Source organism: Paenibacillus barengoltzii NBRC 101215 (assembly GCF_004000745.1).
Taxonomy (GTDB): domain Bacteria; phylum Bacillota; class Bacilli; order Paenibacillales; family Paenibacillaceae; genus Fontibacillus; species Fontibacillus barengoltzii.
Map to the genome: position 1 here is coordinate 1 of NZ_BILV01000009.1, position 84696 is coordinate 84696.

67 protein-coding genes and 2 riboswitches are annotated in these 84696 nt (G+C 53.8%); of the genes, 17 read left to right on the forward strand and 50 right to left on the reverse strand.

Annotation, left to right across the window (positions count from 1 at the left end):
- Positions 1 to 156: 156 nt before the first annotated feature.
- Positions 157 to 2001, forward strand: a complete 1845-nt coding sequence (gene asnB / locus PBA01S_RS03520; protein WP_028539359.1) for an asparagine synthase (glutamine-hydrolyzing) — start codon at positions 157 to 159, stop codon at positions 1999 to 2001.
- A gap of 362 nt (positions 2002 to 2363) precedes the next feature.
- Here asnB and PBA01S_RS03525 read toward each other — a convergent pair whose 3' ends face one another.
- The 3 genes from PBA01S_RS03525 to PBA01S_RS03535 all read right to left on the reverse strand — a co-directional run bounded on the left by PBA01S_RS03525 (position 2364) and on the right by PBA01S_RS03535 (position 4973).
- Positions 2364 to 2999 (reverse strand): XTP/dITP diphosphatase, encoded by a 636-nt coding sequence (locus tag PBA01S_RS03525; protein ID WP_127575355.1) that lies wholly within the window; start codon positions 2997 to 2999, stop codon positions 2364 to 2366.
- Positions 3000 to 3001: 2 nt separating this feature from the next.
- Positions 3002 to 3760 carry a ribonuclease PH gene (rph, locus tag PBA01S_RS03530; RefSeq protein ID WP_127575356.1) on the reverse strand — a complete coding sequence of 253 codons (759 nt, stop codon included), beginning with the start codon at positions 3758 to 3760 and terminating at the stop codon, positions 3002 to 3004.
- A gap of 154 nt (positions 3761 to 3914) precedes the next feature.
- Positions 3915 to 4973, reverse strand: coding sequence for a GerMN domain-containing protein (locus PBA01S_RS03535; RefSeq protein WP_085170830.1), 1059 nt, complete (start codon positions 4971 to 4973; stop codon positions 3915 to 3917).
- Between the two features lie 154 nt (positions 4974 to 5127).
- On the opposite strand from PBA01S_RS03535, the gene PBA01S_RS03540 reads away from it, so the two are divergent.
- A complete protein-coding gene (locus PBA01S_RS03540) occupies positions 5128 to 5694 on the forward strand; it encodes a phosphatidylglycerophosphatase A family protein (protein WP_174844455.1) in 567 nt (188 codons plus the stop codon).
- Between the two features lie 64 nt (positions 5695 to 5758).
- Here PBA01S_RS03540 and PBA01S_RS03545 read toward each other — a convergent pair whose 3' ends face one another.
- The 3 genes from PBA01S_RS03545 to PBA01S_RS03555 all read right to left on the reverse strand — a co-directional run bounded on the left by PBA01S_RS03545 (position 5759) and on the right by PBA01S_RS03555 (position 8691).
- On the reverse strand, positions 5759 to 6760 hold the full coding sequence (locus tag PBA01S_RS03545; RefSeq protein WP_127575357.1) for an MBL fold metallo-hydrolase: 1002 nt from the start codon (positions 6758 to 6760) through the stop codon (positions 5759 to 5761).
- A complete protein-coding gene (locus PBA01S_RS03550; protein ID WP_085170829.1) occupies positions 6757 to 7491 on the reverse strand; it encodes a class I SAM-dependent methyltransferase in 735 nt (244 codons plus the stop codon). Before PBA01S_RS03550 ends, PBA01S_RS03545 begins: the two co-directional genes overlap by 4 nt.
- Before the next feature lie 186 nt (positions 7492 to 7677).
- Complete coding sequence (locus PBA01S_RS03555; protein WP_254899816.1) at positions 7678 to 8691, reverse strand: peptidylprolyl isomerase; 1014 nt, start codon at positions 8689 to 8691, stop codon at positions 7678 to 7680.
- A gap of 247 nt (positions 8692 to 8938) precedes the next feature.
- On the opposite strand from PBA01S_RS03555, the gene PBA01S_RS03560 reads away from it, so the two are divergent.
- Positions 8939 to 10294 (forward strand): dipeptidase, encoded by a 1356-nt coding sequence (locus tag PBA01S_RS03560; RefSeq protein ID WP_127575358.1) that lies wholly within the window; start codon positions 8939 to 8941, stop codon positions 10292 to 10294.
- A gap of 157 nt (positions 10295 to 10451) precedes the next feature.
- Here PBA01S_RS03560 and PBA01S_RS03565 read toward each other — a convergent pair whose 3' ends face one another.
- The 3 genes from PBA01S_RS03565 to PBA01S_RS03575 all read right to left on the reverse strand — a co-directional run bounded on the left by PBA01S_RS03565 (position 10452) and on the right by PBA01S_RS03575 (position 12883).
- Positions 10452 to 10676, reverse strand: coding sequence for a helix-turn-helix domain-containing protein (locus PBA01S_RS03565; protein WP_016311073.1), 225 nt, complete (start codon positions 10674 to 10676; stop codon positions 10452 to 10454).
- A gap of 118 nt (positions 10677 to 10794) precedes the next feature.
- The gene (glpK, locus tag PBA01S_RS03570) at positions 10795 to 12285 is read right to left on the reverse strand and encodes a glycerol kinase GlpK (protein ID WP_127575359.1); all 1491 of its coding nucleotides are present in this window, start codon (positions 12283 to 12285) and stop codon (positions 10795 to 10797) included.
- A 142-nt stretch (positions 12286 to 12427) separates the two neighbouring features.
- Positions 12428 to 12883: a MarR family winged helix-turn-helix transcriptional regulator gene (locus PBA01S_RS03575; protein WP_016311071.1), complete on the reverse strand. Its 456-nt coding sequence runs from the start codon at positions 12881 to 12883 to the stop codon at positions 12428 to 12430.
- A 234-nt stretch (positions 12884 to 13117) separates the two neighbouring features.
- On the opposite strand from PBA01S_RS03575, the gene PBA01S_RS03580 reads away from it, so the two are divergent.
- From PBA01S_RS03580 to nagA, 3 genes are read left to right on the forward strand one after another with little or no spacing between them, the layout of a single operon-like run.
- Positions 13118 to 13987 (forward strand): MurR/RpiR family transcriptional regulator, encoded by an 870-nt coding sequence (locus tag PBA01S_RS03580; protein WP_028539352.1) that lies wholly within the window; start codon positions 13118 to 13120, stop codon positions 13985 to 13987.
- On the forward strand, positions 13981 to 14709 hold the full coding sequence (nagB, locus tag PBA01S_RS03585; protein WP_016311069.1) for a glucosamine-6-phosphate deaminase: 729 nt from the start codon (positions 13981 to 13983) through the stop codon (positions 14707 to 14709). Before PBA01S_RS03580 ends, nagB begins: the two co-directional genes overlap by 7 nt.
- Positions 14709 to 15899, forward strand: coding sequence for an N-acetylglucosamine-6-phosphate deacetylase (gene nagA / locus PBA01S_RS03590; RefSeq protein WP_085170827.1), 1191 nt, complete (start codon positions 14709 to 14711; stop codon positions 15897 to 15899). Before nagB ends, nagA begins: the two co-directional genes overlap by 1 nt.
- A gap of 90 nt (positions 15900 to 15989) precedes the next feature.
- Here the strand turns inward: nagA and PBA01S_RS03595 are convergent, their stop codons facing one another.
- Positions 15990 to 17048: a YhcN/YlaJ family sporulation lipoprotein gene (locus tag PBA01S_RS03595; protein ID WP_028539349.1), complete on the reverse strand. Its 1059-nt coding sequence runs from the start codon at positions 17046 to 17048 to the stop codon at positions 15990 to 15992.
- 212 nt (positions 17049 to 17260) lie between these two features.
- On the opposite strand from PBA01S_RS03595, the gene PBA01S_RS03600 reads away from it, so the two are divergent.
- On the forward strand, positions 17261 to 18331 hold the full coding sequence (locus PBA01S_RS03600) for a glycosyltransferase family 4 protein (protein WP_127575360.1): 1071 nt from the start codon (positions 17261 to 17263) through the stop codon (positions 18329 to 18331).
- A gap of 86 nt (positions 18332 to 18417) precedes the next feature.
- On the opposite strand, the gene PBA01S_RS03605 is transcribed toward PBA01S_RS03600, so the two are convergent.
- The 13 genes from PBA01S_RS03605 to PBA01S_RS03665 all read right to left on the reverse strand — a co-directional run bounded on the left by PBA01S_RS03605 (position 18418) and on the right by PBA01S_RS03665 (position 31906).
- The gene (locus PBA01S_RS03605) at positions 18418 to 19488 is read right to left on the reverse strand and encodes a glycosyltransferase family 2 protein (protein ID WP_254899817.1); all 1071 of its coding nucleotides are present in this window, start codon (positions 19486 to 19488) and stop codon (positions 18418 to 18420) included.
- 17 nt (positions 19489 to 19505) lie between these two features.
- Positions 19506 to 20492 carry a polysaccharide biosynthesis protein gene (locus tag PBA01S_RS03610; RefSeq protein WP_085170824.1) on the reverse strand — a complete coding sequence of 329 codons (987 nt, stop codon included), beginning with the start codon at positions 20490 to 20492 and terminating at the stop codon, positions 19506 to 19508.
- Positions 20493 to 20519: 27 nt separating this feature from the next.
- Positions 20520 to 21830 (reverse strand): nucleotide sugar dehydrogenase, encoded by a 1311-nt coding sequence (locus PBA01S_RS03615; RefSeq protein WP_085170823.1) that lies wholly within the window; start codon positions 21828 to 21830, stop codon positions 20520 to 20522.
- 66 nt (positions 21831 to 21896) lie between these two features.
- Entirely contained in the window at positions 21897 to 22826 is a 930-nt protein-coding gene (locus PBA01S_RS03620) for a glycosyltransferase (RefSeq protein WP_127575361.1), read from the reverse strand.
- 90 nt (positions 22827 to 22916) lie between these two features.
- A complete protein-coding gene (locus PBA01S_RS03625) occupies positions 22917 to 23324 on the reverse strand; it encodes a hypothetical protein (RefSeq protein ID WP_028539343.1) in 408 nt (135 codons plus the stop codon).
- Positions 23325 to 23463: 139 nt separating this feature from the next.
- The gene (locus PBA01S_RS03630) at positions 23464 to 24174 is read right to left on the reverse strand and encodes a glycosyltransferase (protein WP_127575362.1); all 711 of its coding nucleotides are present in this window, start codon (positions 24172 to 24174) and stop codon (positions 23464 to 23466) included.
- Positions 24171 to 25103 carry an NAD-dependent epimerase/dehydratase family protein gene (locus PBA01S_RS03635; protein ID WP_127575363.1) on the reverse strand — a complete coding sequence of 311 codons (933 nt, stop codon included), beginning with the start codon at positions 25101 to 25103 and terminating at the stop codon, positions 24171 to 24173. Before PBA01S_RS03635 ends, PBA01S_RS03630 begins: the two co-directional genes overlap by 4 nt.
- Positions 25096 to 25926, reverse strand: a complete 831-nt coding sequence (locus tag PBA01S_RS03640; RefSeq protein WP_085279636.1) for an SDR family oxidoreductase — start codon at positions 25924 to 25926, stop codon at positions 25096 to 25098. Before PBA01S_RS03640 ends, PBA01S_RS03635 begins: the two co-directional genes overlap by 8 nt.
- Positions 25923 to 26909 (reverse strand): polysaccharide biosynthesis protein, encoded by a 987-nt coding sequence (locus tag PBA01S_RS03645; protein WP_028539339.1) that lies wholly within the window; start codon positions 26907 to 26909, stop codon positions 25923 to 25925. The genes PBA01S_RS03640 and PBA01S_RS03645 overlap by 4 nt, the downstream gene beginning before the upstream one ends.
- Positions 26902 to 27993: a non-hydrolyzing UDP-N-acetylglucosamine 2-epimerase gene (gene wecB / locus PBA01S_RS03650; protein ID WP_085279637.1), complete on the reverse strand. Its 1092-nt coding sequence runs from the start codon at positions 27991 to 27993 to the stop codon at positions 26902 to 26904. The genes PBA01S_RS03645 and wecB overlap by 8 nt, the downstream gene beginning before the upstream one ends.
- A 20-nt stretch (positions 27994 to 28013) precedes the next feature.
- Positions 28014 to 29528, reverse strand: coding sequence for a glycosyltransferase family 4 protein (locus PBA01S_RS03655; protein WP_255315285.1), 1515 nt, complete (start codon positions 29526 to 29528; stop codon positions 28014 to 28016).
- Between the two features lie 64 nt (positions 29529 to 29592).
- The gene (locus PBA01S_RS03660; protein ID WP_028539337.1) at positions 29593 to 30717 is read right to left on the reverse strand and encodes a CgeB family protein; all 1125 of its coding nucleotides are present in this window, start codon (positions 30715 to 30717) and stop codon (positions 29593 to 29595) included.
- A 103-nt stretch (positions 30718 to 30820) separates the two neighbouring features.
- The gene (locus PBA01S_RS03665) at positions 30821 to 31906 is read right to left on the reverse strand and encodes a CgeB family protein (RefSeq protein WP_028539336.1); all 1086 of its coding nucleotides are present in this window, start codon (positions 31904 to 31906) and stop codon (positions 30821 to 30823) included.
- Between the two features lie 609 nt (positions 31907 to 32515).
- Here PBA01S_RS03665 and PBA01S_RS03670 point away from each other — a divergent pair.
- The gene (locus tag PBA01S_RS03670; protein WP_127575365.1) at positions 32516 to 33442 is read left to right on the forward strand and encodes a transposase; all 927 of its coding nucleotides are present in this window, start codon (positions 32516 to 32518) and stop codon (positions 33440 to 33442) included.
- Between the two features lie 610 nt (positions 33443 to 34052).
- On the opposite strand, the gene PBA01S_RS03675 is transcribed toward PBA01S_RS03670, so the two are convergent.
- On the reverse strand, positions 34053 to 35762 hold the full coding sequence (locus PBA01S_RS03675; protein ID WP_127575366.1) for an alpha/beta fold hydrolase: 1710 nt from the start codon (positions 35760 to 35762) through the stop codon (positions 34053 to 34055).
- 42 nt (positions 35763 to 35804) lie between these two features.
- Entirely contained in the window at positions 35805 to 36839 is a 1035-nt protein-coding gene (locus PBA01S_RS03680; RefSeq protein ID WP_127575367.1) for an AraC family transcriptional regulator, read from the reverse strand.
- A gap of 156 nt (positions 36840 to 36995) precedes the next feature.
- Between PBA01S_RS03680 and PBA01S_RS03685 the strand changes: the two genes are divergently transcribed.
- Positions 36996 to 39131, forward strand: a complete 2136-nt coding sequence (locus PBA01S_RS03685) for a glycoside hydrolase family 52 protein (protein ID WP_127575368.1) — start codon at positions 36996 to 36998, stop codon at positions 39129 to 39131.
- A gap of 57 nt (positions 39132 to 39188) precedes the next feature.
- On the opposite strand, the gene PBA01S_RS03690 is transcribed toward PBA01S_RS03685, so the two are convergent.
- From PBA01S_RS03690 to PBA01S_RS03730, 9 genes are all read right to left on the reverse strand, one after another.
- Positions 39189 to 40364, reverse strand: coding sequence for a GGDEF domain-containing protein (locus PBA01S_RS03690; RefSeq protein WP_164744080.1), 1176 nt, complete (start codon positions 40362 to 40364; stop codon positions 39189 to 39191).
- 167 nt (positions 40365 to 40531) lie between these two features.
- Positions 40532 to 41548, reverse strand: a complete 1017-nt coding sequence (locus PBA01S_RS03695) for a DMT family transporter (RefSeq protein WP_254899716.1) — start codon at positions 41546 to 41548, stop codon at positions 40532 to 40534.
- A 135-nt stretch (positions 41549 to 41683) separates the two neighbouring features.
- Positions 41684 to 41840, reverse strand: a riboswitch (FMN riboswitch).
- A gap of 106 nt (positions 41841 to 41946) precedes the next feature.
- Positions 41947 to 43233: a glycoside hydrolase family 18 protein gene (locus PBA01S_RS03700; protein ID WP_016313245.1), complete on the reverse strand. Its 1287-nt coding sequence runs from the start codon at positions 43231 to 43233 to the stop codon at positions 41947 to 41949.
- A 108-nt stretch (positions 43234 to 43341) separates the two neighbouring features.
- Positions 43342 to 44211: a MetQ/NlpA family ABC transporter substrate-binding protein gene (locus tag PBA01S_RS03705; RefSeq protein WP_016313246.1), complete on the reverse strand. Its 870-nt coding sequence runs from the start codon at positions 44209 to 44211 to the stop codon at positions 43342 to 43344.
- Between the two features lie 17 nt (positions 44212 to 44228).
- Positions 44229 to 44897, reverse strand: a complete 669-nt coding sequence (locus tag PBA01S_RS03710; protein WP_036625446.1) for a methionine ABC transporter permease — start codon at positions 44895 to 44897, stop codon at positions 44229 to 44231.
- A gap of 17 nt (positions 44898 to 44914) precedes the next feature.
- Positions 44915 to 45679 (reverse strand): methionine ABC transporter ATP-binding protein, encoded by a 765-nt coding sequence (locus PBA01S_RS03715; RefSeq protein ID WP_085278450.1) that lies wholly within the window; start codon positions 45677 to 45679, stop codon positions 44915 to 44917.
- Positions 45680 to 45858: 179 nt separating this feature from the next.
- Positions 45859 to 46740: a nucleotidyltransferase domain-containing protein gene (locus tag PBA01S_RS03720; protein WP_127575370.1), complete on the reverse strand. Its 882-nt coding sequence runs from the start codon at positions 46738 to 46740 to the stop codon at positions 45859 to 45861.
- A 41-nt stretch (positions 46741 to 46781) separates the two neighbouring features.
- Positions 46782 to 47546, reverse strand: a complete 765-nt coding sequence (locus PBA01S_RS03725) for an SDR family NAD(P)-dependent oxidoreductase (protein ID WP_127575371.1) — start codon at positions 47544 to 47546, stop codon at positions 46782 to 46784.
- 75 nt (positions 47547 to 47621) lie between these two features.
- Entirely contained in the window at positions 47622 to 47960 is a 339-nt protein-coding gene (locus tag PBA01S_RS03730; protein WP_016313251.1) for an ArsR/SmtB family transcription factor, read from the reverse strand.
- Positions 47961 to 48099: 139 nt separating this feature from the next.
- Between PBA01S_RS03730 and PBA01S_RS03735 the strand changes: the two genes are divergently transcribed.
- Complete coding sequence (locus PBA01S_RS03735; protein WP_127575372.1) at positions 48100 to 49506, forward strand: MFS transporter; 1407 nt, start codon at positions 48100 to 48102, stop codon at positions 49504 to 49506.
- A 143-nt stretch (positions 49507 to 49649) separates the two neighbouring features.
- Here the strand turns inward: PBA01S_RS03735 and sdaAA are convergent, their stop codons facing one another.
- Together sdaAA and sdaAB are read right to left on the reverse strand one after the other, a co-directional pair.
- Complete coding sequence (sdaAA, locus tag PBA01S_RS03740) at positions 49650 to 50531, reverse strand: L-serine ammonia-lyase, iron-sulfur-dependent, subunit alpha (protein WP_016313253.1); 882 nt, start codon at positions 50529 to 50531, stop codon at positions 49650 to 49652.
- 17 nt (positions 50532 to 50548) lie between these two features.
- The gene (gene sdaAB / locus PBA01S_RS03745; protein ID WP_127575373.1) at positions 50549 to 51220 is read right to left on the reverse strand and encodes an L-serine ammonia-lyase, iron-sulfur-dependent subunit beta; all 672 of its coding nucleotides are present in this window, start codon (positions 51218 to 51220) and stop codon (positions 50549 to 50551) included.
- 163 nt (positions 51221 to 51383) lie between these two features.
- Positions 51384 to 51510, reverse strand: a riboswitch (glycine riboswitch).
- Between the two features lie 484 nt (positions 51511 to 51994).
- On the opposite strand from sdaAB, the gene PBA01S_RS03750 reads away from it, so the two are divergent.
- Complete coding sequence (locus tag PBA01S_RS03750; protein ID WP_127575374.1) at positions 51995 to 57481, forward strand: S8 family serine peptidase; 5487 nt, start codon at positions 51995 to 51997, stop codon at positions 57479 to 57481.
- Positions 57482 to 57613: 132 nt separating this feature from the next.
- On the opposite strand, the gene PBA01S_RS03755 is transcribed toward PBA01S_RS03750, so the two are convergent.
- The 5 genes from PBA01S_RS03755 to PBA01S_RS03775 all read right to left on the reverse strand — a co-directional run bounded on the left by PBA01S_RS03755 (position 57614) and on the right by PBA01S_RS03775 (position 67193).
- Positions 57614 to 59722: an alpha-galactosidase gene (locus PBA01S_RS03755; protein ID WP_127575375.1), complete on the reverse strand. Its 2109-nt coding sequence runs from the start codon at positions 59720 to 59722 to the stop codon at positions 57614 to 57616.
- A 2-nt stretch (positions 59723 to 59724) separates the two neighbouring features.
- On the reverse strand, positions 59725 to 61824 hold the full coding sequence (locus tag PBA01S_RS03760) for an alpha-galactosidase (protein WP_127575376.1): 2100 nt from the start codon (positions 61822 to 61824) through the stop codon (positions 59725 to 59727).
- Positions 61825 to 61995: 171 nt separating this feature from the next.
- Positions 61996 to 63633: an ABC transporter substrate-binding protein gene (locus tag PBA01S_RS03765; RefSeq protein WP_028539236.1), complete on the reverse strand. Its 1638-nt coding sequence runs from the start codon at positions 63631 to 63633 to the stop codon at positions 61996 to 61998.
- Positions 63634 to 63781: 148 nt separating this feature from the next.
- Complete coding sequence (locus PBA01S_RS03770; protein ID WP_028539237.1) at positions 63782 to 65608, reverse strand: cache domain-containing sensor histidine kinase; 1827 nt, start codon at positions 65606 to 65608, stop codon at positions 63782 to 63784.
- Entirely contained in the window at positions 65586 to 67193 is a 1608-nt protein-coding gene (locus PBA01S_RS03775) for a response regulator transcription factor (protein WP_127575377.1), read from the reverse strand. Before PBA01S_RS03775 ends, PBA01S_RS03770 begins: the two co-directional genes overlap by 23 nt.
- Before the next feature lie 270 nt (positions 67194 to 67463).
- Here PBA01S_RS03775 and PBA01S_RS03780 point away from each other — a divergent pair, with 270 nt between their 5' ends.
- Together PBA01S_RS03780 and PBA01S_RS03785 are read left to right on the forward strand one after the other, a co-directional pair.
- Positions 67464 to 68435 (forward strand): ABC transporter permease, encoded by a 972-nt coding sequence (locus PBA01S_RS03780; RefSeq protein WP_085169308.1) that lies wholly within the window; start codon positions 67464 to 67466, stop codon positions 68433 to 68435.
- Between the two features lie 21 nt (positions 68436 to 68456).
- A complete protein-coding gene (locus tag PBA01S_RS03785) occupies positions 68457 to 69350 on the forward strand; it encodes a carbohydrate ABC transporter permease (RefSeq protein WP_085278458.1) in 894 nt (297 codons plus the stop codon).
- A gap of 105 nt (positions 69351 to 69455) precedes the next feature.
- Here the strand turns inward: PBA01S_RS03785 and PBA01S_RS03790 are convergent, their stop codons facing one another.
- The 3 genes from PBA01S_RS03790 to PBA01S_RS03800 all read right to left on the reverse strand — a co-directional run bounded on the left by PBA01S_RS03790 (position 69456) and on the right by PBA01S_RS03800 (position 71861).
- The gene (locus PBA01S_RS03790) at positions 69456 to 69944 is read right to left on the reverse strand and encodes a low molecular weight protein-tyrosine-phosphatase (RefSeq protein WP_028539241.1); all 489 of its coding nucleotides are present in this window, start codon (positions 69942 to 69944) and stop codon (positions 69456 to 69458) included.
- A 101-nt stretch (positions 69945 to 70045) separates the two neighbouring features.
- Positions 70046 to 70921, reverse strand: a complete 876-nt coding sequence (locus PBA01S_RS03795; RefSeq protein ID WP_028539242.1) for an AraC family transcriptional regulator — start codon at positions 70919 to 70921, stop codon at positions 70046 to 70048.
- 112 nt (positions 70922 to 71033) lie between these two features.
- Positions 71034 to 71861 carry an AraC family transcriptional regulator gene (locus tag PBA01S_RS03800; RefSeq protein ID WP_127575378.1) on the reverse strand — a complete coding sequence of 276 codons (828 nt, stop codon included), beginning with the start codon at positions 71859 to 71861 and terminating at the stop codon, positions 71034 to 71036.
- 223 nt (positions 71862 to 72084) lie between these two features.
- On the opposite strand from PBA01S_RS03800, the gene PBA01S_RS03805 reads away from it, so the two are divergent.
- The 4 genes from PBA01S_RS03805 (at position 72085) to PBA01S_RS03820 (ending at position 76403) form a co-directional block, all read left to right on the forward strand.
- Complete coding sequence (locus tag PBA01S_RS03805) at positions 72085 to 73251, forward strand: Gfo/Idh/MocA family protein (RefSeq protein ID WP_127575379.1); 1167 nt, start codon at positions 72085 to 72087, stop codon at positions 73249 to 73251.
- A 135-nt stretch (positions 73252 to 73386) separates the two neighbouring features.
- Positions 73387 to 74235, forward strand: coding sequence for a sugar phosphate isomerase/epimerase family protein (locus tag PBA01S_RS03810; protein WP_028539244.1), 849 nt, complete (start codon positions 73387 to 73389; stop codon positions 74233 to 74235).
- A gap of 8 nt (positions 74236 to 74243) precedes the next feature.
- On the forward strand, positions 74244 to 75353 hold the full coding sequence (locus PBA01S_RS03815) for a Gfo/Idh/MocA family protein (RefSeq protein WP_127575380.1): 1110 nt from the start codon (positions 74244 to 74246) through the stop codon (positions 75351 to 75353).
- Positions 75354 to 75371: 18 nt separating this feature from the next.
- Positions 75372 to 76403 (forward strand): Gfo/Idh/MocA family protein, encoded by a 1032-nt coding sequence (locus tag PBA01S_RS03820; protein WP_127575381.1) that lies wholly within the window; start codon positions 75372 to 75374, stop codon positions 76401 to 76403.
- A 139-nt stretch (positions 76404 to 76542) separates the two neighbouring features.
- Here PBA01S_RS03820 and PBA01S_RS03825 read toward each other — a convergent pair whose 3' ends face one another.
- The 6 genes from PBA01S_RS03825 to PBA01S_RS03850 all read right to left on the reverse strand — a co-directional run bounded on the left by PBA01S_RS03825 (position 76543) and on the right by PBA01S_RS03850 (position 84529).
- Positions 76543 to 76734, reverse strand: a complete 192-nt coding sequence (locus tag PBA01S_RS03825; RefSeq protein WP_016313270.1) for a hypothetical protein — start codon at positions 76732 to 76734, stop codon at positions 76543 to 76545.
- Between the two features lie 268 nt (positions 76735 to 77002).
- Entirely contained in the window at positions 77003 to 79399 is a 2397-nt protein-coding gene (locus tag PBA01S_RS03830; RefSeq protein WP_127575382.1) for a glycoside hydrolase family 65 protein, read from the reverse strand.
- The gene (locus PBA01S_RS03835) at positions 79396 to 80493 is read right to left on the reverse strand and encodes a carbohydrate ABC transporter permease (protein ID WP_028539247.1); all 1098 of its coding nucleotides are present in this window, start codon (positions 80491 to 80493) and stop codon (positions 79396 to 79398) included. Before PBA01S_RS03835 ends, PBA01S_RS03830 begins: the two co-directional genes overlap by 4 nt.
- Positions 80493 to 81578, reverse strand: a complete 1086-nt coding sequence (locus PBA01S_RS03840; protein ID WP_371859495.1) for a carbohydrate ABC transporter permease — start codon at positions 81576 to 81578, stop codon at positions 80493 to 80495. Before PBA01S_RS03840 ends, PBA01S_RS03835 begins: the two co-directional genes overlap by 1 nt.
- 149 nt (positions 81579 to 81727) lie before the next feature.
- Positions 81728 to 83149 (reverse strand): ABC transporter substrate-binding protein, encoded by a 1422-nt coding sequence (locus tag PBA01S_RS03845; RefSeq protein ID WP_028539249.1) that lies wholly within the window; start codon positions 83147 to 83149, stop codon positions 81728 to 81730.
- A gap of 351 nt (positions 83150 to 83500) precedes the next feature.
- Positions 83501 to 84529: a LacI family DNA-binding transcriptional regulator gene (locus tag PBA01S_RS03850; protein ID WP_127575383.1), complete on the reverse strand. Its 1029-nt coding sequence runs from the start codon at positions 84527 to 84529 to the stop codon at positions 83501 to 83503.
- Between the last annotated feature and the right edge of the window lie 167 nt (positions 84530 to 84696).

Here is an 84696-nt window from a genome sequence, read left to right on the forward strand (position 1 = left end):
CTTATGCCTTGCTCCAGCTCGCGATATACTGCCTCCACGCCATAGTTTTCCATAATGGACAGACATTTTATGCCCTCGTTCGGCATAATTTGTTAATACTTTTCACCCGGTCGGCAAGCGGGGACTGTAAAGCAATGCGGAGAGGAGATAGCAAAAATGTGCGGAATAACCGGCTTTATCGAATGGAACCGGGACCTGACGAAAGAATCGGACTTGGTGTTATCCATGACGTCCTGTCTGGAAAAACGGGGACCGGATGCCCAGGGAACTTGGATTTCCGGCCCGTGTGCCTTCGGACATCGTCGCCTCAGCGTCATGGACCCCGAGAACGGGGCACAGCCGATGATTATTCATGAGGAAGATGCGGTATTCACGATTGTATATAATGGGGAAATTTATAACGCACTGGAGCTGAAAGCTGAACTGCAGCGGAGAGGCCGAACGTTCCGTACCAACTGTGATACGGAGGTGTTGCTGCAATCGTATATCGAATGGGGACCGGATTGCGTCTACCGGCTGAATGGGATTTTTGCGTTCGCCATTTGGGACAGCGTTCGGGAGCATGTCTTTTTTGCCCGGGATCGCCTTGGTGTCAAACCGTTGTTCTACAGTGAAATTGACGGTACGTTGATCTTTGGTTCCGAGCCTAAAGCGATCTTACGCCATCCGAAGGTCGAGCCCGTCGTCGGGCCCGAAGGTCTTGCCGAAATTTTTGTCATCGGTCCAGCGCGGACGCCGGGCCATGGCGTGTACAAGGATCTAAAAGAACTGCGTCCAGGCCACGTCATGATCTTCAACCGCAATGGGCTGCGCAAATACGCTTACTGGAAGCTGGAAGCCGAGCCGCATACGGACAATGTGGAGGAAACGGCCGCAACGATTCGCCAGCTGCTGCAGGACACGATGGATCGTCAGCTCATTTCCGACGTGCCGGTATGCACCTTGCTGTCCGGCGGTCTGGACTCCAGCGCATTAACCGCACTGGCCGTCGATTATTACAAGCGGACCGGCCAAGGTCAAGTTAACACGTATTCGATTGATTATGTCGACAACGACAAGCATTTCCAAGCCCACAGCTATCAGCCTGGTGCGGACGGTCCGTGGATTCAGCGGATGGTCGAGGAACTGCAGACCGCCCATCACGCCATCAAGTTCGATACGCCTGAACTGGTTGCGGCGCTGCCCGACTCGACGATTGCCCGCGATTTGCCAGGCATGGCAGATGTGGACGCCTCATTGTTGCTTTTTTGCCGGGAGATCAAAAAAGGAGCCACCGTCGCCATCTCCGGCGAAGCCGCAGACGAAGTCTTTGGCGGTTATCCATGGTTCCACCGCGAGGAGCTCCTCAATTCAGGAACGTTTCCGTGGTCGGTGGCAACCGGGCTGCGCGCAGATCTGTTGTCACCGGAAATCCGCGAGTGGATCAAACCGGAACAGTATATCGCCGACCGTTACAGCGAAGCGGTCGCAGAGACACCGAAGCTGGAAGGGGAAAAAGGGGAGCGGGCTCGGATGCGCGTCATGTCGTACCTGAACATCACCCGGTTCATGCCAACGCTGCTGGACCGCAAAGATCGCATGAGTATGGCGGCAGGATTGGAGGTCCGCGTGCCTTATTGCGATCACCGTCTGGTGCAGTACGTCTGGAACATCCCATGGGAGATCAAAACGACCGGGAACCGGGAGAAAGGGATTTTGCGCAAAGCGCTGGAAGGCATTCTGCCTGAAGACGTTCTTTACCGCAAAAAAAGCCCGTATCCCAAAACGCATAATCCGAACTACCTGACGGCTGTCCGCGATCAAATGCTGAAGATTCTCGACGACCCGACCTCGCCGATTTTGCCGCTCATTAATGCGGACAAAATTCGTGCCATCGCCGCGTCCAAGGAATCGTCCTCTAACCTGCCTTGGTTCGGCCAGCTGATGAGCGGGCCGCAGCTGTTTGCGTATCTGTCGCAGGTGAACTTCTGGCTGAAAACATATAACGTGAAAATCCGGTAATTGAAATGCGAAAAAGCAAGCCGGGAACCTCCCCAAGGTTCCTGACTTGCTTTTTGTGATGTCGCTTATAGTGGGTTGCGAAAAAATAACTGGAAAACCTGCCGTTAATTTTACTGGTTCGGGTGCTTTAACAGGCATTAACGGTATTTCCTGACGTTAATTTCGGGCATTTGGGCCGTTTCCGGCCTTTAGGGCAAAATTAACTGTAGGTTTTACCGTTAATTGGTGCAACGAGCCAAAAAGTCGAAAATTAACAGGAGGATTTACCGTTAATTTCCCGCAAGCAAGCGGCTATGAGCCAAGCCGCACGGGCTGCACGGTCTCCTCGGGCCTCACGTGCTGCACGGTCACACGGCCCTCGCCTACTTCCCTGCAGCCGCCCCGCTCAGCTTGTCCGCCAACGCCCGCAGTGCCGCACCGCGGTGGCTGATGGCCTGCTTCTCCTCCAGCGTCAGCTCGGCCATGGTCTTCTCGTACGCCGGCAGGTAAAACAGCGGGTCATATCCGAACCCGCCGCCGCCCGCCGGCTCGGAGGTGATCCAGCCCTCCACTTCGCCGGAGGCTTCGATAAACTGCCCTTTGGCCGGGTCGTACAAGGCCAGATGGCAGACAAAACGCGCCGTGCTCAGCAGCGGCTGCTCCGTATCCTCGCCCAGCCGCCGCTTCTCCAGCTCGGCGAGCAGCTTCTCGTTGTTATCCTCGTCGCTGGCGCCTTCCCCGGCATACCGGGCCGAATACACGCCCGGCGCACCGTCCAACTGGTCGACGCAGAGGCCCGAATCGTCGGCCAGGACAGGACGGCCCAGGGCGTCGCCAACCGTTTTGGCCTTCTTGCGGGCATTTTCGGCGAAGGTTGCCCCGTCTTCCACAACTTCCGGCGCATCCGGGTAGTCAGCCAAGCTCCGAACCTCTTTGCCCAGCGGCTCCAAGGCATGAGCAAATTCCCGCACCTTCCCGGCATTCCGGGTCGCCACGATAATCTCCGTTCCTTCGATCATGCCTACACCACCGTTCCGGACTGCCCGCTTACGATCAGCAGCGCAATCGGCCCCAACGCCTCACGCTGCTGCTCGATCATCTCCCGAATTCCCTTCTCGGCGAGCGCCAGCATTTGATCCAATTCCGCTCGGGAGAAGGGGTTCTCTTCCCCGGTGCCTTGCACCTCAACGAATTGGCCGTTGCCAGTCATCACCACGTTCATGTCGACCTTCGCTTTGGAATCCTCCTCATAGTTGAGATCCAGCAGCGTGTTCTCCCCAACGATCCCTACGCTGACGGATGCGAGAAAGTCGGTGATCGGAAACTTCGGCAGCGCGTGCTTCTGAGCAATCTTGTGCATCGCTAACGCCAGCGCCACGAACGCCCCGGTAATTGACGTCGTCCGCGTTCCGCCATCGGCCTGCAAGACGTCGCAATCGATCGTGATAGATCGTTCACCAAGCGCCTGCAGATCGACGACCGAACGCAGTGCACGGGCGATGAGCCGCTGGATTTCCATCGTGCGGCCGCTCAGCTTCCCTCGGGCTGATTCCCGCTGGTTCCGCGTTTGAGTTGCGCGAGGGAGCATCGAATACTCCGCCGTTACCCAGCCTTTGCCCTGCCCTTTCATAAACATCGGGACCTTCTCTTCGACCGTAGCGGTACACATCACCTTTGTATCGCCCACCTCGATGTAGACAGACCCCTCTGCGTATTTATTAACATTGACGGTTAAATTCATCGGCCGGCGCTCGTCCGCCTGGCGTCCGTTGCTTCTCATCTTTTACTGCCTCCTACGTGTTCTTGCTGTCAATATGCTTTCCCTATTCTACCAAAGTGTGGGCATAAAAGCACCTTTCCATTCGGCCAAAAAAAAGAACCCTGCACCTCGCAGGGTCCGGTTTGCATCGTAGGGCGTGCCGCGGACAACATAGTTACAGCGGGATTTCGTTAATCGTTTCCGGCCGTATCACCGGTTCGCTGTAGGTCTGGTTATCCAGGCCGACAACTTCCTTCTGACCGTTGAGCCAAATGCGCACCTTGCTGTCGTCCCGGTTCTCCGTCACCGTCAGCACCAGGGATTGCAGCATTTGTGCTGGCAGCTTCTCCCCAGCTTCAAACATATCGTCCTTCAGCGCAACGGTCACAATGCCGTCCTTCGAGACCTCGACGCTTTCCAGCTTCGTGTTATCGGTCACGACCCGCTCCAGGCCGTCTCCTTGTTGCGGCCCTTTGAGCAGCTCGCCGAGCGCGGATTTCACGCGATCGCCGTCGGCCGGGACAAATCGCGTCACCGGGACGAAGTATTGAACCCCCTCTGGCGTTGCTGCGGAGAAGTAGACAATGACCGGGCTTAGTTGGGATAAGCCGGATTCTGCTTTAATTTCGAGATTAATCCCAAAATTACGGCTAAGCGGCCGATCCAGCGGCGTACCGTTCACCGGCATTTCGTTTAACTTCTGCCCGTCCACCCATAGCTGAACCTTCTCCACATCCGGCGTTCCGGTCAATGTCCAGGTCAACGCTTCAAGAATTTTGCGCTCATCGGCGGCTTCATAGCCCGTAAATGCTTGGTTAAACTCGACGACAGCCAGCTTCTCATCTTTTTTAACAGTTACAGCCTTCACTTCACTGCCCGCCGGAAGAATGCCGTTAAAACCAACCGGGAGGAGGCTCGCATACTTGCCGTCCTTCACCAGCATCTCCAGCATCCGGTTCAGCTTCAGCGAAGCCTCGCCATCAGGCAAGTGCAAGGCGACCGGGGCCAGCAAGCCATGCTCGTTCACCAAGTAAACTGTAGAGAGTGCTTCCTCCTGGGCAAAGCTTGTCTGCTCCGCGGCATCCAGACCTTCCAACATTTGCGTTTCAATATCGGTAGGCGGAGGATCGATTTGAGCGGAGCTTCCCCCAAACATACCGCAGCCCGACAGCAGCAGCGGAAGCGTAATTGCCCCGGCGGCAGCCGTATTTCGTAATCGGCGGTTCCATTTCATTTTTGCTCGTGCCTCCCTAAGTTTTTCATTTGGCTAAGGTTTGTATTACTATATATACGAGCCTTGTCCCGAAACATAACTATATTTTTCCGGGATCTGGACAAACTTCTTCATATCTTGCCAATCCAACTATTAATGACGAGGAGTAGAGTGTATGGGGATGGAACAACCAAAGGCCAAAGCGCCTTACAGCCTGAACAGCAAAAAGGTCGCTGATGCCACTAAAGAGTGGCTGCACAAGCGCGGCGTAACGACGGAGCAAATCGCGGAACTCGTAATGTTTTTGCAACAAAAATACTACCCGAACCTGACGATGGAAGAGTGCATACATAACGTGGAGCAGGTGCTGACCAAACGCGAAGTGCAAAATGCGGTACTGACCGGCATTCAGCTCGATATTTTGGCGGAGCAGGGGATGCTGATCCCTGAACTGCAGGAGATGATTGCCAATGACGAGGGGTTGTACGGGGTGGACGAGATTCTGGCCTTCTCGATCGTCAACGTGTATGGAAGCATCGGCTTCACCAACTACGGTTATGTCGATAAGCTGAAACCGGGCATTTTGGAGCGGCTGAACGACAAGACATTGGGGCCGTGCAATACGTTCTTGGATGACATTGTCGGCGCCATTGCTGCCTCGGCCAGCAGCCGGATCGCCCATCGCAAACAAGCCGAACGGGAAAAAGAACGCGGTGAAGAATCCCTTGACTCCGAGCGGTGAGCCGCATCATGCAACCCAAAGAAGGACGGCAAATCCAAGCCGTCCTTCTTTGGGTTTTATTAGATTATCTCACCGGAGCGTACCGGATGATCTCGGTTTCACCGGCTCCAGTCTTTTGCTCTTCCACCCGTCCTTGCCGGGCCAACTCCACGAGATGCGCCAGCGTCTCCGACATCGCAAAGCGCATTTGGTGAATGCTCAGCTCTGTGCCAAATAAGGCGGTACAAACGTCAAAGGCCGTTTGCGGCCGCTCCTGCAGCAACCGTTCGATGCGCAGGAGGCGCTCACCGTGATGCTCAAGCAACAGCCGCACACGCTCTGTAAAATAATCAAACGGATGGCGGTGCCCCGGATAGGCGGTTGCCACCTCGTAAGCGCTCAGCTTCTCCAGCGAATCCAGGAATGATTGCAGCGGCTGCGGATCACTGCCGGGCAGAAAGCTGACGTTGGGCGAGATTTGCGGCAGCACCGCATCCCCGCAGAACATCAGCTGCTGCTCGGCATGATAAAACGACAGGTGCCCCGGAGCATGTCCAGCCGTTTCAATCGGCAACCAGGCTCGTCCCCCCATCTGGATCAACTCCCCCTCCCGGAGGAAGGTCACTTCAGGAGCCGGAGTCACCTGGGTAAAGAAGCCGTTCAGGTGTCCCGGCAGCTGGCTGTACCACGATTCGGGCATTCCGTGCCGCCGATACAAATCAGGCAGCGCTTCGTGCATCCGGCTCTCCGGCCCCCACATCAACCGCGTTTCTTCATACGCCCGCGGAGACATGAAGACGGTCGCTCCGGTGATTTCCTGCATATATCCCGCCAAGCCATAATGATCGGGGTGATGGTGGGTTAAGACAATTTGCGTCACGTCGCGCGGCGAAATCCTGAGATCCTGCCAGGCTGCACGCCACTCCTCAATCGTCTCCTCCGTTCGCGGTCCCGGATCGATGATGGTAATCCCCTCATCCCCCTGCAGCACATAGCTGTTCACCCGGCGAAGGGGAGGGGCCATCGAGATCGGAACCCGAGCCACGAGCTCCCGGTCCCAGAGCTGGATTTCCGGTAGTAATGTCATGCCCGCACCCCCACCAAAATCATGCGCCGAGACGTGTTTGGATCGTAAAGTTCTTCGTCATAATCCCCATGAACGTTCTGCAAGGTTAAACCGGCCTCCTTCAGCATCTGCCGAAAATCATCCAACTCGTACAGTTTAATTCGTTCCATATAATGCCTTGGCTCTCCGCCAGGTGCGGTAATTTCAATATCCTTGATGACATACCCATCTTCAATCCGACGTCGTTCCACAATCTGCTGCCCCGCGTCCTCCCGTTCCGAATACGGAACAAGATGAGCGGCAACATACGCAGGATTCAGAAAATCGAGAAGGAAGCGGCCGCCTGACTTCAGAACGCGAGACGCTTCGCGCAGCACTTTGATCTGCTCCTCGTCCTCTTTAAAATATCCAAATGAAGTGAATAAGTTCACCACCGCCGCAAACTCCCCGCTTTGAAACGGCAACTCGCGCATATCCGCTCGGTGCCAGATGATCCGACCTTCGGGGTCGAGGCGTCTCGCCTCGCGCAGCAATACCTCTGACAAATCCACGCCGGTCACCTGGTACCCTGCTTCGGCCAGCGCCAGTGAATGGCGGCCCATGCCGCAGCATAAATCCAACACCTTTGCGCCGAGAGGAAGATGAAGCCAGCGAATCATCCGCTGAACCTCGTGTTTCGCACCTTGCGCGTCGCGGTGCTTATACACCAGCAAATAATCTTCCCCGAAACTTAGCTCATACCATTCCGCCATGTGCCCCTGCCTCCATGCATTCCGTCCCATTTAGAGATGTACTTTAATGCATCCGTGTATCCTCATTGTACTGTCAGATTTCCAGAAACACAAAGCGATCTTGCTGTGCAGGATTCGGAAACCGACATGCCAAAAACCGTCGAAGCTCTGCTCCGACGGTTTGAAGGGCTGCGTTCTGCAACCGAATTACTCGGCTGCGGCTGCATCCGTTAACGTATTGGTGATTTGGGCTTTGCTGCGAACATCCTCCAGCCAAGCTCCCGACATGCTGGATACCTGTTGGGAGATCAGGGTCTTGCGGATCTCGTCCTTCTTCTCATCCAGCGTTGCTGTATGGGCTTCCTTCTTATCGGTGACTTTGATGACCTGATATCCTTCGCTTGTCTTAACGGGGTCGCTAATTTCGCCTTTGGCCAGCTTGAAAGCGGCCTCTTCCACCGCTTCTTCTCTCTCGCCGCGGGCGAAGAAATCGGTGTCCCCGCCTTGATCCTTCGTCGCCGTATCCAACGATTTGCTCTTCGCCAGCTCTGCAAAATCGGCGCCTTCCTTCAACTGCTTCACGATGTCCTTCGCTTCCTCTTCGGTTGCGACCAAAATCACGGAAGCCCGCACCTGTTCCGGTGTATTAAAGGAATCCTTATAGGTTTCGAACGTTTCCTTCACCTGATCATCGGTGACATTGATCTGCGGTTCCAGCAGCTTCGTCAGCTTCAGCTCCATCACGACCTGCTTGCGCAAATCGTCCATGGTCATCCCGTATTGTTCCAAAGCTTGATTCAGCGCTTCTTCCGAACCGAACTGGGTTTTGTAGGTCTCGATTTCGGTGTCGACATCGGCATCCGTGATCGTGATATTTTTCTTAGCCGCCTCTTGGTTCACAAGCTCTTGATTGATGAGGTTCGTCAGCGCCTGCTCTCCGCCATTGGCAGCCAGTTCTTCATAAAGCCGGTCCTTCGTAATTTCCACACCGTTCACCGTCGCAACGGCCTCAGCCTTATTCGTTGCAAACGGCGGTTTGATCAACACCACAACCAGCAAAACGGCCAGGACCAACGAAACGATCTGCCATACTTTATTGCTGGATTTCGGGGCTTGTGGGGCTTGTCCCGGTGCAGTCTCGGTCTCCCCGTTCATGGGAACCATGACCGGCGTATCATACCCATCATTTGCTCCCTGCTCATTTCTTTCTTTTTCGTCCATACGTCTTTGCGACTCCCTTCTTCTGAAGCGTTCAAGATTCAATTCAGTCGTGCTTTCTTGACTTTACCAGATATCCATCGAATTTACCTTAAATATTCCTGAAAAAAAGCACATCTCTTTTAAGTTGCATTTAAGGAAACGAAAAGCCCGCGCGGTGACTGACATTACCCAATCATTCGTTTTCTTGGCAAAAAAGGTGTAGAATATACGGGTAAACCTAGTTCTAGTTCGGGAGGAACATTTGACGATGGATTATCAAGCTTACTTTAATACGAACCGTGAACAACACTTGAAGGAACTCGGCGATTTGCTTCGGATTCCCAGCATCTCAGCTTTGTCCGAACACAAAGGCGATGTGCAGAAAGCTGCCGAATGGATCGCCGAAGCGTTGCGCCGCGCCGGGATGGAATCGGTAGAGATTCATCCTACCGCAGGGCATCCGATCGTTTATGCCGAGCATCTGCATGCGCCTGGGAAGCCAACCGTTCTCGTATACGGGCATTATGACGTTCAACCGGTAGACCCGCTGAATCTGTGGGAGACGCCGCCGTTTGAGCCATCCATTCGGAACGGCAAGCTGTATGCCCGCGGAGCGACAGATGATAAAGGCCAAGTATTTATGCATATCAAGGCCGTAGAGGCGATTTTGAAGCAGGAGAAAGAACTTCCCGTTAACATTAAGTTCTGCATCGAAGGGGAAGAGGAAGTGACCAGCCCGAACCTGCCCGCCTTCTTGGAAGCGAACCAGGACAAGCTGGCCGCTGACGTGATCCTGATCTCTGACACCGCGCTGATGGCACCGGGCAAACCGGCGATCTGCATCGGCCTGCGCGGCTTGTGTGCGATGGAAGTCTCGGTGTATACCGCCAACACGGATTTGCACTCCGGTACCTATGGCGGCGGCGTCCCTAACGCGTTGCATGCGATGGTATCGCTGCTCGCTTCCCTGCATGACGAGCAAGGCCGAGTCACGGTCGAAGGCTTCTATGAAGGCGTACACGAGCTGTCTGCACTGGAACGCGAAGAGTTCGCCAAGCAACAATTTGACGAAGAGAAGCTCAAGCAGGACCTTGGACTGAAGGAGCTGTTTGGCGAAGCGGGGTACTCCTTCGTTGAGCGGACCGGAGCCCGGCCAACGCTGGAACTCAACGGGGTGTACGGCGGATTCCAAGGGGAAGGAACCAAAACGGTACTGCCGAAGGAAGCCCACGCCAAAATCACCTGCCGCCTCGTTGGCGACCAGGATCCGCAAGCCACGATCGATCGCATCGAACGGCATCTGCACAAACATCTGCAACCGGGAGCAACCTTGAAGGTCAAAGCGACCGAGAAAGCGCGTGCCTTCACCTGCAATCCGGAAGATCCGATGCTGCAAAAAGCGGCCGATGCCTACGAAGCCATTTACGGCACTCGGGCGCTGTTTACGAAGGACGGCGGTTCGATCCCGATCGTCGAGACCTTGTCCCGCGTCCTGTCGGCTCCAGCTGTGATGATGGGCTTCGGGCTGCCGGATGAAAACCTGCATGCGCCGAACGAACATTTTAACCTGGAGAACTTCGACAAAGGGTTGCTCACGATCGTTCATTATTTGAAGTCGCTGTAAGCAACGTTCGTTTAGCCAATAACCTCCGGCATCTGATGTGAATAGGATGCTTGGAGGTTTTTTTATTGGTGAAAAATGCGCACAAAAAAACCTTCCCTTTCCCCCTTGCGGGGTGAAAAAGAAGGCTTGCGGCTTTCTACGAACACGTAGTTCACCGTCAGATTTTCAGCTCCCCAAGCTTGATCAGCTCGACAACCGCCTGCGCGCGACCTTTGACATTCAACTTTTGCATGACGTTAGAAATGTGATTACGGACGGTTTTCTCACTAATAAACAGTTGCCCGGCAATGTCGCGCGTCGTTTTATCCTGCACGAGAAGCTCGAAGACCTCTCGTTCACGATTAGTTAACAGAAATTTGCTGTTACGATCGCTGCTCTTCAAAATGCGTCACCCCTCCTTGCTCGGGTTTTGTGGTTTAACAAGGTTCAGGGATACAGTCAACACATCTTATGAAGAAACAGGGTTAATGGTGCGGTGCCGTATAGAAATGGGCGGCCCGTTATTTGAAGGCCATCGCGGCCTGAACCGCTTTCAGCCAGCCTTGGTAGAGCGCTTCCCGTCTAGTCTGCGGCATCGTTGGGATAAACCGGCGTTCCAGGCGTTTGCACTGCGCGACTTCATCCATATCGCTCCAGTAATCAACCGCGAGACCCGCCAAAAAGGCCGCGCCCAACGCCGTCGTTTCGCCAATCGCCGGACGTTCTACAGGAACTCCAAGAAGGTCGCTTTGGAACTGCATCAGAAAGTTGTTTGCCACCGCGCCACCATCCACTTGCATGGACCGAACAGCATATCCGGCATCCTGCTCCATCGCACCAAGAACGTCTTTGGTCTGGTAAGCCAACGCCTCAAGCGTCGCCCGGATAAAATGCTCCTTCGTCGTTCCCCGCGTCAAGCCAAATACCGCGCCGCGAACCTCGCTGTCCCAATACGGGCTGCCGAGACCGACGAAGGCCGGAACAACGTAGACACCTTCCGTGGAGTTTACGCGCGATGCATACATCTCGCTGTCTTTGGCGTTCCGGAACATGCGCAACCCGTCGCGCAGCCACTGAATCGCCGAGCCGGACACGAAGATACTGCCCTCAAGAGCGTACTCCACCTTTCCGTTTAGGCCCCAGGCCAAGGAGGTAATCAGCCCGTGCTCTGATACGACAGGGGTGCTGCCGGTGTTCATCAGCATGAAGCAGCCGGTTCCGTACGTTGTTTTGACCATTCCTGGTTGGAAGCAAGCTTGCCCGAACAGAGCTGCCTGCTGGTCTCCGGCCGCCCCTGCGATCGGCACCTCCTCCCCGAAGAAGTGATACGGAACCGTGGTGCCATACACTTCGGAGGAGGATTTCACCTCAGGCAACATCGCCTTTGGGATATCCAGCAGAGCAAGCAGTTCATCGTCCCAGGTCAGCTCGTGGATGTTGTACATCAGCGTCCGCGAAGCGTTCGAATAGTCGGTGACATGCAAGCGTCCGCCGGACAGCTTCCAGATGAGCCACGTATCGATGGTGCCGAACAGCAACTCGCCCTTCGCCGCCCGCTCCCGTGAGCCTTCGACATGGTCGAGGATCCACTTGACCTTGGTTCCAGAAAAATAAGGATCGAGCAGCAACCCCGTTTTGGCTCGGAACAAAGCGTCATGCCCAGCATTCCGCAGCTCCTCGCAAATGGCGGCCGTTTGCCGGGACTGCCAGACAATCGCCGGGTATATCGGAGTGCCGCTGTCTTTTTCCCAGACGACCGTCGATTCCCGCTGGTTCGTAATTCCGATTCCGGCAATTTGCCGCGGCTTGATCCCGGATTCGGATAAGCAGGAAGCGATCACTGACAGGATCGAGCCCCAAATCTCGTTAGGATTCTGCTCAACCCAACCGGGTTCGGGGAAGTACTGTGGAAATTCTCGCTGTGCCGAATGAACAATCTCCCCTTGCCGGTTAAAAAGAATCGCCCGCGAGCTCGTTGTGCCTTGATCCAAGGCCAAGATATATTTTTCCATGAAACTCCTCCGTTTCGGTTTGATGAAATAACGCTTACATTCTTATGTCTATCATAACCCGGCAACTTACGTGTACGCTATCAGAACAGGAGATAAAAAAAGAACCACGGCTCATCTCCATGGTTCCTTTCCGTTAACATGTTCACCGTTCCTCATCCGCCTTGGAATTGTTGGATAGCTTCTCCAAAATTGTGATCATCATCTCCAGCTCCTGTTGGCTGAGAACGGATAAATGCGTTTTCAATACTTCCCTTGATTTCTTTCGAGCTTCCGCCAACACCTCGGCCCCCCGCTCGGTTACCGACAGCAGCACCGCCCGCCGGTCCTGTTCGTCATGCCGTCGCTCCACGAATCCGCTTTGGACCAGACGATCGACCATCACTGTAATCGCGCTGGGCTTCACCTCCAGCTTGTCAGCCAAATAGCTGACATTGCAGTTGGACTTCTTCGCAATCAACATCAGCGTATGAAATTGCGGGCCCGTCAGACCAAGTTCCTGATGGTGCATTAATTCGCTCTTCACTTTCCGAAACGAACGGGTCCATACCGACTCGATCCGATCTATGTAATTGTCGAGATCAAAGGACAACAATACCATTCCTCTCTCCGATAATAACCCTGCTTTTAAAGTGTATTATGCGAACACCGAAAATTCAAGGAATCTGTCGCCATTTGACGGGCAACCCTACTTGAAAAGGGCGGGAAAATCGCTTATGATGAAACCGAGTTATCAAAATAATTTTCACAATCTGCAGAAAATTAATAAAAATTATTTTCGCAGAAAGCGAACAAGCTTATCAACGGCTGAACTTCCTGAGGGAGGGACTTATCTATGACACCCATATTGCATGCGGTATCCAGTCACTTAGAGACGCTGTCGCCGCAGGAACGCAAGCTGGGCGAATACATTTTGGAGTCGCCGGCCACCGTGATTCATCAGGGAATCACAGAGCTAGCCAATGCGTGCGGGATTAGTCCCTCCACGGTGACAAGGTTCTGCAAGACGTTTCACTTTAAAGGCTTCCCTGATTTCAAAATGAAGCTGGCTTCCGAGCTGGCTCACAAGCCTGCCGAGAACCACTACCAGGACATCATCGCCGGCAACGACCTGCAAAAAATCGTCGAAGCGATGGAAACCAACCATCTCGCCTCGATTACCGACACCACCCGGCTGCTGGACATGAACCAGCTGTCTCGGGCCGTTGAGGCACTATGCTGCGCCAAGCGCATTGATCTGTACGGTGTGGCGACTTCCTCAATTGTCGCCCAGGACTTTTACCAGAAGCTGGTGCGTATCGGTAAGAACTGCACCGCCTTTGCGGATTCCCATATGCAGATCACTTCCGCCTCTTCGCTCAACGAAGGCGACGTAGCGTTGGCGATCTCCTACTCAGGTGAAACGCCAGAAACGATCGATGCCCTGCGCTGCGCCAAGGACAGCGGTGCTATCACGATGTCGCTCACGCAGTACAGCAGCAACTCTCTGGCTTCACTTGCAGATATTGCTTTATTCTCCTCCTCGTTAGAGGAAGGCATGCGCCGAGGCGATATGGCTTCGCGGATTGCGCAGCTGCACGTCATCGATATTTTATTTACGGGCATGGTCAGCTTGGAATTCGAGGACTTCATTCCGAAGCTGGAGAGCTCGTATCAGAATGTTCAAATTTATCGTAAAACCCAAGGAGGGCAACACGAATGCTGAATATTATTAAAACCAACAGTGAGCAGCAATTTAATGAAACCGGGGCTGGTATCATCGCAAGCCTCCTGCAATCTAAACCTCGGGCGATTTTGGGGCTGGCTACCGGCAGCACGCCGGTCGGAGTGTATGAGAAGCTGATCGAATTGTATAAGCAAGGCAGCGTCAGCTTTAAGCAAGCCAGCAGCTATAATCTGGATGAGTACATCGGTTTGCCGGCAGACCATCCAGAGAGCTATCGCCGTTTCATGGACGAGAAGCTGTTTAATCATATTGATATTTTGCCTGAAAATACGCATGTCCCTGAGGGAAATGCTCCGGATCCTGAGCAAGCTGCCAAGGACTATGCCAAACTACTGGATCAAGCTGGCCAAATCGATTTGCAGCTGCTGGGCCTTGGACATAACGGCCATATCGGGTTTAACGAGCCAGCAGATGAATTGACGGGGCCACCGCATGTCGTGAAGCTGCAAGAGCGCACACGGCTGGCGAATGCACGCTTCTTCAACTCCATTGACGAGGTGCCAACTCACGCGCTCACCATGGGGATCGGCTCGATCCTGCAGGCTAAACAAATCCTGCTTATGGCCAAAGGCGAAGACAAAGCCGAGATTATCGCCAAAGCGTTGAAGGGGCCGATCACGACCCAATGTCCAGCTTCACTGCTGCAAACCCATCCGAATGTAGTTGTCGTCGTTGACCAAGCTGCGGGGAGATTCCTGTGATGAGCAGCGCCGGACGTACCTTCAACCTGATTCATGCCGAAGTTGTCACCCCGCGCGGGACGTTCCGCGACGGCGCAGTGGCGGTGAAAGACGGCGTCATCACTTACGTCGGCACCACCGCAGGATTGCCTGAAGCTCATGCCGCAGGTGTTGAGACGATGGATGCCAAAGGCAGCTATGTGCTGCCCGGCTTTATCGACGTGCACGTCCATGGCGGCATGCTGGAGGATTTCTCTAAACCAAGCAAGCAAGGTCTGGACGCGATTACGAAGCTTCACTGCAGTCAGGGAACGACATCGATGTTGGCGACAACGATGACCCTTCCGAAGGCGATGATCGACAACGTGCTGGAAGAAGTCCATCAATATATGGCTGGCGAGATGCCTTATGCCCAGTTGGTTGGCGTACATTTAGAGGGGCCATTTATCAGCCCGAAATGGCCGGGCGCCCAAAATCCCGAACACATCGTCCCGCCGAATCGCGAATGGATCGAAGGCTGGGAACAGCAGTATCCGGGGCTAATTAAACAGGTTACGTTTGCGCCTGAACGGGATGGAGCACATGAGTTGATTCGCTATTTGCGGAAGCAGGGAATCGTCGCGGCTGCCGGACATACCGATGCCACGTACGAAGAAATCATAGCCGCTTACGAGGTGGGCTTGAATCACTCCGTGCATATGTTTAACGCCATGACGCCGTTGCATCACCGCAAACCGGGTACCGCCGGGGCCATCCTGAGTACGCCGGGCATCAGCGCAGAAATTATTGCCGATGGCATTCACGTTCATCCAGCAGCCATCCGGCTGCTTAGCAGCGTGAAGACCGGCAGCAACCTGCTCCTGATCACCGATGCGATGTCGGCTGCAGGCTTAGGTGACGGGGACTACATGCTTGGCGATTTGCCGGTTGTCGTGAAGAATAATGTCTGCACGCTGCGCGACAGCGAAGGCACGTTAGCCGGAAGCACGTTAACGATGATTCGCGGTTTCCGCTATCTCGTCCAAGAGGTGGGATTGTCGATCGAACGCGCATCGGAAGCCGCCAGCGTCAATCCGGCGAAGCTGATTCGCATCGATCATTACACCGGCTCGATCGAAACCGGCAAACAGGCGGATTTGCTGTTGGTTGACCGTGATTTGGAACTGCAACGTGTATGGGTCAAAGGCCGTGCATTCCAAGATCACGAATAATCCAAATCCTCCAAACACAAGATAAAGCGCGAGACGCAGGAAGATTTCTTCCCGCATCTCGCGCTTTTTGGCATTACTGTTAAACCGCCGTTAGCGGGTCGTCCCTCCGGTGAAGCCGGCGTTCATGTCACGTGCACCTGTTCCTGTCCCATTGCCCATGCCGGCATTAGGTCTAGTTGGCGCATAGCCGTTTGGTCCAGTCATCGTCCCTGCACGGCCGGGGAATACACGGTTAAGCATCGTTTCAAAATCTCTGATGTAGTTGTTCAGCGTTCCTCCGCCACGGGACTCTGTAGCATATTGGCCGATGGTGGATACAAAATCGGAATCGCTTGTTACATAAACGTTGCGGATATGCGGTGCCGTTTGCTTAATGGCAGCCTCGATCCGGTTCTTCAAATCCTGGGAAACGTTGCTCGTTCCAGCTCCCAAGGCCCCGTTCCCTGTCGTGAAGCCCGAAGGGGTGTTCGTCATTCCACGCGTACCCATTCGATCTGTTGTCGTTCCGGTACCTCGGTTCACGCTGGACATGCCCATATTGCCCCCAGGATACATCGACCCGGAGCGGTTGCCAGTTGTACCGGTGCCCTGTATAGAGCCGTTGTTGTTACGGCTTACGTTGTTCCCGGTTCCAAACCATCCGCGTCCAAGGTCAAAGAGCCCGCCCAAACCGGCTCGATCGTTGCCGCGAGCTAGTCCGTTGTCCCCAGCCCCGCGGGTACCATAGTCCGCACCGTAAGGCCCGCCAACATTCGTCGTACCCAGGCCCACTCCGTTTGGACGTTGCATACCATAGGCGCTAGTTCGGCCATTCATATTCATGCCGTGGAGTGTGACACCTACATATGCATCACGGTCGGTAACAACGACATGTGCGGTTTGAACGTCGCGAAGCTGTGCCACCTTGTTGCTAAGCGCAGGGCTGTAACGCAGGGAACGGATACGCGTATCCTGTCCGCTGCCGGCGCTGCGGGAGAACAGACGGTTGCCGGGGTTCAAAGAATTGACATCATAATTGCGGTTATTGCCCCGTAAGCTTTGCGTACGCACATTATTGTCGCCCTTTCCGTCACCGCAGCCTGCCACTAAAGCCATCCCTGCAATTAACGCTGCGGATAACGATAAGTTTACGACTTTCGCTCCTCGCATGTAGTCAACCTCCATCCGAAAAAGTAATGTATGAAACAGGACTTATGATGCGCCAAATCCCGTAGTCGTCATACAGGTAAACATAACCGAGCCACCCACCTGCCACCTGAGCTTTTGCAGGCTTTTATCGCGGGAAATCTACCCACACGTCCAAATCAGATGACGCGTACACTAAATCTGAGACGCTGATTAACCTCAAGGGGTGCTGGCCCATGAAAGTGCTGTTTACGTTTTACGTTCCGAGCGGCGGGGTCGAAACATTAAACCGCTTGCGCTGCGAAGCGCTCAGAAGCCGGAACATTGAAGGCCATATTTTGTATTTGCGTCCCGGTACCGGGCTCATCAACACGCAGCAGGCTAATATTCCCGTAATGGTGGACCCAAGCGATGCCGAACTCGCTCAACGTTTGCCGCAATATGATGCCGTTATAGCTACCTCGGATTATTGGATGCCCGGACGGCTGCGCCGGCTTGGGTTTCACAAACCGATAATTTTTGAAATTCAAGGCTTGGGCACGCGGGAGCAAGCGGATCAGACGCTTCGGGAAGGCAAGGACGAAATCTTACGAAATTGCCAGGCTTCGCTGATGCCTCCAACCCCCCATTTGATGGAGTTGGCCTCCACCCACTATCCCACATTGCCCAAGTTCGTATTGATGAATCCGCTGGATACTCGGCACTTCCGTCATATCGCACAACCGAAGTATCCGGTACCCATTATCGCTTGGGTCGGACGTCTGGACCCGAATAAGAACTGGGAATTATTTCTGAAAATTACGGCCGCCCTGCTTCGTCAACGTCCACAGATGGAAATTTGGATGTTCCTCGATTATCAACTTCCGTCTGAGGAGACGAAAAACAAGTTTTGGCAGTATGTTCAACGCTTGGGATTAGAATCCAACCTGAAATTGTATCCGAATACCCCCAATCGGGAGATGCCTTATTATTTATCCCGCGTCGGCGATTCCGGAGGGCTCATGATTTCCACATCTACCCTGGAGGGCTTCGGATATGCCGTTGCCGAGGCATTAGCTTGTCGTTGCCCCGTGCTGACCACCGATTCGGATGGTGTACGTCTCTTTATCAAACATAATGAGACGGGAAAATTTTTCGCGTACCCGCAAGTGGGCCAAGCGGTTGCCGGCGCATTGGAGCTGATGGATCATCACGAACAGCGGGAGAAGATCCGCAGCATGGGGGAACAGCATGTCCACCAGTGGCTGTCGCCGCAACAATATGCTGATTCCTTCCGCCAAATGTTGCAAAGCTTAGGAGTAAAATAAAGAAACAAATGAAAGAACCTCCAGGAATCTGGAGGTTCTTTTGTCGGCAATTGTTCTGCAAAATGCATATACTATTGGGGAGCCGCCTATGAGGTAGACGTATTTTCCAAAGCCAACTTCAACTTCTTCTCATTTTCACGGAGGCCTGGATCCTCTGGCAAATAACGAAGCGCCTCCCGGTTATGTTCATACGCTTGACGTAAATGGCCAAGCCGCGCATAACACAAACATAACCGACTATGCGGCAACCAGGTTCGGGGCGCCGACTGAACGATCGCTGTCCAACTGCCAACATGGGCATTCTGTAACGCCTGACCGTACCAATAGACTGCCATCGCCCATTCCTGTCGATCCTCCATACATCTTCCGATCGCACAGCAAATTTCCGAACTCGGAATTTGATATTGGAGAGATCGCAGCAACGTCTCCAGTTTCTGTCCTTCGCGTCCCAAAAAACCATAGCAATCCGCTAAACGAGCGCAGGCCAGAATCAGATCATCCCGGTTCGCCATCGGATCGAGAAGGAATTCCGTAAACTGCGGTACGGCTTCCTCATATCGTCCAGCATCTGCGAGCTCGCATGCGAAATGAAAACGCAGTCTTCCTTGCAGTTCACCGCCGGAAGCCAAATGATGCTCGATGATCTTTAAATTTCGGCCGGAATGGCCCCCGGTTCCGCGATGAGTTACAGCGATATCCGTTAGCAGCTGCTTTCCATCCGGAATATCCAAGTATTCATGTACGATGCCAATCCAGCGATACTTCCGGCTCCGTTTGACTAATCGGTTCCGCCGGGTGTAGGCCAGCGGCGCTCCGGTCTGTTCCTCCTCATGCAGCACATAATTCATCAGAACCGCGTCGATGTCGGAGCTCAAATTTTGCTTGAGCTGAAGGAGCTTGGCGCGGTTGGGTTCGGTGAACACATCATCGGCATCCATCCACAGAATATATTCACAGGTTGCCAAGGAGAAAGCGAAATTCCTTGCAGCCGCAAAATCGTCCTGCCAAGCGAAATCATACACCTTGGCCCCGAATTCCTCCGCAACCGCCTTCGTGCGGTCGGTTGAACCCGTATCTACGATCACCATTTCGTCCACCAGATCGGAGACGGACTTTAAGCATACGGGTAAACGGGCTTCTTCGTTCTTGACAATCATACATAAACTTATCGTGATCAGTTCAGGAACCCTCCCTCCCGCAGCAGTTCTGCCACTTCGGCCTTATCAAGCAAAGAAGCGTTGGAATTGTATTCAGAGAACAGTTCGCGAGGCAAGCTGGAATAATGGGCAATGAGTTCCTTGGAGCTGGGAGGAAGAATGACATAATATTGATCGCTATACTTGAGTGTATAAGGAGCTTCGTACCGGGAGACCAGCACCTCATGCAGCTTCTCTCCTGGCCGAATGCCAATTTCCTGCACCGGAACGTGATGTCCGACATAATGCTCCGTAAGCACCTCGGCAATATCGATGATGCGGCAAGCCTTCATTTTCATCACGAACGTTTCGCCTCCGATGGCTGTCGTGGCCGCTTTGAGCAGAAGATCGATCGCTTGGGACAAGGTCAGGAAGAAGCGCGTCATCTCTCGAGCGGTAATCGTTAAGTCTTTCCCGTCCCGCAGTTGGTTAATGAACAGCGGAACTACGCTGCCGTTCGTCCCCAGCACGTTCCCCCCGCGGATACAAGTGAATCGGGTATGTTCACTTAAATCGTTGGCGCGAATCATCAGCTTCTCCCCGATCGCTTTGGTCATCCCGTACGTATTGGTCGGATCCACCGCCTTGTCGGTAGATACGTCAATCACCTTGATAACCTTATTCGCGATGCTCGCCCGAATGATGTTTTCTGTGCCGAGCACATTGGTCTTAAGCGCTTCTTCCGGCTGGAATTCGCAAACCGGCACATGCTTTAGCGCTGCGAGATGAAAGACATAATCGACTCCTTTACAAGCCGCCTCCACCGCCGTGTAATCCCGGACATCGCCGATCAGATAGCGCATGGAGACGTGCCCGCTAAATTCCCGCTGCATCAAGACCTGAGCGTATTCGTTTCTCGAGAAAATGCGAATTTCCCGCGGTCCCTCTTGCAGGAGCCTCCTCGTCAACATTTTCCCCCAGGATCCGGTCCCGCCGGTAATTAACACGATTTTGTCTCTAAACATCTATATACCTTCCTTTCGTAACTAGATTCATCGAGAAATTCCGTTTTGAGCGGATCCTGTTTTTCCGCCCCCCAACCTAACGATCCGCGCCTTGCCTTGCATACCGGCCACTGCATTCCGAGTATCGAACACGAAACGTGCGTGCTTTACGACCTCCTCAAGCGGTAATCCGCGGTGACGTACCGCAATCAACACACCGTCCGAGGAGGCTAAGCGCTCAGCTGTCAACTCCACCGAGAGCAGCTTAGTTCCGCCGATCTCCACCTTGGGAATCAACGGATCATGATAATCGACTACAGCACCAGCGGCCATGAGCAGCCGGATCACCTCAAGCACGCTTGATTCGCGGATATCGGCGACATCCTCTTTGAACGTAACTCCGAGCACCAAAATCCGCTTGCCAGCAAGAGTGGAACCGTCCATTTCCTCTTGCAGTCTGGACACAATGTAACTTGGCATTTCGCGGTTAATCCGCGTGCTGAGCTCGATGAACGAACTCTCCATTCCCAACTGCTGTGCTTTCCATTGCAGATAGATCGGATCCACCGGGATGCAATGTCCGCCTACGCCTGGGCCAGGATAAAACGCCTTAAAACCAAACGGCTTCGAGGAGGCGGCCTCCACCACTTCCCAAACGTTGATTCCCATTTGATCGCAGAGCAAAGCAAACTCGTTGATGAATGAAATGTTTACGAAACGAAAGGTGTTCTCCAGCAGTTTCGCCATTTCCGCCGTTTCTGTCGAGGATACCCGTACCACAGTGCGAAATCCTGCACGATATAGCTCTTCCATCCGATCTGCGCAAGCCGTGGTAACTCCGCTAACAATCTTAGGAATATCCCGCAGCGAGTAACGGCGGCTTCCGGGATTCACCCGCTCTGGCGAAAATCCAACAAAGAACTCCGTCCCGAGGTTCAGACCGCTTTTTTGTAACAGCGGCAAAATGACTTCCCGAGTGGTTCCGGGGTAAGTAGAGCTTTCCAATGCGACCAACTGCCCGGGCTTAAGATGCTTTCCGATGTTTTCGGCAGCATCGATCAGATAGGTCATGTCCGGCACATGCTTCTTTGTCAACGGAGTTGGTACACAAATAATGACCGCTTCTGCGCTTGCGATTTTGGCGAAGTCCGACGATACCGTCAATTGCTGCGCATCGGTATATCGTTGGATTTTTTCATCAGGAACGTCAGCGATGTAACTGCGTCCCTGTTGCAACAGCTGTAACTTCTGTTCGTCCTTGTCGATGCCGATAACGCGAAAGCCTTGGTCTAGGTACGTTTCGGCCAATGGCAGACCAACATATCCCATACCAACTATGGCTATGATTCGTGACAACATCCATCTCCCCTTTCGCTTGAAGTTTGAACATAAGGACGAGTCTCTGGCTTTCTCTAATGCAGAAATTTAACCAACGATGGAACGGATCATTTGAAGCAGCTGCTGAGTGCGAACGGAGGTTGTATGTTTCTCCCGAACGAACTCATAGCCCTGCCCGCTGATTTTGGCTCGAAGCGATTCGTTGTTGGGATGCAGATAGAAATGAATTTTGGCGAGAAAATCTTGCTCCGATACCGCCACATAATGCACGCCAGATTTAAATCCAAGCGCACGGAGATCAGCGTTCTCGGATGCAAGCAGTAGCGTGTTGCAGGCGAGCACTTCAAAATATTTGCGAAGCGGATAATGGAATTTGGAATCGCAAGTCAGGAAGATCTTGGATCGGTTCACTTCAAGTGCAAAGCCTCGCGCCACCAGCGCCTGGGCATCGGAATCGAAGTTCGTATACCCGGGATGACTGTGATACACAAAGCCGGGAAATCCGGACAAAGCCGTCTTCATCTTATGGCGCAACGGATAAACCTTCGGGTTCGTTGCTCCCATAAGCAGAACGTTGATGTTTTTCCGGCGCCGATAATCCCTGAACACCGTAGGTTCTACAAAATGCGGCAGCCAATAAAGACGGCCCTTAAACTCGGGATACCGTTGCCGGAACGCTTGCTGATACATCACAAAGATGGCGGCTGAAGGATGTCGACGCAGGAACTCTCGTCGCTGCTCGACTTTGGCATGCAGATCATGCATGATCATGCCCCAGGGTAACTTCAGATGTTCCAGCCCTTCAACCGGAGGACAATACGTGGCATGAAACCGATCATTAAACAGAACAAAATCGGGCTGAAAGGGAGCTCGCCGGAGAATGGCCCGCACCTCTCCGCCCCAATGATCCAAGGCTAAATCGGCATATTTTCGCAGTTCCAATTGCATGTAGTGAAAATTCCGTTCCAAATACCGACTGAAATCCTTCGTTACGAACAAAATTTTTAGCCGCTTCATTCCTTCAAATCCTTTTCTATCGGAGCTGATATCCTTTGTTTAGCAGAAAACCTGCCCGGGTCACCCCGAGGCAGGCTTTCTGGGTTCAACCTAACCCTGTTGGGCAATGCCTACTAATGATTCTGGACCGTTACGGACTGCCGTTGTTGCTCCAGAGATAAAGGACGTATAGACGGTTTCCGGAGCAGCCGGAGCCAGAAGGTCGGCGGCTACGAAAGACGTAACTTCTGTGGATACGGCGCTGCTAACTACGCCGTCGAGGGTATAGATGACGTTGGCAGGGTTGTACGTAGCACCGCGAACGATTTCAATCGTAAACGTATCGCCGACGTCTCCCAGAATTCCGATAGTACCCGACAGCACAACGATCGGATTCGGAACGTTCTGCGTTTGCAGCCCGATAATCCCGAACAATGCAGGAGTATCTGTGAGTGGAGTTCCGGGGAAACCAGGCTGGTTGGAGTTCACGGAGCTTCTGGCATCAAGAAAGACACCCATCTTTTAAATCACCACCTTCTTGTAATCTAGTACAGGTTATGAACCGAAGAAGGTTTTGGTATAGACATCTTTATCAAGATAACCGCTTATTTTGTCTTCTTAGGCTTCGTCGATAGCTTGGACAGGCCCGCTAGTATCGTTATGAAGTCGCTATGAGATGGGTCAGTGCATCCCGGTAACGGTTCTGAATGAACCGGATCTCCGCCGAAATCGCCGCCTGATGGCGCAGCGTCCCCATCCCCGAATGCCGTCGGTAAGAGATAAGCGGAACGTTCAAATAAGGAAAAGCCGTCCGAGAGAGCATGACTCGATGCCAAAGATCGTAATCGTGGGTGTACGGCAGTCCTTCATCAAATAGGCCTACACGCTGAATCAAGCTGCGTTTGATCATGACCGTACAACCGTTAATCGGGTTGCCGCTGTACAACGTGTTCGCCAGCTCTCGCATGCCGAGGGGCTGCATGCCAGCATTGTATTGTGTGATTCGGCCGTGTTCATCGATGTAGTGGAAATTGGTGTGGGAAATTTCAGCGCCTTGCCCTAGCATGAAATTTAATTGCATTTCGATTTTCTGAGGCGCGAACAGATCGTCCGAGCTAAGCCACGCAATATACTCCCCGGATGCGTGTCGGATTCCGTGGTTCAGCGCGGAGGCCGTTCCTCCATTCGCCTTGCCCAAATAATAGATATGACCGCGGTAAGGCGCAAGCCGTTCGGCGTGGACAGACGAACCGTCATCCACAACGATAATTTCTGTGTGCGGATACGTTTGACTCAGTGCACTTTGCACTGCCTGTTCAATGTAGGGACAGTTATAAAACGGAATAATGATGCTCACGCGTGGATTCATAATGTTGCGGCCCCCTCTTTGCGAAAATAGTCCAGGATGTCCAGCAGCGATTGTTCCCAAGCCACATTGGCCCGCCACCCCAGGCCCCAAAGTGCCTGGGGAAGGGGCGGCTCGGCAGGGGACGCCGAGCCGCTTCCGGATGAAGGACCCGCTTGGATCCTCATATCCGTTACGGTTGTTAGCTGTGCGAAGTCCTCCACCAGTTCGGCCAAGCTTCGCTCTCGCCCGGAGCAGACGGGATACACCTCTCCGATCTCCCCTTTGCGCAGTAGCATTTCATAGGCGTCCACCGCGTCACGTACGTCGAGAAAGTCACGCCTAGCATCCGCCGCAGACAACTGGAAAGGGGGAGGGGACTCCCCCCGCTCCAGCCGGACGATATGCCGGGCGAGCAGAGAGCATATCCCTGTGGATGGACCGGCGCCAATCAAGTTGCCGGGTTCGGCGATCAACACGCCAAGTTGGAACAGCTTCCCCCAGGCTAAAGCGGCCGCCTCTTGCAAAGTTTTGCTTAACCCATAAGGATGCGTGGGATGAAGCGGCCGATCCAGTCCAAATTTAAGCCGAGAACCGGCTACGAGGATACGGGTATCCCCCAGACCGCAGGAATGTAACGCATCCAGCAGATATAGGGTCGTCATGACATTACTCTCCATGTAGAGGAGGGGCTGAGCCCAGGAATCCGGGACGGAGTTTTTCCCGCCTAGGTGCAGCACGTACTGCGGCCGGGTTTGCTCAATGGCCTGCTTGACCCCTGCCCGGTCAGTCAAATCGCACGGAATGTACTCTAACTTCTCGTTGACAGGCCATCCGACTGCCTTCCTGACCATAGCGAAAACCCGGTATCCCTTGGCAGCAAAACGTTGGCAAGCATGACGCCCGGTAAAACCGCCGGCTCCTGTTATCAGAACCGTCGCCCGGTCATTCATGCTGTTTCATCCATTCCGCCATTTCCTCTATCATCTTTCGGAACGAAGGTAGAGGGACTACCGCATCCGGACGGGTGTTCACCAGCGTTCGGTCGAGGTTCGGGCCATCATCCGGTTCGATCTCAACGTCGTCTTTCCCCCAAATTTCTTGAAACATTTGCAGCATTTCGTATTTGCTGACGACCTCTGGATGCGCTAAATGGATCAACCCGGACACGGGCCGGTCCAACAGCAATTCGATCGTCTTCGCAAGCTGGATCGTCGTCACGCCGTTCCATTTGACTTGGCGGTACCCGGACACCTTCCCTTTCTGATTCATAAACCAATGAAAGAGACCAATTCCATGACGGCGAATCTCCGGTCCGATAATGGAGGTACGGATGGTCAGATGTCCTGCGTCACGGATCTCCCCAAGCGCCTTCGTTAAGGCATACGTTGTGACACCGTCGGGCTGATCATCCTCCTTATAGCTGCCACGGTCACCGCGGAAGACGCAGTCCGTACTGATATGAATCAGGCGCGCATGGATTTTGTCAGCTAAATGGCGCAGCCGGTGGGGCAGAAATCCATTGATGTGATAAGCCATAATTTTATCCTGGTCGGCAAATTGATTTAGCACCCCAACCGCGTTAATGATGACATCGGGACGAACTAACTGCACCGCCTGATCGACAGCGACGATATCTCCGGCATCCAAGATCAACGAGTTGCGGTCACCAGGGTCGCGTGAGGTATAGAACACCTGGTAGCCTTCCTTCTCGCGAAAATGTCGTACCAATACATGACCGGCCATTCCATGGCCCCCAAGGATCAGCAATTTCATGAGAGAAATCCTCCTTTATCCAGCATGTTGCGGATCTCCTCCTTGCTCATCAGCTCATGTTCCGAACTCAACTCGCCGTAAGGAACGAGCGGCAAATGGCCGTAACGATCTCGCAGACCCGCGATCTCGAGCGCAGGCATGATGACCAGATACTCCTTGTCGTATACCACGGTCGACCGGCTTTCATATTCACTGAGCAGCAACTCGTGAATCCGTTCGCCAGGGCGGATCCCCGTCACCTCAATCGACACATCGGGGATGCCTGAAGCCTCAATCAGCACCTCCGCCAGATCGATAATCCGGCAGGTTGGCATCAGCATGACGAAAATCTCCCCGCCGATGCTCTCCCGAGAAGCCTTAAATAGAAGCTGGATCGCTTCCGGCATCGTAAGGAAAAATCGAGTCATTTCCAAATCGGTGATCTTTACCCGCTTCTGCTCCCGAATCTGCTGCTTGAACAAATGAATCACGCTGCCGTTGGTCCCCAGAACGTTGCCGCCCCGAATGCATACAAATCGGGTTTCATCCTGGATCAGGTTGGCGTAAACAACCAGCTTTTCACCGATAGCTTTGGTCATGCCATAGAAGTTCGAGGGGTTCGACGCTTTGTCCGTAGAGATATAAAGGACTTTTTTCACTTTGTTTTTAATGGCGGCTTCAATAACGTTTTGGGTGCCGACCACATTGGTTTTCAGCGCTTCAGCAGGTTGCTCTTCGCAAATGGGCACGTGTTTCAAAGCAGCCAGATGATAGACGATGTCCACGTTCTGGCAGGCCGTGATCAAAGCCTCCTTATCGCGGATATCGCCGATTCGAAACGTCAGGCGCTCATCATGAAAGGTGCGGCTCATCGCAACCTGCGCCGCTTCACCACGGGAGTAAATGATGATCTCCTTCGGGTCTTGGGGGAGGAGCTGGCGGATCAGCTCGTAACCCCAGGAACCGGTCCCCCCGGTGACGAGAATCACTTGATCTTTAAACATTCAACTTCCCCCCAAGCACGAATTTGACCACTTTTTGTGAGACCTTCTCCTCCAAATATCCTTCAGGACAAGGCCATGAACGTTCCATACCGGACATCATCTTCGCTGCTTCGGCGATTCTGCCGGCGTCGATGCCGGATACGACGTTGCTACCGCAATCCACGGTCTCCGGCCGCTCTGTCGTACGGCGAATTGTTACCGTTGGTACCTGCATGATGCAGCATTCCTCCTGCACGGTGCCGCTGTCCGTCAACGCACATAGCGCATGCTTCTCCAGCTTCACGAAATCAAAGAAACCAAACGGCTCATAAAATTCCACTAAAGGATGCATCTCCAACTTCAGGTCCTGTTCAATCCGCGATCTCGTCCGAGGATGAATGCTGCAAATTAACCGTTTGGACGACATTTCTGCGACTCGATTCAGCCCATCCATAATAGCGTGCAGGGAGGGTGGTCGATCGACGTTCTCCGCCCGGTGGGTCGTCACGAGATAATAATCTCCTTCTCTCAGTCCCAGCCGCTGCAGAATATCGCTTGCTTCAATCTGAGGCTCGTAATGCTTCATCACCTCGTAAATCGGATTGCCGATCAGCACGATCCGGTTGCTCGGCACCCCCTCCGCCAGCAAATGAGCTTTGCTCTGCGGGGTGTATGGCATATTGATCGTCGACACCGCATCGATAAGCTTCCGATTTTTCTCCTCAGGCACCTCGAGGTCGAAGCAGCGGTTACCCGCCTCCATGTGGATCACAGGATAACCGAGACGTTCAGCGAGTATGGCACACAACGCACTGTTTGTGTCCCCTAGCAGCAATACGCGGTCCGGTCTCTCCGCCTCCAAGATCTGCTCCATCTGGCCAAACATCGCCGCTAATTGGCTGCCCAGCGTCGTTTGCTGATCTTGAAAGACATAGTCTGGCTGTCTCAAACCCAGCTCTTGGAAAAAAACATCGCTGAGACTAGCCGTAAAATTCTGGCCCGTATGCACCAGTACATGCTTATCGGCCCATTGATCCAGCAACGGGATGATCCGGCTGAGCCGAATGATTTCCGGTCGGGTCCCCAAAATGGTCATGATCTTCACGGTCTCATCTCCTTGCTGACTCATCTCCTTGTAAATTTCTGGCGTTTCCGCACGCGTTGCCTGCGGGGATTTCTGGTTCTCCGGCTAGGTTTGCGGCGGATTCGGTTCATCTTCCGGGTGCCCCCCGCCTTGCGCCGGGTGATCTTACTTGCGCGTCGCTTCCCGCCGCGTCGGGCGGTGAAGCTCCTTCCCGCACCGGATTTTCGCTTACGCAGTTTGGCTCGCTTCAATTTGACTCGTCTGCGGCGGCTTGACGGACTCGCTGCACCCGCCGCCGATCCAGAGCCTCGATACTCCGCCGCATCTGGGGAAGTCGTGGTCGGGACCGGCTCAGGCAGAGGTACGGCAACCCCCGACAATCCCTGCATCCGCTGAACGAGTTCTTGAAGCCGCAGCTCGTAGGCAGCAGGGCCAAACATAACCTCTGCTTGAACTCGATTCCTTTCCCCTACGCTGCGGGACAGTTCCGAAGAAGACAGGAGTTCTGCACACTTCTCCACAAGTCCAAGGCTGTCTCCTGTCGGTACCAGATAAGCTCCGTTACCTGTCGACTCCAAAATTTCGCGCAATCCGCCAGAAGCATAGGCTACTACCGGTTTCCCGAAGATCATCGCTTCCAGCGCCGTTAATCCAAACCCTTCGGGCAGAATGCCCGGAACAACGACGATGTCCATCGCACTAAAGGCGGATTCCACATGGTATTCCATACTCACAAAAATAAATCGCTGCCCATGCGGTGACCCCTGTACCGCTCGCTTTAAACTCCGATAATACTCAGGTTGAACTTCCGCACCGATCATGACGAATTTGGCCTCCGGGAACCGGTGCGCCAGGTTCAGCGCTGCTTCGATAAAATGGTTGGCACCTTTCTCTGGAATCAGGTAAGAGGAAATATAGCCGACCAGAAATTCGGACGGTTTGATCTTCCATTGTGCTCTTCGTTGCCAGCGTTGTGCCGGCCAAAGCTCGGGATGGATATCCTCCGGGTTCCACGAAGGATAGAGCAATACGGTTTTGTGCATAGCCTGCGTTCCAGCGAAAGGAAGCAGGGCAGATTCGGAAATGCCAACAATCAAATCGCTGTATCTGTCGATCAGATTCACTGCTTCCGCCGTAAACTCATTGGATGCAATGACCTCCGTAATCTGCCAAATCACAGGGATTCCCAACTGTTTAGCCGCAATCGCCGGTGCTACATTCACGCTGGTATTTACCAGTACCGCATCCGGCCGCTCCTCTTGGAGCAATCCGATTGTACGCTGCACCGAGTCGCTCCAGGCAATCGTATGGATTTCGCCAGACAGACTGGAGTTCGGGGAACACATCGCGTATATCAACGGGTTATCACACAGCAGTGTGCGAATCCCATAACGATGGGCCAGCACCGACAAACTGCCCTGTCTTGGAACCACGATGGTACAGTCGTAATAAGCCGACAGCTTTCTCGCGCTGAATAACAACAGCTTTTCGGCGCCGGTTACGTTTCTGGAATTGCACACGTGCGAGAACAGCAGAAGCTTCTTTCTATCCGACACAATTGCCCCTCCTTTGCCTGTGCGTTTGTCCGAGGCTCAGGAACCAGCTTCCACTTCACTGGATTCACCCGAAAATCACGGTTAGCAGCTGATCTAACCGATTGGAATAGGTATGGTCCCGCAAGGTCCGATTCAGCGCACGCAACGCAATTTCCCGTCTTGCTTCCTCGTGATTCAGATAAAAACGCACCTTCTCAACCAACTCCTCCGGCGAGGAGAAGGTTTCAATTTCTTCGCCGGGGACGTAGAACGAAGCTAGGTCATCCCGCGAATCAACCAATTGAAGCGTTGCGCAGGCCGAAATTTCGAACGTCCGCGGGTTTGGCGACGCCGCTGTGATACCCGCTTTGTTGTTATTAACATCCTCCTCAAACGGGGAGCGGTGTAAGTTCAGGACAATTTTCGACCCGCTGTACACTTCGGCGGTTTCCACCGGACCCATCCATTTTCCCAGCTCGATCCGGTCCACATAGTCCGGGTACTCCGGCAGCCGATCCCACCAGATACCGTTAATCATTAAGCCTTGTTCAATCAACGCTGGAAAAATAGGCCGGAGAAAGTTCACCCGATTCCAATACGCTGAACCGATAAAGCTTAAATTGCGGCGGTGCGGGGATGGCATCAAGGTCGGACGATAGTGCTCCGGAAAGGCGGCAAACGGCAAATAATGAACTTGGCTGCAGCCGGCTGAGCGATACAGATCAACGCAATTTCGTTCAAGAGTAAACACGTAATCATATTGCGTACTCAGCGGAACCGTCAGATCCGTGTAGTAGGGATCATCCGTAAACCATATCGCCGTAGGGATACCCATCGCCCGCACGGCGTTGACATGCTCCAGAGGAAGCTCCAAGCCGTCGAGGGCGAGCAGCAAGTTCGGTTTATGCAGCGATGCCAAATCCGGTATCGAATCGCCCGGCACAGCGGTAATCACTTCAGCAGTTAACGTGCGGAGCGTGGAAGTTACGGCCTCATCAATCGGAGAATAAGGAAATCCTTTCCCCGAGCCAACATATAATATTTTTAAGTTGCGTACCGGGAATTTCGGCCGCGGTTGACTGACAATATAGCTGGCCCTTCCTCTCAGGTACCCCTCGGCATAGCCGTCACGGAACCCGTTGGTTCTACCGCTCTCCTCCGGGCTCATCACGGGTTGAGTTGGATGGCCAGCCGCTTCTTCCATGAACATAAGGTCACTCCTTTACTAGGTTGAATCTAGTTGGATAGTTCTAGCTGATGAGTTCTTGATAGTTGGTTCTCGTTGGGGTGGTTCCAGTGGGTTGACTCCTCTACTAGCTTTTGGTGACTGCAGCCAACAGGCGGCTAACCCGGTCCATATACGTATGGAACGCCGTCGTCGTCCACAGCGAGCGCCAAGCGATTAAGCGTCGTTCCTCATCATGCTCAAGATAATAGCGGATTTTCGCCTCTAACTCCGCCTCATCTCGAAACGTCTCGATGTCGTAGCCCGGCCGATAGAACGAGGTTAAATCGCCGCGGATATCCGTAATTTGAAAAGCGCCGCAGCTGGCAATTTCATAGGTTCGCGGATTGATCGAACTCCCAGGCGTATCGCTCCCGTTCCGGTTGTCCTGGCCGGTTTGCGTTGGTCGATGGATGTTGAGTACAATTTTGGCGGCATTGTAATAACGGACCGTCTCCTCAACGGGAACCCACCCTGGGCGGATGAACCTCGCCAGCTTCTCGTATCTGGGCAAGCGATCCCAATGGTATCCTGCGATCAGCACGCGTTTGTCTTGCAGGAACGAGCTTAAGCGATCAAACAAGGCTACTCGATTCCAAAAAGCATTACCGATAAAACAAACATCATAGCGATATTCAGGCTTAGCCGGAATGGGCCGAAATTGACGCGGATTCGCAGCGAGCGGAAGATGGTGTACGCTTTGCACCCCTAAGGAGCGATAGAGCGGCACACATTCGATTTCGTGCGTAAACACCACATCGTAGCTTAAAGCCAGCGCGGTCGTATCATCGGTAAAATAAGGATCATCCACGAACCAAACAGCGGTCCGAATCCCCATTCTCCGGATCTGCTCCAACTGCGTAGTATGATCAGGCGGAAAAATGTGCAGCGAATTCATGACCAGCACCAGATCGGGACGATGGTGCTCGGTTTCCTGCAGCATCATTTCCGGTGAGGCAACGATGCATTCCCGCGTCAACTCCGCAAGCGCCGTCTGAACCCCTTCGTCAATCGCATCGAACCCTTGAGGCACATACAGCACCCGCAGGTCCACTTTCGGCCGAGAAACCGGCGGAATGCGTTCCAGCACAGCCTGGCATCCGCCATACCGAATCCCATCCTGGTATCCGGCCTGATAAGCCTCGCCGTATCGATTCTCGTTGACGTTCTCCAAGGTTCTTCATCCTATCTTCGTGGATTTCAATCTTTCGTTTCCTGGGTCTTAATAAATATATGCTGAGGGGACACGTGCATCATGGACGACTACCCGCCCGCCGTATAAATTGGCGAATGCCGCCTTTTGACACCGCCTGCCTCCGAACTTTGGGCTTTCGGCACGCCTCTTTTACACGATTATCCCTTTCGATCAGAATACGGAGATCGCGATAGAAGACCTCTCGTAAGCGCCTATTTACGCCTTGCTGTTTCCTCGTTATGCCTTTGTGTACCTTTGTGTGCCTCGTTGTGATTCGTTGTGCCCTTTTGCACCATTATCCCTTTCGATCAGAATTGAGAGATTAGGGAAGAGAGTAGAGGGGATTTTAGCCCCTCTAGCCCCTCTAGCCCCCCAACCCCCTTTTTGCACGATTATCCCTTTGATTCAGATTTGGCGATCGATGAGGGGGATTAAACTAAGGCTGCACAGTGATCTGAACATCCACATTTTTCGTGAAGATTTGGGATTTTTTAGTTGATACAAGAACGTATGTTTGCTATAATGAGAAAAAAGGGAACGCACGTGCGTATTCAGTGACTAGAGGAACTTCAATTGGAGGGATCGGACATGGAATTAGGTACGAGCATGGGGCTTAAATCTATCAGTAGCCGTTTTCAAAGCGAGGCCGACTGTATCGAGGCGATTATCGCGATGAAGTGGCCAAATGGCTTTGTCTGCCCGCGCTGTGCTTATACCGAGTGCACCCGTCTGTCCACTCGACATATTCCTTTATTTGAATGCGGAAAATGTGGCTATCAAGCCTCGCCTTTGGTCGGCACCATTTTTGAAAGAACCCATTTGCCTTTGGTGAAATGGTTCCAAGCATTGGAGCTGTTCCTGCTCCCAGATGGCATCTCGGCGCTGCGGTTGAGTCAGGTGATTCAAGTGACCTACAAGACCGCTTGGCTCATGCTGCACAAAATCCGTCATACCCTCGGTGAATGTGATGCGAAGGTCTTGCTCTCTGGAGAAGTAAAGGTGAGCCGCGATCAATATGGCACGGATACCAGACGCTTTCATCCAGCTTGTCAGCCTTATGCCACCGCGGTTGTTGCCGGCTGCACGGTCACGGAGACTGGTGAACCCGAGCGAGTGAAGATTCAATTGATTCCGCACAAAAGAGGAGGGGGCGAGCAACAGGCTGACCGGAGCGATCTTGAGGCATTCATCAACAAGTATGTCGATAGACAACATACCTCAACTAAGCGGTGGTTCCCTTTCGTTTATCGGATGTATCTGCCCTTGCGGAGAGTCGTGAGACAAGCAAGAGACTCGATCCGACGCACGTATGTCGCGCTGGGAATAACGCATTTGCAGGCGTATTTGAACGAGTACACCGTCCGCCGTTACCTGCGCATGACTTGTTCCGAGGAAGAGATACGCCAAAACCTGCTGCAAATGTGCTTGTCCATTCCTGCCATCCCTTACCGCCAGTTAATCGCCCATGGTCTGAACGCACGCCAGCTGAAGCCGTTCCTTGCAGGTGCAGCGTGAGGCTGCTAACTGAGCTGCTACGCGATTTTTATTGAGCTAAGAAAGAATGCTGATCGGAATGCCAAACAACATGAAATCGCCTACCTTGACTTTCGAACACAGTTAATCGACTCATTTAAAGCTACACCAATTTCAGCATTTCCGCTTCTTATTCAGTATTTTCACTTTCAGTTCAACCGATTTAAGCTATACCCAAGTTCAATTTATCGTGTTTTTCACAATCTAATCTATATTAACTCAGTGAGTGGTAGCTCATATGTTCCTACCCATCGGTTTTCTCACATCACTTGTTTATTACTGATCTTTCATACTACTACACTTGTTTATTACTGATCTTTCATACTACTACACTTGTTTATTACTTGGATGCTACTTTCTGCCCGCTACTTCCTTCACATTTCCCGACGGCTGATTCAACGGGATAATCGTTAAGAAGGAGGGCGAGAGATTATTCCTCCCTATTGCACTTTCTCTTGTTTCCATTTCCTGATACAACGGGATAATCGTTGAAAAGAACGTGGAGAGACTATGTTCCTCTCCCCCCTAAGGAAGAAACCTTCCAACTCGAAGCAAAAAACCGTCCGATATCCATCGGACGGTCTATAGGCAGCTATTGTACTCGGTTCGCAGCCGAAGAAAGGACAAACTGCACAATCGGCGTGACATCGGGCAAGCTGTGCGGGTGGTGGCCCCCGCCTGGCTTAAGGATGGTCATCACCGATCCGCCATGTGCCCGGTAGGTGCGCTCAAGCACCGCCCCGTTCTCCTCAAACGGCACGTCGAGATCAGCGTCGCCGGAGATGAGCAGCACCGGCACGCCAGCGCTGGCCGGTGCGGTGAGCCCCGCGAGCAGGCGATCCGTCTCCTCGCCGGCGAGCCGGTTGGCCTCCGCCGGAGTGGCTGCTGACTTGGCGATGTCATACACCGCCAAGCAGTCGTGCCACTCCTCCGGCGCGCCCCGACCCGCACCCTGGCCCCCCGGCCAGCTGCGGATGTCCACCACCGGCGCGTCAAGATACAGCGCCGCGACGTGGTCAGGGTACAGCGCGGCGTACCGCAGCGCGTACAGGCCGCCCCGGCTGAAGCCGAACAACACCGGCTTCGGGGCGAGCTCATATTTCGCGGTCAGCCAGGCGCGAAATGCTTCCATCTGCCCGGAGGCATACGGGCAGCCGTAGAGGTGGCTCAGCCGGCAGTTGGCCACGTGCCAGCCTTGCTCGAGCAGGGCCAGGTCGGCGTCCGCGAAGGCGCCGAAGAATTCGCTCCGCCAAACCCAAGGCCGGCCGGGCGCGGCCTCCCGCGGAGCGACTACCACGCATTCGCGGCCGCCGAAATAGAGGTCGGTGCGCGCGAACCCCATCCATTCGCGCACCTCCGCGCTCTCTGTGCCGCCTTCCAGCGCGGCGGCACGCTCGATTGCTGGCAGCAGTGCCTCAGCCTGCTGCAGCGCCTCTGCCAGCGGCGTTGTCTCCAGCTTGTTCGGGTTCGTGTGCCCGACATGCTCTCGCCACGCCGCGTTCAGCACGGCTCGCCGCTGGCCGACGAGCCGGATAAACACACTGTCTCCCCCGTTGACCTCAGCCCAGGCCGGTACCCGCTCCAGCTCCAAATGGAACACACGGCTCAGGATTGTCTGGGCGATTACCCAATGTCCCTCTTCGTTTGGGTGAATGCCATCGCCGTAACGATAGCCCGTGTCCGCCTCACGACGTTTACGAATCAGTTCACTCAACGGGCGGCGGAGATCTACCACCGTCAGTCCTTCTGCTTCGCCGTACTGCCGCACCCAAGCTGCGTAGCGTTCCAAGACTTCGTTATATTTGACATACGGCCGCTCAAACGAGTATTCATTCATATCCTTCCCGTCTGGCAGCGCCTTCCCGCCAATCGAAGCAACATCAAATGGCGGCGGCGTCATCAGGAAGACGCGGGCTCCGAAGCTTTGCACCAGTTCCACAGCTTGACGCAACCCGTCGCGGTAGGCTTCAAAACGCGCCTCCCCAAACGGATGATAAATGCCGTCGTTCATTCCGTAGCAAATAAACACCCAATCCGGCCGGGTTTCGGCCAAAGCGCGCTCCAGGCGCTCATGCACGCAGGGACGGGGGAAGGGGTGATCTTTTTCGCTGGTTCCCGCCACGGTCTCGCTGCTGACCCCCAAATTGATCCACTCCAGCCGATGTTCCGGCAGATGCTTCAGGAAAAAAGCCTCCAAGTTCCGGATATACGTACCGTTCTCCGTAATGCTGTCGCCAAAAAAGACAATTCGCTCGCTTCGCGGTATCGCTAATAAGTCAGCGCTTTCATTTATGGTGGTCAAAACAGCTAGCCCCTTTCAAATTATTATGGATATGAATTTAAGTTAAATATGAAACCGCGCTCTAAACTTGCCGGGTGATTCTCCAGTCCAGCGTTTAAACTGACGGCTGAAATGGGCAATATCCTTGTAACCAAGTCGTATCGAAATAGCTTCCACCGATAACTCCGGCTCCAACAGCAGCAGCTTGGCCTTCTTAAGCTTCAGCGCCGATAAATACTGGCGTGGCGACATCCCGTACACGCTGCGGAAAATCCGATTGCAGGAGGACGCGCTGTACCCAAGTCCGGCAGTGACCGCCGCGACAGTCTCGCGTGATCGATCCGCGTCCAGAACGTCGACGGATCGACGACCGAAGGAGCCTTCATCATGGGAGACACTACCGCGACTAACATTACTGCTGGTACCATTTTCGCCGTTGCTGCTGGAACTGTTGTTTCTGGAACTGCTGCTTGTGGGGCTTGCGTTCCCTAATGTTGACACGTTCCACGCCGCCCCCGGCTCCTCGACGCTGCGCTCCAGCGCGGCGGCGATCTCCGCCGCGATCCGATTCATCCGGCCGTTTGGCGCGCCGGCCTCCTGCTCGGCCAACCCTTCGCTCAGGCCGGCAAACAGCTCGAAGACCGCGGCCATCGTCCGCATCTTGTCCGCCACCTTCGTACCTGACCCGTCCGAAGTAAGCGCAATAAGCTTGTCCAAGCTTGGCCGAATAACTTGGGCCAGCGGTCCGTCTGCGGTGTGGAGCGGATTCTCGCCGCGGCACAGCAGCTCGCGAAGCACGGGCTCGTCGACGTTAAAATGCAAGCAATAATACGTCATCGACTCTGTTCCCAGCGCCCGGCTTTCGTGCATGTCCTCGGGGCGCAGCAGCAGAAAATCGCCGGGCTGCTGCACATAACGTTTACCGCCGACGATCATCTCTTGACTGCCTGCCAACAGCAAGTTCACCTCGAACAGCGGGTGGCTGTGGCGCGGATACGACCACTCCGGCGTGACCGTTCGCAAATGCGCGGCAAAGAGCTTAAAGGTCGAATCCATATTTGGCAGCATATATTCGGTAACCTGATGTTCTCTAGCCACCCTTATCCCTCCGCTTCTCTATAATCGCTTTCCCTGCCTCACCGCCGTGCACGTTTTGGATAAATCGATCGGCGGTTTGGACATGGGCGTTCCCCAAAAGCCTTGTTATAATCAAAACTAGCATAACCGCTGTGAATTGAACAGGAGGTAATTAACTTGGGTAAAAATATATTTTTTAACGCGCATCACTCTCCGATGGGAGCGTTTGCCAGCTTTACATTAGGTTATCCCGGCCAAAGCGGCGGCTTCGACCTAGAAATGGCCAGCCCGCCGAACCAAAACATCTATATCGGCCTGCAGGACGATGGGCAAGAGCATTACCGCGCTTTCCCGTTCTTTGGCGAAGGTCTGGACGAGCGTAATCGTTACACGACCGAAGAGAGCGGTTCAGACTCCAGCGAGCGACATTCCGTTCAGCAAGTAGAGGGCGGTCTCATCCTGCCGTACAACCGGAATGAAATCGTCCGCCGATTTGGGGCAGCCATCGACGAATGGCAAGCCGGCGATTTGACGTTCCGCTTAATCTCCCCGTTTGAAGGCGTACCTGATCCCGAGACAGCAACGGAAGAGCAGCTGCGTTTCGCGCTGATGCCGGCCGTGCTTGCCGAGATCACGGTGGACAATACCCGGGGAACGTCGACGCGCAAAGCCTTCTTTGGTATGCAAAACAACGACCCTGTCAGCGCCATTCGCCGCCTGGAGGACGTGACGAGCGGCCGCATTTGCGGCATTGGCCAAGGCCGCCATACCGCCATTGCGGCGAGCGATCCGCGGATTACCAGCGCTGGCTTTTTTACGATGGAATCGATTCTCAAACCAAAGGTTCCGGAAAATCTCCGGTTTGGCCTTGGCCCCGTGGGCGCACTGCTTATGGAGACACCGGCTGGCGAGAAAGCCACTTACCGCTTTGCACTTTGCTTCTACCGCGCTGGTTACGTCACAACAGGGATAGATGCATCCTACTACTATACGCGGTATTTCGCGAACATCGAAGAAGTAGCCGAGTATGCGTTAGCACAATTTGACCGTAAGCTGGAGGTTGCCCGCCAAGGCGACGCGCTAGTGAACGACGCTAAGCTAAGCGAGGATCAGAAGTTTATGCTTGCACATGCCATCCGCAGCTATTACGGTTCCACGGAGCTGCTAGAGCATGAGGGCAAGCCGCTCTGGATCGTCAATGAAGGCGAATACCGGATGATGAATACGTTTGATTTGCTGGTTGACCAGTTGTTTTACGAGATCAAAATGAATCCATGGACGGTTAAAAACGAACTCGATTTCTACACCAGCCGCTACAGCTACCGGGATACGGTGCGGTTTCCGGGAGATTCAACCGAATATCCTGGCGGCATCAGCTTCACGCATGACATGGGCGTAAAGAACTCGTTTACCCTTCCTGGCTATTCGTCTTATGAGCTGCATGCGCTCGACGACTGCTTCTCTCACATGACGCAGGAGCAACTCGTCAACTGGGTGTTAAGCGCCACCGTTTACGTCCATCAAACGAACGATCGCGAATGGTTGAAGCAGAACCTGCCGATTCTGGAGCAATGCCTGGAAAGCATGGTAAACCGCGACCATCCTGATCCGTCGCAGCGTACCGGCATTATGGGCCTCGACAGCTCCCGTACAATGGGCGGAGCGGAAATCACCACCTATGACAGTCTGGACGTCTCGCTGGGGCAAGCGCGGAATAACATTTATTTGGCCGGCAAGAGCTGGGCAGCGTACGTTGCCTTAGAGAAGCTGCTTCGCGACAATGGCCGCGAAACGGCGGCTGCGCTGGCCGGACGCCAAGCCGATTTGTGCGCCGCCACGATTACTTCTCATATGCTGCCGGGCGGTTACATTCCAGCGGTCATTCAAGAGAACAATGACTCGAAGATCATCCCTGCGATCGAGGGTCTTATCTACCCGCTCTACACCGGCTGCGAAGAAGCGCTGGATCCAAACGGTCGATTCGGCGCATATATCGCAGCGCTGTCCACGCACCTGAACACAGTGCTGCAGCCGGGCATCTGCCTGTTCGAGGACGGCGGTTGGAAGTTGTCCTCAACGAGCAACAACTCCTGGCTAAGTAAAATTTATCTCTGCCAGTACATCGCCCGCCGGATCTTGGGTCTTCCGTGGGACGAACGAGGTCAAGCTGCCGATGCAGCACATGTGGGCTGGCTGACTTCCGAGAAGAATGCCTACTGGAGCTGGAGCGACCAGATGATGGCCGGTGTCATCTGCGGAAGTCGGTATTATCCGCGCGGGGTTACAGCAATTTTGTGGCTGGACGAGAACTGATCCCGCTTGCACACAACCAAAAAAAGGCTGGTCCCTTATGGGCCCGGCCTTTCGCTGTTATGCTCCGCTACGTGCAGCCTGGTTACGGCCAGCATGCTTGGCTTGATACAAAGCTTCATCGCTGGATTTAAACAACTCCTGCAACGGCACATCCGAGCCTGCGGGAACAGTGACCACACCAATGCTGATGGTATACTCGGGTCTAGTGTCCAGGCGCCCGCGATTTCTCTGACTCTCCAGCACGGCGGCACGCAGATTTTCAGCGAACTCATCCGAGGCCTGCTCGTCCGCTCCCGGAAGGAAGATCGCGAATTCATCTCCGCCATACCGCCCAAACAAATCCCCCTCCCGCAGCCAGGGATGGACCTTCCCGGCGAATTCCTGCAGCAGCTCGTCTCCGATATGATGACCAAAGGAGTCATTAATCGTCTTAAAATGGTCCACATCGATCAGAATAAACGAGGCCGGGATCCCCACCCTCCGGCATTGCCGCAAGGTCTGCTGGGTATGGTGCATAAAGGCCCGCCGGTTCAACGCACCAGTCAGATCGTCATAGCTGGCCAATCTCATCAACTCCCGGTCCGTCCGCTCCTTGGAGAGAAGGAAGAAGCCCATGTTCCCCAGCATTAAAAGCGCATACAAAGCCAGGAAGGTTAACGTTTGATAGACGCCGGGGTTCATCATGTCCACCAATCCGAGACTGAAGAAAGCCAGCGGGGTGCGAGCGGTCAAGACAATCGCGATTGTGAGGTACATGTAACCTATCAGCTGGGACAATGAGGAATTCAAGGACGATGGCACTAACCGAACGGCAGGGATCGCCAGCATCACCGCGATAGAGAAGGAGACGACAGCAATGCGAAGTGAAGCGGTATTATGCAGGAGAACAACCAACAGGTAGGCTGTCATACCCGCTGCGGTCCAATATACGTAGAACCTCCTCGCTTTGGTGCTAAATCCGTCAGTCACTTGCAGCAATGCAACCATTTCAGAGACAGCCCCCAGCAGTAAAAACAAATTCGCCGCTGTGAGCACGGCCATGCCCGGTGTATTTTCCGATAATATAAACAAACCCCAGGTTACAGCCTGCAGCCATTTGGCGGCATAAAACACGTCCATCACTGACTGTTTGGAATTACGGAACTTGTATGCACTAAAGAGAATGATGGTCAGAAGATGGCCCAATACGAGCAATACGAATTCCGTTCCCATATCTAATTTTAGATCCAACATGAAACTTTCCACCGTCTCCATCCCACGAAATAATCTTCATCCTTATTTGATACTTTTTCTTATCATATAACAAATTTCGCCAAAGAGGATGCAGAGAATGAAAAAAAACGAGGATTTCCTTCCTGTCAAACAGGAGGAGATCCCCGCTATTTCATCGTTTTGCAAAATTAGTGGTTGGTATCTCCCTGACGGGAGATCAGGAATAACGTGCCCCATATCAGCACGAACCCACAGGCTTGGGCGACTGTAATCAATTGCTGGAACGCAATCCAGTTAATCAGAACGCCAACCATTGGGAAGCTCAGCTCCGCCAGAGTCGCGACCGACGCTTTGGTTGTGGTCAGCCCCTTGTAATAGACGAGCAAGCTTAGCAGGCCTGGCAACAACGCTTGTCCAAGCATATTGAGGGAAAATGCAGCAATTTGGGAGGTGCCGGTCGGCAGGCTCCATGCAGCCCCTTCATTCCAAGTGATCGCCAGCAACAGCGGCAACGCCAAAATAAACCGTAACGATGTCACTGTCTCATATTTCATCGTCCCGACCATCAACCGCCCCATTACCGTGGATCCGCCCCACAAGGCGGCTGCCCCTAATGAGAGCAGGCTGCCGATCTGCACGAAATCACTCCAATGCCCAATCGGCATCGTAAAACCGAAGGTCAGCAGATACGTGCCCAGCAACGCAATAAGCAAATATCCGAAAAAGTAGCGCGGCAGTTTCTCCTTAAGCAGCAATCCGGCCAGCAGGATGGCAAACAGCGGCTGCATTTTTTGCAGCAACAGGACGGCGTTCAGATCTCCGCTCGACAAAGCTAACGTAAACAGAATCGTGGCAATCGCCGAACCGCCCCACGAAATGAATAGCAGCGCGCCTCCTTGACGCCAACCTAGCCCTTTAAGCTCAGAGCGATTTTTCCATAAGACCGGGATGGCAAAAAGCGCAATAATCAGATGCTCAATCAGTACGATTTGCGCCGAGGTGAGCGACTTCAGCAGGATGACCCGAAACAACGGGTCAACGCCCCACAAGGCTGCCCCCAACACGACAAGCCAGAAACCGCTGCGCGATTTGCGGGCTTGAGCCGTTCTCGGCGAATGTTGAATCGGACCGGATGCGCCGGCAAGCGCTCCTGCATTCACTCCGGCTGAGAATTGCATACCACTGCTTACTTTGACTTTCTCCATGGTGTCTGTCCCCTTCTTGAATAGAGGGTCTACGTAGAAAACCCCCGCATCGACCTTCCTGAAGGCTTTGCGAGGGCTGACCAAATAAGCTTGGCAGGCGACCATGACAGGTCCCTGATTCAAACTTTAAGCTTCATTGATCTCCTCCCATCCGGACTATACCGTCGGCCTTGGATTCTCACCAAGTCAGTCACTTCAGGCTATGAAAGCCATCCGCGAGTCGCGGGCTGCGGTTTCCTCTTGACGAAACCTCACCGCCGGTCGGGAATTTCACCCTACCCCGAAGATCTCTATTCATTTAATTTTGGATTACATAAGTTGCTTCTATCATACCGCAGGCTGTCAAGTGACTCTGTTACAAAAATCACAAAGTTTACTCGCGTCCCAATCAATCAAAGTTATCCCCGTTTGACCACCTCGAAATTGTCTTCAAGCAACAGCCAATTTTGCGGAAAACTTAAACCCAGCTTCCAATAACTCATTCCGCGCAGCCCTAACTCCTTGATCAGGTCAAACTTCGCTTGAATCGAGCGAGCATCCTCAAACCAAACTTCATGCTCCCGACCTTCCGCATCCCAATATTGGAAAAAAGGTGCCTGATCCCGCTCGCTGTATTGAATGGCGACGCCATGCCGCGCGGCAATTTGAATCGCCTGCTGCGGACTAATCGCCCTTGCGGAGCTTCCCTCCACAAATGGCAACGTCCAGTCATACCCGTATAGGTTTTGCCCCATCATGATCTTGGAGCCCGGCATTTCCGTCAGCGCATATTCAAGTACCCGGCGGACAGGACCAATCGGCGACACTGCCTGAGCCGGTCCACCGCTGTAGCCCCATTCATAGGTCATGATCACAACAAAATCGGCGATTTCACCGTGGGCCCGGTAATCATGCCCTTCATACCATTTCCCTTTCTGATCGGCACTGGTCTTTGGCGCTAAAGCAGTCGACATCAGCCAGCCCTGCTCCGCGAATCGCGCTTTGGCTTTACGCAAGAAGGCGTTGTATGCCTCGCGGTCTTCGGGCCGCAAAAACTCGAAATCGAAATGAATATCCCGAAATCCGTATCGGTTTGCGGTCGTGACGATGTTGTCCAGAAACCGATCTTGAATCGGGATATCATTGAGCAAGATCCGGCCAAGCTCATCGCTAAACTGGTCGTTCTCCTGATTCGTGATCACCATCATCAGGACAACCCGGTTTGACCGAGCAATTTCCGGAAACTGATTGAGCGGCGGCTCTCGAAGCGAGCCGTCCCGTTGCGCTAGGAAGCTGAACGGAGCCAGGTAGGTCAGATATCGCGCGGTTTCCCGCGCACTTTCCTCCAGCGCTGCAGAGACCGTTCCGCCGCGCGGCTCTACATAAGCGTTAAACTCCGCTCTTCTTCGCGGCCGCGGCGGAATGTACAGCCGAAACCCGATCGAAAGGGGTTGATCTACGCTGATGGCATTCACGCGGGCCAACTCATGATAACTTAATCCAAATCGTTGAGCGATCGACCATAAGCTGTCCCCAGGCCGGACCCAATAATAGTTGCCGACGTTCGGGATGACCAAGGTTTGTCCAACCACGAGCCTCTCCGGATTCGGCAATTCATTAGCTTCAACGATATCTTCATAAGGTATGCCATAGGATTGTGCGATACGATATGTCGTTTGCCCCGGCTGGACGATATGAACCTGCATCGACTCCCCTCCTCCATATGGATCATGCTAACATCATCCTATGAGGAGGGAAGTTTGACCTATTCCGATCAGCAGGTACTATACCAAGATTCGTGCCAGGGCACTAAATTAAAACGCCGGAAGCGCAATCTCGTCGTAGTTGTCCTCGAGGAACTGCTTGACCTCTGGACTAGAAATCGCCTTTGCCAGCTTCTGAATCGGCTCGGAATCGCGGTTATCCTCACGAGCCACCAAAGTGATGGCAAATGCCGATTCGATGGTTTCCGTCAGCAAAGCATCCTTCTTCGGTGTAAGTCCCAGCGGGCTGGCATAAGCCGGTGTCATCAGCACCAAATCGGCATCGTCCAGCATCCGGGCCAACATGAGCAGGTCAACTTCCTCGAATTTATAGTTATGTTTGTTCTCTACGATATCTGCAACAGTCCCGTTAATCCCTACGCCTTCCTTCAATTTAATCACGCCGGCTTTGTCCAGCATGTCAAGGGAGCGTCCACCGTTAGACGCGTCATTGGCGATAACAATCGTTGCTCCATCCGGGAGTTCTTCCATCGATTTATACCGTTTGGAATAAGCGCCGTATACCGCATGATACACCGGCTGAACCGGTACGAGGTTCGCGTTTTTGTTTTTATTGTACTCCTCCATCCAAGGGACATGCTGGAAGAAGTTCGCATCCACTTCCTTGTTCGCCAGTGCATCATTGGGCTGCACATTGTCCGACAAGATCACAACTTCCAAGTTGATGCCCTCTTCCTTCAGCTGCGGTTTGATCAGCTCCAGAATGTCCGTCATCGGTGGAATCAGCGAAGCTACTTTCAGTGTGGTTTCTGTAGTTCCGTTCTCTGTCGTCTCCGTCTCTGCCGCTGCCGGTGCTTCCACACCTGTTCCGTTATTCGAGGTATTGCTGTTATTGCCGCAAGCGCTCAGCACCAACATCAGAACTACGAGCGACATGATCCATTTTCCTGTTTTTAGCATGGTTTCTCCCTCCATTGTCAGCGTTTATCCAACCATCGGGACAACGCATTTCCTATAAATTGAATTCCTTGTACCAAAATAACCATCAGCACAATCACCACAGCCATCAGCTCGGTTTCGAACCGTTGATAACCGTAACGGATGGCAAAATCGCCAACCCCTCCGCCGCCAACCACACCCATCACCGTCGAATAGGAAATGAAGCTGATCGTCGAGGAGGTTAATCCCAGCACCAGGCCGGAACGGGCTTCAACATACAAAAATTTCGTGATGATCTGCAGCTTGGACGCCCCCATCGACCGGGCCGATTCAATAACGCCGCGCGGCACCTCCAACAGCGATTGCTCAACGAATCGCGCATAGATGGCAATGGCCACAACGGCCAGCGGAATCGAGGCAGCCAGCGTTCCGATCGCCGTACCCACGATCAGGCGGGTGAGCGGAATCATAAACACCACCAGCAACAGGAACGGAAAGGAACGAACGACGTTCACGATCCCGTTCAGCAGAGCGTACCTCAGGGAGTGCTCATATAACTGGCCTTTACCGTTCAGATACAATGCTGTTCCCAGCGGTAAGCCAATTAGTAAGGCTGCCAGCAACGCGATCCCAACCATCATGAAGGTCTCGCCGATCGCTTCGCCAATTTGACTGCGGTACTGAACGAAGCCCTCCCACATCATCATGAGAAAATCCAACGCCTTTACACCTCCATCCCGCCAAGCAACTGCTCCCGGTACGAGGCGTGGTAACCGGTTCTTCCAGCAGTGCCAACTTCCGCCTCATTCCGCTGAAGCGTAAACGCATCGGTGATCCGCCCCTCTTCCATCACCGAAACCCCTTGGCAAATGCTGCGCACCACGTCCATCTCATGCGTGACGATCACGATCGTCACCCCTAAGGTCCGATGGATATGCAGCAGCACCTCGAGAATCTCTGCTGTGGTTTTCGGATCAAGCGAGGAGGTCGGCTCATCGCACAGCAGGATGCTAGGCTGACTTGCCAACGCCCGGGCAATGGCTACCCGCTGCTTCTGTCCCCCGCTGAGGGATGCCGGATATTGGTCAGCCTTGTCCTCCAGGCCAACGAAACGCAGACATTCCCCCACGCGTTCGGCGCGCTCCTTCTTCGGTAATCCGGCAAGCTCCAGCGGAACCGATACGTTCCCGCTGACCGTCCGGTTATTCAGCAAGTGGAACTGTTGAAAAATCATGCCGATCGAGCGCCGCACCTCACGCCGCGCTGTTTCAGGGAGCGCAGTGAGCTCCTGGCCCAGAACTGTCACTTTCCCTTGATCCGGCAGCTCCAGAGCATTCATCATTCGCAGCAACGTCGATTTCCCTGCTCCGCTAGGTCCGATAATGCCGTGGATGGTGCCTTCCGGGATCTGCAGGGAGACATTGCGCAACGCTTCAAATTGCCCGTTTTGCAAGCTGTACGTTTTGCTGACATGCTCCAACGTGATGATAAGCGTCCCCCCTCTCACTCCAGTGACTGTATTACTTATTTTTTTATTCTGTTACATTGTGCTTTCTTCCGTTGATTATAGACCATGTATGCATCTGTGTCACTAATTTTTGATGTTTATTATAAAAGAGAAAAAAGAAAGAACCGCCTCGTCGATCTTAGCGGTCCTTTAAGCGGTTCTTACCCTATTCTCATCTTCCACACTTCCTGCAAAACAGAAATGAACACTTCATCCAACATAGATAACAAAGCCGGGCCCGTATCTCGACTTGGGGATTCCATGATCGATGCGAGCCGCTCGTATCCTTCCATTCGACCGGTTAAATAACCGTCCAAACGCGAAAGACGGGACTCGGACTCTGGGTGGGCTCCGCTTCGCTTCAATTCCAGCAGCAGGTCGATCTCTTCGCGGATCCCGCCGTCCAAGTCCGGTAATGCAGCTTCAAGCAGCAACTCTATGCTCATTGGCGGCGGGCTGCTATAGCGCTCGATCCAAGCACAAGCCAACACAGGCCGGAGTACCGAAAGGTATGCCTTTGGGGCAGCTTGCTTGCCGAGGTGCTGGGGGCGCCAATTTTGCTTCGCCATATGCAAGTAATGGTACATCGCCGCTTTGGCAGAGAAAGCACGTTCTGCGAGCGACTGCAACCGTTCCTTTAAGGAGTAGGCTTCGGTATAAACAATAGGAGCAGACAGCCACTCGAACAAAGACGGGTTACCCTTCCCAAGCAGCGACAGAGCCTTGCGCAGATCCCAACCCGCAAGGTCAAGGCTGCAGGCGTTCCCCAACTGAGCCGGACCAAGTGAATCAACGCCAGTGGCTCGTTCTTCTGTTTCTCCCGTTGGGCCATACTCGATGACGTCCCTTTTTTCTCGGAGCGACAAATACCACTCCACCGGCCGCACATAAATGAACCTGACGTCGTAGTCGCTGGCAGGAGACGCAGTACCCCAGGCCCGGCTGCCCGCTTCGCAGGCATACAAAATCCGCACCCGCTCCGCCATCTCCATCTGTCGTAAATGGCTCTGGATCAACGAGTAGCTTCCTTCCGCCGATTCCACCTTGCGCGCCTCCTTCTTATCCAGCCTCACTTAGCCATGGCCTAAATAGCCGGCATCACATTTCCACCGGTCACCGGGAGGTACGCTCCTGTGATAAAACCAGCTAAATCAGAAGCCAGGAACGCCACCGCATTGGCAATATCTTGATCTTCTCCCCGCCGCTTCAGCGGAACTCCAGTAATATAAGCTGTATCATTCCGATCCGTCAGTTCACGGTCGCGATCGCTGATCGTCCAGCCCGGGGCGACCTGATTTACGGTTATCCCGTACTCCCCAACCTCTTTAGCCAGGACGCGGTAAACGCCGTCCATGCCTCTTTTCCCTGCCGTATACGCCGACTGGTTGGGGAAGTTCTGCATAGCGCACTCGGTATTAATTCCGATAAAGCGCCCCTTTCTTTTGTCCATCATCGCAGGAATAAATGCCTTGGCCAGGAACACACTCTGCAGAACACAGGATTCAAACTGGCTCACGTAGTCTTCCGCTGGTTGCTTCAGAACCGAAGTCCAGTTATATTGCACCACGGCATTGGCAACAACGATGTCCGGATCGCCAAGTTCCGCCGTAACCTTCGCTTGGATTGCTTGGATATCCGCTTCCTTCGTAATGTCGCCTTGTACGATCAAGGCCTCTCTTCCGGTCTCAGTGATCTCTTGAAATAATTCCCGGGCTTTGGCTTCGTTATTCACATAATGAATAACTACCTTTGCTCCGCAATCGGACAATGTCCGGGTGATCACCCGACCTAACTGCCCAGTCGCTCCGGTAATCAGCGCAATTTGTCCTGAGAGATCCAGATTTAACATAAGGTAAGCTCCCCTTTGGCTTCGATTTCTCACTCAAGTCTCTACTTTAATAAGAACATCTTAAATAAGAACATCTTACTCCGATTCGGCGCATTGCTCCTGCGATTGGGTTTTCTCATAAGCCTCCAGGATCGAATTCAACAACCCGGGAAAGCGGGCTTCCAAATCCTCTTCCCGCACCGATATAAACCGCTGTGTCCCTTGGATTCGAGTCGTGATGACACCGGCTTCCCGCAGTGTCCGGATATGGTGAGACAACGTTGATTTCGCGATTGGAACCTCGAAATAATTACATGGCCGTTCGCCGGAACGCCGCATTTCCGCCACGACGCTAAGCCGAATCGGGTCACTTAACGCATATAATACGGAAGACAATTGAATATCATCCCGTTCGGGGTGGTATAGAACTTTCATAAGGAAAAACTCCTTTATTACTAAATTTCGTGATGAATTTTATTCTCCCCTCTTTACATCATAAGATAAGGCGTGTTATATTTCAAACGTTCGATAATATTAGAACAATAGAACAAAGATAAGAGTGGAGGTAAAAATCATGCGTAACACTACCACCGGTCCTCAATCTTCCGGAACTCCCACTTCTTCGGAAGCACTCCAACGCGAAGGGCTGCTGACAGTGTTGCTTGCTTTCGCTGTCGTTCTGGTCATCATGAATACAGCGATGTTTAACTTGGCGCTGCCGGACATCACCAATACGTTCCAAATGTCAGCGGCCACTTCGTCACTAATCATCACCGGCTATTCGATTATGTTCGCCATCTCGTCGATCACATTCAGCCGGCTTTCCGATTTCCTGCCGATTCGGCGATTACTGGCAATTGGACTTACGACACTGGGTCTTGCCGCCATTACCGGGTTGTTCAGCCCCAACTTCTGGATGGTGCTCGTTGTTCGCATCGTGCAAGCATCTGGTGCAGGAGCAGTCATATCGTTATCCCTGGTTACATTATCCCGTTACGTTCCCGTCGAGCGGCGTGGCAAAGCGATGGCTATGATCATGTCGGCCGTATCACTGGGTCTTGGTCTGGGGCCCGTTGCCGGCGGCGCGATTGTCGAATATTTTGGCTGGAGATACCTGTTTATCATCACGGCGTTAACTCTGATTCTGGTACCGCTGTTTCTTCGGTATATTCCAAAAGAACAACCCGTACGGGGATCGTTTGACACTCTTGGTGCAATATTCGTCGCTGTGGGAACAACAGGTTTGCTGATGTACTTGACACAGCATTCCTGGTTGGCACTCGCCATTGGCGCAGTTGCGCTAGCGCTGTTCGTCTGGCGCATACGCACCGTCGCAGATCCGTTTGTTTCGCCCGCTTTATTTCGTAACGGGTCATATTTAGCATTGTCGATCGTAGGGATCGCGTCGTATTTGGCCAGCTTTGCCACCTTGTTTTTGCTGCCGCAAATTTTAGTGCATCACTTCGAATTAACCGCCAGCCATGCCGGTCTGATCATCTTCCCGGGTTCGATCCTCGCGACGGTGGCTTCCCGCAAGGTAGGTTCAATCATAGACCGTCACGGGAACGGTATGATCCTGCGGTACGTTCCGCTGCTCGTATTGATCTCTATGGTTTTGTTCGCGTTGTTCAGCGGGCAATCATGGCTCGCCATCCTGTTTATCTATATTCTGATGAGCCTTGGATTTACGATAATCTCGAGCAGTGTATCCAATGAAATCTCCCGTGTTCTTCCGGCATCTCAGGTAGGTTCGGGAATGGGCCTTTACCAGCTGTTGCAATTCTTTAGCGGTGCTTTCAGCGTCGCCATGGTATCCAGCGCAATGGAATGGCAGCACGGTTTGCCGTTGTCCACGGCTTACTCGAACATTTTCTGGGGCTTGATGGTGATCGCGCTGCTTGCACTCGTCTCGTCGTTCGTCTATTTGCGCAGCGTTACTGTTAAAATAAGTCCGCAACAAAGTACCTCTTTGGAAGCATAACCCGATAAAACTCATACAACCCCTGAGGGAGCATTCCATAGGCGATCCTATCGATGCCCCGCAGGGGTTTTGTTTTTTTCGTAATCCAGTTCCGCAATATCCAGTGCAGCAGCGGCGTTAAGTTGAAGATAAGGGGTACACAATCACTTCTTCCGACTGCGCAGCTCCTTCATGATCTTACGGCCGGTTGGCGTTTGCGCCAGCCCTCCTTGCGCGGTTTCGCGGTGGCGGCTAGGCATCGCTGAGCCGACCTCCAGCATCACGTCGATCACTTCATCCGACGGGATCGCGCTGCGCACACCGGCCAAGGCCATATCAGCGGCAGCCAGCGCATTGACCGCTCCAAAGCCGTTGCGAACGATGCAAGGGATTTCGACCAGGCCGCCAACAGGATCGCAGATCAGGCCCAGCGTGTTCTTGAGCGCGAGGCCAACGGCGTGCACCGCCTGTTCCGGCGTCCCGCCGCGCAGCTCGACCATCGCCCCGGCCGCCATTCCGATCGCCGATCCAACCTCTGCCTGGCAGCCGCCTTCCGCGCCGGAAATAAACGAGTTGTTGGCGATCACATACCCGATGGCTCCAGCGCAAAACAGCCCGCGCACGAGATGCTCATCCTCCCATCCGAAGCGCTCTTGGGCGCTGACGAACACGCCAGGGATGATGCCGCAGGAGCCCGCCGTCGGCGTAGCGACGATGCGCCCCATCGAGGCGTTCACCTCGGAGACGGCCAGCGCATAAGCCATGGCCTGACATGCGATGTCACCAACCGAAGCCTCACTGCGATTGCGGTAGGCTTCGACCCTTTTGGCATCGCCGCCAGTCAGCCCGCTTGTGGAGACGATGTCCTCGGTCAGCCCTTTATGTACCGCCGTTTTCATGATTTGGTAGTACTCGTTCATGGCAGCCACAATTTCTTCCTCCGTTTGCCCGCTCTCTTCCACCTGATCCTGAATCATGATGCTGGAGATCGTCTTGGATTCCCGTTCACAAAGTTCAACCAGCTCACGCAAATTTTTAAAACGCATCGTGCTCCCTCCTCGTTTTACTTCGTCAGATCAATGTAGGACACTTGGCTGACATGCTCCAACGCACGGATCGCCTCCACTAATTCCGGCGGAATGGACGAGTCGGCCTCCACAACCGTCAGCGCCTCGGCAGTCCGCCCTTTCCGATCGGTAATAATGTAGCCGATATTCACATTCTCCCGGCTAAACAAAGCCGTAATTCCTGCCAACACTCCTTGTCGGTCCGCGTGGGAGATGACCAGCGTTGGCAGCTCGCCAGAGCATTTCACCTCAAAACCGTTAATGCTGCGAATAACGATGGTCCCTCCGCCGATGGATGCGCCCATGACCTCGATTGAACTTCCGTCTTGGCAGGTCAGTTTTATTTTTACCGTATTCGGATGGGCCCCAGGCAGGACTCCAGTAGTAAACACCACTTCAATCCCCTGTTGTTCAGCGTTCTGTATCGACTGGCGGATTCGCTCATCGTCCGTACGGTAATCCAAAATGCCGCCAACGATGGCCAGATCGGTTCCGTGTCCGCTGTACGTTTCAGCAAAGGAGCCATAGAAGCAAATCTCCGCCTTAACCGGCGCGGTTCCGAGCAGCTGACGGGCAAATCGTCCAATCCGTACAGCCCCGGCCGTATGTGAACTGGAGGGCCCAATCATCGCTGGACCGATAATTGAAAATACGCTTTTAAATCGCATCGTACATCTCCCCATCATTTTTCTATGACGAAAAAGAGACAGAACAAAAAGGCTGCTGCCTTTCGCTCTGTCCCCGTTACCTGAAAGTTTAATGGTCCCGGTCCAAACCTCAAATCCGAGATCCATGTACCTCTTGGGTGGCTGTTCGCTCTCTCCAGAGCGGCGTCCGATCATGGTCCTTTGTACCTGAGAGATTCGGCTGCCGGCTGCAGGACCGGCCCTTGCTCCTTCGGTGCCGCTAAGCCGGTTCCATCTTCGGTTCAGCCCGCGGACTCTCCCATCATCCTCATTCGCCAATATGAATTTGTGCTTAATGTAAACCGAAGTTAGCAAGATGTCAAGATAACTCACATAAAATCCGATAATTTGCATCAAATTCTAGTTATTTTTTCCTATTTTTATAAGAAAATATGTATATTTTACACATCCACCTACTTGTGTACCTGATTTTACAGATATATACTGTCCCTAACAACCCCAGATATTACCTTATTTTATGAAATGTTGAGAAATAAGGTTCATTCCATGTTAACTTTTCTTCACACTATGACCCCTGCTAACCTAACGATTCACTCCACACCATTGGTTTCAACTCACATCTTCCATGGTTTACTACGCCTGATTCCACTATTTTACATAAAGGAGGTGATGTACCCAAGAGGCAATTGATTCATTTTTTGTCAGTCATGCATCCGGACTCAGTTCTTATTACTCCGGACGGCCGTCACAAAGATGGATGTTGGGCTTAAAACTTAATCTAAGGGAGTGAAGAAGTTGATAAGTCTCAAGAGATTTCGCAAACCTTTCTCGCTTGGCATGTCGATCCTTCTTGCGTTAACTCTTGTTCCCGTCGCCTCCGCCAGCAGCAGCAGCAGCGTATCGGGACAGAGCAGCTTGAGATCGTCCACGCCCCAAGTGGCCGAAGCCAAAATTGACGCTAAATTGCAGACCCAGTTTAAGCAAGACGACTTCGTCACCTACCTTGTCAAACTCAAGGAGCAGACCGATACCACTTCGGTCGCCAAGCTGGCTCTTCAGAAAGCCCAGCTGGAGAAATCGACTCCTTCCGCCGCGAAGCTGTCCGTACGGACTTCCGTTGTCAGCGCTCTGCGCGAAACGGCCTCCCGCACCCAATTTAAGCTGGAGGAATACTTGCGGAAAGCCCAGCAATCCGGAGAAGTGAAAGACTACAAAAGCTACTTTATCGTAAATGCCATGGCGGTGACAAGCTCCAAAGAAGTGATGGAGCGAATCGCCCTTTTCCCCGAAGTCGAGAAAATTTTGCCGAATGAAGAACGTCATCTGCAAAAGGTTGAAATCGATAAAGATGCGGCTGTAGAGCCTGCCGTAAAGATGCCTGCTGTGAAACCGGCCGACGAGGTCTCCACTTCACTGGGCGATTCAAAGCAAGCGACCAAGGACGTTAACCCAAGCAGCGTTGAATGGAATATTGCCCAAATCAACGCCCCTGAGGTGTGGAACATGGGCATCGATGGCACCGGCATCGTGGTCGCCAACCTCGATACCGGCGTGGATTACAACCACCCGGCCTTAAGAAGCAAATGGCGCGGACTGGATGCTTCGGGCAATATCGTGGATCCCGAGCTCAGCTGGTATGATCCGCACAGCCACGCTCCGCTGCCTGCCGATTCCCATGGCCACGGTACGCACACCATGGGAACGATGGTTGGTTCGGAGCCAGACGGCTCGAACCAGATCGGCGTCGCGCCTGGTGCAAAATGGATCGCTGTCCGGATTTTTAATCCTACCACAACGGATGACATCATCCTGGATGGCGGCCAATGGCTGCTCGCGCCAGTGGATGCCGAAGGGAATCTGCATCCGGAGCTCGCTCCTGACGTGGTGAACAACTCCTGGGGAGGCGGTCCCGGCATCGATGAATGGTTCCGCCCGATCGTACAAGCTTGGAGAAGCGCGCAAATCTTCCCTGAGTTCTCGGCGGGCAACACCGATTTTGATAACCCCGGCGGTCCGGGTTCGGTAGCTGCGCCAGCGAACTATCCAGAAGCGTTCGCTACCGGCGCTACGGACATCAACGGGAATTTAGCGGATTTCTCTTTGCGTGGACCTTCCCCTTACGATGAAATTAAACCGGAGGTTTCCGCGCCAGGTGTTAACATTCGTTCCTCTGTTCCTGGCGGAGCTTATCAGGGCGGCTGGAACGGCACCTCGATGGCAGGTCCGCATACGACAGCCATCGCGGCCTTGCTGCTGCAGGCGAACCACTCGCTCACGGTAGACCAGCTCGAGGAAATCTTGACCAGCACGGCCACGCCGCGGACAGACGCTGAGTATGACACAGTACCTAATAACGGGTACGGATATGGCATCGTAAATGCATTGGATGCCGTAGGCTCCGTGCTCCAAGGTATCGGCACGGTCTCAGGTCGTGTGATCACGGCAGGGGAGGATTTAGAGGAACCGGTGCTGACACATACACCGCCTACTTTAATATATGAAGGCTTCGATGTGACGTTATCCGCTCAAGTAAGCGATGATGTTGCCGTCACATCCGTTGAATTTTACGCCAAAGAAGCGGGAACCAGCCATTATGTATACATTCCAGCTGTACGAGTGTCGGGGAACGAAAAAGACGGGGTATATGAAGCAACGATCCCCTCTTTCCTAATTAGTACTGCTGGGCTCGACTACTACATTCGAGTGAACGATTACGGTAACAACGGATTTGACAGCGACCCTTACTCCGTGAGCGTATCCGCCGGTGTTGTGCCCGGTTATTTGCAGGATTTCGAAACGGATATCACTGGGTTTGTTTCCGGCGGAGCCGGGAATACCTGGGCTTGGGGAACGCCGGTCAGCGGACCGGGCAGTGCTTATTCCGGTGAGAAGGTGTACGCTACCAATCTAACCGACAGTTATGAACCCCTTGCCAATTCCTATCTGCTGGCGCCTCCGATTGATTTAACGGACAGCCCGGAAGGAGCCATCCTCTCTTTCAAACATTGGTACGATCTTGAAGAGGGATTTGATGTCGGCACGTTGTACATGGCAACCTTGGATACCGATTATGCCTTTGTACCCGTGGCAGAGTATACCGGAACGAGCAACGGCTGGACCACGCAATATCTGGATCTGCGTGACTACGCCGGTCAGCAAGTGTACTTGCAATTTGGCTTAACGAGCGATGGTGTCGTGCAGAAAGCAGGATGGTATCTGGATGATCTCTCCCTGCAATTGCCTGATGACTCCGCTCCTGCGGCTCCTACGGATCTGAGCGGCTCCGCCACCCTCGTAGGCAGCGTTGAACTGACCTGGTCTCCTTCCGTTGACGAGGACGTAAAAGAGTACACCGTATACCGTTCCACAACTTCAGGATCCGGTTATGAAGAACTCATTACAACATCTTTGACGGAATATACCGACACCACAACCGAATCGGACATTACTTATTATTATGCGGTTACCGCAACGGACTATAGCGGTAACGAAAGCGCCAAGTCGGAAGAATTGGAGATCAACGTTGTTCGTCCGCTTATCATTTTCAGCGACAACTTTGACGGTGACAGCGATAACGGCTGGACGCACAGCGGCGCAGGGGATAAATGGGAACGCGGCACTCCGATGGAACCCGGTCCGATCAGCGCTGTATCCGAGCCAAACGTATGGGGAACTGATCTCGACAACAATTATGAGAATGGAGCAAATGCTTCGCTTGTCTCCCCAACGATCGATTTGAGCACCGTCGATAATGCAACCCTTGTGTTTGATCATTGGTTTGAAATTGAGAGCAACTTTGATTACGGTTATGTGGAAATCAGCTCCGACGGCGGAGCGACATGGAACGAGCTGGGGAGATTTTCGCATAACACCGAGGGCAAGGTTTGGAGCCCTGCTTATTACGATCTCGAGGATTACGTCGGAGAACAGGTACAGGTTCGCTTCCGATTAGCAACAGACGGCAGCGTTGTGAGGGCCGGCTGGTACATTGACAACGTTCAGGTGCTGAGCGTGAATACACCCGAAGATCAGGTGACGAGCAACGTGCTTAGTGACACCGGAAAGAAAAAGGACAAGGTTGTAAAATCCGGACCGGCCTACAAACTGACGCGTACCAGCAAGGCTGAATTTGAGCGACAAGTGAAGGAAGCGAAGCCAATCGGTGACATCGGCATCAGCAGCCTGCCGGCCAGCGCAACGGTGACGGTGGTGGAAACCGGGCGTTCTGTCAAAACCGATCCAGCCACCGGACGCTACAGCTTCAATCATATGGCTGGGGATTACACGCTGAAAGCGGAAGCCTACGGCTATTATCCGGAAACGGCAAATGTGACCATCGCCGATCAGGTGAACGCCAAGGTGAACTTCACCCTGGAGCCGATTCCAAAGGGCACGCTCACTGGCACGATCACGGATGAACGTACAGGTGAGCCGATCGAAGGTGCAACAGTATCCGTACTTGAAGATGCGATGGTTGCACCACAAATCACCGGGGCTGATGGCAGCTTCTCCTTAGAACTTCTGGAAGGGACCTATACGTTGTCGGTAATTGCAGCCGATTATTACGGCGATACGTTAACGGTGACAGTACCGCCGAACGGAACTGCTGACGGCTCGCTGGCACTCAAGCCGTTTGTGGGCTTGCCTGGCGAAATCGCCTACGATGACGGCACGCTGGAAAATGCGTGGGTCTTCAACAAAGCAGACAACGCCTGGGCGGTACGCATGACGCCGGAGGCCGGCGCGGTGCAAGTCACCGGTGCATTGATCCGTTTCATGAATACGGAATGGCCGGTTCCGGGCGGAACCGAAATCCAATACGCCGTTTACGATGCCTCCGGCCCGGACGGAGCACCAGGCCAGCAAATCGCCGGTCCTTTTGACGGCACTGCTTTGCGTAATGATGAATGGACCGTGCTTGAGCTGCCAGAGCCGGTTACAGTTGAAGGTGACTTCTACATCGTCTACATTCAAACCTTAGTCGGAACCAACGCTCCAGGGATTGGGACGGACGAATCCAGCCCGAACGCCGGTCGCAGCTGGAATCGCATCAACGGAGTGTGGAGCTTGGTTGATCAATCACAAGGCAACTTTATGATTCGCGCCGTCGTCCGTTATCCGGTGCATGCACCAGTGATTACGTCTCCAGAGGATGGATCTTATACGAATCAAGCCGCCTTTACCGTAACCGGAACCTCTATGGCGAACGGCGCTGAGGTGAAGGTATACAACGGCACCGAGCTGGCAGGAACAACGACGGTTGAAAACGGGCAATTCAGTCTGCCGATCGAGCTTCATGACGGAGCCAATGAGTTGACTGCCGAAGTCCTCGTGAACGGGAAGGCAACCGATCGCTCACTGCCTGCCACAATTACACTGGATACGGTTGCTCCGGAACTTGAAGTCGTTTCACCCGTGGACGGCTTCCGAACCAATTCAGAAGTATTGAATGTGACGGGTTCTATGTTCGATGAGTTCATCAACAAGTTGACCGTCAACGGGCAAGAGGTTCCGTTGGAAGGCAGCGGCGCGTTCGCATATCGTATGTTGATTAACGCCGGTGAGAATCTGATCACCGTGACCGCGACGGACCATGCCGGAAACGAAACGACGGTCACTCGGACGGTCTACGTGGATACCGAGCTGCCGGAGATCATGAATCTGACACCGGCAGAGGATGTTCATTTAACAGCAGGTGAAGCGCTGACGGTCTCCTTTGACAGCGTTCCAGGGCTGACGGCTTCGTTCCACATCGAATTGCCGTTATCGGTATCGAGCGCTTCGAACAATGGAATTCCATTAACGGAAACGGAACCAGGGCACTATGAAGGAACGTACACGATACCTGCCTCGCTTGTCTTGGAAGGCGGCGTGATCGTTGTCACTGTCCAAGATGCGGCTGGAAACAGCGGCGACTTCCAAGCACCGGGCCGCTTGTTTGTCAGCGCTCCGGGTGAAGATCCGGGAGAAGATCCAGGTGAGGATCCTGGTGAAGACCCTGGGGAGGATCCCGGGAATACGCCAAACGTCCTGCCGGTTGCTGTCATTCATGCCGTGGAACGTTCAGCCAAGAATAAGCAAGTTGAATTTGACGGATCCGCCTCCTCCGATGCCGACGGTCGCATCGTCCGCTACAGCTGGTCGTTTAGCGACGGCGGTACTGAGTTCGGCCCCAAAGTCAAACACCGCTTCTCCGCTGCTGGATCGTACACCGTCACCTTAACGGTGACTGATAACGCCGGCGCGGAAAACAGCGTGGTTCACAGAATCGTGATCCGGTAATTCCTTGGACACGATCTGAAAGCAAATCAGCCCCAAGCGGCACAAAACCGCTTGGGGCTGATTTTTTTATATCTAACCGAATCGACAGCCTTTTTTACCGTTAGACAAAAACTGTGGGGGCGAACGCCAACGTTACGCTTCGCGAATCCGGTACAGCACGCTGTCGAAGTCGCCGCGCAGGGGCAACTCGATGCCGATTTGCATCAGGCTGCGGCCGCTCCAGGCGCCGGACACCCCTTCGATGGCGTAGGTTTTGTCCGGCGCAAGGCCTTGCAGACGCAAGCGAGGCAGGCAGTCGCCCAGCCGTTGCGAATGCAGGAACGCCAGCAGCACGCTATCCCCGCGAGCTGCGTCCACATACTGAACCGCCGTCACACCCAGGTGGCTCAGCGCATTCAGCCGGTACTGGTCGCCGAACTGCACCAGCGGGCGGATCGCTTTGTATTGCTCGACGAACCCGGCCGCCTCCTCCAGCTCCGCATCGCTCCAATGGTTGAGGTTCGCACCGATACCCAGCGTCCCCATCATTGCGCTGTGGAACCGGTACGGCAGCGACAGCACGCGGCGGTTCATCCCGGTAGGAGACTCCGTCACCCAGCAGGTCATCATCTTCGGCGCATACACATAGGAGAAGCCCTCCTGGATATTCAGCCGATCGAAGGCATCCGTATTATCGCTGGGCCAAGACTGATCCGCATATTGAAAAATGCCAAGATCAATCCGCGAGCCCCCGCCCGCACAAGTCTCAAACTCCACGTGCGGGAACCGCCGGCGCAGCTTTGCCCAGATCTCATATAGGCTTTGCACGTGCCGAATCCAAATCTCCTTCTGGCGATTCAGCGGATGATCCTTCATCCCTGGCTCCGTCACCGTCCGGTTCATGTCCCATTTAATGAACTTGATTTGGTGTTGGCTAAGCAGATCAGTCATGAACTCCAGGATGTAGTTTTTGACCTCCGGCTTGGAGATGTTTAAGAGCAGCTGGTTGCGCAGCTCCGTCCTTCCCCGAGTCGGAAAATGGTACACCCAATCCGGATGACTCCGGTACAGATCGCTGTCCGGATTCACCGCTTCCGGCTCCACCCAGATCCCGAACTCCATGCCCAGCTCATGTACCCGATCGATCAGCTCACTCAGGCCGTTCGGGAACTTCTCAGGGTTGATGACCCAGTCGCCCAGCCCAGCGCGATCATGGTTGCGCGCCCCAAACCAGCCGTCGTCAACGATGAACAGTTCCACACCAAGCTTGGCCGCGCGCTCCGCTAAAGCCATTTGGTCCTGCACGTTCACATCGAAGTACGTCGCTTCCCACGAATTGTACAGCACCTTGCGCGGCTCTCGGCTCGGCAGCACGTAATCGTGTTGATAGCGATGCAGCTTGCGGCTCATCTCGCCGAACCCGGCGGCGCTATAACCGCCGACAAACATCGGTGCGGCAAACGTCTCGCCGGGGCCAAGTAACCACGTACTGTCGAAATCGTGGATGCCTCCGATTACACGAACGTGACGAAATGCAGTTTGTTCGGCGACGATTTTCCAGTTGCCGCTCCATGCCAGCGCCCCGAACCATACATCGCCGCGATCCTCCGCCGCCGTCCCGTCATCAACGGCAAACCACGGATTCGCATGGCCGTCGGTGAAGCCGCGGCGCGATTCCAGGACTTTTTTGCCTTCGGATAAGAAGGTACGTCGCAGTTGGAACTCGCCCACCCACTTCCCTGTGACATGCGTCAACCGATAGTCCCGCAACACCGGCATCGTCCAAGCAGCCGATTGCATCGTCTCCAACAGCACCGGTTCACCGCCCAAATTCACAAAGCTGGCGGACCGCTCCAGCACATCATGTTCAGGAATCACCACATAGCTCAAGCGAACCTCAAACGGATACACCTCATCTTGAAAGGTAAGCGTCAGTGTATCTTTCCCGTTTGGCTGATCGACCCGGTACCCCGCATACTTCGGGCAAAAATCCCGCACCCCATCCGGCCAAGTCACTTTTAGCGACGGTTCAACATATCCTACACCGCCCCAGAAGCTATACTCCTCCGTTTCCCGTTCAATCTCCGCGTCGAAGGAGCTATGCCCCCGCGTTCTCAACAGCGGCAACGCCTCGATCGGATCGATCGGCGCTCCCCAATATAGATGCTGCAGTCTGCCTTTCTCATTCAAGCCAAATACATAAGAGCTGCCGTTCGTTTGCAATGCAAAAATCTGATGTTGTTCATCCACCCAAATTGCCATGTTCAGATCACCGTCCGCTGAGTGAGTTTAAATAGTTTGGCTTCCGCCGGCTTCAGGTCGACAACCAGCTCGCCCGCAGTTTCCTGTTCCGTACCTTCCCACAAATCATCAACCCGGTACAGCACCTTCGGATTCAGACCCGCACGCGATAGAGATACCGTCTTCCGAGCCCCCTTCGTCCCATCAAAGTTAAACACGGCCATATACCACGCATCTCCGCCCTCAGGATTTGAAGCAGGAACCTCCAACACAAACACATCAGCTGCCCGATCACCAAAGCCCCCTTCCAACGGCCGGAAAGTTTGCCCCAATCGGGCGATGTCCATCACCGCGCGATTGCCCAGCCAAGCCTTGGCACGTTCTGCGGCGCCTTCCTTGCGGAAGTCATCGCCAAGCAATAGCAGTGTTCCGGCAATGACCGATGCCGTCAGGCGGCTCCGCCCTTCATGCCATCCAGTCTCGTCCTGATTGAAGCTTTTGTAGAGTACCGTGTGGTCTGGATCGTTAAATCGGTACAAGCAGCCATTCATCCACCAGCCGTAAGTCAACGAGTTGAGCAAATATTCCGTATCTCCGATCTGTCCAAACACATCGCAGGAAATGCGGCGGCTATGGGCAAAAGCGTACGGAAACAGCGGCGCAATCGACAGATTGATAAAAAATGGCCGTCCAACCGCCTCCGGCGACAGCTTTGTTGCCAAATAGGATAAGCCGTGGCGGTAAGCCGCGATGCCGGTCGTGATCGCAGGGTCATAATGCTTCCCTTCCAGCGCCCCGTGCGCCATGAAGTCGAGCTTCACGTATTCGAAGCCTTCGCGAATGATCTTCTCCGTAAACCAATCGATCCGCTGCAACGCCCCCGGATGTGTGGGATCAATCGCCAGACCGCCGGCGATATCGGCCACGATTTCCCCTTCCGCATCGCGAAGCAAGATCTCACCGTACGTATACTTGCCGCCCGTGCCCTCCACTTCCCGGCTGAATTGCTCAGGACTGCCCCAGAAGGCAAACGGCGTCCAATACGTTCCCGGCTTATGTCCATTCTCCCGCACCCGGCGCAGTGCATCCGCCATCTCTTCTGCCGTCAGCCGATCCCAGAAGGCATCGAAGTTGATGTAGAGTGTCTCTCCGCTCTCAAATCCCAGCGGCTGCACTTCACCTCTCAGAAAATCACTGGTTGACGTATACAGCTCGTAATCCAACGTGCTCATTGCCGCCGACCAGCTGTTCCAGCCAAACGGCACGCCGCCTTCCCACTTCAGCGGTGGCTCAACCGCCGCGTTGGCTTGGCCATATGCCTCCAGCCCCTCGCGGTAATCGTCATAATATCCCGCGAACACCAGCGGGGATTCGACCCGCGGCCTGTGCACATACCCGTGCGGCTGCGTATCCCGTGTCATCACGCCGGCTGCCCCGGCATACAGCTCGAACTCATCCAGCCTGCCAGCTCGTTCACTTCGGATGCGGATGCCCGTCTTCCAAACGTCGTGGGACACCGAGCCCGTCACAAAGCCCCGCCGGCTGCCCGGATAAAACAACGCGGCCGCTTCATAGCTTTCCGTCTCCCAAGGCAACGGCTGTGCAATGTAACGCACCCATTTATCGTTGTCGTAAGGGATGCGAAGAGCATGCAGTTGATCCTCCCCAGACGCCTCGTGACGGGAGGGAGCGTTTTCGATACTCAGCTTGGCGGACTGCAGCACCACAATCCGGTTTAACTTTAGTCCGCCTTCAGCTGCCACAACAACCCGGATCAAGAAGAAAGGTTGCTGCTCATAAAGGGAAAAATACTGCTCCACGATCGGCAACCCCGGTTTTTCGTGACGAATCCCCACCTGCAGGCCGCATCCAAACGCATCGCTAAGCTCCTTCGGCTCCCCGATCACTTCATGGCGCTCATACAGGCCGGTATGGTATTCCCTCCCCTGCCACCGAAACGCGCTGCGAATCTCGTGCCACACCAGCGCTTCGCGGCAGGTCCAGGCAAAGGTGCCGCCAGCCAAATCAAAGCTTAAGCGACCAAGCCCGTTATCCAAAAATTTAAGCGTATCTGATTCCACCCAGAAGCGGACTTTTTCCGTGATCGTTCCGTTAATCGTCATTCAACCCCACCCTTTCTCCGCTTATTCGCCCCCATTATAAGGTCGAACCTTATGAGGTTCCATGCAACGATGTTCCGATTGATAGCGGGATATGCCTTTTTTGATTAGCAGCTTCGTTCAAAAACAAAGCAGCGGAGGAACCCATTCCCCCGCCGCTTCAGTCACATCGTCTTATTTCCACAGTTCCATACGTTCTTGATACTTCTTGTTATACACATCTTCCAGTTTCGATAGGCCAGCAGCCTCCACTTGCTTCATCATGGTGTCGTACAACGTCACCACATCTTGCTCGCTAGGAGCCAAGGCCATCTTCAGGAAGTACTCGTTAATCGTCTCGTTCACCTTCGTCTCCATAATGGCTTCCGGTGTGCCACCGTCCGGGCCAAGGCTATCGTAAGGCGCCGTATCAAACGACGTATCCGCCAAGTTCTTGATCGCCAGATCCGTCGTCGGATCGCTCATCCCACGGCCAATCAAGTCATATGGCGTGCCGTCAGAGCCCGGTCCGTTCTTGATCGTCCAAGTCCATTTGCGGATCCCGGTCGTGCGGGAGGCTTCTGCCCAATCCTTCTTGAAGGCGTCCAGTACTTCTTGACGCGGCACGTGCTTGCCATCCTTCATATCCCAATGCTCGCCTTCCACGCCCCACATCATCAAATACTGCCCTTCCTCGCTGGCGAGGAAATCCAGGAACTTGATCGTGCGAACCGGGTCCTTGTTCGTCTTGGTGATGGAGATGCCGTCCCAACCAAGCGAGCTCTTTGGCCCGTACGTCGTTTGGTCTGGTCCGATGCCCGGTGCCAGCACTTTATATTGATAGAACTGTCTTTCCTCCGCCTTCGCGGGGTCCGGAGCATCTGCCTTCAACAGACCGTTGGCTCCGCCTACGTTCCAACCTGCATCCGCGGTAGCAAAAACGTTCCCAGCTGCCAGCTTCTGTTCATACTGCTTCGTCTTCATCGTTACCCACTCTTTGTCGAGCAGACCTTGGCGATACAATGAGTTCATATATTTCATCATTTCCAAATACCGCGGATCGCGGATATCCTTCAGCAGCTTGCCGTCTTTCTCGTAATACGGCATAATGCCATACATTCCTTTAAACGTACCGGTGACCCCGCTCATGTTGTCGCCATTTAACGTCATCGGAATGGTTTCCTTGCCATCGATTGTTGGGTACTTCTCCTTAAACGCCTTTAGCAGGTTCTCGAACTCTTCGGCGGTAAACGGCTCGCCGTTGTTCACCTTATCCCCAACACCCAGCTCCTTCATCAAATCCATCCGCATCAGGAAGCCGAATACCGGATACTGCTCCAGACCGTACCAGTTAGCCAGATAGTAGTTCTTCCCGTCCGCACTGCGCGTCTTCTTCAGCGTATCCCCATACATCTTCTTGATGTTCGGGCCGTATTGCTCGATCAGATCGTCCAGCGGGATCACGGCTCCCGAGGAGATATACTTGTTCATGATGTCGCTTCCGCGGCTCATCAGCACGATGTCCGGCAAATCGTTACTTGCCAGCATCAGGTTCAGCTTCTCCGCTGGATTCCCGGTGGGCTGCTGGATTTCTACCGTCACGCCCGTTTTTTCTGTAATCGCTTTCGCTACAGGGTTTGTAAATGGATCCCCGGTGTTCTGGTCAAACAACGTCAGCGTGATCGGCGACTTGTCATCCGCCGGTGCCTCTCCGGTTGTTCCGCTCGCCGCAGGAGAATTGCCTCCCGCCGACGGGGTGTTCCCGGACCCGCAGCCTGCGAGCAAGGCCAGGACCAACATAGAGGATACCATGAATAGCAGCTTTTTCTTCATTCGCGTAAACCCCTCTCTTGAACTTTTGCGCTTGGACCTCAAGCTCACCTCAATTGTAAAAAGCGCCCCCCGGGATATCTATAACGTAAAGTTACTATTCATAATGGAAAACGACTTTCATCGACTTCCCTCCGTTAGAACCCCTATATCAGCCTATATTCAGCCGCGTTTCCAGCTCGGACGCATTCGGATTTAACGGCAGGCGAATCGTCACATTCGTCCCGATGCCAAGCCGGCTGAAAATTTCCACCCCGTATCGCTCCCCATAAGCCAGTTTGATCCGGTCATCTACATTTTTGATCCCATAGCCGGATTGATTGCTCGCTTTGTTAAACGCCTCCTCCAGCCGCTGGCGGGTCATGCCTTGTCCGTCGTCGATGACCTGCAGCAGAAGATCTTCTCCTTCCGCCTTGAGCTTGACGATAATGTTGATGCCGGACTCACTCCAAATCGCGTGATTGATGCAGTTCTCGATAAATGGCTGCAAAATCAACTTGATCACCGTGCGGTTAAACAACGACTCGTCCAAATCGTAGTGCATATGCAGCATCCCGCGGAACCGAATCGCCTGGATGGAAACGTAGTTTTTGACCAACTGGATTTCTTGTTCCAGCAACACCACCCGTTTGCCCTTATTCAACGAGATTCGATAATATTTCGATAAATGGTTAACCATCTGGTACACCTGCATGCTGCCTTCCTTCAATGCCAGCGAAGAGATCGAGGACAACGTATTGTATAAAAAATGCGGATTAATCTGCGCCTGCAGCGTCGTTAGCTCCGAATCTTTGACGGCGATTTCCTTCACGTATACCTCATTAATCAGTTCCTGAATACGCGCCGCCATCTTCTGGAACGCGTACGACAGCTGCCCGATTTCATCGTTGCCCATCGGCATGCGTTGCACCTGAAAGTTCCCCCGCTCTACCTTGCGGATTTGCTGCAGCAGCCCCTCGATCCGTTTCGTAATCACCTTGGCTGTCACAAAAATAAGCAGGGCGGCAACCGCAATCACAGTGACCGATACCCAGACAATTCGTTTGGTCGCCTTATTCGTATTGGCGAGCAGCTCGTCATAGGGAACGGTGATGACCGTCGTCCATCCGTTACGTAACTTTTTGTAGGTAAAAAACAACTCCTGTCCGTCAATCCGCTTATCGAACTTCCCGCTGGACAACGTTATATCCCCTTGAATCGGATAGAGGTCGAACAGCTGATTGCCCTTCATCGCCGCATCACCGGAACTGATCACGCGGCCGTTTTCGTCGATGATGTAGACGCTCTTGTTGACGTTCTCTTTTTCGATCAGGGAGTAGATTTCCTTGTCGTCGATATTGATCGTTAGAATGCCATACGGTTGCGATAAGCTGAAGTAGCTCAGCGAACGGGCCAGTGTGACATAGGACGACCCGGTCTGCGGATCTTCGATATGGGTGTAGACCGGACTTCCGGCCGCGTCCAGCGCCTGTTGCTTCACCCTTTCCGGGAGCTCCTCGGTGTAGCGGATGTACTGCTTATCGGAATAGAGCGTCTTGTTATCGATGTAAATGGTGATGCCCTGAAGATTAGAATTGGAAATCATCATGGAGGACATCGTCCGATTGATATAGCGGAAGGCATCAATATAATAAAAGGCCTGCTCATAATCATTGGACAGGTAATTCCGCAGCTGCGCATCCATATACAAAATATTGGTCAACTGCTCGTAATACCCCAGCCGGTTTTCCAAGTTCGTATTGATCTGATTTAACGTCCCGCTTAACGAAGCATATGTCTGCTCCGTAATCGTGTCCCGCGTAGAAGTGTAGGAATAATAAATCAGCACGGAGCACGGGATAAAGGACACGAGAAGAAAAATAATAAACAGCTTATTGCGCAGCCGAAGGTTGGCGAACCAATGGGGCCTGAACAGGAACAATCGCCGAGTGATCGGGTTCATGCCTTTCGTCCTTTTAGAGATTTTTTCGATATTCATTTGGCGTGACTCCTTGGTTTTTCACGAATAAGGAAATGAAATAGGACGTGCTCTCGTAACCGATTTTCTGGGCGATATCCTGTACCTTCAGCGATGGATCTGCCAGCATCTCCTTGGCTTTCTCCAGGCGGATGCGAGTCAGATAGTCATGAATCGTCATCCCGGTTTTGTCCCGGAAGATCGAGCGCAGATAGTTTGGTGACAAATACACTTGGCTGGACAAGCTTTGAATTGTGATCGGCTCATGATACGTATTGTCGATGATCTGGCAGACCTGATGTACCAGCTTGGCGTTCTTGTCCGTGGACCGCTCCATCAGCAACTCCAAGTAATGGGCTGCCGCCCGCCAAATCGCCGCTTCAATCTCCTGCAACGTCTGGCAGTCGTACACCGATTGGTACAAGGCGGCACGTTTGACCGGCTCGGCTTGGCAATTTAGGCTCGGAGTGTGAATCTGTTCCTCCAAGCGGTCCAACAAATCGATCGCCCACTCGTACACAAGCGATTTATCGATCCGCAGCTGGCGAACGTTCATGAGATAATCACGCAAGATCGCTTCTGCCTCTTCACTGCGCTGTTGCTGCAGCACCTCCATCCACGCCTGCTCTGAGAAGGGCGGCAGCTCTCCATAGCGGTACCCCGGTTTGACGTCACCGACAAATAAAATCTGCCCCGGCCCAAGGAAGAAGCGTTCGTCCCTTAAGCTGCACACCCGTTCATACAGCTGAGCGATACCGGCAAGTTCGGCTGCTTCGTTGCTGATGGCGAGCGTGACTGACAGCCCCAGCAATCCTCGGACCGTCTGTTGCAGTGTCCCCCACTGCTCTCGTGTCATAGCGGGTTGGCTTCCTCTCTCAGGTTCAGCCGCGATAAAGATCGCCAGCTCCCCTTCCTGCAGCGTAGCCACCATCGCGTCTTTACGAATCGCGTGAAAATAATCCTCCAACACTTCCGGCAGACGGGAGATCGCCGTTTCCAACGAACCCGCCTCCCCTCTGACGTCGGTCTCCCCGCGGTTGATACTTCCGCTTGCGCAGCGGTCCACACTGCAGAGCGCCAATGTGTAGGAAGGAGCGGATGCTCCCCTCCCCCGTTCACACTTTCCTAGCTCGACGGTGAGTTGCTCTTGCCGAACTAGAGATTTTTCGTGAAGCAGCTCCTTCAACAACTTGGCTTTGGTCATCTGGACCGATTTATATTTTAAACGCACCTCTTCGCACTTTTGCTTCACCTGCGCAATCACACCGGAAATTTCCTCCAGATCCAGCGGCTTCAGCAAATAACCTACTGCTCCGACGTGCAAGGCTGATTTCACGTAACTAAACTCGTCATGACCGGTCAGAAACACGATCTGCATCCAGTCATACTGCTCCCTGACCCACTTGGCCAACTCCAGGCCGTCCATGAAGGGCATCTGAACGTCTGTCAGCACGATGTCGGGTTGAATGGCTTGGATTTTCTCCTGAGCGTCCTTCCCATTGATGCCGACGCCAGCGACGTAAATCCCCATCTCTTCCCAACGGATGATGTCCCGCATCATTTCCAATTCCAATTCCTCGTCGTCCACCAGAAAAATGCTGTACATGTCCGCAAGCCCCCTTCGTTTGTCTTTCTATGCCTGATAACCGTCCTGGGAGGACGGTTCTTTCAACTTATAACTTCGTGCGTCCACTTCAATTATAGCGCTTACATCTCCGGGAGCTGAATCCTCCTTACGCATGAAAGTTATTTTCAAGCATGATTCGATGTTTTGCTTTATCGACATGGATTTTTCGGGAGTCTTATAATTTTTTTAAGCCATAGGCTGGACGTCCTGACTTGAACTTGAACTAGAAAACCAATGCGAGGTGCCGCTATGCAAACCGACTTGAAGCTTCGTGAAGGCACGGACCTAAACCTCCCGCGCCGGAAAGTTTGGCCCGTCTTCAAACAACAAAAATACCTGTTTCTCCTCATGCTGCCGGCGCTGATCTGGGCGATCCTGTTCGCTTATGCGCCAATGGCCGGGTTGTATATGTCGTTCGTGAACTACCAGCCCACGCTCGGCCGTTTCTGGTACAGTCTGTTCCACAGTGAATTCGTAGGCCTGCAGTGGTTTCGTTATTTTTTCAATAATGGCGATTTCCTGATCATCATGCGCAACACCTTGGCTTCGACGTTAATCACACTCCTGTTCTCATTCCCGATGCCAATCCTGATCGCGCTGGCGATTAACGAAATCAAGAACGTCCAATTCAAAAAAATCGTGCAAACGTCATCCTATTTGCCGTATTTCATCTCCTGGGTTATCGCGGCCAACATTATCGTAACGCTGCTGTCTTCGGATGGTGCCGTGAACGCATTGCTGAAGTTCTTCCATCTCACCAATGAGAGCATCCTGTTCCTGCAGAACGGGAAGTATTTCTGGTGGATTGTAGCCTTGGGCAATACGTGGAAGGATATGGGCTACAGCTCGATCATGTATTTGGCAGCGATCTCTTCGATCAACCCGGAATTGTACGAAGCGGCCAAGGTGGATGGGGCCAACCGGTTTAAGCAAATCCGCTATATCACGTTCCCGCATCTGAAGCCGACGATTGTCATCCTGCTGATTCTGGCTATGGGCGGCATTCTGAACGCAGGGTTCGACCAGCACTTCCTGCTCGGGAACGATCTGACGAAGGATTACTCTGACGTGCTCTCCACCTACTCATTCCGCTATGGGATCCAGAACGGGATGTTCTCTTACGCTTCCGCTGTCGGCATGTTCAGCTCGGTGGTCGCTTTTATTATCGTGGTGATCGTCAACCAAATCGCGAAAAAAATCAACGGCCAGTCCTTATTCTGAACCTGGCATGGAGGGAACTGCATGAAAAACCAAAAAACGCTGACCGAGCATCTGTTTGACGCGGCCTTGTACCTGTTCCTGACGTGCATTTTTCTCGTCACGTTCTATCCGTTCTGGAACATTCTCATCATCTCGTTGAATGACGCAACGGACTCGCTGCGCGGCAACCTGTATTTCTGGCCGCGGGAGTTTACGACCGCCAGCTATATTACGATCTTCCGCAACCCTGAAATCTGGAGTGCGCTGCAGGTGACGGCGCTGCGAACGGTGATCGGGACCGCGATGTCGATCATTTGCATCTCCATGCTGGCTTACTCTTTAAGTAAACGGTATTTGCTTGGCTGGAAGTATTTTTCGTTCTTCTTTGTGTTTACGATGTACTTTGGGGGCGGCTTGATTCCAACGTATATGGTGATCAAGGCGTTGGGGTTAATTGATTCGTTTTGGGTGTTTATTTTCCCGGGGCTGATCGGGGTGTTCCTGATGATCCTCGTACGCACCTTCATCGAGCAGCTGCCCGGTGAAATCGAGGAATCCGCCAAAATCGACGGCGCCAACGATTTGCAGGTGTTCGTTCGCATCGTGCTCCCGCTGTGCGTCCCGGTACTGGCGACCATCGGCTTGTTCCTGGCTATCGGCCACTGGAACGCTTGGTACGATTCCTACATCTATACGTATAAACCGGAGCTCAAGACGCTGCAGGCCGTTCTGGTCAAGATCCTGAACCAGTTCCAGACCGGCGCGATGATGACCGATGCCCAGCAACTGGCGCAAAACGCCAAACGCATCCCGGTCTCCAGTGAAAGCATCCGGATGGCGGTTACGATGGTAGCGACGCTGCCGATCATCATGGTGTACCCGTTCGTGCAAAAATATTTCGTCAAAGGGATTATGATGGGCGCGATCAAAAGCTAACTATATTTAATGAAGAAACCCGTCGCGGCGTTTTGCCGGACGGGTTATTGTGTTATAGGATCGGCTCTGAAGCTTATGCTGTTCTAGGCCTAGGCCTATCTGGGCTTAGCCTAGCACGTGCTCCTGCCGAATCAAGTCCAGCAAAGCACGGCAGCCCTTCTGCACTAGGCCATAAACCTCCTCAAAGTTCCCGGTGTAATACGGATCGGGAACCTCCTTCAACTGCGAGTCCGGCACCAGATCCAAGAGCTTCACGATCCGGGCATCGGCCTCACGGGCCAGCGCCTTCAAATCGCGTTCATTCTGGTTATCCATCGCAATGATATAGTCGAATTTGGCAAAATCGTCCTGCGCCACCTGCCGCGCTTTCAGCCCTTCATAGGAAATGCCGTACTGATCCAAAATGCGGCGCGTGCCGTGATGCGGAGGATTGCCTGTATGCCAGTTACCGGTTCCCGCCGAATCGATCACAAATCGTTCGCCGTATCCGGCTTCGTTCACCAGATGCCGAAAGACGGCTTCCGCCATGGGCGAACGGCAAATGTTCCCCAGGCATACAAACAACACTCCCACTTTGCTTTTCTCGTTATCCATGGTTCTCCTTCTTCCTTCCTGTATAGCCTATCTGTTCAACACTCTCTTAGCAGATAGTACTATAGGTTAAGCCGAAGGACAACCGCAGCCCGGTCGAAGCTTCAGCCTTTGCGTACCACGGGAATCCAGATTTCGCTTCGGTAATTGGACAGCGACGTGTCCGGGCTCTCGTTCCATAGAAGCTCCGGTCCTTCGGCCAACTCGTAATGAGCAGACGGGAACCACTCGGAATAAATCTGTCCCCAAACGTTCTGCAGCGTCTCCGGGAACGGGCCGACGGCAGTGAATACCGCCCACGTCGAAGCAGCCACCTCCAGCGAAGCATAGCCGTCCGGGCCAGGCTGCGTTGTCGCCACACCCAAGTAATGATCCAGTTCCCCTTGCTCCTCCATGCGTCCATCCGAGAAATTGATCGATGCGTTGACGATCCCGGTTGGTTCGATATTGGACAACCCTTTCAACTCAGCGATTTTCTCCGGGGTTAACTGCTGTGCCATTTCTGCGATATGCGGGTTCACCCCGTGAAATTGGATCGGCACCCGCTTATGCAGACCAACGATCCGAAACGCATCCTTATCTACGATCCGATAATTCATTTCGTTTCCTCCTTGTATGGTGAGTTGGAAGGACATCCGAGGATAAGCTTTTAGCGGCGCTCCCGGATCTCTGGCCTCCGACGGCGTGATGCCATGCATGGCTTGAAACGCTCGGGTAAAAGCATCCGCGGAACCGTAGCCATACTTCACCGCGAGGTCGATGACCCGCACCGGCCCTTGCTGCAGCTCGAAAGCAGCCAGCGTTAATCGACGGCGGCGGATATATTCCGTCAACGGAATCCCGGCCAGGAACGAGAACATCCGTTTAAAATGGTACTCCGAACAAACCGCGATTCGGGCAACCTCTCCATAATCGATCTCCTCCGTTAAATTCCGCTCGATGTAGCCTAGCGCATCGTTCATGTTTTTAAGCGTATCCATCGTTTGCACCTCCTCTGGTTCCCATCATACTATGAGTTCTCTGGCCCCTTCCGACTTTCCGTGCACCAACTTTGCAGGGGATCTGGTTGTCGAAGCCGTTCAATGGAGCAAATTACCGCGTGCAAGCCCGATAAGCCGTGGGTGATATCCCGGCATGACTCTTAAACTGGCGGGAAAAATGCGCCAGCTGCATGCCCAGCCGGTCAGCGATGTCGGCGATGCTGTCATCCGTATAGGTCAACAGCCGTTTGGCTTCCTCCATCCGTTTGCGCTGCACATAGTGCATCGGGGTGACTCCCATGATTTTTTTGAAATAAGGAATAAAATAGTTCGGATGCAAATGCACCAGGTCAGCCAAAGTCTCAATTTCGATCGGCTCGTGCAGATGCTCCTGGATATATCTCAACACGTCGTTCAGCTTGTTTCGTTCTGTAAACTGCATATAGTCCTTCAAATAATCATGATAACCGCCTTCCTCCAGGCAGCATGCCAGCAGATTCAGCAGACAAGCTTGCATCCGCAACCCGGCAAAGGGCCCTCCGGACTGAAACTGGTGAATGAGCTCCTCGAAGGTCGCTTGGACCTCCTCGGGATTGCCGGCATCGCTGATATACAACTTGCTGCTGGCATGAAACAGCGGCCATTCCCCCACCTGAGCATCGAAGTGACAGAAATATCGGGTATAAGGATTTTCCGGGTTCGTAAACGTCGTTTGACTGCTTCCCGCCGGCATGATCATCAGCTGCCCTGACCGGGGATAATACGTCTCCCCGTTGATGATGACTGACCCTTCCCCCTCGGCGATAAAATACAGCCGATTAAAGCTGGGGGCCAGCTCCGTCCGGTTCCAACCAGGAAAGCCGCTTCTCAGCTGCGCATGCGTCACGGTGACGGTTAAGCTCTCGGGCAAACGCCCGGCCAACTGGTCTATTTCATTCATCGCCTTCTTCCTCCTCCCCTCCGTCTCACTGTAAGCCTTTTCAATTCGAAAGATTCTTATCCTATTGTATCAGCGTTATTTATCGAATACACCTTAATTTTGTGCAAAACCGCCTTAATTCGTGCCATTCTCAACCCTTCCGATTCAAGCTAAGCTAAGAGCGACAGGACTACCTAGAAGCTGACAGAACAGGAGTTTAATGAAGGTAAAAAGGGAGGATTACATGGACAAAGTACGTTTCGCGATCATTGGCATCGGCAATATGGGAACGTCCCATGCACTCAACCTCAGCAGCGGCGAGATTCGGGGGGCGGAATTGACCGCCGTATGCGACACGAACCCCGACCGCTTGAAGTGGGCGAAGGAGCATCTGCCGGAGACGGTACAGCCCTTCGATACCCCGGAAGCGCTGTTGGCTTCGGGCGCGATGGATACCGTGCTGATCGCTACGCCGCATTATGATCATCCGACACTGGCGGTGCAAGCTTTTGAGAGCGGTTACCATGTGCTGGTGGAGAAGCCCGCCGGCGTGTATACCAGAGCGGTTCGCGAGATGAATGAAGCGGCGGCGAAGTCTGGGAAGCAGTTCGGCATTATGTACAATCAGCGTACGAATCCGCTGTACGCAAAGCTGCGGGACCTTGTATTGTCCGGGGAGCTGGGGACGATCCGCCGCACGAACTGGATCATCACGAACTGGTACCGCTCGCAAAGCTATTACGACTCCGGCGGTTGGCGCGCCACTTGGGCTGGAGAAGGCGGCGGCGTGCTGCTGAATCAGGACCCGCACCAGCTTGATCTTTGGCAGTGGACGACCGGGATGATGCCGAAGCGGGTACGTGCGTTTTGCCACTTCGGCAAATACCGCAATATCGAAGTCGAGGACGATGTGACCGCCTATGTGGAATATGAAAACGGCGCCACCGGCCTGTTCGTCACCACAACCGGCGAAGCCCCAGGGACGAACCGCTTCGAGTTGACCGGCGACAACGGCAAAATCGTCGTGGAGGATGGCAAGCTCACGTTCTGGCGGTTGCGCGTGCCTGAGCCGAAGTTTAACGCGGAATATACCGGCGGTTTCGGACAGCCGGAATGCTGGAAATGCGAAATCCCGGTCAGCGGCGGCGATGGCCCGCAGCATAAGGGGATTTTGCAGAACTTCACGAACGCGTTGCTGCACGGTGAGAAGCTGCTTGCCCCTGGTGAGGAAGGCATCCTCGGCCTGACGCTCTCCAACGCCATGCACCTGTCGGCCTGGACGGACGACTGGGTGGAGCTGCCGCTGGACGAGGATCTGTTCTACGCCAAGCTCCAGGAGAAGATCCGCACCTCCTCGTTCCGCAAGGAAGGCGGCAGCGGCAAGGTGCTGGACGTGTCGGGCACGCACTAAGGCGGTGCGGAGTTACATCGGCACGTTTCCGGAACGCTCTGAGGCTGCATGTCAGCGCCATGGGACGTATCGGGGCGCTGTAATCTGGCGCTGGAGCGAACAAGCAATCAGGAATTTCAAGGAGGAGCGATACCCATGAAATTGTCCGTTTTTACCGTATCTACCCCGGATTTGACGCCGGAGGAGCTGGTGCAGGCCGCGCGCGAAGCCGGGCTCCACGGCGTAGAGTGGCGTTTCAAGGAGGTTCCCGCCGAAGTCGCTGGCGAAAAACCCTCGTACTGGCGCAACAATCTGTGCTCGATCGACCCGTCTTCCTCCGAAGAGCAGCTGCTCCGTTTCAAACGGATCACCGAAGCTGAAGGACTGGAGGTCGCCAGCATCACACCTTATTTAAACTCGCTGGATCTGGAGGAGACGGAGCGGGTGTTCTCTGTCGCCCGTCTGCTCGGCGCCAAAATGATCCGCGTCGGCGCGGCCGGATATGACGGCACCACCCCCTATCCCGAGTTATACGAGAAGACCGTGCGCTACCTGAAGGAAGCCGAGCGCCTAGCTAAGCAATACGGTGTCAAAGGGGTTGTGGAAACGCATCATCTGACGATCGCACCGAGCGCCAGTCTGGCCTATCGTCTGGTCAGCCACTGCCATCCTGATCAGATCGGCGTCCTGTATGATCCAGGCAACATGGTGCACGAAGGGTATGAGCAATTCAAAATGGGACTGGAGCTGCTAGGCCCCTATCTCGCCCATGTTCACGTCAAGAACGCCGCCTGGTCACAGACCGGCAAACGCGAAGACGGCACTGCAGCATGGCGCTGCGAGTGGTCACCTCTGGCGGGCGGCGTGGTCGATTACCGCCGTCTGCTCCAAGACCTGAAATCCGTTGGCTACGACGGCTACCTCGGAATCGAGGATTTCAGCGGTCACTACGAGTCGAAGGAAATGCTCCGCCAGTTTGCCGAGTTTATCCACGAAAGGATGTAAGGCTAACGATGAATGCACGACAGCAGACACCTTCTTTTCAAGCGAAAGACGGAATGAACTATGCGCCAAAGGGACGTCCCAATGCCGTCGTGAAACCCGGTGAATTCATCTTTGCTGCGGTGCACCTCGATCACGGGCATATTTACGGCATGACCGGCGGCTTGATCGAAGCCGGTGCGACCTTAAAGTGGGTGTACGATCCCGACCCGGCCAAAGTCCAAGCGTTCGTGGAGCAGTACCCGCAAGCTGCCCGGGCAGACAGTCTAGAGCAGATCCTCTCCGACCCCGAAGTGCGGCTCGTCGCTGCAGCAGCGGTGCCGTCGGAACGTGGTCCGCTCGGGCTCAGGGTGATGGACGCCGGGAAGGATTATTTTACCGATAAGACCCCGTTCATCCGCCTGGACCAGCTGGAAGCGGCGCGTCAGAAGGTACGCGAAACCGGACGCAAATATATGGTCTATTACAGCGAACGCCTCCACGTGGAATCCGCCGTGTATGCCGGTCAGCTCGTACAGCAAGGAGCAATTGGGCGCGTACTGCAGGTAACCGGGTTTGGTCCGCACCGGCTGAATGCGGGCTCGCGGCCGGAGTGGTTTTTTCAGAAGGAAAAATACGGAGGAATCCTTTGCGACATCGGCAGCCATCAAATCGAGCAGTTTCTGTTCTACACCGGGTGCAAGGATGCCCAAGTGTTACACAGCAAGGTAGCCAACTACCACCATCCCGAATACCCCGAGCTGGAGGATTTCGGCGACGCGACATTGGTTGGGGATAACGGGGCGACGCAATATTTTCGCGTGGACTGGTTTACCCCGGACGGCCTCAGCACCTGGGGAGACGGGCGGACGTTCATCTTGGGCACCGAAGGATATATCGAGCTGCGCAAATACGTCGACCTGGCCCGGGATGCGGAAGGCGACCATGTCTACCTGGTGAATCAGGACGGGGAGCAGCATTTTGCCGTCCGCGGGCAAGTCGGCTATCCGTTCTTTGGCGAGCTGATTCTGGATTGCCTGAACCGCACAGAAAATGCCATGACCCAGGAGCACGCCTTCAAAGCCGCAGAGCTGTGTCTGAAAGCTCAACAGCAGGCACTTCGTGTCACCCCAACATACTAGGACAGGAAGGGACCATACATGACGATGCAAGAACCGATCGGCGCGGCGATTATTGGCTGCGGTGCGATTTTCCCGCTGCATGCCGAGGCGTTACAGCAACTTGACGGCGTGAAGCTGAAAATGGTTGTCGACCGCGATCCCGCCAAGGCAGAGCAGGCCGCAGCGACATTTTCCTGTGAAGCTGCAAGTGATTACCTGACCTTGCTGGAACGTGACGATATTCAAGTCGTCCACCTCTGTACACCTCACCACCTGCATGCGGAAATGGCGACGCAGCTGCTCCGCGCCGGCAAACATGTGCTGACGGAAAAACCGCTCGCCCATGCTTTGCAAGCGGCGGAGAACCTGGTGGCAGAAGCTCGGCGCAGCGAGGCGCAGCTGGGCGTTGTTTTTCAGAATCGTTATAATGCCTCGTCCCAAAAAATCCGCGAATTCCTGGAATCAAACACGCTGGGCCGGCTCATCTGTCTGAAGGGCATCGTCACCTGGCAGCGGGACGAAGCCTATTACACCGACAGCCCATGGCGAGGCCGCTGGTCGACGGAAGGCGGCGGTGTGTTGATCAACCAGGCGATCCATACGCTTGACCTGCTCCAATGGTTCGGCGGTGAAGTTCTCTCCATCCAGGGCAGCGTCACCGCCGACGCCCTTGGGGATGTGATCGAAGTGGAGGATACGGCGCATGCCCGACTCCTGTTTGCGAACGGTGTTCGCGGGTTGTTTTACGCCACCAACGCGTATCTCACCAATTCCCCGGTTGAACTGGAGCTGGTGTTTGAAGGCGGCACGCTGCGGCAGCGGGACGATTGCCTGTATTTAACCCAGGGCGGTCGGGAGAGCCTGGTGTGCGAACCGCCGACGAACCTGAATGACGCAGGACAAATCATCGGTAAATCCTACTGGGGCTCCAGCCATCGGTTGTTAATTGCCGACTTTTACGACCGCGTCCGAACAGGAACTCGCTTTGCGATTGACGGCGAAGAAGGCCTCAAGTCGCTGCGGCTCATCACAGAGCTATATCAGTCCTCTCGGACGCGGAAATCCAGATGAACACTAGTAACGTCAGAACCGGGAACTTACGACATACACCAACGGATAATTAGATAAAAACGTTGCGAAGCGAAGGACCGTTCCTTACGAGGGGCGGCCTTTTCTAAAATGGGGGACTTGTCGGAGGGAGGGTTCGAGGTTACAGCCGCTTTCTCATCCTGGTGAGGATGGTAACCAGTACCGAGTTGAAACCTATGGGGACTTTGGTCCGCTCATTTTTGGGCTTCTCCCGCTCCCTGCGCCGGATTTGCTCAGCCAGCAAGCAACGATCCAACTCCTGACTAAGGTCCCGAATATGCTGCTTCGCAATGTCTAAATTGTTGAGATACATCGTGCTCCACCTCCTATTCATCATGAGTTAAAGATCTCCAACATTGGATCAACCCTTCCAGCTTGATCCTTCCCTATCATAACGCCGCAGTTATCGCTGCGTCAGGGTACAAAACACCTTAAGTTCTTTTTTCCTCCCTTCTGCCATGCAAAATAAAAGCGGCCACCTTTGTTTTATGCAAAGGGGTCGCTTATGTTCACGGCGTTTTCACACGCCAGCGATTTTATTGAGCTAAATGCCGAATTCAATCGGTTGATTTGGCGCTCCGTTAACTGACCAGGTGGCCGCCAGAGGAGGGATGATTCGCCGCTAACGTACGTCGAACAGCTTCTCCGGAGTGAATCGACATCGGTTCTCCTTCGTGCCGAATCACAAGCCCCTCTCCTTCGCGCAGCGTGTACACGACCTGTTCCCGGTCGAAGAATACTTCCAACAGCTGCCCCCGATACATCACTTTAAACCGGCAGCTGCTCCATGGCGGTGGCAACACTGGATGAAAGCTTAACTCGCCGCCAACTAACCGCATCCCGCCAAACCCGTTCACCACCGCCATCCATGAACCCGCCATCGCTGCGGTATGCAAGCCGTCTTTGGCATTGCCGTTCACGTCATCGAGATCCATCCGCACCGTCCGGCTGAAGTAGTCGTAAGCCGCCTTCAGATCGCCAATCTCGGCGGCAACGATGCTATGGATGCATGGCGACAGCGACGAATCATGCGTGGTCAGCGGTTCGTAATACCGATAGTTGCGGATTTTCTCCTCAGTCGAAAACTGCTCGCTCAGCAAAAACAACACCATCACCAGATCCGCCTGCTTCAGCACCTGATGGCGGTAAATCACAAGCGGGTGATAGTGGAGCAGCAATGGATATTTTTCGGGTGGCGTGCCAGCGAAATCCCATTTCTGCTTGGACAAAAATGTATCATCCTGCGCGTATATCCCCAATTCCGAATCATACGGGACGTACATCTTGTCCGCCGCCCGCTGCCACTCGCGGAGTTCCTCCTCGGTAAGACCGATCTTCCGCGCCAGCCGGGCGTATTCCATAGGGTATCGCTCGCGCAGCAGCTTCGCCGTCTCACAGGCATACCGCAGGTGCTCGCGGGCCATGAGATTTGTATAGGCGTTGTTGTTCACCAACGCGGTATACTCATCCGGCCCGGTCACGCCGTCGATGCAGAAGGCGCCGCCACGGGCCGGGTTATAATGGCCCAGATCCACCCAGAACCGCGACGTCTCGAACAGGATTTCTGCGCCTTGGCGCACGAGAAAATCCTCGTCCCCCGTCGCCTGGACGTATTGGCGGATGCCGTACGCGATATCGGCGTTAATATGCGCCTGGGCGGTGCCCGCCGGGAAATAGGCGGAGTTCTCTTCGCCGCCGATTGTTCGCCACGGATACAGCGCGCCCCGCTGCGACATCACCTGCGCCCGCTGCCGCGCTTGCTCCAGCGTGCGGTAGCGGAACTCCAGCAAGGCCCGGCCGATCTCCGGCGTCGTGAAGGTGAAGAAGGGCAACACGTACATTTCAGTATCCCAGAAATAATGCCCTTCGTACCCTTCGCCGGTGAGCCCCTTCGCGGCCATGCTGGTTCTGCCGTCGCGACCGGCCGACTGCAGCAGGCCAAACGCGTTAAACCGCAGCCCCTGCTGGAGCGCGGGATCACCGGCAATTTCCACGTCGGCGCGGTGCCAGAACGCGTCCAGGTAAGCGCGCTGCTCCTTGGCCAGTCCGTCAAAGCCGCGGCTGACGGCCAAGCGCAGCTCTTCCGCGCTTCGCATCCGCAGCTCTTCCTCCCGGGTATCCCGGGACGTATGAACGCTGATGAACTTGCTCAGCGACACCTTCTCCCCTTGGCGCAGCGACACGTCGTACTGCACCGAAAACCACGGCCCGTCTTGCTGCTCCGACAGGCCGAACGCGGCTGACGGCGGCAGCTCCAGCTGGTGGCTCACCGCCGTCAGCAGCGCGAAGCGGCTGCGCCGCGTGCGCTGCTTCAGCCAGCCGCCGCCGCGCCCGTCGCTCCCCGCCTCCTCGAACAGGAGGCTGGGCTCCGTGCGGCGCGCCCCCAGGCGGGGGTCCCCGCCCCGGTCCGCCGCCCCTTCCGCCTCGGCGATGTCTCCGTCCATCGCCGAGCAGATCGAGACGGTGCCGGCGAAGTTTAGCGCCGTCACCTCATAGTGGATCGCCGCCAGGTGCCGATGAGTTAACGACACCAGGCGGTGGATCTCAATCCGCACGCGGTGTCCGGCTGGGGATTCCCATTCCACCAGCCTGTGCAACACACCGTTTTGCATATCCAACACTCTTCGGTAAACCTGCACCTGTCCCCGGTTCAGATGAAAAGATTCGCCTTCCACAGTCAGCCGGATAATCCCAGCGTCCGTCACATTCAGCATTGCCTGGCCTTCGGTCGGATACCCGTACGCCCCCTCCGGATAATGGATCGGTGCGGTATCATAAAATCCGTTCACATAGCTGCCCCGCACCGAGGCTCCTTTCTTACCGTGGTACCCCTCCTCAAAATAACCGCGCATTCCAAAATATCCATTGCCTAAGGAAAACAAGCTCTCCATGCGCTGATTGTCTTTCTCGTCGTAAGCCTCCTCAACCAGATTCCACTCCGGATCGGGAGACAGATTCTCCGTAAGCTCCTCGTTCATCCTTTCACCGAGCCTCCCATCAGCCCTCTAACAAAGTACTTCTGCAGGAGGAAGAAGATCGCGAGCGGCATCAGCATTGAAATAAATGCGGCGGACGTCAGCAAATGCCAATCGTTGCCTCTTGAACCTACGAGATCGGCGATCTTCATCGACATCACCTGTACGCTCGGCTGGTTGCCGATAAAGATCAGCGATACCAGATAGTCGTTCCAGACCCACAGGAACTGGAAGATCCCGATCGAAGCGAGCGCCGGCACCGACAACGGCAGGATGAGCCGGGAGAAGATCGTAAAATGACTCGCCCCATCGATAAAGGCCGACTCAAACAAATCTTTGGGCAACTGGCTGATAAAGTTATACATAAAGTACGTGACAAGCGGTAAACCAAAGGCGGTATGTGCCAGCCAGATCCCCAAATAGCTGCCGTTTAAGCCCAGCGCAGTATAATCCTTCAGCACCGGGATCAGCGCAACCTGCAGCGGAATGACCAGCATCGCGATGATCACCACAAACAGGGTTTTGCGGCCAGGGAATCTCAGCCAAGCAAACGCATAGGCTGCAAATGAAGCGATTAGCACCGGAATCACCGTGGCCGGAACGGCAATCGTCAGCGTGTTCCAGAATGCCTGGGACAATCCGGTCCCTCTCTGAATCGATTCGCTGCCGTCGGCGAGCTTCAGCTTGTATTCCTTACCGGACAGCACGTTTTTATAGTTCTCCAACGTCAACGCCGGTTTGAACTCCCAGCCCTGCTCCTGGACGTTAATCGTACGGGCCCGGCGATTTTCCCAGATCATCCGTTGTCCGTCTTTCACAACCCCGGCTTTCAGTTCATCGTCGCTGTAGGTTTCCCCGTTCACTTCAATCGGTTCACGCAAATCGATATCTTTGGAAAGCTGAATCGTCTCCGCGTTCGTCCATGCCTTGTGCGGGAATACGTTCCACCAACCGGTTTGCAAGATGTCTGCCGCCGGACGGAAAGATGAGATCAGCAATCCCAGCGTCGGGATGAGCCACACCAAGCAGATGAGGCCGAGAACGAGATTAACGATCGTTTTACCGCGTTTGCGCTTACGCAATTTCGTGCCCGCCATTAGAATCCCCCCTGCTTGCGGATCTGCCGCAGATTAAAGAAGATGACCGGTGTGACAGCAATCAGCAAGACGATCGCCAGCGTGGACCCGTACCCGAAGTTACGGTACATGAAGAATTGCCGATAGAACTGCGTGGCCACCACTTCAGTCCCGTATTGTCCGCCAGTCATGACCATGACTACATCGAAAATTTTGAGCGTAAACACGATGATGGTTGTCGTCACCGTCAAGATCGTCACTGAGATATACGGGATGATGATTTGGAAAAAGATTTTAATCTCACCGGCCCCGTCTACTCGCGCCGCTTCCAAAATATCCTCCGGAACGCCTTTGATCGCCGCAGAGAAAATCACCATGGCGAACCCGGTTTGCATCCAGATCAGGATCAGAATAAGAAACAGGTTGTTCCACGGCTGCAGCATGCTGGTCCAGGCTTGTGCTTCTCCTCCGAAAGCAGTGACGATAGCGTTAAGCAGACCAATTTGCTGGTCACCGGGCTGATAATAATAAACGAACTTCCAGATGACGCCCGCTGCCACAAACGAGATCGCCATCGGCATAAAAATAATCGACTTGGCAATCTTCTCGTAGCTGCTGCGGTCGGCAAGGATGGCAATCAACAGCCCAAGCGTGACGCAAGCAAGCGTGCCGAGGAATACCCACAACAGGTTGTTGCGCAGCGCCGTCCCCATCAGCTTATCGGTGAAGATCGCCGCATAGTTGGCGAGCCCAACGAATTTCTCCGACGAAGCGTTAAAGAAGCTCAGATACAACGTCCGTACGGCGGGCAGCACCAACAGCCATCCCAGCAAAATTACGGCCGGACCGATGAAAATATACGGCAACACCTTCCGCCGCACTTGCTCCGGATACTGCTCCACCGCCCAGTTAAAGGTATAAAATAGCAAATACACGCCGAGCACGCCCCATAAAACAGCGAAGATCGCGGTCAGCAGCGGATTCAGCGTCGAGTCGCGGAAGAAGCGGAAGATCAGGCCGTGTCCGGCAGCATTCGCAACCAGGACAATCAGGGTGAAGAGCACGGCCCTCAGGCTGACGATTCGCTTGGCCTCTGAACTCATCATGACCCCTCCTAAATGGTTTGTGAGCGTTACATCTTGAACCAGCTTAATGGATGAAAAAGGAAAGGGCGTGTGTGCCGGAACCCACGTTTCGGCTCGCGCGCCCCTCCGCGGTGCTTCAGTTATCGTTTAGATCGCAGTTCAGAATTGACTTAGTTGTTCCAGCCTTCCTGAATTTGCGCCAACGCTTCATCCAGTGTGGACGTACCGCTCACGTAGTCGGTCATGCCTTTCCAGAAGGTACCGGCACCTACTTTACCCGGCATCAGGTCAGAGCCGTCAAAACGCAGCGTTGTCGCTTCTTGCACAAGTTGAGCCATACGACGATCGGCCTCGGAAGTATACCAGTCAAGCGAAGCATCGTTCATCGGAGCGATGACGCCGCCGGATTGTACCCATGATTTGATCGATTCACCCGTTGTAAAGAATTCCATCACCGCACGAACCTCAGGACGATCGTTGAACATCGCGTAGATATCGCCAGCTACCAGCACCGGCTTCCCGTATTGCTCGTCGATCGGCGGCAGGTAGAACCAGTCGTAGTCTTCATCGATCTTCGCCGTTTCCGGGAAGAAGCTAGTGATAAAGTTCGCTTGACGATGCAGCCAAATTTTCGGCGGGTTGTCGAACATCGGCAACGCCGAATCCCCAAATGCGGTCGTGACGATCGACTTCGTGCCGCCGTATACGTAATCTGGGTTCATCCAGATTTCTGACATCACTTCAACAGCATGCTTCACTTCAGGGGAAGTGAACGGCAGTTCGCCGCTAACCCATTTATCATAGTTTTCCGGCGAAGTCGTACGGAGCATGATGTCTTCTACCCAGTCGGTAGCCGGCCAGCCTGTTGCCGCACCACTTTCAATACCAATCCCCCAAGCGGTGTCGCCATCCTTAGCGATTTGCTCCGTTAGTGCCATCAGCTCATCCCAAGTTTGCGGAATCGTATAGCCCGCTTCCTCAAATTGCTTCTTCGGATACCATACCAGGCTCTTTACATTACTGCGGTTCCAAACGCCCGCCATGATTTGCTTGCCATCCTTATCTTCCATCGTCGCCATGTCGAGCCAGCTTTGGTTGTAGTTCGCCTTCAGCTTCTCCTGGTCGAGAATGTTGTTCAGATCGATGACCTTACCGGTCTTGGCCACGGCAGCCAGCAGACCCGGTTGCGGGAAGTCCGCGATGTCAGGGGCGTTGCCGCCGTCTACACGGACGTTAATGGTCGCTTCGAACTCTTTGGAGCCCTCGTATTGAATATCGATCCCTGTTTTCTCTTCAAACTCTTTGATGCTGGTCTCGAACTTCACTTGGTCAGCATCTACGAACGGGCCAAACATCGTCACTTTCGTCCCTTTATATTCACCTTTCAACGCCAGCTCGAGCGGAGAGCCAGTGGAAGAACTGTCATTGGTTGCGGCAGTATCATTTGTATTCTGTTCCGTGTTCCCCGTATTCGCCGGAGCTGTCGGTTCATTGTTTGCCGCATTGTTCCCTCCGCCGCAGGCGCTGAGGAGAAGTGTGAACGATAACCCGCTCACGAGCAATAAAGAACTCCATTTTGATCTTTTTTTCATTGACCCTTTCATCCCCTTCGATATGATTTAGGAACAACCATCTTAGGTCTGACTGACCCTTATTCGCTTTCGGCGAATCACCCCCTTAATCAAGCCTTTCAACAACAATCAACGATAAAAATAGGCATGTATCCGTTTTCATTTTGGTATAAATGTATGACCTGCCCAGCCGGAATGTTCCGTTTTTTTGAAAAGCTTTTCATAATTCTGTTCAACTATTGTTCATGTGATGGTGTTGGAATGTGTGAGTAGTTTCTATTACGTGTGTTGTGTTGCGATGTGTGAGTTGTATTGCGTTGTGAGTATGTTGTAACGTTGTGTGTTTGTTGCGTTGTGTGTGTAATTACTTGGTTAAATCGTGGCTCTTTCCCGCGAGGATTCTCTGACGATCAGCTTGTGTTGGAGAATCTCTCTGGGCACCGCCACACTCCCGGTAGTTAGCAGTTCATGCAGCTTCTCTGCGGCACGGTGGCCAAGATCATAGATAGGTTGGGATATCGTGGTCAGCTTAGGAATATACATGCTTGCCATTCGGTGATTGTCAAAGCCAATGACGGACACCTGCCCCGGGACGAGAATGTGTCGGTCTCGAAGATACGAAATCGTCCCCATGGCAAATTCGTCGGCTACGCAGAACACCGCGGTCAAATCAGGATGCTCAGTAAACAGCTCGTGTGCCGCCTGATACGCATGCTCAAAATAGTGACTGGCAAATTTCACGTGTTCAATATTCGATGTCAGTCCGTATTCCCTCATGGCCCGAACAAACCCGGCGAATCGCGGCGGGCCAGAAATGGAATTGTCGTGATTAAAGCCAATCATACCGATTTGGCGATGACCAAGCTCGATAAGGTAAACGGCTGCGTCATAAGCTGCAGCCTCATCGTCAACTTCGACGCACGGAATATCGTATTCGTCCGAATGGGATGACACCATGACACAAGGGATGCGGCAACCGAGCAGTTTCTCGTAGTACTCCGGAAACATTTTGTCGCTCGCAAATACGATCCCATCCACCTGCTTCTCATGAAACGTATCGATATACGACAACATCCGCTCCTTATCACGGTCCGTGTTGCAGATCATCAGGCTGTACCCCAGCTTGTTGCAGGCATCCTGCATTCCCCGGATCATTCCCGCGTAATACATGTTCTCAATATCGGGAATTAACAATCCTAAGGTAAAAGACTTCTTGTAAATCAGTCCGCGGGCAAAAGCGTTCGGCTGGTAATTCAATTCCTGGATCGTCGCCAGCACGCGCTTTCGCTTGCTCTCCACCACTGTAGCCGGCGCGTTCATGACGCGCGAAACCGTACTGATGGAGACCCCCGCCTTTTTAGCAACATCACGGATCGTTGGTTTGCTTTTGTTTTTGTTCATCGTTGGCATCCTCGGTTTGAAAAGCTTTTCAATGCGATTATAACAAGGGACTTTGGGGATGACAAGAGTTTTTTTGAAGCGCTTACAAGCCTAGGGGGACCAAAGCCTGTACTGCCCCTTTTCCACCATTATCCCGTTGAGTCACCAGCCCGTACGTCGCTCCCTTT

Bases quoted from the DNA above. Each gene is read 5' to 3' on its own strand.
- asnB (WP_028539359.1), top strand. From the start codon at position 157: ATGTGCGGAATAACCGGCTTTATCGAATGGAACCGGGACCTGACGAAA.
- PBA01S_RS03525 (WP_127575355.1), bottom strand. From the start codon at position 2,999: ATGATCGAAGGAACGGAGATTATCGTGGCGACCCGGAATGCCGGGAAG.
- rph (WP_127575356.1), bottom strand. From the start codon at position 3,760: ATGAGAAGCAACGGACGCCAGGCGGACGAGCGCCGGCCGATGAATTTA.
- PBA01S_RS03535 (WP_085170830.1), bottom strand. From the start codon at position 4,973: ATGAAATGGAACCGCCGATTACGAAATACGGCTGCCGCCGGGGCAATT.
- PBA01S_RS03540 (WP_174844455.1), top strand. From the start codon at position 5,128: ATGGGGATGGAACAACCAAAGGCCAAAGCGCCTTACAGCCTGAACAGC.
- PBA01S_RS03545 (WP_127575357.1), bottom strand. From the start codon at position 6,760: ATGACATTACTACCGGAAATCCAGCTCTGGGACCGGGAGCTCGTGGCT.
- PBA01S_RS03550 (WP_085170829.1), bottom strand. From the start codon at position 7,491: ATGGCGGAATGGTATGAGCTAAGTTTCGGGGAAGATTATTTGCTGGTG.
- PBA01S_RS03555 (WP_254899816.1), bottom strand. From the start codon at position 8,691: ATGGACGAAAAAGAAAGAAATGAGCAGGGAGCAAATGATGGGTATGAT.
- PBA01S_RS03560 (WP_127575358.1), top strand. From the start codon at position 8,939: ATGGATTATCAAGCTTACTTTAATACGAACCGTGAACAACACTTGAAG.
- glpK (WP_127575359.1), bottom strand. From the start codon at position 12,285: ATGGAAAAATATATCTTGGCCTTGGATCAAGGCACAACGAGCTCGCGG.
- PBA01S_RS03575 (WP_016311071.1), bottom strand. From the start codon at position 12,883: ATGGTATTGTTGTCCTTTGATCTCGACAATTACATAGATCGGATCGAG.
- PBA01S_RS03580 (WP_028539352.1), top strand. From the start codon at position 13,118: ATGACACCCATATTGCATGCGGTATCCAGTCACTTAGAGACGCTGTCG.
- nagB (WP_016311069.1), top strand. From the start codon at position 13,981: ATGCTGAATATTATTAAAACCAACAGTGAGCAGCAATTTAATGAAACC.
- nagA (WP_085170827.1), top strand. From the start codon at position 14,709: ATGAGCAGCGCCGGACGTACCTTCAACCTGATTCATGCCGAAGTTGTC.
- PBA01S_RS03595 (WP_028539349.1), bottom strand. From the start codon at position 17,048: ATGCGAGGAGCGAAAGTCGTAAACTTATCGTTATCCGCAGCGTTAATT.
- PBA01S_RS03600 (WP_127575360.1), top strand. From the start codon at position 17,261: ATGAAAGTGCTGTTTACGTTTTACGTTCCGAGCGGCGGGGTCGAAACA.
- PBA01S_RS03605 (WP_254899817.1), bottom strand. From the start codon at position 19,488: ATGATTGTCAAGAACGAAGAAGCCCGTTTACCCGTATGCTTAAAGTCC.
- PBA01S_RS03610 (WP_085170824.1), bottom strand. From the start codon at position 20,492: ATGTTTAGAGACAAAATCGTGTTAATTACCGGCGGGACCGGATCCTGG.
- PBA01S_RS03615 (WP_085170823.1), bottom strand. From the start codon at position 21,830: ATGTTGTCACGAATCATAGCCATAGTTGGTATGGGATATGTTGGTCTG.
- PBA01S_RS03620 (WP_127575361.1), bottom strand. From the start codon at position 22,826: ATGAAGCGGCTAAAAATTTTGTTCGTAACGAAGGATTTCAGTCGGTAT.
- PBA01S_RS03625 (WP_028539343.1), bottom strand. From the start codon at position 23,324: ATGGGTGTCTTTCTTGATGCCAGAAGCTCCGTGAACTCCAACCAGCCT.
- PBA01S_RS03630 (WP_127575362.1), bottom strand. From the start codon at position 24,174: ATGAATCCACGCGTGAGCATCATTATTCCGTTTTATAACTGTCCCTAC.
- PBA01S_RS03635 (WP_127575363.1), bottom strand. From the start codon at position 25,103: ATGAATGACCGGGCGACGGTTCTGATAACAGGAGCCGGCGGTTTTACC.
- PBA01S_RS03640 (WP_085279636.1), bottom strand. From the start codon at position 25,926: ATGAAATTGCTGATCCTTGGGGGCCATGGAATGGCCGGTCATGTATTG.
- PBA01S_RS03645 (WP_028539339.1), bottom strand. From the start codon at position 26,909: ATGTTTAAAGATCAAGTGATTCTCGTCACCGGGGGGACCGGTTCCTGG.
- PBA01S_RS03660 (WP_028539337.1), bottom strand. From the start codon at position 30,717: ATGTTCATGGAAGAAGCGGCTGGCCATCCAACTCAACCCGTGATGAGC.
- PBA01S_RS03670 (WP_127575365.1), top strand. From the start codon at position 32,516: ATGGAATTAGGTACGAGCATGGGGCTTAAATCTATCAGTAGCCGTTTT.
- PBA01S_RS03690 (WP_164744080.1), bottom strand. From the start codon at position 40,364: ATGTTGGATCTAAAATTAGATATGGGAACGGAATTCGTATTGCTCGTA.
- PBA01S_RS03695 (WP_254899716.1), bottom strand. From the start codon at position 41,548: ATGGAGAAAGTCAAAGTAAGCAGTGGTATGCAATTCTCAGCCGGAGTG.
- PBA01S_RS03700 (WP_016313245.1), bottom strand. From the start codon at position 43,233: ATGCAGGTTCATATCGTCCAGCCGGGGCAAACGACATATCGTATCGCA.
- PBA01S_RS03705 (WP_016313246.1), bottom strand. From the start codon at position 44,211: ATGCTAAAAACAGGAAAATGGATCATGTCGCTCGTAGTTCTGATGTTG.
- PBA01S_RS03710 (WP_036625446.1), bottom strand. From the start codon at position 44,897: ATGATGATGTGGGAGGGCTTCGTTCAGTACCGCAGTCAAATTGGCGAA.
- PBA01S_RS03725 (WP_127575371.1), bottom strand. From the start codon at position 47,546: ATGTTAAATCTGGATCTCTCAGGACAAATTGCGCTGATTACCGGAGCG.
- PBA01S_RS03730 (WP_016313251.1), bottom strand. From the start codon at position 47,960: ATGAAAGTTCTATACCACCCCGAACGGGATGATATTCAATTGTCTTCC.
- PBA01S_RS03735 (WP_127575372.1), top strand. From the start codon at position 48,100: ATGCGTAACACTACCACCGGTCCTCAATCTTCCGGAACTCCCACTTCT.
- sdaAA (WP_016313253.1), bottom strand. From the start codon at position 50,531: ATGCGTTTTAAAAATTTGCGTGAGCTGGTTGAACTTTGTGAACGGGAA.
- sdaAB (WP_127575373.1), bottom strand. From the start codon at position 51,220: ATGCGATTTAAAAGCGTATTTTCAATTATCGGTCCAGCGATGATTGGG.
- PBA01S_RS03755 (WP_127575375.1), bottom strand. From the start codon at position 59,722: ATGGCAATTTGGGTGGATGAACAACATCAGATTTTTGCATTGCAAACG.
- PBA01S_RS03760 (WP_127575376.1), bottom strand. From the start codon at position 61,824: ATGACGATTAACGGAACGATCACGGAAAAAGTCCGCTTCTGGGTGGAA.
- PBA01S_RS03765 (WP_028539236.1), bottom strand. From the start codon at position 63,633: ATGAAGAAAAAGCTGCTATTCATGGTATCCTCTATGTTGGTCCTGGCC.
- PBA01S_RS03770 (WP_028539237.1), bottom strand. From the start codon at position 65,608: ATGAATATCGAAAAAATCTCTAAAAGGACGAAAGGCATGAACCCGATC.
- PBA01S_RS03775 (WP_127575377.1), bottom strand. From the start codon at position 67,193: ATGTACAGCATTTTTCTGGTGGACGACGAGGAATTGGAATTGGAAATG.
- PBA01S_RS03780 (WP_085169308.1), top strand. From the start codon at position 67,464: ATGCAAACCGACTTGAAGCTTCGTGAAGGCACGGACCTAAACCTCCCG.
- PBA01S_RS03785 (WP_085278458.1), top strand. From the start codon at position 68,457: ATGAAAAACCAAAAAACGCTGACCGAGCATCTGTTTGACGCGGCCTTG.
- PBA01S_RS03790 (WP_028539241.1), bottom strand. From the start codon at position 69,944: ATGGATAACGAGAAAAGCAAAGTGGGAGTGTTGTTTGTATGCCTGGGG.
- PBA01S_RS03795 (WP_028539242.1), bottom strand. From the start codon at position 70,921: ATGGATACGCTTAAAAACATGAACGATGCGCTAGGCTACATCGAGCGG.
- PBA01S_RS03800 (WP_127575378.1), bottom strand. From the start codon at position 71,861: ATGAATGAAATAGACCAGTTGGCCGGGCGTTTGCCCGAGAGCTTAACC.
- PBA01S_RS03805 (WP_127575379.1), top strand. From the start codon at position 72,085: ATGGACAAAGTACGTTTCGCGATCATTGGCATCGGCAATATGGGAACG.
- PBA01S_RS03810 (WP_028539244.1), top strand. From the start codon at position 73,387: ATGAAATTGTCCGTTTTTACCGTATCTACCCCGGATTTGACGCCGGAG.
- PBA01S_RS03815 (WP_127575380.1), top strand. From the start codon at position 74,244: ATGAATGCACGACAGCAGACACCTTCTTTTCAAGCGAAAGACGGAATG.
- PBA01S_RS03820 (WP_127575381.1), top strand. From the start codon at position 75,372: ATGACGATGCAAGAACCGATCGGCGCGGCGATTATTGGCTGCGGTGCG.
- PBA01S_RS03825 (WP_016313270.1), bottom strand. From the start codon at position 76,734: ATGTATCTCAACAATTTAGACATTGCGAAGCAGCATATTCGGGACCTT.
- PBA01S_RS03830 (WP_127575382.1), bottom strand. From the start codon at position 79,399: ATGAACGAGGAGCTTACGGAGAATCTGTCTCCCGATCCGGAGTGGAAT.
- PBA01S_RS03835 (WP_028539247.1), bottom strand. From the start codon at position 80,493: ATGGCGGGCACGAAATTGCGTAAGCGCAAACGCGGTAAAACGATCGTT.
- PBA01S_RS03840 (WP_371859495.1), bottom strand. From the start codon at position 81,578: ATGATGAGTTCAGAGGCCAAGCGAATCGTCAGCCTGAGGGCCGTGCTC.
- PBA01S_RS03845 (WP_028539249.1), bottom strand. From the start codon at position 83,149: ATGAAAAAAAGATCAAAATGGAGTTCTTTATTGCTCGTGAGCGGGTTA.
- PBA01S_RS03850 (WP_127575383.1), bottom strand. From the start codon at position 84,529: ATGAACAAAAACAAAAGCAAACCAACGATCCGTGATGTTGCTAAAAAG.